The sequence below is a fragment of the Candidatus Protochlamydia phocaeensis genome, assembly GCF_001545115.1.
GTDB classification, from domain to species: Bacteria; Chlamydiota; Chlamydiia; order Chlamydiales; family Parachlamydiaceae; genus Protochlamydia_A; species Protochlamydia_A phocaeensis.
In genome coordinates, this window is sequence record NZ_FCNU01000002.1 from 1 (window position 1) to 115,343 (window position 115,343).

The following is a 115,343-nucleotide window of genomic DNA, read 5'->3' on the forward strand; positions in this document are numbered from 1 at the left end:
TTGGAAGGTATCGAAGATTGAGTAAAGACTATGAATATTATCCCTCAACTTCTGAAGCTTTTATCTATTTGGCAATGTCTAAATTAATGCTAAAACGTTTGACAAACCAAGTTTTTTAACAGGCTCTTAGGAATTCGCAAAATAGAATAAGTTTATTTTTATCAATTTAAAATTTTATTAATTAAATAAGTTAAAAAGGAATGCATGAACATGTCTTTAATAAATTTTATTCCCCCTTTTCCCACTTATATTTCTCCTGCCCTTTCACAAGAAGATTATAAAAACAAAAAAAGAGAAGAAGCGCAGTTATTGGAATCAATCCTTGAATATTTAGCCAATAAGGAACAAAAAGTCCAATCGTCCCGTATGAAAGCCATTCCGGCTCCTTGCGGAAACAAAGCTTTAGAATTGGGGGCTAATTTTTTTTGCAATCTCAAGCAAATTTTTCTAGATACGATTTGCTGCGGATACGGATCTTGCTGGACAGATCCGGACCCCGCCTATCCCACTTATCTTACAGAAAGAGAATATCGCTCTCTAAACGCGGCTAGAATTAATTTAAACCGCAATACATGTGCGCTATTTTGTGTAGGCCCTATGATTTCCTGCGGAGTCCCCTTGGCCATTCATGCCCCTTCTGCTTTGACAATTGGACTGGCCATCCTAAGCGGCATGAGCGGCTTGATGATTACGGGATGCATGACTTACTTTTGGGGCGATTCCGGAGAACGGGAGCTGGAAGCTTTTGAATATTTGCAAACGGGATTTGAAAAGACAGCTGACTATTTAGAAAATAAATGGAAGCAAATGGCAACTCCAGACCGAGAAGAGTATCGCTCTAAAATCGAGCAAATGGCAATGAATTGCGACTATATGATTTTAGGCATGACCAATAGAGGAATCCATGAATCCCATGCACAAAAGATCATTGAACCCTTCGCTGAAGTCCTGAGAAACATTCGCTATAATCAATTAAATTAAAACCATTAAGAGAGGCAAAGAGTTCTTTCTTGTGCCTCTTTTTCCAATTAAAAAATCATAACCATTTAACATTCTAAATCTTAAGCTTAATTTTTAGAAAATCTAGCCATTTGTTAAATGGCTTAACCTTTAATTGACGCTCCCTTCAATCTTTAATTCCCTAGAGTTCTAGTTGCAAAATAGGGCTTTATTTCCTATGATCACTTACCTTTTCTACTTGTATCAATAGTCGAAATAAGGACATCCTTTTTTTTGCCAACGCTGAGGCCAATTATGACTAAGAAGATCTTTTTTGTTTTCCATTTCTTTTGTTTAATTTTCTTTCAATTTGCATCTGCACAAGTTTTACAATATGAGAATCAAACAATTGAAAGTGTGGACATTATTGTTCATACAAGAACGGGCACTATATCCGATAATAATGCTATTGCAACCCGTTTGGGCACTAAACAGGGAGGATTTTTCTCGCAAGCGGATTTTGATGAAGATCTGAAAACCCTTTCTCAAGACTATGACCGAGTGGAGCCAACTATAGAAACTGATGAAGAGCACGTGCATGTAACGATCCATTTATGGCCTAAGCCGACCATTCGCACCATTCATTGGCATGGGAATCACCGCGTCTCTACAAATCGCCTTCAAAAAGAATTGGGTATCGGATGCTTTGCTGTTTACGAACGCCAAGCTTTTAATGAAGCTTTTCATAAGCTAAAAGCTTATTACATTCGCAAAGGTTTTTTTGAAGCGCATTTGGATTATCATGTCGAACTTAACAGTGAAACAAATGAAGTTGATATTACAATCGATATTCATGAAGGGCGCTCGGGAAAAATTCAAGAAATCGAATTTGTCAATTTTACGGATAAAGAGCAGAGCGAAATTCTGCATCAGATGATTACGAAGAAATATAACATCTTTATGAGCTGGTTCACTCAAGAGGGAACTTACAATGAAGATGCCATTCAGCAAGACAAACTCATTATTACGAACTATTTACAAAATGAAGGGTTTGCGGATGCCCAAGTAGATATCACGGTAATGGAATCTTGCAAGACCGATCGCATTATTGTCACGGTTATAGCCGATAAAGGAGAACGCTATTACTTTGGGCGCCTCTCATTTGAGGGCAATCAAGTGATTTGCGATGAAGAGATCGACCGCTTATTCCTCATACGCGATGGCATGCCTTTTTCTTTAGAAGATCTGCGCGATACGCTGGAGCGTTTGACAGATGCCTATGGCCGTATCGGCTATGTCGATGCCTTTATTGATTTTGAACCCGAACTTGTTGAAGGAGAGCATCGCTATAATGTGCATTTTAAGATTGAAGAAGGCGAACAGTTCAGAGTCGGCTTGATCCGCGTATTCGGTAATATTGCAACAAAAACTTCAGTCATTTTGCACGAAACCTTGTTAGTTCCCGGTGAAATTTTTAACGTCCTTAAGCTCAAGGCATCTGAACAAAGATTGATTAACATTGGCTATTTCAAAAATGTCAATGTCTATATCGTAAAAGGCACAGAGTCTTCACTTGGAAGCGACTATCGGGATGTCTATATCGAAGTAGAAGAGACAAATACAGGTCAATTCAGCGCCTTTTTGGGATATAGCAGCACGGAAGAAATTTTCGGGGGAATTAATATCACCGAGCGTAATTTCAATCATGAAGGGTTCTATTATTTCTGGAGAGACGGGCTTCGGGCGCTGAGAGGCGGCGGTGAATATGCACAACTGAGTACGCAAATTGGTCAAAAAAGCCGCAATTATACATTCTCCTGGACAAAGCCATACTTTATGGACTCCAATTGGACGATTGGCTGCGATCTTTCTAAATCAAGCACGCGCTATATCTCTAAAGAGTACGATTTAGAAACAGTCGCGTTAATGTTGCGGGCTCAATACAATGTCAACCAATTCTTGCGCTTGGGAATCCAATACCGCTTAAAAAATGGTAGCGTCAATCTTCATCATGGAGGAAGCCATATCTCTCAATTGGAGCATGATGCCAATATCCATGGCCTTATTTCTGCAATAGGAGCCTCTTTGAGCTATGATTCGACCAACCATCCTATTAAGCCTTCTCAAGGATTTAGATCGAAGTTATTGATCGAATATGCGGGATTGGGAGGAGACCATTCCTTCTTTAGCCTCGGCTACTTAAACAGTTATTACTTAGGAATAGGCAGCCGGATGATATTGAGATATCGGGCTGATTTCCGCTTTATCCAACCGCTTGGCGACACGACTTTTGATTCTTTGCCTTTGGATGAAAGAATTTTCTTAGGCGGCGACTTTAATGTTCGCGGTTATCGTCCTTATCGCCTGGGGCCTCAGTATAAGCATGCGCATGACCATATTCCACGCGGCGGTATTTCTATGCAGCTTTATTCGGTCGAGCTATCCCGTCGCATTACGCAAGATTTTGAACTGTTTGCTTTCTTTGATGCAGGCCATCTCTCGCAAGATACCTGGGAATTTGGCAGAATGAGCGTTGCTGTCGGTTATGGAACACGATTCAAGCTAATTGACAGCGTTCCACCTATTACATTGGGGATGGGCTATCCGCTAAATCCACGCAATCGCAGCGAAGTGAAAAAGTTCTTTCTTTCTTTTGGAGGAAATTTCTAAGATAATTTCTTAAAACATGTTAAACACTGGATGCGAGAGATTTTCTCTCCAGGCTATTATGAGTTTCAAACTATCCTCTTAGCTTATTAAATCAATAAGGAGAACGCTATGAAAAAATTACGTCATTGGTTCCTGGGTCTTGGAACGCTATGGGCTTGTACCTTCGCCCTGTCCTGCTTTGCCCAACAAAATTGGAACCCTTCCTCAGGCCAAGCAATTAAAATTGGCATTGTTAATACAAAGCGCTGTTTAGATGAGTCTAAATTAGGAAAGCAAGAGCAAGCCAATTTTGAGAAAATGAAAAATCAAATGGAATCTATTTTGCAAGATAAAGAACGCGATTTAGAAGAAATTGAAAGCAAGCTAAACGATGATGATTATATGGATAGCATTTCAGAAGATGCAGCTAACGAGCTGAAGCGTAAGAAGCGAACAATCAGACAAGAGGGCATGCAACTGCAAAACCAATATATTCAGACGCTCCAACAAGCCAATATCAAGATCGTTCAAAAATTGACGGATAGTATCAGCAAGGCATCCATACAAGTGGCGCAAGAGCCTATCAATGGCCAAACTTTAGATGTTATTTTTAGCGATGAGGCATGCACGTTCTTTTCTCCTCAATTGGATGTAACAGATCGTATTATTGCTAAAATGAATGCTATTTATGATGCTGAACCAAAAGATAGCCCCAATAAAAAGCGCTAATGCTTAGCAAAGCGCTCTAATAAACCATGGAGATGGATTAAAGTTATTAAGAAATTTAATCCATCTCTCGTCTAATTCCCTTTCCGCCTCAAAATCAATTCACAGCATCTATTAGTGGCATTAAATCCATAAAATCAGAATAATTGATTGAAAAAAATTAATCTAGTTAAAGACATTTTCCGAATTTGGCTTTAACTCAATTCAGTTAACTAACTGAAATTCTTTTAAAGGTTTTATGCGAGAAAAAAAGACTATTCATTTGCAAGAACTAGCCACTTATACTGGCTGCCAGCTTATTGGCAATCCTGACCACGTCATTGAAAATGTAGCAGACTTAGAAAACGCCACATCTGCCGATGCATCCTTCTTATCCAATCTCCGCTATTTGCAAGCCATGAAATCTTCTCAAGCGGGCGTCATTTTTGTCGATGCGCAAGCCCCGATAATTGAAGGAAAGAATTTTCTGATCTCGGAACAGCCTTCACGGGCATTCCAACAGCTTGTCGATCTATTGCATCCTCAAAGATCGCACCCTTCCGGATTTACAGGCATTCACTCTACAGCGGTTATTCATCCGAGCGCAAAAATAGAAGAGAACGTTACGATTTGCCCTCAGGCCATCATTGACGAAGGTGTCCATATAGGGGCCCATTCTTTCATAGGAGCCGGAGTTTATATTGGCCCTCATACACGCATTGGCCAGCATTGTCTCATTCATCCCCGGGTAGTCATTCGCGAAAATTGCCTTCTTGGCGATCGGGTGATCATTCAACCAGGGGCTGTGATTGGCTCATGCGGCTTTGGCTATATCACAGATAAGCAAGGCCGTCATATCAAACTGAATCAAGTGGGCGATGTTTGGATTGAAGATGACGTTGAAATCGGAGCTAATACAACTATTGATCGTGCCCGCTTCAAAAGTACAAAAATTGGGCAAGGCAGCAAGATTGACAATCTTGTGCAGATTGGGCATGGCGCGTGCATAGGACCGCATAATATTATTATTGCGCAAACTGGAATTGCAGGATCGACATCAACCGGAAAACACGTCATTTTGGCCGGACAAGTCGCTGTTGCCGGACATCTTCATCTTGCCGATGGCGTAACCGTTGCAGGAAAGAGCGGAGTTACCAAATCTTTATCTGCTGGCAAATATGGAGGTGTTCCCGCAGCGCCTTTGAATGAATATAACCGCAATCAAGTCTTCCTGCGCAATATTGAAAGGTATGTGGATCAGCTTAAAAAACATGAGGCAAGACTGCAAGCGATAGAAGAAGCTATCGCCACTTGAGCGAAAGCTAAGACTAATTAGCCGCCCTCCGCACGCTCTTTGGCTGTTGGTTAATCTAGAAACATCTTCGGAAGGCAATATAGAGCAACTTTAAAATAAAAGTTACGCTTTCGAATTTTCTCTGCAGTCTTTATGCACTGTGTAGTTTGTATTTATCTGTATAATAGAAAAAGCGTTCAGAATATAAAATCTACAACGCAAACAGAGACTGCAGAGAAAAAGCTAGATATTTTGCTAGTGAACCGGGTTGAGAGCTCAATTAAAGCATGTATCGCTTTATTCCTTCATTTGCAAAAACTCAATTTTTTTCTGTGTAAAGAGCGATTACCGATACGTTATCCGTGCTATTTTTTTTATTTAAAGCATAATCCACGATCAATTGAGCTAGATCAAGTTCCTGATCTTCTAACCAAGGATTTAATACTTGATCGATGAGTTCCCGATCTTTTGCATAATCCCATAAGCCATCACAAGCCATTATAAGTAGATCTCCCTTCTTTAACTCCGCCATTGTCGTTTTTTGCTTTTGAATCACTCCCGGTTTTCCATTCCATTCATTATACTCTTGATCACCAATTGCACGACTGACATTCACACCTTCATTTAAGGTAGGAAACCTTAAAAATTTTGCTCGCATTCGCGGCCAAACTTCAGCGATGAGGTCCTTATTTAAAGCTCGTGCTGCACGAGCTGCATCTTTTTTGCTTGACCAATCTCGGACACAAGAAAGAGGGATTACCTGCCACCCCTTTTCCGTTTTCCGAAAAATTTTAGCTTCGGAATCTCCAAGTGTGCCGGTATAAATGCGATTCGTCTTTTTATCGATAAAGCCAATTACGGCGGTACTTCCCCCAGGAAAGGATTTCTGAATGACTTGTTGATGAATTTGATTGATTATATGAGTGAAAACAGCTCTTAAATCATCCGGAGATTTTGCTTTTTCCAGAGGAAATAACCTTTTACACTGCAAAGCCGCAAATCGCGCAATTTTTCCCTTGTCTCCATGCCCGTCAAATAATCCCATTAAATAGCCATTCTCTACAGGAATAAAGAAATGGGCATCTTCCATGTCTTCGCGTATAGAACCCTTCTCTTCACATTCAAACAACCTGAACGATAAATGAGTTTTGACGGAAGAGAACATATTTTCTTCATCTATGACGCATTCTTCTCTATGTTCTTTAATTGCCTTGCGCAAATTTCTCAGCATGCGCTCTTCTGGACTCTTAGGCGTGCCGGCAGCGTCCTCGCCTCCTTCTTTTATGGACGAATTTGATTCTGAAGAAGCCTGTACATTTATCTCCGATACAGGCAGAGAAATAGGAGGAAGGGGGGATAAATTCTCTATAGGATGACTTGCATTCCTATCCAAACTAGGCACTACAGGCGGAGGTGTAAGGATTCTGCTCGTCTGACTTAAAGGCGTATTTTCCCTAGGCGACCGATCAAAAAGCGATAGGGCCTTATTATAGCTCCATGTGAAAGGGTAAAAAATAATTTTAGCTATCTGACAAATCAAACTAATCAATGGACTTAAGATGGAAGAAAGAGCATCGACAACGACAGTAATTTTATTTCCCCATCCCCCTTCTTGTCCCCTAATTAAAGCAGGCTGCTCGGAAGGATTTATTTCCTGTCTGAGAAGGGGACGTCTGGAAGGGAGCGAAAAAACATACTCCGTTTCATGATTGATTGGCCAGATCATAGCAATTCCTGAAAGTTGAAAATTAACTCCCTATCTGTAGAAAAATCAATATGTATGTCTTAAATCTCAATTCTTCTTGCAACATAGGTTTAGCTCCCTAGAGACCGCCGTCAGATGGCTATTCGAGATTATGCAATCCAGCCTCCTAGTGATTAAATTCTACCCTTTTTGATAAACAAAGACAATTTAAAATATTTTCATAAAATATTTATATTAAAACTTTTGGATTTAAGAAAAGGATTCAGTAATTTCATGAGCGCCTTCTTTTTGCATTTAACTAGCACGAGAAACAGTTCGATGCGCACCCATGAAAATAAACTATTTTTAATATCTTCTAAGCAACCGATTCAATGAATTGAATAGACAAGGTTAAAAAGATCCTAAACAGGAGAAGGAGGAATAATTCCCCTAGGCTGCAAAGAAGGATGAGAATTTGACGAAGGCGTCGTAAAAGAAAGGCTATCCAATCGAAAGAGATAAGCTGTCTCTTCCGCTTGCTTCAATTTATTTTTTAAATTAGTCGTAAACTGAAATTGTGCGAAAGAACTTTTTCCATATTTAACAATCATAAAAATAGAAGTAATGGTACAAACTGAGAGACCCATAAACGTATAAATAGGAGAGCTAATGAAAACAAAGCTGAGAGTTGTAAGAATTCCGGATGCAAGCAGCGTAATTCTTAAATAATAGGAATAGGTAGCTAGGGATTGCTTCTCTTGGATAAGCTTTTGTGCTTGTTGAAAGGCACTTCCCATAATTGTATCATACCCTGGGCGATATGAACTCTTCAAAACCGTCTTCCAAATAAATTTATTGATATTAAGCGTTTCTGTCATCTTTTCAAAAGTTCTAGTATCTTGACCTGAGTGAAAGGCCTGATAGCCGAGAAAAAGCGTGCCTAAACCAATAAATATCGTTTGAATAAAACTAAGAAGCCCTGCCGCAGGTACAACGTCTGCATTAACATTTAAACTTCTTCTATAAGAACGGTGAGTAGGACGAGTGTCTTCATTGCGGCGATAAGGCGCTTCCAATAGATCATTAGCTAGATCTATGACCTCATTTCTAGGATGGCCGTCTGCAAGCCAATTCAAATTGGCTAGAAGACGCATAGTCGCAAGCTCAACTTGATCCGCCTCCATATCTTGTCTGGGCTGCGCCGTTTCATTTACTGCGATCCTTGTCTCACTTATTAAAGAGCAAGAAGGCACTGTTTCTGTCATTGTTGCTCTTAAACAAACTGTCATACTACTTCCTATTATCCAAAAAATTCAAACTAAAATCTATTAAATAAAAATAAATTAAAGATAAAAACATTATTAAGAAAAGATAAACTCTAACACCTTTTAAAATAAAAATCAACATTATTAAATTAATAAAATTCCAGGGTTTTCTAATAAGTTTTTTAATGTTTGAAGAAAAACCGCTGCCTCAACTCCATCGATGACACGATGATCGACAGAAAGTGTCAGGGTCATGGTTTTACCAGGTATGATCTTTCCATTTTGAATAACGGGAACCTCTTGAATTCCTCCGACTGCTAGAATAGCCGATTGAGGAGGATTGAGAATCGCTTGAAAATGAGAGACTCCATACATTCCCAAATTGGAAATTGTAAAAGATCCTCCTTTATATTCCTGCGGTTCCAGCTTTCCCTCTCTGGCTTTTTGAGCCAAGGAGCGAATTTCAACGGAAAGCTCTCCCAAATTTTTAAAATCGGCATGGCGAACAATAGGAGTAATGAGCCCACTTTCCATGCTCACAGCAATGGCAATATCAATTGTTTGGAATTGAATAATCGTTTGATTAGCCGAATTAAATCCTGTATTAATTTTGGGATGTTGCTTCAATGCCAGCGCGCAAGCGCGAACAATAAAATCATTGACCGATACTTTGATTTGGTTATTTTTAAGCTGTTCCCGTAGATCAACAAGAGCATCTGCCAAGATAGTATGCGTCACATAGAAATGAGGGATAAAAGACTTGGATTCCTGAAGCCTTTGCCCAATGACTTTACGCATAGGAGATAAAGGTTGCTCTTCATAGCTTCCGGCAGGCCGTTGAGGGCTCTCACGTCGGCCAAAGTTAACGATACCGGCCGCGGGCTGCGCCTTTTCCAGATCCCGGCTCATAATGCGCCTATTAGGGCCTGTGCCTTTAATCGTTGTCAGGTCTAATCCTTTTTCTTTAGCGAGTTTTTTTGCCAAAGGAGAAGCTAAAATGCGCTTTTCCAATGTTTCTGTAGGAAATTCAAAGGTATAATTTTCTAAAGGGGGCTCCGGAGTAAAAACTGGTTGCTGTAAGGCCGCTCCTTTACGCTTTTCAGGCTCTTCCGCTTTTCCCTCTACTTTCTGTCCTTCAGATACACTTTCTTTCTTCGGCTCTTCAGCAGATTCGGACGGCAATTGCGGCGGCTGATAGCCTTCAAAGCTCTCTTTTTCATCTGCGGTTAAAACAGCGATTGCTTGGTTAACCACCGCTTCTTGTCCTTCATTGACAAGGATTTGACGAAGCCAGCCTTCATCTAGCGCATTATGTTCAACTGTTGCCTTATCGGTGGCAACTTCGAATAAAAGGTCGCCCGGTTGAATAAAATCGCCTACTTTTTTATGCCATTTAACAATCGTTCCTTCTTCCATTGTGGGAGACAGTTTTGGCATCGTCAGTGCAAAAGGCATAAAATATAATCTCCTAATTTTTATTCAGGGCTTTATAAACAGCTGCGAGTATTCTTTCAACGTTTGGCAACGTTTCTCTTTCTAACACTTTGGAATAAGGCATGGGTGTCTCTCGTTGGCAAACCCGCTCTAAAGGGGCATCCAAGTAGTCAAAACAATGCTCCATGATTTGAAATCCGACTTCGGCAGCAATACCTGCAAAGATATGCCCTTCCTCCACAATGACGCAGCGATTGGTCTTTCGAATAGATGTCGCAATTGTCGCAATATCAAGAGGTTTAATCGTGCGCAAATCTATTAATTCGGCTTTGATTCCCTTTTTAGCCAATTCCTTGGCAACTTCTTTGCAAACATTGACCATGCGGCTATGAGAAATGATAGTAATATCTTGGCCGGGAACAACCACTTGGGCTTTCCCAATAGGAACAAGATATTCACTCGTTGGGATTTCCATTTTATCGCCATAAGACAATTCCGACTCTAAGAATAAGACCGGATTATTATTGCGAATAGCTGACTTTAAAAGCCCTTTGGCATCATAGGGGTTGCTGGGAGCGATCACATACCAACCGGGCAAATTTCCATATATAGCCTCTACGCAATGCGAGTGCTGGCTAGATACTTGTGCCGCAGCGCCATTTGGTCCTCTAAAAACAATGGGAACGGAAAACCGATTGCCTGACATGTAATACATTTTAATCGCATTGGAAATCAATTGATCGGCTGCAACAAAGGAAAAATTAAAACTCATAAATTCAACGATAGGACGAAGCCCTGTCATCGCAGCTCCAACGCAAAGACCGGCGAATCCCAACTCTGAAATAGGCGTATCTACAATGCGCTTGGGGCCCCATTTCGCTAGCATTCCTTTTGTGACTTTATAGGCGCCATTATATTCGCCCACTTCTTCGCCCATGACAAAAACTTTTGAATCGCGCTCCATCTCTTCATCAATGGCTTGGCGAAGCGCCTCTCTCATTTCCACGACTTGTGTTCCGTTAGCCACGTGTCTACCTCTTCTATCAATGATTTAATAAGTCTTTATTAAGGAGCGAAAACATCTTCTTCCAACGTCTGCGGATCTGGCCACGGGCTATTATCCGCAAAATGCATGGCCTCTATCACTATTTCGCGAATCTCTTTATCCATTTGCTTTACTTGCTCCTCGCTTATCATTCCTTCCTCTATCAAGGTCGCCTGCATGATCTGGATAGGATCGCGGATCATCACTTCTTTAAGCTGATCTTTGGAGCGGTAAAGGCCCGGATCAGAAATAGAGTGCCCTTTAAAACGCTGGGTCACGACTTCTACCAAGACGGGACGCTGCGTCTCTAAGACTTCATGAAAAAGATGGGAAAATCCCCCATAACAATTAAAAAAGTCCATTCCATCGAATGTATATCCCTTCATATTATATCCGGGAGCTTTATCTTCAGCTAAATGCGATACGCTAACAGCCTTTTGAACCGCCGTCCCCATCCCCCACTGATTATTTTCAATGACATAAATACAAGGAAGATCCCATAGAGACGCTAAATTTAAAGACTCATGGAAAGCCCCTTGCGGCACAGCCCCATCTCCCATAAAGCAGATCGACACTTCATCCTTATTTCCCTCGTATTTCAAAGTAAAGGCAGCACCCGTTGCAATTGGAACCTGACCGGTCACAATTCCAAAACCGCCAAGCAAACGCTCTGTGAAAAAGTGCATCGATCCCCCGCGCCCTCTGGCATTTCCAGTTGCCCGCCCGTAAAGCTCGGCCATCAATTCATTAGGAGACGCTCCCAATAAAAGGGCTAAGGCATGAACACGATAAGAAGTCGCATACCAATTATTTGGTCCAAGAGCCTGCACGGCTGCTGTTTGAATAGCTTCCTGCCCTACATAGGCATGAAAAAAGCCGCCAATTTTCCCCTGCTGATAGGCCGCTTCAGCGCGCAGTTCGAAATTGCGGATCAGCAGCATTTTACGTAAGCAGTCAATCAGCTGCTGCGAGCCTAATTGTTTAATAACAGCCGCGCGATCGGCTGAAAAGAATTGAGGCGAAGCACACGTATCCATTCTTTTCCTTGTAGTTTAGGTATAACTTTTAACTTTTTGCAAAACATCTTAACAGATCGGGGGAAAAAAATAAAAACCAGAATGATTACTTCTATTAAATAGCAGATATTTTTAAATTAAGATAGCTGTTTAGAGACTGTCGTCGAATTGCTAATTGTCTATCTCCAAGATTATCTTCTCCCATCTTCGGACCTCCGCCTAGGAGAAAAGAATTCAAATCTAGGCCGTTAGCAGCTTTAGGAGGGTTCGCCACCCATAAGAGCGGTTCTTGAAAAGAAGGGCTTGACATCACCTGCAGCCGCCTTAAACTGCGCCACTCGCGCAGCTCGTTTAGTCGCAGGTCTTTTTTTATACATGTCATTTAAATTTGAATTTAACACACCCTTTAATCAAAATATTTTTCAAATCTATCCTTCTCATTCAAATATCCCAGCGGAAACAATTGCGCCCTTTCCCAAATAGAAAGGGCTTGAAATCAAATTCAATTAAATGATTGCACTCACTTGATGCTCGGCCTGATGGACTTGTTTTTGGGAAGAACTCTCCAGTCCAACCTCTTGATTGACAACCGCTGCAACACAGGAGTCCGACCAAACATTAATGGCGCTCTCTAGCATATCAATCAAAGTATAAAACGGTAAAATAATCCCTAAAATATTTAAAGGAACGTTCATAGCCGCCAAAAAGGCGCTTGCTAAAAAGTAGCATCCCATCGGAACCCCTGCATTGCCGATTGCCGCAACCGTAGCTAAAATAACCCACAGTCCCATTTCTGCTGCCGTATAGCTGACCCCTTGGCTCATAGAAACAAAAAGGACTGTAATCAAAATAAAAGCCGCGCAAGCATTCATATTAATTGTCGTGCAAAGCGGAAGAGTAAAACTGGCCACTTTCCTAGAAATACCAACATTTTCTTCTGCGCAACGCATCGCCATGGGAAGGGCCGCAGCAGAGGACTTTGTAAAAAACGCAACGGATAACGCCGGCAACATTCCTTTGGCCATTTTAACAGGCGATATTCCCTTTAATTTCAGCATAGTAGGGAGAACAATAAATGCCTGGATGACATTAGCCGCTATTACGCAGGTTAAATATAAAGCTAAGCTTTTTACGTCCAGCCCTTGACTGAGGTCACGCATAAATAGGACGACGAATGCCCAAATCGCCACCGGCATAATCAAAATAATCCAGCGCGTAATGGCAATAATGGCAGCATAGATGCTAGAGAAGAAGGAATGCAGCACCGAGCGATGCTGAGAGGGAAGAGAGACGATAGCGAAGCTCAGTAAGATAGCGAGAAACAAGACGCCAATGACATTATTTTCGCTAAAAGGCTGAATAATATTGGATGGAACAATTTGAATAAAAAAAGAGAGATAGCTCGCCTGAGAAGGCGAAGATTCTGCAGCAGCCGGCGAAGCCAAGATTTGTCCTCTGACAGGATCAATGCCAATAAATAATCCCAAGGCGATTGTCGCTGCAAGGAGAGTGGTCAAAAGAGTATATTTAACAACCTTTTGGCCCAACCACTTAATTTCTTGAATATTCTCCATGCCGGATGCAGTTGAAACAATGGAAAGAAAAATAATGGGCAAACTGACTAGCTTCAAAAGATTAATGAATAATTGCGAAACAGTTTCTGCCACTTGAATAATCATCGCCTGCTGAAGACAACCACACAAGACACCCAGAAAAATTGCAATAGCAAAAAAAATAGTAGGGTTAATTTTGCGTTTAACCTGGGTGCACATCGCGAACCTCCGATAAATGATAATAAGCTTATAAACCTAAGAGTTTATATGTTTTAGTTTAGGTTTTTATTTTTATCAATAAAAACCTGGAAATTCGAGCCAATGTAAAAAAATTTCTTTAAATAAAGAATTAACTTGTGCTAGTTATTAATCATCATTCATCGGATCAATCTTTTTCACATAGAGCCTGCTTTTTGGATCGATAAGCCTTGACTGTGAAAATCAATAAGGAATTCCTCGAAGATTTACCTTTCGCAGGAGAGTGCACAAGGAATGCTTTATGAGAGAACAAGAAAAGCAAGTGAAGTTATTCGTTAATTTGCCTCGGAGTTGCTTTTTTTCCTCTTTCGTTCGCTTGATTTCCTTTTCACCAGCTTTTGACTTAATAGTCAGGCAAACCTGTCCTAAGCAGCGCTTACTTGACACCCTTTTAAGTTTTTTGCAGATCTGCATGGACGACTATTAATATGTGGAAAAAATGCAGACGCTATATTCCCATCTCCCTCATTTTTCTCCTCATGATCTTAGCTTATCTAGCTCTCTTAGCAAATGTCATCGGCTGGGAAGATCTTAAAAAAGTTGAGCAAATTCTCAGCACCTATACATTTAAATATCCGCTCCTTGTCACCTTTCTCTTTATGAGCATATATATTCTGTATGTTGTATTAGCCCTGCCCGGTCCCTTTGTCCTTTCCATTTTAGCCGGCTGCTTGTTCCCCCAGCCATTCAGCACTTTATATGTCATTATATCCGCGACAATCGGCGCCTCCCTTCTCTTTTTAGCCGCACGGACGTCTTTTAGGGAGCATTTTTACCGCCTGGCAGGCCCCCTGCTTAAAAAAGTAGAAAAAGGGCTTCAAGAAGATGCAGCCAGCTACCTCATTTTTTTAAGGCTCGTTCCTTTTTTTCCTTTATGGTTCACCAATACAGTTCCGGCACTTTTTGGTATCCCTTATCGCACATTCTTATGGACCACGGTGGCAGGGCTTCTTCCCGGCATATTTATTTTCACCGAAGCAGGAAGAGCTCTTACAACCATGTTGGACGATCAAGGTTCCTTAACAGTTGATCGTTTTTTCAATCTTCCTCTTAGATTGGCGATGACAGGCGTGGCTATTTTATTCATCCTTCCGACAATAACCAAAAAATTCAAGTCGAGACGCAGAAAGCAAAAAGAGACTTACCAAGCTAGATACGAGAGCCAAAAATAGCTGTCCCTATACGGACCAAAGTTGCCCCTTCTTGGATGGCGATGCCATAATCATGGGACATTCCCATAGATAAATGGCGAAAAATTTGGGGCTCCCGCATCTTCTCTTTCCAATTTTCGCGTAGCTGATAGAGTTGTCTGAAACAAGCACGAACCGCCTTTTCATCTTCAGTAAAAGGCGCTATCGTCATTAGGCCTTCAATTCTTAAAGAAGCGAATTGGACAAGAGAGCTTAAAGAGGCCTGCCATTGTTCAGCTGTCAGGCCATGTTTCGATGCTTCCAATGAGGTATTCACCTGCAGCAGAACCGCGACTACTTTGTTGAATTTTTGGGCCACTTGGTTGATTTTCTGCGCCAGCTCCAAGCTATCGACTGAATGAATTAAGCAAAACGGAGCGTCCAGCGCCTTATTGACTTTATTGCTTTGCAAAGTTCCAATCAAATGCCATTGACTATCAGTGGGCAATTGAGGCATTTTCATTAATGCCTCTTGCAAGCGATTTTCTCCGAACTGCCGGCAACCAGCCTCGTAAGCCTCCTGAATGGCAGAAAGAGGCTGCGTTTTTGTCACTGCAATGAGGGAAATTTCTTCTGGCCGGCGCCCGCATTTTAGAGCTTTCTCTTGAATATCTTCTTGAATAAAACGGTAGCGTTCGGCAATAGAAGAAAAAGGCAAGGTCATTCCCAAGGCCTCAAGCTTTTGGGTTTATCTAAAATTTCTTTTAAAATAACCATTTGGTTTTTATGCGTTAAGCGATCTAGCGCTTTTCCGGCACGCGAGCGGCCGCTAGAGAGCGTTTCCTTTGTAAGTTGGGGGCGCTCTTCGTGGCGAGAGAATTGAGTCGTTAAAGAATGGCTTTCTAAGTTGCTAGAGATTTTTCTTTTTTCGATCTGGCTTGTTAATTGATAATTTTCCAGGCTTAAGGAAGCCTTCTTCTTCTCTTTCTTAATTTTCTTTTGCTCAATAGGAGGAAGCGGAGGAGGCACCGGCTTTTTTGGAGCCTCTCTCTGCTGTTTTTCTTTTTCCAATGTCTTTAAAAATTCGTTCAATAGATCCCCTTGCATCGTATCTTCTCCGCTTGGCATCGGCTGTTGAGCAGCCTCTTCCTTCTGCTTGGGTCGATTCTTCCCAATTAGATATAGAAGGGAAAGAAAGCTGATAATATAGCCGATGATTTCTGGACCAGACATGTGCGCTTCTCCTTAATTTATCCTTGCTTAGCTTCGCCTTCAGGCTTTGCTAAAGCATTGCGCATATCGGTATCGGCTTGAATATTTTGGATGCGTTGATAATCCATGATGCCTAATTTACCGCTTCTAAATGCCTCAGCCATTGCTAGAGGAACGGCCGCCTGCGCTTCAACCAATTTAGCCTCCATATCTCTAACCTTTGCCAAGTTCTCCTGTTCCATAGCAACAGCCATCGTCCGGCGTTTTTCTGCTTCCGCTTTAGCAATTCGAATATCCGATTCTGCTTGGTCTGTACGCAACCTTGCTCCAATATTTTCACCTAAATTGATTTCAACAATATCAATGGAAAGAATCAAGAAAGCTGTCGAAGAGTCTAGCCCTTTTTCTAAAACCAACTTAGAGATCCGCTGAGGAGACTCCAATACTTGCTTATGCGTATCCGATCCGCCAATAGCACTGACGATCCCCTCTCCGACACGAGCGACAATCGTCTCTTCTGTGGCGCCTCCGACTAACTGGGCAATATTCGTTCTTACCGTTACACGGGCCCGGCAATTAAGCTGAATTCCATCTTTTGCCACTCCTGTGATATAGCCTCCATGGCTTGGACAATCGATCACGCGAGGATTAACAGATGTCTGAACAGCATCTTTAATGTCCCGGCCGGCCAAGTCAATGGCTGTCGCACGCCTCCAATCCAATGGAATATTAGCTTTATCTGCTGCAATCATGGCTTCAACGACATTGGTGATGTGTCCGCCTGCTAAATAATGCGTTTCCAAATCTGCTACGCTGATTTGTTTTAAGCCGGCTTTGAACAAATTAATGCGCGCATTGACGATGATGCGAGGGGGAATTTTGCGCAGGCTCATTCCAATAATATTAAATAAAGGAATGGGCGTGCCGGACACAAACGCTTGAAACCACAAACTAAGAAATTTGCCTAGGATGCTTAAAATAATAATGAGGACAATGGCGATGGCAAACACAAGAAAATAAAATTCCATGCTCACATTATTAGCCGCAGCTTGCAATAAAACCGTCATATTAAGATTCCTTTTTGCTTAATTGGACAAGAAGACTTTCTTCTTGCCCGGAAATGACTAATACTTTTTCTCCCTTGGGAATATATCCAGTCACCGAAATAGCTTGATGCTGCTTCCCTTCTATCAAAACATATCCGCCCGGTTTTAAATCAGATAAGACTATTCCAATTTTACCGATCGCATCCTTGTCATAGCTCGACGCTTGATAGCCTTCCTGATCCTTATGCAGATAAATGCTATATTCCGGCTTAGCATGCTTAATGCGCCAAATGGCAAAACGGATGAGAAGGCCGATACTGACTGCTACGCCAAAGACAAACAGCGTAATGGCAATCGCTGAATTTGTTTGAGAAGCAAAAAGCACAATACTGGTCAGGACGAACACGCTTCCTATAATGCCCATAATAGCGCCCGGAAGGTAAAATTCAATTAAAATGAGAAAAAGGCCGATCAGGAGAAAAATAAAGGGCATCATAAGTATTTATTCCCATTTATACCACATTGCGATTGACGAAAATAGCGCTTCCTTCTAGACGGACGACAATGACCTGTTCCCCTGCCTCAATAAATCCGCCGGCACTAATGGCATCATAGACTTTATCTTTAATCAAAATTTTCCCCGTTGGACGCAGAGTCGCCAGAACAGTTCCGGCCTCTCCAGGCTGCGGAAGAAATTGATCGCTTTCTCCTGCTATAAAGCCTTTGGCGGCATCTTGCTCATGTCCGGCTAAGACAAAGCGGTTAAATCCGGAGAAAGCGGGTAAGACGTAACGGGCTAAAAAAGCAATTATCATCATACTTAGAATCAGGGATCCGCATAGCCAAGCAAGCCGCTCCATAAAATACTGGCCAGCCGCGTTTAATGTTTTTGTATCGTATTCGAAGCTGACCGAATGGATATCGGGAAGCAACATGCCGAATAATCCCGCAATAAAAAGAATCAATCCCACAATCCCTAACAAGCCAAAAGTGGGCAAGACAAATAATTCAGCCAAGAGCAGGACTATTCCCGTTAACAAAAGGATGAGCTCAAGCCAATTGGCAATTTCTAAAGAAAAGCTTGATAGAATAATCAAAAATAGGCAGATAGCCGCAATCGATCCCGGAAGGCTTAAGCCGGGATTATTGAGCTCAATATACCCGCCAATGATCAATCCCATAAAAAGCAAAGAGGAGACAAGAGGAGTCGCTAGAAAAACAAAAAAATGCGTCTTCCAATCCATTTGATACGCCTGGACGGTCGTTTGAGGAATTTTGGAGAAAAAGGGTGTTTGAAAAAGCAGCATTTTCTTAGCAGGCCAGCGCCCTGATGCCTTTTCTTCACCCGTAATAGCCTCTATTTTTTGAGGGGGAAGCATAAGATCTGCAACACCATATTCTAGCATTTGCTCTGCGTTAAGCGTTAACAACTTTCCTTTCGGCGAAATAACCTTATCGGGATCGGGGCCTGTCAGTTTGATTTGGTTATCATTATTCAATTGAACAACTTTTCCATGCCGCAAGACTAAAATCATGTCCTTGTCCACCATTGCCTCGGCAATCAAGGGATCGCGATCAAAAAAAGCTGCGCGGTTAGCGAAATCCGCACGCAAAGCGGAATTGACTTTTTCCGATGCCGTCTCCATTTTGCCGCCTTCCCCGGCGTAAACAGGCTCTGCCGCTCCCATGCTTCCATCTTTGACCGTTGCAATAAAGCGGCAGGAATAAGCCAACATAGCACCGGCTGAAATGGCCCAATTATTAATGAAAGCAACAATGGGGATATTATATTGAGTGTCCATCTCTTTGAGCGCATCAGAGATTTTTTGAGCGGCAAAAACCTCTCCACCCGGCGTATTGAGCTCTAAAATGATAAAAATGGGCTTAACGGTCTTATAATAGTCCAATGCTTGTTTTACATAGAGCCACGTCGATTGATTGATTGCATTCTCATGATCTCCAATATAAATATAACCGATTGAATTGCCTTCCCCTGTTTGAAAATGGATATGCTGTCGAAGCTTTTCTTCGACCGATTGCGCCGATAATTGCAAAGACGCTTCTCCCTCTGACGCTTTTTCTACATTGATCAGATGATACCGCTCTTCAAATTCTTTTTTTGGCAAAATGGCTTGAATCAACCCCATTTCCTTGAGCTGGTTTTGATTGACTACTAATGTCTGACCAGGAGCAGAAATGGCATTTTGATTGGTCTCTTTCGCATTTTTTGCAATCTTCCATCCTCCCTCATTCACAACCTGAAAGGAGGGATCCGCCATCGCGTCAGCCAATACATAAAGTAAAGAGGCATGCGGATTTTGATCATCGATCAAGCTGCGTACGCGATTGCGCAATAGATTGCTCGGAATTGTATTTTCCGATCCAAGAGGAATATCTCCCCAAGACACAAATAGAGACGCATACAGCTCATCGGCAAGAAAGGGAATGATGGCGGCTGGGCCAACGGCATTGTCATTCAGATAAACAATGACTTTTAAACGATTGAGCGTTTTCAGTTCATAGAGGGCTTTGGCTAACTCCAAGGCTTGCGCCAAATCTCCTGATGAAGAATTGATTTCTATTACAAGCGTTTGAGGCCGAGAAAGATTAATTTTCTCTAAAGTTTTTTTAGCCTCAAGGATGGATTCCTTAGATAAATGACCTGTTAAGACCATGGCCGCCGGTAAAGGTTCAGCAGCTTCTCCTTTGCCCTTAAGAAGACAAGCAAAGAAGACAAGCAGAAGAATATATTTATTTAAATGTGCAGCCATTTTCTTATAATTGAATGATTAATTATCTTACTGCTTTTAGCATAAAATAGAATTAAAACAAACTCATTGCCAAAAGAATCAGTCGTACAGCGGAAGGAGCAAAAAGATCGATATTGTTTGATAAACGTACTCCCTAAGCAGGTCTATTAAACCCATCATACCCTTATATTTGAGGGTATTGTCTTCCTAAGAGCCGACGTCAGCTAGAGGAAAAGAACTCAAATCTAGGTCACTAGGCGTTTTAAGGCATCCTCTAAGAATACGCTTCTTCCATAAATTTTAATACGGCATTCCTGGCCTTTTCCAAGTTCTTTTCCTCATGAGCTTGAGAGATAAACCACGCTTCATGCTGAGAGGGAGGAACATAAATGCCCTGCTCGAACATGTCTCTAAAAAAGCGCGCAAAAAGAGCAGAATCCGCTTCCAAGGCTTCTTTCAAATTGGTCACTTCTTTTTTTCCAAAGAAAAGCGTGAACATAGATCCGACTTGCTGGATGCAGGCTGGCCATTTCTTCTGCAAAATTTGCTCTTCGATCGGTTTAATAAAAAAATCTGTTTTATGCTGTAAATTTTCATAGAATTGAGGTTGCTGGAGCAACTTTAAGCTTTGCAGTCCGGCTTCCATTGCCAAAGGATTTCCAGAAAGAGTTCCGGCTTGGTAGACAGGCCCCAAAGGCGCCAAATGATTCATAATGTCTTTTCGGCCTCCAAAAGCAGCGGCAGGAAATCCTCCCCCTACAATTTTTCCTAGGCATGTCAAGTCGGGCTTAACAGAATAAAGATGCTGAGCTCCTTTCTGAGAGACCCGAAAGCCTGTGATGACCTCGTCCAAAATAAGCAAAGCGCCCATTTCTTGCGTTTCTTGCCTTAAAAACTGCATGAATTCTTTTGTGGCAGGAACAACCCCCATATTGCCTGCGATGGGTTCTAGAATGACGGCGGCTATGCGTTTGCGGTAATTCGGATGTTGAAAAACTTTTCGGCACGCTTCGATATCGTTATAAGGCAAGCATAGCGTATGCTTGACAATTTCGCTTGGAATGCCTGCAGAAGAAGCTGTAGGGGATACTTCCAATACTCCAGATCCTGCTTGAACCAAAAAGAAATCGGCATGCCCGTGATAGTTGCCGATAAATTTCACAAGAAGCTCTTTGCCGGTATATCCTCTCGCTAAGCGGGCCACGCTCATCGTTGCTTCCGTCCCCGATGAAACAAACCGGACCTTCTCAATGGAATCTATTAGTTTGACCACTTCTTGGGCCAATTCCCCTTCAATGGAAGTCGTAATGCCAAAGCTCGTTCCTTTCTGCATACGCTCTTGCACAGCCTTGAGGATAACAGGATGGGCATGGCCATGAATAAGAGCTCCCCAAGATCCGCAAAAATCAATATATTTTTTTCCATCAACGTCAACAAGCGTATCTTGATAGGCATGGTCAATGACCATTGGAAGCTGTCCCATACTGGAACAAGATCTTACGGGAGAATTGACGCCGCCCGGAATGACTTCGCAAAGTTTTTGATAAATTTGTTCGCTGCGCGATCGATTTGACATAAGAGGCTCCGTAAAAATTGCAAATAAGCTTCACAAAAACAGTAAATTTAAAATTGAATTTCACCCCATTCAAAATTCAATTTTTGAGTTCACTTGTATATATTTCCCTAAACTTATAATATTTTAGGTTAAATCATTTATAATTAATCTATTCCTGCAAATCTCCTAATAGGCTCTGCTTGCCTGCGTAAAATAGACCAGTAAATGCCAAAATGAAAAAATCAAACGTTTGTGTTTTTAAAATTTTAGGTCCGTACATTAACAAATTTTTGTTTATTTTGTCATTTTTATCTTTGGGTATGATTTCCCTATGTTCAGCCTATGAAATCCGTTTCGAAGGGATTAACGATTCCGAAGCTCTAAAATTAATCGAGTCTGTTTCTCAGTTGCAAAAGCTGAAGGATAATCCGCCAGCTACCTTGACCGGGTTGAAAAGGCGCGCTGAAAATGATACGGCAGCCATTGTTCAGGCGCTGCACAGCCTTGCCTACTATCAAGCAAAAGTTGATTTTACAGTCACACCGGACGGAACGTTGGTCATTGTCAAAATCGAACCCGGACCTGTCTATCCTTTGGCGGCTTTTAACATTCGCTATTTTCAAAACGGAGAGGAAATAGAGCATTTCTCCGCATGCAGCCTCACTCTTGAAGATTTGAAAGTCAAATTAGGAGAACCAGCCTTGCCTGATACTATTCTGGCGGCTGAGGACAATCTGTTAGATAAATTGAATTTACATGGCTATGCTTTCGCTTCTATAAAAAAAAGAGATGTCTTTGCAGACCAGCAAGCCAACACAGTCATTGTGTGGATCGAAGTGGAGACGGGCCCCCTGACTTATTTTGGCCCCGTAAAAATTAATGGGCTAGAGCGCGTGCACGAGGGATTCTTTTTCAAAAAATTGCGCTGGCATGAGGGTGATTTATATGATCCTCATAAATTAGAGAAAACGCAAGAGGCCCTGGAGCTCTCCGGCCTATTCCGCTCTGTGAATATTACGCATGCCGAACACCCAACGGATGGCAATAAGCTTCCCTTAGAGATCAATGTTTTAGAAGGCAAGCAGCGCAGCCTAGGATTCGGGCTTAATTACACGACAGAGCTAGGACCCGGTGTAACAGCAGAATGGGAAGATCGCAACGTGTTCGGAGAGGGCCAAAAACTCAGCGCACGCGCCGACATTTGGATGAAACTGCAAGAAGGAAAAATTTCTTACTTAATCCCCGATTTTAAAAGCCAAAATCAAAATTTAATCTGGCAGCTCGATTATAACCATGAACGCACTAAAGCCTTTACAGAGACTGCTCTTTCCTTATCAGCAACAATAGAAAGAAAACTCACTGAAAATCTACGTTTTTCTTATGGAGCTATGTATAAGCTCCTGCGCAGCCAACGCTCCGATCGCAACGGAACATTCGATTTATTCAAAACCCCTTTGGCCCTAAAATGGAGCAATGTCGATAGCATTTTAGATCCCACAAAAGGAGCAACGCTTCAATTGAAGGTCATTCCTTCTTTGCAAGTGTTCTATCCTCAATTCGCTTATTCGATCAATACATTGACAACGACTTTCTACCAATCGCTCTCCAAGGACGACCGTCATATTTTTGCAGCTAAGCTCATGCTCGGCAGCATCATTGGTGCAGCCAAGCATGACATCCCTCCTCCGGAACGCTTTTATGCCGGATCTGAAAATGCTTTAAGAGGTTATAAATATCTGACGGTCAGTCCAATCGGAGAAGATCATAAGCCTCTAGGCGGGCGTTCTCTATTTATTTATTCTTTAGAATTGCGCAATCGAATCGGCAAAAATTTTGGAGTTGTGGCATTCTATGAAATCGGAAATGTTTATTTGAATTATTATCCTGATTTTCGCAAACCCCTTCTACAATCTGCCGGGATAGGCTTGCGCTACCATACTCCGGTTGGTCCACTGCGCTTTGATATTGCTGTTCCTTTAAATCGACGAAAGCATATTGATAATGCAGTTGAAGCTTACTTTAGCATTGGACAGGCCTTTTAAACTTAAGAAAGATCGTTTAATATTTAATCAAACTATTGCAGCATTTGAATTTGCAAAAAGGCAGCCCTAAAGATGACTAGAAGAATTTTAAAATTCCTTCTCAAATCTATCTTGTTTCTTCTATTATGCTTTGTTCTTTTTTGGCTAATTATCATAGGAACTTTGCACAGTAGAAAAGGACAATATTGGGCTTTTAGCAAAGCGATCGAATATTTAGAAAGGCAGACCCAAACGACATTTTCAGCAGAAGAAATTGAGTTTAATTTTCCTTTAAGCTTGCACATCCATGGAATCACTCTTTCCCAAGAATCTGATCGGCTTGCCACCATTAAACAATTAGATATTTCTTTTGCCTATTGGCATTTATTGGAAGGCCGGCTGATTTGCTCTTCCCTGCATGCGGATGGCGTTCATTTTTTAAAACTACCAGCTCCTTCCTTCGCCGACTCTCCCCCATCCGAAGCAGAATGGGGAACATCCATCGCCCCCCTTTATCTTAAAATCGAAAATCTTTTGATTAGCGATGTGTCTCTCAGCCCTGCCGTGCTCGAACAATTGACCCTTCCTTCTTACCTTGCTGATTTAGCAAAGCATTCTTCTTTCTATTTAAAAGGGTCATTGGGGAATAATCCCTTTAAAAATAATATTTTCGCTCAATTTGCCATTAAAATAATTGACGTTGAAAATAAGAATTCTCCGCTCTATTTAGAGGCGCATATTCACGATCGACAATTAGCTTTTTCATTGCATTCTCATCGTTTCCCTTATGCATTTGCTTTAAAAAATGAGGTCATTCCGCTTGATACGACTTTGGCCTTTTTTGCTTCCGCCCCTCTTTCTACTTGGCAAAAGGGATTGCAAAACCGTCTGACCGAAGAAGAAAGCATTGAAGGACAATTCAAGCTTATTTCCACCTTCGAAGGACAAGACCCTTGGCTGCAAACGATCTTAGGAGAAAAGTCCCTTATAAAATCGAAATATGCGTGGAGAGGATATAACTCTCTACATTTATGGGATTTAAAAATAGAACTACCGCTGCTCAACCTAAAGGGCGAAGGCACGTTGGCAGACAATCAGATCTATGGAACGCATTTTGAAGGGCGGCTGCATCACTTAGAGAATTTATCTTCCCACATTTCCAAAGACTTAAAGGGAGAATTGGCTCTCAAGGGGCATCTTTCAGGCAGCTTGGCCCAACCGACCCTTGCTATCCAAAGCTCTAGCGATTCTTTAGCCATACAAGGCCAAATTTTTCAAAACATTCAATCCACTTTAAAAGTCTCTTTAGAGCAAGGAAATTTAGACGGCTTGTTCAATTTCCTTTTTGAATATGAGCAGCAGCCCTGCCGCCTGGCAGCTTCTTTCTATAACAGCAGCGACTCGCTTTCTCTATCCCATTTTCAAATGGATTTTCTTCATTCCTATTTAAAGGGAAATTTGACCTTTTCTCATTTAAATCGAATATGGGACGGGGAACTGCAGGCATATACAGGACATTTAAAAGATTTGTCCCCCTTTCTTGCCTTATCGCACCCTATAGAGGGGGAAGTTCACTTGAATGCCTATTTTAAGCCCATCCAAGGCGTAAAGTCGCATCAAGGAATCGATCTGGAATTGACAGGCCAATCCTTGCATTGGAAAAATTTGCAAGCTGATTACTTGCAGTTAAATATGCATTTAGAACCTATGGACGATCGCCTCCAATCCTTTCATGCCTCTTCACGCCTACAGGGGAAAAAAGTGAGTTGGGAAGATAAATATTCGCACGAGCTTACTGTTTCCATGACGCACGAAGTGGATTTTGTGAATGCTAATTTGACGAATTTATCTACCCAGTTACAAGCCTTGGGCATCAAATCAAATATGTTCCAAGCCGGCCGCGCTTATGCGGAGGCTTTTTTTCCCAATCCCTTGCAGGAGTGGGAAGGACAGCTTAGATTTTCCTCCCAAGATCTTAAGGTAGCAGGCCAAGCATTGAACGATTTGACGGGAGAAACACGCCTTCATCCATTGCAAGAGCGATGGCCTTTCAGGTTAAAAGGAAAAGGAAAAGGAAATAGCAAAGACAATTGGAATTTTGCAACTGAAGGATCTTGGCGTATTCAAGAAGATTCATCCCAGCTTCAAATCGACTATTTAGAAGGCAATCTTAAAGATCATCCTTTTGCTCTTTTGGAACCCCTACAAGTCTTACACCAAAATGAAATGACGGAAATAAGAAATATTCATGCCAAATTTGGAGAAGCTGAATTATCCGGTGAAATCCATAAAGAACGAGAAAACGTGGCGTGTCATTTTCAAACCAATGAAATTCCGACTAGGCTTTTCCACCTTGTTTGGCCTAACCTTCCCCTTGACGGCAAAGCTTCTTTGAGGGGCTATCTAGAAGGCCCTATTCAACAGCCCTCAGGCCAATTGCAGGTGTTTTTACACCGTGTCAATATCACTGAGGCCATTTTTGCCAACCAGCCGCTTATTGAAGGGGAAATTGGTTTGGATATTCAAGAATCTGGCATCCAACTACAGAGCACGCTGCATGGCATCGGCAATACCCCTGTCTTGCTACATGGCACGCTTCCCTTTGCTCTAAGTTTATCCCCTCCCAAGCTGCAAGTCAGCGAGATTACGCCTTTTTCCATGACAATCGAAGCTGAAGGAGATTTAGACCCTTATTTGCAGTTATTCTATAATGATACAACCAACTTATCGGGCCAAGCCAAAATTGCCTTTAATCTAAGCGGCCAGATCAATGCTCCCCGTGTTCAAGGATCGATTGATTTTCACAATGGATCGTACGAAAGCTTGAGCACCGGCGCCATTTACAAAAACATCCAAGCTCGTTTGGTTGGAGATGGCTCCAGGGTTCTTTTAGACCATTTTTATGCTCAAGATAACAAGCATGGATCTATTACAGCCAATGGATCGATTGAATTGGATAAGGCAAAAGAATTTCCCTTTGAATTTCACATTCATCCAAAAGAAATTTTTATTGTCGAATCCGATTATGCCAATATTTCTGCGGGCGGCTCCCTTATCTTAAGCGGCAACCATAAGCGGGCTAAGCTCCAAGGAGACCTTACTACAGATACCCTGACTATTCATATGGAAGAAGCTCTGCCGAAGCAGATTAAAACTGTGGAGGTCAAATATATTAACCTTCCAGAGGGCGATTCTATTCCTAACCATTTAGAGTCCCAGAACAGCAGCAGTTCTATTGTTGACCTGGACATTAAGCTGCATCTGCCTGGCAAGGTCTTCATTGAAGGCAAGCATCTGACATCTGAATGGAAAGGGGATATTGCAATTACGGGAACAGCAGACAATCCCTTATTGAATGGCGATTTGCGTATTTCTAAAGGCGAGTACAACTTTAACGGAAAAATCTTTAACTTTAATCAAGGCAACATTCATTTTGCAGGGCCTCCCGGTAAAAAGACATCCTTGTATGTTGTCGCTAGCAAAGAAATCGATCGGATTCGTGCTGAAATTATTGTCAAAGGCCCTATAAGCAAACCCGTCATCAGTTTCCGCTCCAATCCCCCCCTCTCCCAAAGGGAAATCCTCTCTTATATCCTATTTAACAGAGGAATTGCGGATATCACCTCAGACCAAGGCGATCAGCTTAGCCAATCTTTTATTTCCTTGAATGAAGGCGAACAAACGAGCAGCAGTGATGATTTTTTGACTCGCTTGAGAAATAATATCGGCATTGACCGCTTAGACATTACATCTAGCGACAGTGATAACAAAGACTTTTCGCTTCAAGTCGGCAAATACATCACGGAGAGCATTTTTGTCTCTATCAATAAAAGCATTAGCGATATTGGCAATCGCGTCTCTATTGAAGCCAATTTAAGAAAGAATTTAAAGGCACAGGCCGAGGTGGAGCTAGGTGGCGATGCACAAGGGAAAGTTTCCTTAAAATGGAAAAAAGATTATTAAACGCTTATTTGCTTAATTAAGCTAAAAGCGCTGGCTAATATAGATGGCAAAAGAAAATTAAGAGCAAGCCAGCTAGGTTTCAATCTACCCGCTTGTTTTATTGGGCACTTTAATAATGGCTTTTGAAGGACAAAGGAATTAAAATTAAAATTCATTTGTTGACAAAAAGCTTTCATCTTTCTTATCTTCCCTTTCTAAGACTTTAAAAAAAGTCCTACTTAACTCTTTGCTATATCGAATCAGCTTAGTAAAAAAAATGGAACGGAATTCTTTAGTTCGCTGAACAAACGAAACTAAAGGATAAAGAGCTAAGCGACTAAAATTAAGACGATCAAAATTATTTCTAACATTATAGGAGAACCTATGTTTGGACTTACTCGCAATACATTTAGAATTGACACAGCTATACCCGCTCTTCAGACTGCAGCTGTTATAGCAGCAAATAGCGCCATTACCTTAGTTGGAAAGCTCAACCAATACGCTGTTAGCCTTCAGTCAGCAGCTCTTGTTGGTGGTGTAGCTTCTCTGGTATCCGCTGTTGCACAAAACTTTTTCAAGAATACTATCTTACGCTATTTGTCTATCGCCGTTGGAGCATTAGCCGGGTACGCTGCTCACCGTTTCTTCTTCCCTTCTGTTTCTCTCGATCCAAGAGTAGCTGCTGCTACAGCGGGTGTTCTATTTGTTGTCAGACTGGCTTCTAATCATTTTCCTTATCCAAGAGAGCGAGTTGCTGTAGCTGTTGCTCCAACCTCCTCTACAACAACCTAATCTTATCCATTCTCAAAAAGCTTATCAATTCTCAATCACCTTTAAATTTAAAGGTGATTGAGATGTCTTATCTATTGTTCCCAGCTTGACTCTAATAGCAACATCTCCTAATATTTGCTTGACAAGCTGAATTTGGAGTTTTTTTTGCCCTTTCGACAGCGTTAAAGCCTCACATGAGCAAATGACAAAGCGGTCAATATAAAAAATATGGACCACCTTGCCATTTTTATCTACAAGGGCTTTCAGATAGTCCAAAGAGTAAAAAAAATCCAAACTCAGGTTGATAAATTCCAACCATTCCGAGTGCTTTTTTAATGAATTCCGCTTTTAGTATTTTAGCTGCTATTGGAGATTATATTCTCTTGATCGTGGGTGTGATTGGAGTGACCCTTCGCCGCCCACCCGCTTGGATTCTTATCCGCGATCAGCTTTTTGATATTGGCGTTATGTCTCTACCTGTCGTGGCAATTACTGGATTTTCAACAGGAATGGTATTGGCCGCTCAATCTTTTTTCCAATTATCGGATAAGGGATTAGCCAGCGCAACCGGTCTCATGGTAGCTAAAGCCATGCTCGTTGAATTAGGGCCTGTATTGACAGCTTTTATGGTCACAGGACGAGTAGGAGCGGCTATGTGCGCTGAATTGGGAACCATGCGCGTCACAGAGCAAATCGACGCCATGCGTTCGATGGCCGTCAATCCCCTTCGCTATCTCATTGCTCCCCGCTTCATTGCAGGGATTATTATGATGCCGCTTTTAACGGTATTTAGCTCTATTATGGGTATCTTAGGCGGATACATCATTGCTGTAGGCTTTTATAAAATGGCCCCTAGTGCTTTTCTAGATCCTCTTCCCATTCATATTACCAATTTCGATTTTGTCAGCGGAATGGTAAAAGCCTTTGCTTTTGGCGCCATTATTGTTACTATTTGCTGCTACAAAGGAATGACGACGAAAGGAGGAGCAGCAGGAGTGGGGCGTTCGACAACAAACAGCGTGGTGATTTGCTATTCGGTTATTTTAATTGTCAATTTCTTATTAACTCTAGGTCTGAATTCTTCCTATACGTATATTGTTGAATTTATGACCAAATGGATTTACCCCATTGTTTATTCATGATTCATGTACATGACGTCTGGAAAAGTTATGGTAAGCTAGAAGTTCTTAAAGGACTGAACTTGGATGTATTAGATGGGGAAACACTCGTCATTTTAGGAAAATCGGGAGTCGGTAAAAGCGTTCTCCTGAAGCAAATTATCGGCTTGGAAACACCGGACCGCGGTTATGTGGAAGTAGAAGGCCAACGCATTACGGATTCAAATCTGCGCAGAGGTCGAGTCAATATTAAGCCTATGGGAATGCTCTTTCAAGGGGCAGCTTTATTCGACTCCATGAATGTGGGAGAAAATACAGCTTTCTACTTGCGTCAGCATTTATCTTTAGCAGAGTCGGAAATTACCGACCGTGTGGCTTACGCTTTGAAAATGGTTGGATTGGAAGGAACTCAAAATAAAATGCCGTCAGAATTATCGGGCGGGATGCGTAAAAGGGCGGCTTTAGCACGTCTTATTGTCTATCGCCCTCAAATCATTTTATATGATGAGCCGACCACAGGTCTAGACCCTGTGACAGCCATGCAGATTAATGACCTTATTAATCAAACCAAGTATGAGCTAAAAGCAACAAGCATCGTGGTGACGCATGACATTCGTTCTGCTTTGGAAGTAGGAGACAGATTAGCCTTCCACTCGGATGGAAAAATTACACAAATCGCACCAAAGAGTGAGTTTTTAAAAATCGATGACCCTCTGCTGCATGATTTCTTTAGCAATGCGATTATTAATAACGAATATGTCGAGCAGCACAGAACGCCTGGAGGATCTTAATTAGCATGGCCGCTTCAGTTAAGAATATCATGATCGGAATTTTCGTCCTTTTAGCCTTGGCAATTATTGTCTTTATGCTCTTATTTTTGCATCCTTCCGTAGGAGATAATGCCAAGACATTGCGTGTCCGCTTTACCAATATCGATAAAGTGAATGTTGGCACGCGGGTCACTTATGCCGGACGCCCAATGGGAGAAGTGGTCTCTATCCGAGAATTACCGGATGCCAGAACGGACCGCATAGCTCATAATGGAGATATCTATGTCTATGAATTAGTTCTCAAAGTGGATTCCGGCGTCAATGTTTATAATACTGACGAAATCTCCGTGCGCACTTCTGGTTTACTTGGGGAGAAAAATATTGAGATAGATCCTCAGCCCTTGCATCCAGGCGAGCATTTATATTTAATAAACGATGAAATCCTCTATGCCATTCCCTCAGCATCCGTTGAAGATACACTCAAGCAGTTCGGAGAACTGTCAAAGAAGTTTGGAAATGTCATGGATGATCTTCACGATGCCATGATGACAATCAAAAAAGAAGAAATCATTTCTAAATTGGCTCAAACAGCGCAAAATGTTGTTGAAATCACAGGAGCTTTGAATCAGCCAGATAAGCTGCATGAAATCCTGGATAATACCGTCAAGCTTTCAGAGCGTGTCAACCATTCTTGGAATACAGTCGACCTTTCCTTGCAAAACATTTATCATCTGACGGATCGGGCAAATTATTCCTGGAACTCTGTCGATAATACATTGCAGGAATTTTATAATGCCTCTAAAGAATTTAAGCTAGGCTCTCAAGAATTTCATTCGGCGACCATAAATGCCCGCGACTTTGCCGACCAAGCCAAGCAGATCATCGATTATGCGAAACAAGGAAAAGGCACAGTCGGACGCCTATTTGTCGGAGAAGATCTCTATTTACGGCTTAAATCCATTTTGCATAAAGGCGAAACAATTTTTAATGACATCAAGCAATTTGGAATTCTCTTTCAGCTTGATAAACGCTGGCAGCGCTTGCAAGCCCGTCGGATGAGGTTGTTAGAAAAGCTATCGACACCGAGACAATTTGCCCAGCATTTTAATGAAGAAATTGATCAAATCTCAACTTCCCTTTCTACCGTCTCTCTGGTATTAAATGAAGCGGAGTGTTATCCATACTCTTTATTGCATAATCCGGATTTCAGCCGACGCTTTGCTGATTTACTCAGACGCGTAGGAGAAATGGAAGATGCATTAAAGATGTATAATGAACAGGTCGTTGACCAAGAAGAGTATCCGTGCTTGCCCAGCCAGTGAGAAAACTGCGGTCGAAGCCGCTCTGAGCAAGAATGTTATTGATAAGAGGAGAAAAGCCATGGAGCATATGCCTTATTCGCAAATTCAAAAGGGAACCTTTCTCATTGCCACCCCCGATATCGATACAGGCTTCTTCTTTCGAGGCGTCATCTTGATCTGCGAACATAATGCCAATGGTTCGTTCGGTTTGCTAATCAATAAAAGCTTGGATTTGGAACTGCCTGAAGAGATTATCAATATTAGTCAACTTATCAATCCCCATATAGGAATTCGAGCGGGAGGGCCTGTTCAAACAAATCAAATGATGCTCTTGCATAGCTCCGATCAAATTGAACAACAAACATTAAAGATTTGCGATGGGGTTTATTTAGGGGGCGATCTCCAATTCTTGCAAGAAGCCATTACAGACCCAAATGGCCCCTTCGTTCATTTATGCTTTGGCTATGCCGGTTGGGGATCCGGGCAGCTGGAGCGCGAATTTTTAGACGGCCATTGGTTCCTTCATCAAGCCAGCGCCAAGCATATTTTTTATACTCCTGCTGAGAAGCTTTGGCAATCCCTTTTACGCGAAATGGGGGGCAAGTACGCCACTTTGTCTATGATTCCAGAAGATTTGTCTTTAAATTAGGATAAAGAATAAGACGAAGTTTATTAGAAGCTAAATAAATTTTATTCTACTTCTGCGATTTCAACTTCTCAGGTCAAAGAACTTCCCTTTAATAAAGTTGGCAATTCGCTCATTGCATGCATGAATAAGGCTGTTCTCGCCTTATATTAATAAATACCTAACTTCATGTGATTATTTATTCAACAAATGGATTTAAGATCCTTAGGAGGAACGGATGGGAGCTTACATTAATATTAGCGATAGACCCACCCTTATCTATAATTTAAATTGTCTCATCTGCCACGAAGATTTTTCAGATTCGACCGATCAAAAATGCTATTACTTATCCTGTGGGCATTTATGGCATTCCGATTGCTTGAATAATTGGCTGCAAAGAGCTTCCTCCTGTCCGATCTGCTTAAGGCAAATCAAAATCTTACCTTCTTATAAAAGATATTTAAAAGTCGGAATCTTTTCTGTCTGCTTGGTAGGAGGCTCAGGATTGATCTATAAAAAAACCTGTCATGCATCGAATGAGGGAATAAACATCTCCAACGAAGAGTTTTCTTCTATCAGCTTGTCAAAATGGATTTTAACAGCTCTGGGCGTAGGATTTATAAGCGCCAGTCTTTTATTTTTAAAAGACCGTAGCCTATCCAAGGAATTTGCCTTATTGCGCGGGCCTATCCCCTTCATTTTAGTTAAAGACTTAACTCCCTCTGCCCCGTCGCATTCAAAAGATTCTGATCGAATGCTTAAGGACACAAATTAACAGATCGGATCGGATATGAAAGATAGCCTGAATAACACCTTATTCAAGCTAATTAAATAAGCATGGGCGAATGATCAAGCATTCAAATAATATCCCCATACACAGAAAATGCTGCCGAATAAACGCCTTTCAAAGAATTACCTATTTAAGATAGGCCCCCTCATTTTTGGTAAAGTGTATTAAAAATGAGCTGCCATTTCCATCGCTTGCTCTTTCGCTTTTTCCATTACCTCACCTCCGCCCAGCGTAGGCTCAATCACAATCGAGCGAATATCGGTGAAACCAATAAATTTTAGAATGGTTTCCATATAGCTTTTTTGCAAATCTAAACTTTCTGCACCGGTTCCGGATCCATAGGCTCCGCCACGGGCATAAATAAGCACAGCAGGTTTATTGACAACCAATCCCTTATATCCTTCCGTAGGAGAAAAAGTAAAGGTATAGGAAGGCTGGACAATGACGTCGATATAGTGCTTCAGCTTATAGGGAATGCTAAAATTCCACATGGGAATAGAAAACACATATTTGTCAGCATTCTTGAATTCTGCAATAGTCTGCTCCACCGTCCTCCACGCTTTGCGTTGCGCTTCAGTATGGGATTGACCATGCATAATGGCATACTTGGAATCAATGATATCTCCGTCAAAAGTAGGAATATCCTTATGCCATAAGTCAAGGGTAATCACCTCATCATCTGCATGGGTTTTCTTATATTGATTTAAAAAAGTCTGACTTACTTCAATAGAAGCAGATCGTTTCTTTCTCGGCGATGATTCAATGTATAGCAAACGGCTCATTGTCGAATTCTCCAGCTAAATTTTCTTGCTTTTTAGCAATTCAGCAATTTGCTTGTCAAACAAATTAAAATTTCATTTATAAGCCTAGTTTTAATAAATCTAGATAGATGATGAGCCTGGTTAATTGACTGATGGAATTTAAGAGGTGTATCAAAACCGCTAATGACCTAGATTCGAGCTTTTTTCTCTAGGGAGGAATACGAAATAACAGGCAATAGTTACTCCCTATTGTCCGCTATTCCTATTGCCTGGGAAGAAAGTAACCGCACCGCAATGAATGGGGTTGAGTAGCCTGAGTGTTACCTATTCATTCACGTAACAAGAAGTGCCTGTATGAGGCAATTAGCGAAGGGAAGCTACGTCTCTAAACGCGAACAAGGCCGGGCTTACAATTAATCATGCCATCTGAAGCATATTTATTCGAAGAGCGCGTTCTCAGTTTAATTTGAGAGGTTAACCGTGCAGGATCGCTCGATCTTTTTCCTGAGCAGCTCTTTTCCGTATAAAGCATCGCATCCTTATAATAAGGCGTTTCTTTCAGATTAATCGCCCATTTCATTTTTTTAAAAATCTGAACGGGATTTAAATCATTCAAGACAATGTTTGTTTCTTTGATGCTATGCTCCTCTTCAACAAAAACATACTCTAAGTCCGTTTGAATATTTTTCTGCCTTAGCAAGGCAGCCAAGGGGTGTTCGGCTTGCTCCTCTTTCATGACGATCTTTTTGATCATCATGACCAATCGAATAGGAAAAGTAAGGGCATCTAAAAAAACGGCGCCTAAAAGCGCAAGAACTCGATTTGTCACTGAATTAATTTTCCAAGCACTTACAGTAGTGGGACAACATAGATCTGAAAGATGATTAAGGCGAATCGGAGTCATAGAGGCAGATAAAAAACCATAGACCATTTTAGTTTTATTAATCGCTCCTTGAAAAGAAAGAAAAGAAGGATCTTGTTCATCGATAGACAAGATGAGTTGATGGTTTTTATTATATAAGTCAATTTGCTTAAATTGATTGTCAGCCTGAATGGGATATGTCATAAACTTCACATTAAATAAGTTGTAAATTAGATAATTACAATTTGTTATAAATAAATAAGAAAAAGAAAACAACAAAAAAAGAAAGCTCAAGGCTGTTAAATACCCTCTCAAATGCCAATCAGCCCTGGCTTGCAATTAATCATTTTTTCGAGGAATGCGTTTATTCCCTGGATGTTGCTCTAAAGGCAGAAGGATTTGGGACGGAAAGATTGGCCGCAACTCCTAAATGACAAATGCCTTTGACATAGACAGTGGAATTTTCAGGATAAGACATCTCTTTTAAATTTAATTGCCTTTTTTTCCTTTTCAAAAGGAATATCGACTGCACGATAAGAATTCAACCCACTTCCATATGTGAGCGTCTACTTTATCCTTTTAACAACCTGAGTGTGGAGTTTTTTTGCCCTTTGGATCGGCGTGAAAGCTCTTGCAGATGGAAAATGGCTAATTTTGATAGGTTTGATCGCAACGGAAAAAAGACCAGGTATCGCTTTCGTTTTATTAGTCGCCTTTATGAAAGCGGAATAAGCAGAATCTTGATCAGTGATAGAGTTGATCAAATGATGGTCTGTAGCCTATAAATCCACACATCCCTTTGCTTTAAAAAACAGCTATCTGTGCTAAGGAGATTAGCCACAAATCCCTCTATTAGGATTAAAGCTTCTTATTTGCTTTATTATAAGAGGAAAATGACGATCTCGAAAATATTTAATTAAAAAGGAATATATTTGATAAAACAGAAAAGGTACAAAATCGCGTTGATTTTGTACCCTGAAAAGAAAAGATTAACGCTTAGAGAACTGGAAGCGCTTACGGGCACCAGCGCGACCGTATTTTTTACGCTCTTTCTTACGTGAATCACGTGTCAAGAAGCCCAATTCTTTTAAATCATGGCGTAGATTTTCGTCATTCTCGACCAACGCTCTAGCTAAGCCTAAGCGAATTGCCACAGCCTGTGCTTCAATTCCGCCGCCTTTAACGCGAATAATCATATCATAACGGCCTGGCCCACCTACTTTTTCAAGAGGAGCGAACACTGTCTTGCGTTGGATTTCAAGAGGAAAATACTCATTAATTGATCTTCCGTTAATATCAATTTGACCATTTCCACTTCTAACTCTAACGGATGCGACGGCTGTCTTTCGTCGTCCAGTTGCTATTGTTTCTTCTACCATAATCTTCTTACTTCTTCTTAAATGTTAACGTGAATAGGTTGCTGTGCTGAAAGATTGTGCTCTTGACCGGCAAATACGCGTAATTTCTTGATTTGCTGTCTGGCTAAACGTGTTTTAGGCATCATTCCCTTCACAGCATGCTCAATAATGTACTCGGGCTTACGCGCTTTCATTGTGCGGTAAGGAATTTCACGCAAACCACTCATGGAGCCTGTATAATAATGATACACTTTTTGTGCTTCTTTAGAACCTGTTACGGCCACTTTATCTGCATTAATGACGATGACTCCATCCCCACAATCCATATAAGTCGTGTAAGAAGGCTTATGTTTGCCACGAAGAATTTTTGCAATCTCAGATGTCAAACGACCTAAAGTCTTTCCAGAAGCATCTAAAACCAACCAATTTTGCTTAGTCTCTTTTTTATTCGGAATAAATGTTTTAGCATTTTTTTGCATGTCTTCGAACCTTATGCGTAATGTTAACTTTTTTCTTGGGAAAAAAGCCCAGGCCGGTGATGGTTAAATCGCTTAGCCCGCTTATTTAACTATAATAAGCTGTAATCATATCCTTTTAACTCTATTTTTGCCAAGCTTTTTTTCACAGTTGAAATAAAGATCTCTAATCTTTAAAATTGTCTCTTAGAGTCTAACTGAGGTAAGGTTAAAATTGATTTTGACCTAAATATAATCCCCAAACTCTAATTTTATCGGTATGTTTGATTGAAAGTTTTTTTATTTTTTTGCTGCGTTTGCTTTATTCCCCTCTTTTCTATTTAGCTGAAAAGAGATTTTACAGCTGAGAGGGTATATTAAAAATCAAACATGTCTCTAAACAATGAAGGCAACCCCCTAACCTAATCAAATATTTATGCGACAGTTAAAAAAATTTTATGTACGGACATACGGCTGCCAGATGAACGAGTTAGACTCTGAAATCATGATCGGCCAACTTGAAAATCGCGGTCTTATCCGTAGCCATGATGAAAACGAGGCCGATTTGCTGATCTTTAATACCTGCTCGATTCGCGATCTTGCCGAACGCAAGGTCATGGGAAAGTTAGGCCAGCTAGGACGCTCTCAACAGAGCCAGGCTGTTATAGGGGTCACAGGGTGCATGGCTAATGCAAAAAAAGATGCCATTTTCCAAAAGCTCCCCCATGTTGATTTTGTCTTGGGCACTAATAATATTCATGAACTCAATCACGTATTAGATGAAGTCTTGGCAACTGGCAAGCAGGCAATTCGCACAGATGATCACTTTGAGTATGAACTGGATTATTTAAGCGCCAAGCGGGACGATAAAGTCAAAGCCTATGTCTCAATCATTCGCGGATGCGATAAATTTTGCACTTATTGCGTCGTCCCCTATACACGCGGTTCGGAAGTTTCCCGTTCTCCAGACAATATTATTGAAGAGTGCCGCCATTTAGTCAATCAAGGCTATAAGGAGATTACTCTGCTTGGCCAAAATGTGAATAGCTATGGAAAAGATAAGCCTGAATGGAAATGCCTCTTCCACGACCTTCTCTATCAAATTGATAAAATACCGGGCTTAGAAAGGGTGCGCTTTATGACCAGCCATCCAGTGGATATCACAAGAGAGCTCATGGAAGCCATCCGCGATTTGCGCACTTTGTGCGAATTCGTTCATTTCCCTTTACAGGCTGGTGCTAACCGTGTTTTAAAGAAAATGCACCGCATTTATACGGTCGAGCAGTACTTAGAAAAAGTTCAAATGCTAAGAGAAATTGTTCCTAATGTGGCATTAGGAACGGATATTATCGTCGGATTTCCAACAGAAACGGAAGAGGAATTTCAAGAGACTTATCGCCTTCTCAAGGAAATTGAATACTCGGTCGCCTTTCTCTTTTCCTACAGTCCGCGTAAAGGCACTCCCGCTATGCGCTGGAGAGATGACGTGCCGGAAGAGGTCAAACAAGACCGCCTGCAGCGCTTAATACAGCTGCAAGATCAAATCTATGCCAAGCACCGACAAGCCTTCTTGGGTTCTACTTTAGAAGTATTGGTGGAAAGACGCAATTTTAAAGATAATAGCTTGCTTAAAGGACGTACGCGCTGTTGGAAAAACGTCCTATTCGCAGGAGGCGATGAATTGATTGGCACAATGCAGCAAGTGCAAATCCATGGCTACAGCCATCAAACCTTGTTAGGCGATCTGGTTCCGACTCCTTGCGCTCAAACAGCTTAAGAGAAGATGTTGGAATTTATAACGACCTACATTTCGAAGGATTCTATCCCGTTTGAATTTAGGTCAAAATACCTCTAAAAAAGTAAAGGCGGGTTATAAAGACCCGCCTAAAAAAACGCAAAAGTGTATCTTGAAACCTATTGGGGCGATTCAGCCTCAATTACTCCACAAGCAATCTTGGCACCTGAAGCTCCGGCTGGCTGGCTCTTATAATCATCCGCATCGGCATGAATGATGACGGAACGGCCAATAATAGAATTAGCCCCTTCGAAAGCGATGACTTTGTCTATTCTTTCATAGTGAGCATGCCCTTTTTCATCCGCGACTAGATTTCCTAAATCGCCCACATGCCGCTCTTCGCTGTCTGGCCCGCCATGTTTTTTGTTTGTCGGATTGAAGTGTGCTCCTGCAGCGGCTCCATCGTCTCCCCCGCAATCGCCAAATTCATGAATGTGAAAACCATGCTTACCGGGGGTTAGCCCATCAATATCAGCGACAATTCTAATGCCATCGTCAACTTTTTTAAAGAAGACTTTTCCTTGCACTTGATTGCCCTTAAAGGGTTTAATAATGGCGACAGCTCGTTTTACACCAGACTGCTGCTGAATAGCATCCGCAACAGCCAATTCATTACCCTTTCGATCGGCCGCTTCATTGCGCTTTTTATCCGCTTCAGGCTTGCGGGAGTCGGAACAAGCACAGCTTGTGACTGCCGTAACCAGCAAAGCCCCAACAAATAATTGGGAAAAAATTAAAGCATGGCGAAATGACTTGGGAAACTCTCTTTTTAGCATAAGTTCTTTCCATCCTTAGTTAATAAAAATTTCACCATACAAAACAAGCCTGTATTATTCAATAAATTTTTATTTAAAGCAGAGTTATAAACTCCTCTTCATTTAAGATTCTAATGTTTAACGCACGAGCTTTTTCTAGCTTTGATCCCGGATCTATTCCTGCAATCACAAAGTCGGTTTTTTTGCTGACTGCATCCGTCACTTTTCCTCCCCTCTCCTTAATCAAGCTGGCAGCTGCAGATCGCGTATAATGCTCGAGACTTCCCGTCAGTACAAAGGCTTTTCCATTGAACAAGTGATCGGTAAAAGTCTGGACCGTCCGCATGCGCGGCAGGATCCCTAATTCCAATAGCCGTCTCACTTCTCGAAGGTGGCTATCTTGAGCAAAATAATCGACCACCGCGTGGGCTACTTTTTCTCCCACTCCTTCAATTAGCATTAATTCATCTATATTCATCTGCATCAAAGCCTTAATATCTCCTGCACGAGCAGCCAGCAGCTCTGCCGTCCCCGTTCCCACATACTTAATGCCAAGCGCCATAATGAACCTTTCCAAAGACACATCTTTTGACTTCTCAATGCTGGCCAACAAATTTTGGATAGATTTGGCTTTAAATCCGCTTAATTGAGAAACTTCCCTTTCGGTTAGGGTATAAATATCGGCTGGATGCTTGATAAAGCCTTTCTGAAATAATTGAATGACAACTTTTTCTCCCATATGGTTGATATCCATTGCTTGCTTCCCGGCAAAGTAAATGAGCTTTCTAATTTGCTGCTCGAAGCAGCCGCTTTCATTTGGACAACGGACAGCCACTTCGCCCGGCACTTTGACAACAGGGCTTCCGCAGCAAGGGCAATGAGAGGGCATATGCCAAGGGTGGGATTGTTCAGGGCGCTGAGAAAAATTAACGCTGACGACCTTGGGAATGACATCTCCCCCCTTTTCTATGGTAACCATATCGCCAATGCGAATATCTTTTCGCTGGACCTCTTCTTCATTATGCAAAGTCGCTCTAGCAATTGTACTTCCCGCCAAAAAAACAGGCTCCAATTCAGCGACAGGCGTTAAAATGCCGGTTCGCCCAATTTGCACTGTAATGTCATGAATGCGGGTCACGGCCTGCTCAGCAGCAAATTTATAGGCAATTGCCCATCTAGGATTTTTCCCCGTCACCCCCAAACGCTTTTGATCTTTCCAATCATTTAATTTAATGACAATTCCATCGATATCATAAGGCAAGGAAGACCGCAGCCCCCGAATTTTCTCAGCAAATTCCCAAATCTCCTCTATTGTGTGGCAATGAGCAAAATAATCTAAAACGGGAAGTCCCAAAGAACGCAAGAAAGGGGCAACTTCAGATTGCTTACTGAGCTTGGCGGACGATTCTTCCGCTACCCCATAAAAAACGATGGAAAGTTGCCGCTTGGACACCTCTTGAGGATCTAATAATTTTAAAGAGCCGGCGGCTGCGTTGCGCGGATTGGCCCATAAAGGTTCGCCATCTTGCAGCTTTTGTTCATTCAATTCATTAAAAACCGATCGAGGCATGAACACTTCGCCTCTTACTTCTAGAAAATCTGGAACATCTTCTCCATATAGCTGCAGAGGCAAAGCGGCGATTGTCCGCATATTAACCGTAATATCATCGCCTTGCCTACCATCCCCTCGCGTTACCCCTCTTACAAAGCAGCCTTTTTCAAAAGAAGCTGAAATGGCTATTCCATCCATTTTTAATTCAACGGAGAAACTAATTTCCTTCTTTCCTACCAACTTTTGGATGCGCTTAATAAAGTCTTCAATTTCTTCCTTTGAATAGCTATTCGCCAAAGACAGCATGGGAATTTGATGGACAACGGTTTTAAAACCGTTGGTCAGGCTTTCCGCCACTCTCTGGGTCGGAGAGGAAGGACTAATCCATTCTGGATGATCCTTCTCCATTTGCTCAAGCTTTTTAAAGAGGGCATCGTATTCTTCATCAGATATTTCCGGTGCATGTTCAACATAATACAAGGTATTATGATGCCAAATTTGCCTGCATAGCTCATCGTATTGTTGTTTTGTCGCCATTCTCTTTCCAATTATTAAAATTTTCTAAAAAGGGATAACTTCCGTATGTCTTCAAATTTGCGTTTAGGTATATGTATCAGCCATTCCATTCTAACATATTTCGCTAAATTTTACACCCATATGATAAGACAAAGATTGGAAACAAATTGTTAGCGAATTGACAAGTCGATAAATAACGCACATTCCGTCTTTTTATCTTGCGCATTAAAGCGCATAATAATTTATATTTGAGATTATTTCCCCCTAGACATGTCTTTTAGAGTAAATCCAACGATTGGAGAGGTATGCAATCCGTTATTAGCATTTCAGTAGGAGCAATAATAGGCGCATTAATCAGATGGAAATTAGGAAATTATTTTAATTATATCTTTCCCACTCTTCCTATAGGAACGTTAATGGCCAATTTAATTGGCTCTTTTCTAATAGGTTTCGCAATCTTCTTTTCAATTGAACACTCTTTTTTTTCTTACCCTATCCGTCTAGGATTTATTACAGGATTTTTAGGAAGCCTCACAACTTTTTCAACTTTTTCTGCCGAAGCTTTTGTATTGCTTTCAAAACAAGAACATTTTTGGTTAATCGCTTTAATCGTCCTTCATGTAGGCGGATCTTTACTCATGGTAGCGACAGGATACTTTATTTCAAAAATTATTTTTCAATATGGAGGGGGATAAATGAATGGATTTCAATTAAAATTTTATACGCAAGAGCATACAAAGCATGGACGCATTCTCCTTTACGAATGGCTGCTAGAAAAAGCAAAAGAAATGGGAATACACGGCGGTTCTGTATTTAGAGCAATAGCCGGATTTGGAAGGCATGGAATCATTCACGAAGAACATTTTTTTGAATTAGCGTCTAACGTTCCCGTAGAAATAGTATTTATATTAAGTAAAGAAGAATGCGACAATTTTCTTAGTTTACTTAGCAAAGAAAAATTAAATATTTTTTTTATAAAAATCCCCGTAGATTACGATGTATTAAACGGCCATTAAATGCTTAAATTTTGATCGTTATTGCCTGTAAATGCCATTATAAGGGCTTATAACAACGCTCCTTGGTGAATGCAAAGCTTTCTGACTTTTTATATTTCTCACGTCAGCTTAAAGATCATTGTTGCAAGCGGAGCCAGGGATAGACGCACGCCTATTGGATGGCCATCTGCATCGTGGACAATTTCAGGATGAGAATTGTGCTTGCCAGAACCGCCATATTTTTCAGCATCGGAATTAAAGACTTCTTCCATGCCTTGCAGATTAGCTAAATGAAAAATATAATTTGGATGGTACATAGGCGTAAAATTATGCACGCAAAATAATTGCTCGCTCTTACCTTTGCGAAGATAACTGATAATGCTATATTGCGTGTCAGAGAAATCTACCCACTGGAAGGATTCATAATTAAAGTCTTTTTCCCATAAAGCCGGATGGGACAAGTAAAAGTGATTGATTTCTTTGACCATCATTTGAACGCCTTGATGAGTGGGAAATCCAAGCAAAAACCATTCTATTTCGCGCTTGCAATTCCATTCGTCCCACTGACCTATTTCTCCTCCCATAAAAAGAAGCTTCTTGCCGGGCTGACAGATCATATAGCTCAAGAGCAGGCGGAGGTTGGCAAACTGCTGCCACATATCTCCAGGCATTCTACCGATCAGGCTGCGTTTTCCATGGACAACTTCATCATGCGATAAGACGTTGATAAATTTTTCCGAAAAAGCATAAATCAAGCCAAACGTCAAATCATTGTGATGGTAATTCCGGAAAATCATATCCGTAGAAAAATAACGAAGGGTATCATTCATCCATCCCATATTCCACTTCAAGTCAAACCCTAATCCCCCCTCTTCAACGGAATGCGTCACGCCGGGAAAAGAGGTCGATTCTTCAGCAATGGTGAGCACACCGGGGCAGAGAGAGTGGACAATGGAATTGAGATGCTTTAAAAATTCAATGGCTTGCAGATTCTCCTTGCCGCCATAATAATTTGGAATCCACTCCCCGTCTTCTCTTCCATAATCCAAATATAGCATAGAGGCGACTGCATCGACGCGCAATCCATCCACATGCATTTGCTCAAACCAATAAAGCGCGTTGGCAATAAGAAAATTAGACACTTCGTGGCGCCCAAAATTAAAGATATACGTATGCCAGTGCGGATGAAATCCTTGCCGTGGATCCGCATGCTCATATAAGGCCGATCCATCATAGCGGCTAAGCGAAAAATCATCTGTCGGAAAATGGCCTGGCACCCAATCTAGGATAACACCAATATTTTTCTGATGGAGATAATTGACAAAGTACTGAAAATCTTCAGGACTTCCAAAACGGCTTGTCGGAGCATAAAAACCTGAAACTTGATATCCCCAAGATTCATCTAACGGATGCTCCTGAATAGGCAATAATTCTACATGCGTAAAGCCCATGTCTATACAATAAGAAGCTAGTTCATGAGCCAGATCGCGGTAATTGAGAAAATCATCGCCATGCTTTCTCCAAGACCCTAAATGCACTTCGTATATATTCATTGGAGTGGATTGCAGAGGCTTCTTTAAACGCGCCTGCATCCAATCTTGGTCCTGCCACTGAAAGCGGTCGACATTGGCAATCACTGAAGCCGTCGCCGGACGCATTTCACAAGCCAGGGCATAAGGATCGGCTTTCAGCCTTCTTTCCCCTTGCTGGGTATGAATTTCAAACTTATATTTCTCGCCTTCTTTTAATCCCGGGACAAACAGTTCCCAAATTCCGGAATAGCCCAACATGCGCATGGGATTGACCCGGCCGTCCCAGTAGTTGAAATCAGAAACCAAGGACACGCTTTTAGCATTGGGGGCCCATACGCTAAACTTTACGCCCTCAACTCCTTGGTGGATCGTCAATCGGCCACCCATCTTTTGATAAAGCTGATAGTGGACTCCTTTTCCAAATAAAAAGCGGTCTATCTCTCCAAAAGTAGGAAGAAAAGCATAAGGATCGGGGGCCAATAGGCCATTTTGGTGATAAACGCGGTAATCAGAAGCCGTGGTATGGGCAGGGGCGATGTATTCAAAAATTCCTGCTTTATGAATACAGGTAGCCTCTACTATAGATCCAAACACTTCTAAATAAACGTGCTGAGCGCCGGGCCGCCATAAACGAATGACTTTAGCCCCTTCAAAGAAAGGATGAATTCCCAATACAGCATGCGGCTGATGATGGGTCATTTCAATGATGCCCATTAAGTTTTCATAAAAGTGGGGATCGAATTGAATCGGTTGCATAGTCATTGTCATGGATTAAAACAAACCTATCTTTGAATTAGAACGATTGCGTTTTATACACAAGTAAATAATGAATCTATCTTGCCTGGAAATAGACTCTTATCTAGAAGGTGATCTTAATCGATTATCTAAAATTATCAAAGAAGTAATGACAATTTTTTTCTAAGAAAAGCGTTTCGCCCGTTTTTAGCCAACTCGCGGCCTCTTTTTTCCCTTTCCTTAAGCGGAACTCTTTGACTTTTTTAAAATGAAAAACCAATTGCTGGTCTGAAGGGACGAACAAAGATAAGCAGCGAATAGTTTTCTTGGTCCATTCTAGATCCAAAACGCTCCCACCCTGCAGTTGGACAGATAGCAGCCGTCCGCTAGGAAATTGCGGCGGCAGCATAGGAAGAATACGGATCAGCGCTTTTTCTTGCTCAATAAAAAGCCGGCGAATCAAACGAGCCCCCTCCGTTAATAAAAAAAGAGGAGAAGGGGCATCCTCAGCAGGCATAGAAGAAAGAAAGCCTTGATAGTCCGTATCAATCAAACGAGGAACGAGCAGACTTTGGAATCCGGCTTGGAAAAGCTGATTCCACAGGACGGCACTCTCGCCTCCTCTTTGCTGATTAATCAGCTCCGCGCAGCTTTGTAAAAGAGAGGCTGTTCCGCCATCATAAGGCATCGGAGAGGGTATATTAGGAAGAAGCTGCCCAAGTCGATGCCAGACAGGCAAAATCTCTTTTAAATCCAACCGCCTTCTAACGAGATCCCAATCCTGCGCTTTATGACTGCCCAGGGATAAGCGCTCTAAGGATGGCAATTGGAAATCTGTCCCAATCAGCGGACAAAATGAAAAAAGATCTAGGCTTTGCTTTGCCGCCAATTCCTCTTTTTTGCCGTCTTTTTCAAGGCCCATTCCATTAGCTGGCGCTTTTTCCAGGTGGAGGAATAATGCCTTCCCTTGAGAGTGGCTGCTGATATAATAGCGAACAAATCCTGCCGGGCTTTCTCCCCATACTCTTATGACACCCTTTTCTAAATCGCTCTGCAAGGTAAAATTGCTTAATGGCCCTTGTATATCCAGGGCTATTTCACCTATTTTCTCTAATTCTGCTTTGTCTAAACGATAGAGGCGGATCAAGGTAGGGAATACTTGAACGGCATAAGGGGAACCCGGAACAAGGCAAACGGTCCCGGGAAGATGACTATAAGGGCGAAGACGCTCTGCAATTTTAATCGCCATGATATAACGACAAGCCTGTATGAGAAGGATGAGAGACAGGACGGCCAATCAAACCATCCGGTGTATTGCTAGTTAATTCCACTTCAATAAGTTGATTGGCGGCAAATCGCTCCCCTTGCACCCATACGGCCAAAAAATTCTCGGTATGTCCTGAAATTTCATGCGGACGAAGCGGATCTTTACTTTCCGTTAAAACGAACATGCGGCGTGTAACATATTGATTGCGCAGATCAAAAGCAAGTTGTTCAGAAAGACGAAGCACCTCCTGCTTGCGCTCACGAATGATCGCCGGGGCGACTTTGTTTGGCATTAAGGCCGATCGTGTTCTTGGCCGATCGCTATAAGGGAACATATGGACTTTGGCAAATTTCACTTGCTGCATCACCTCTAAGGTATCAGCAAAATCCACGTCTGTCTCGCCCGGAAATCCAACGATAATATCTGTTGTAAAAGTAAAGTCCGGATCGGCTGTGCGCAAACGCTCTATGGTATCCAAGAAAATTTGACGGGTATATTTGCGGTTCATGCGCTTAAGGATAACATTAGATCCGGATTGCAGGACAATATGCATAGAATGACAGGTTTTTTTACCATTTAGGACGGCATCTGCCAAATCTTCGTCTACTTCGTCAGGATCAATTGAAGAGATGCGCAGTCTTTCCAATCCAGGCATTTGGTCAATAATGCGTACTAATTCCGCTAATCGAACCGGCTCCTGTCCTTTTTCTACTCCCCCGTCAAAATCGCCTATATTAATTCCAGTTAGAACAATTTCCTTATATCCATTGGCAATCAACGAGTGAACTTCTTGAATAATATCTTCGACGGTTCGGGAACGCGAACGCCCTCTCACATAGGGAATAATACAATAGGTACAAAAAGAATTGCAGCCGTCCTGAATTTTAACAAAAGCACGGGTATGGCAGTCAAAATGCTTAATGGAAAATTCTGGCAACTCTTCTTCGGGAAAAATTTGAGCCAGCAAGCGATCTTTATCTCGGTTTGGCACAATGTGGGCCCGCGCTTCCATTCCTTTGACGACATTGGGTTGCCTTTCTGCGAAGCACCCTGTCACTAAAAGCTGCGCCTCTGCATTTTCTCGTGCCAATTGGCGTATTGCGTGCCGGCTGCTACTATCGGCGGATTCCGTTACCGTACAGGTATTGACAATACAAATATCTGCTTGCTCCCCTTCTTGGGCTGCTCGATATCCCAAAGCGATCAATTGATCTTGATAAGCCTGGGATTCATATTGATTGGTACGACAACCTAAAGTAACAATTTTAAATTTTTTTTCTTTTTCTTCTTTCATTTTTCAAGAATCGCTTAAAGTTAGAAAGATTTTATCACAGTTCGTAAGACTGTGTAAATCAAAACTCTCGAAATATTATAAAAAAATTAAACTAGGCAGTCTTTAGAGGGTTTCTTAAAACCCCTCATAGCCTAGATTGCATTTCCCTTATTCATCAAAAGCGGCTCATTTAGCTAATAACCTGCGTTTGGAGTGCTGTTGCTTGTCTGCTTAAAACGGATTGGACAACCTGTATTTCCTGGAAAACTAAATTCTCATGGATATCAACACACGTCATTTTCTCTATAATTCCTTCTCTTATTTGCCGCAAATAACCGGCCAACCGATTAATAAAGAATTGATCGAGTTTAAAGAAACGCAATAAGGCGCCTAAGCATTTAATGACAACAAAAGAGCCTGCAGCTAAAATAGCTGTTTTAATTTTTCTTGCCGTCGGACCTGGAAAAATATCGCATGCCTGGTCAATTTGTTTTCCCAATAATTGAATGAAACTCTGAATCCCCTTTTCTATAATTTGCCGCTCGAGATCTTGGATACGCACTAAAGCCGTTTGCTGGGCTGCCGCTTTTTCCTCATCGCTCAGACTGACATATCTTGTTTGAACTAAAGATGGCAATGCCTCTTGAAGGGTGTTAACAATCAACTGGCCATTCAATCGCCTTTGAACAGCGGCCCCTATTGATTCTATGACTTGCGCTTTTATTTTTTTTATTCCTATTAGTTCCTTTAAAAAAACGGGAAGCTTGTCTAACCAGCTAAAGGGAGGGTCGATTAACTTAACAGACTCTACTAGGCACTCGCCTATTAGAGCATTTATCTCTAGGGGGCATGGGCTGTCCTCGTTCATTTCCTCCAGGTTTGGCATCGAATCCTCACCTGTTAAGAAATCGACCTGACCAAGAAGGCTTTCATAACTCTTTATCACAATCTCTTTCAAGGCCTCTTCTTCGAACAAGCGCGGCACCAATGAGGGCAGCTGATAGGAAAGGATTTTTTTGATTCCTCGCCAGACATCAATTAGGAGTGTTTCGGGAAGGTCGGGAACAAGGGCCAGCAAATCTCGCTTACCATTGGGAAAAATCAACCGCATGAGCATCTTGACCTGATAGTCATAAAATGCCGTTTTATTAGATTCCCGCTGTTCGTCAACCCCTTCTACCAAGAGATGAGGGTGCAGGCCATTCCCAGCTACCCGAGCAAAATTTTGAAACGTTAATCCGCCCTCTTGAATAGATTGATTAAGATGCTTAAGATGACGCAATAAAACGGACAGTCCTCCTTTTACCAGTTCATGGTCTATCTCTGGATTAGTTTTCTCTAGGTCTACAAAAGGAATCATGACTTGCAAAAGTTTGGCGGTTAAAAGAGGATTTATCCACTCTGCCGCTTGCTGCTTGCTGCTCTCCGTTGCTTCTTGATTCAATCTAGCTAACAAAGATTCCAAAAAGGGTGTAGGTAAATGCTCTCCTATGGCAGTTTGCAATAAGCCAGCTGTTTTTAAATTTCTATTCCTGAATAAATGCTCAAAAAAATGCCCTAAAAGTCGATAAAACGGCCCTATGGCTGGGAAGTGGCCATTTTTCTGCTGCATGAATTGATCTACCGCCTGATCGATCGCATAACGCGTCAAAGACTGAACAGCATCGCCTATTTGCGGGACAGACATTCCTTCTATAGCAGACACATCCTCTCTATTTGTTAAGGGAAAATGTCCGATATGGAAATAGGAGTGGTAGATTTTTAGTAATAGCTTTGCAGCCTGTATCTTAGCCAAACCCAGTAATTTATTCTTTACAATAGAAGGAATTCCAAAGGTGACTGCGTCGGGTTCAATCTTTAAAATAGCAAAAAAATTATCTATAAAATGATTCAAGACAGGTTGAGCTTCCTCGTTTGTCTTTCCAGACAATGCAAGAATTGTTTCATTTGCCAAGTTTTGTACAGCCTCTTTTGTAGGAGAGTCCATTTGCAGAGCCTTCGCCGCCATTTTTAACAACACGCCTTCCAAATAGGATTCTATAAAATTCCAAAAAGGCGCGTACGCTTGCTGGCAATGAACGGCATGCTGAATTTGATCCGCTATCCAGGCCTGCTCGTCGTGGTTTAAAAAATTGACAGGCAGCTTTTCAACGATTTCTTCCGGCGTCAATGCGATATCCCAAATTTGTTCTTTATACTTTTTGAATTGAGTTTTAAGAGCTAACTGCTGATCGGTAGTATAAGCCTCATGAGGAGGCAATAAAGATTCGCATGCATGAAAAAGGCTTTTAACTTTCACATTGGATGTTCGCACAAGCTCTATAATTTTTTGGGTCAATTGGCTGACCTGCTCAGCTGTCAATCTCCCCTCATAAAGCTGAATATTCATTTCTTCTGCAAAATACCTAAAACTTCCCACCCAGCGAGGTAAGATGGTTAATACATCCTGCGCCAATAAATGGCACCCTTCTATAATTTGATCTCCATACTGAACAGCCTGTATGATTTGGATAGTGGACCGCTTCTCGATTTCCGGAAGCATCAAATTTCCAATTTGCTCAAAAAGTTTTTTAGGGAGTTCCTTTTGAATCCAATTCCAAATAAAAGCTTGCAAAACCCTCGGCACAGGCATGTCATCCGCTGCATGCCAGCCTATCAATTGCAGCATCTGTTGAGATAAAGGTTGAAAGTCAGCTTGCAATTGCTCCCAAAGATGATTTAACGTCTCTTGCTTTTGTTTTTTAATCTCCTCATTGAGGGACAGATGAATTTCATGATTTAATTCCACTGCCTGCCTAAAAATCCTCAGCTTTTCTTCCGTCCAACTCTCCGGATGCAACGTCCTACATCCAACAGCCAGTTGCTGGACTAACCAAGCAAAAAAAGGAAGAGGCCTTTCTCCCCGCCTCTGGGCCTGCTGATAGTTAAGAGATAGATTTTTTAAGAATTCAAATGCCATTCCTTGTAAAAACTCGCCTGCTATTCGTCTTATAAATTGTCCTCCAGAATGGCTATCGTTAAACAACAGTTTAAACTGGCAATCTAATTCTCTTTTTTGATCTTCATTAAACCAAAATAGATCGGGCAAAGAGCGGCTCATTTGTTCAAAATTCAAGGCAGCCATCTGTTCGATTACCCACTCGGTTAGAATAGGAGCTGAAGACTTAATAAAGTTTGTTAAGGAAGCGGAGCCGTTTTGCTCATTTAAGAAAGCCTTATTTCCATCGGCAAAAATAGAGGGGTTTAAATGATCTAATTGACCTATCACCATATCCGTTAAAAAGAGCGGCAATTTTTCTGTTTGGAATTCTTTCAAGAAAGACCAAGCTGCTTCTTGTATGATCGGAGGCACGGGCAGGCTTTCTTTTTGCTCCAATCCGCATATATTTAATAATTCTCGTATAAAAATGAGGGTCTTTCCAGTTCGGTCCGTTTGCCCATTTTCATTTAAGCAAGTCAATAGGCGATTGGCTTGCTTGACAAACGGGGGTAGAGAAGACTCTATTTGACCGTTGAGTGATACAGACTGATCCTCTTTCTGCAAAGCCTGCATGACATTAAAAAGGATTCTTTCCATGAAATAACGTTCAAGAAAAGATCCCATCATCTTCAAAGAAGGGGTGTCTGTTAAAAGCAATTCCTTAAGATATTTAGAAAAGAAATCGCCTAAAAATTGAGCTTTATGCGGTTCAACCCCTTGACATTCAATCCAAGAAACTAATTTGGGTTTAATTTTATTTAATAACTTGCTTAAAGTGGCGCTTTCAACGAAAAAAGAAGGACGCTTAATCAAGCGCCCTGCGCTCCCTATCTGCAAAGCTTGATCCGACTCTGCCACCCCATTGAACTGACTTGCTTTCAAAGGTTTGGTCTCTTTATATAATTGACAGAGAAAAGGAGGCAATTTCTGCTCAAGTTCCTGCCAAATCAAGCCTTGAAAGTAAACAACTGGAATAGTGGGATGAAATAATTTGATATCTTTTTCTTTTCCGGGAAAACATTTTATGAGTAATTCATTGGACAGTCTTTGAAAGAGTCCTTGTATCTGAGCTTCTCGCTCTTCTGCATTTTCATTATTTTCCAAGTCATTTAGCTCTTTCTGATAAGCCTGTAGGCATTCTCCAAGAACAGCTAAAATGCTGCCAAAAGGATTGTTGAAGCTGCTTTCCTCTAAATGACTCATGTCTGACTGATCGGCCAGATTGGCTAACATATTCAATAGATTTGCTTGAATGGTTTTAGCAATCAGTTCCTTATTTCCCTGCATAAACCATGCAGCCCATTCTCCTGCCCAATCAAAAAAATACCCTTTCAGTCCATTTAAGGGATTAAGTGCAGGCGTTCCTTCAACGCTATTCCTTGCCTGTTCCTCCTTGCCTAAAAATGGATAAGCAGAGGGATAGTTTTGAATCGCTCCCTTCAGCGTTTGTTCAATCAAAGGCTCGCTATTCAAAAAAGCTTGCGCAGCTAAGTGTGTCATAAAATGACAACAAGCAGAAAAATTCTCATCATATCGTCCCAATCGTTTTAGGCTCTCTTCGATGCAGCTTTGGGGATCTATAGGTTTAAATCCTGTTAGGCATTCTTCTAAACATAAGAAAGCAATAAATGCCGTACGGCCTGAAACGGAAAGAATATTGCCCGTCATCTGTACAGCTGCCTTCACTGATTTAGGCGCATAATTGCCATAAAATTGTTGGGTGCGCTGCAATAAAAATTGAAAAGACGATCCCGAGCTTTGAGAAACAGAAGCCGAGGGGATATCCCTTGCTTGATGAAGAATAAATGGAGAAGGAGGAGAGCTATTATGAACGGACATAAATCCCTTCTATTTTCCCTGATTCATCGGATGTTACTCATTGATTTAATTTAATAATACCCTCCTAAAGGTGTATTAAATCCGCTAATGCCCGCGTTTCAAGCCGTTTTCTTTATAAGGAAAAGGAAGATAAGAACATATTGAGGTCATTATACCTCTCAATTTCAGGCTTCCTCCCAAGAAGAAAAGACTCTCAATACAGGCCTATGAGTTTTCATACACTCTAATGAATATTAATACATTAATTTCATAAACCAAACAGAGCCAATATGAACGTTTATTTAGTAGTTGGGTTAAAAGCCTTTTAACCTGAGTTTGGAGTTTTTTAAGTAGCCCTGTAAGAGGCTGTATTAAATCCCATAATACCCCATATTTGAGATTATTTTCTTCCTAGAAGGAAGCGGGAGATAGTGCGAAAGGGATTTTTTAAGCAAAGAAAAAAGCCATGCCCTTTTACGACAGGCATGGCTTAATTGAGGAATAGTTTGGACTATGCAGCAGGCGCAGCAGATGTCAAATCAGGCCCTCTGGGAGGCCGTCTTTTTGGCTCGGGAATCGGAGTCTTCATCACGTCTTCCACTGTTGTTCTGAGCGCTTCAGCTAGCTTGTAGGCTAGGTCTTCATTATAGACGGCATGCAAGCTCTCTACCGGCTGATCTTCAGGTATGCGAGTGAGAAACTCCATAATAGAATCACGGTTGCGATCTAGCATGATATAGTCATAAAGCTTATTCTTTGCCCAGTCTTTAATAGGGCTGAACAAAAATGCAAGAGCTGTACCGATAATCTTGAAGAAAACGAATCTAAATACAGCATCTAAAGCACGCTTAATTTTCATTCCAAATTTTCCGGCTATTCCCTGAATAGCGCGATCAAATTTAGCCTGCGCTTTCTTCCAGGTGCTTCTAATAAAGTAAGAGATGCTTGAATCCACCAATTCACGCGAGGTTTTACGGAGGCGGACATCCAATGCAGCCCCTTCCCTTCTTCTCGCTTCAGCTTTTTCTGCTTGGCTTGAAGTATCATAGTGCAAAGTAGGATTGCCATGCTCGTCGCGTTGAACAGCGGCTTTTAATGCCACTTCTAACTTATCTTTAATGAAGGTCTCATTAAATTGCTTTCTTAAAGTTGCTCCCAATGATCTTACTAGGGCAGGATTGACTTCTCCTGTACGAGGATCCTTGAGTTTTTTCTTAATCCAGCTAGGTAATTCGATTGTTTCAAGAACTTCTACCATAAGAGCGCCAGACGCTGCATCCAACTCATCTAAGGAAGGATCTTCCGGAGGCGTATGATCCAGCACTATTTCTTGATCCAAATTGTCTTTTAGGGTTTCTAGACTTTTAAGCACCATCTTCTTTAATTTATTTTGCTCCAAGACAGTTTCCATAATCATAGGAAGCATCTTAGGAAATAAATTTTTCTTAAGGATCTTCCAAGTCTGCTTGCGCAACTCTTCAGGCACAAATTCCAAATCATCTTTGCCTTTTGGGAAAATCATCTTTAAGAGGAGACGCGATGTCGGATCGTAGAAAGCCTCTTGTCTTTGCTTTTTAATCGCTTGAGCCTCTTCATGGATAAGATCCATAACGGATTTATTCGTTACAGGATTGATCTTTTTCAAGGCGCGCCTGCGCGCATCAGAAATAGGCTCTCCCTTAATTTCATTAATTTTATCAATTAGATCTTGGGCGGTAAAAATCTTAATGTCTTTTTCCTCGGCCTTTACCATTTCCCTAATTTCTTTCTCCAGACGATCTAGCTGTTCATCAGTTAGAGCCCCTTGCAATTTCTCCTTAATAGCAGCCAACGATTGGGCATAAGACACAGGTGCAACGGGAACTGCCGGATGCAATTGAGGAGAAGATTTGACAAAATCCGCGTGCGAAATATGCGAACGACCTTCTAAGGCAGCCAATTTCTTTGCTTCGTTCAGCGTTTTCCAATGGTTGGTGGCTACTTTTAAAACATTGACCATCAACTTGCGATTAAAATCGGCTCCTCTTTGTTTTTCAAAATCTACAGCCTTAGATAATACGCCGTTTAAAGGCACGACCACTAAATTACTGATCAGATCCGCCGCTTTCTTCTTATCGGTCACTAATTGATTAGGATCTCCGATTTTAGCTAAATTATTGCTTAACATCGTTTCAAAGAGAGGAGCTTTCGCATAATTCAACAGTAAGCCAGCTACTTGAAGATTGCCTCTAGATAACTCTTGTAAATGATCTTGAACGCTTTTGGAGATAAGCGTCACCCCGCGCATATTAGTGCCGCCGGCGATTTCAGTCAGCGTGTGAGGAACAGCCGAGACAACCATGTTGGCTAGATCTTCGGCTAGGATGTCGGCATAAGCACGCTGCGAGTTCTCTTCGACCCCAAAACGCTTCAGCTCTTTTCTCGCTTCTTTGATGGCCGGTTGATCGCTATCTAGCGTTTTTAAACCGCTATAAACTTTAACCGCCATTGTACCCAAGACATCCTTAAGAGCATTATAAACTTTCGCTTTCAACGGAGGAGGGAGACCTTCTAAATCTTCTTTGGAATTAATTCCCAAAACATCTTTCAAGACGGCATCATTGAGCTCTTTGGCCACTTCTTCAAAATTCCGATCTTTAGTCTCTTGATATTTGCTTGTTGCCAAATTAAGCAAACGTTCCGTTAAAACAACAAGACTGTCCTTGCCTCTTTCGCGAGGATTCTTTTCCGCAATTTTAATGAAAATGCGCAGGAGCATTCCTTCAATGTATTGACCTGCAAAACCAGAGATATTCTGGTAAGCTTCGCTTTCATTGCGCGTCAAATCTTGGAAAGCTTCTGCAACCGACTTCTGAAGAGAGCCTTCAATATGTGGCAGGAAATTGCCTAAGGATTCCGCCAACTCTTCGGGAGTGATTTTTATATTTTGAATCTTAGACTTGTAGCCCTTCTCATTTAAAGTCTTTCTCAGATTAGTTTTTTGCTCATCAGTCAAAGTCGTCTGAGAAACAGCCTCGTACAATTCGAATAGCTTGCGGTTGTAAACATGCTTATCCGGAGAGTTCTTCATCATCTCACGGATTTTGTCAGCAAAAGCCTCTACTTGTTCATTAGTAGGTTCTTTTCCGGACAAATCAACCCATAGCTGTTTCGTAATAGGGAGATAACTGCTTAATCCGGCTGGCAATAAGTACATGACATCATTTGCTAATGCTTTAGCCAGATTACTCATCATTTTTGATCCGGATAGGCGATCGAGCAATTGCTTGTTCTGTGTCCGTTCAATCATGGGAAACAACATCGGGCTAATCTGCAGATACGCCTGTTCTTTAAGTGTTTTATAGACAAGCTTTTGAAGAGCTAAGGGTACGCCCTTTAAATCCGCTTCGGATTCTATACCGGCGATATCGCTAAAAGCCTTATCGATCATGATGCGAGCCGCTTCTTCTCGCGTTTTATTTTCTATGAGGTCAGAGTCTAACGCCATATTTTTCAATTTTTCGGTCAGGACAGCTAAAACATTCTCTCCCTCATTTGCGCTTGCTATTTTGACACACAGGCGAAGGATCATTGCTTCAACATATTGCTTTGCAAAACCACGGTTTTCTTCAAATGTCTTATCATCTCCTGAGATAACAGCTTGAATTTGAGGAGCAAGCAAGGCATGAAGTTCGGTCGCTCCGGGAATCGCATCATTAATAAAGCGGGCGATCTCTTCCGGACTAATGACAACTCTTTGAATTTTGGTAACAGCTTCTTCTTTTTCTAAATCTTTTATTAATTCCTCTTTCTCTGCAGCTGTTAAATTAGCTCCTGAAAAAGTGGTGTAAGCTTCTATCAGATGCTCTTCAGTTAGCTTGGTTTTTCCGGAATTAATTAAAAGCGTATTGAGCTGATAAGCCAATTCTTGCGCCTTCTTATCTAATATATTAACCGCTTCTTTCGGATTTTCCTGCTTTAATAAGCGGAAAATAGTCGTTTTTGTCACTCCTTCTGGTCCTGCAGCTTGTGTCGCCTGGTAAAGGGTCTCTGCGACAGCATTTACGCGATCAGCTGCCACTTTATCTCCCAGCAAAGACTTAATGCGATCGGCTACGATTACCTCTTTGCCCAGTTTCAACATTGTTGCTCGCAAAGCCTTATCCATGCGGCTAATATTACTAGCAGACCGATTGGTGTATTTGGCAACTTTCAGAATGAGGTCGGCAAAGGGGCGATAGCTAGTGATAAAATCAGGGATTTTTCCGATTAAATCTTCTGCTGTAGCATGGGAAAGATCTGACAAAAGCTTATTCCCTTGCGCCAGTTTTTGCAATTTTGCCCGATTTTCCTCTATTTCCATCACCGGCAGCAGCATAGGCGAGACTTGATCGAATAGAATCAATGGAATCGTTTTCTCTTTAGCTTGCTCAATGAGCGGCCAAATCCTATTTTCCAATACAGCAGGCAGACCTAGCTTATTCTTTTGCTCCAATCCAATTAAGGCTGTCAATTCATTGGCCAGCAAGCGGAAAGGCTCCATATGCGCTTCCAGCTCTTGGGCCAACTCTTGATTTTCGGCAATCAATTGCTTAGTTGTCCTTCGGCTATCTAAGATTTTTCCCATCCAATTGATTGCGGCTGACCATTCTTTCTTATTGGTCTTATCCAAACTCATATTTTCAAATTGCACATTCTGATGCGCTTGCTCAAGATCTTTATTTAAATGCTCTAATTCTAAGCGCGCATGTTGAAGTGTTTTATCGATGTTTAACACATCGGAGATTAACTGCAACTTTTCGGTCGGATAATTTAAAAGCCCTATCAATATCTCATATTGTGCAAGCTCTTGAGCCGTTTTCTTCGTATCGCTAGCCAATTCTTTTTCTAGCTCTTTGTCTGCGTTCAACCGGTCTCTTTTCTCCATCAAGAAAGCCATTTCCGTCAAACTAGGCTTCTGAGCCCTAGCCTCAGCAAGCTCTTGCTGGACAACTTGGCGGAAAGCAAGAGCCGAGCGAATCTTGTCTAACTCACTATCATCCCATGCCAAAGGCGAATTCACCCTTAATTTTTCCAAGATGTCGTTCTTTTTAGCTTCCAAGCTAGTGACATAATCATCTGCTCGGGTAGCTAGCTGCTCGGATCTTAATACTTGCTTGATAAGATTGATCTGCAACCAATCCAGCCCTTTAAACGGCTGATCGGCCGCTAATTTTCTTAACTCTTCAATCTGCGCTTTATTGGCTCTAATTTTATCCTGCAAGTCAATTGCCGCACGCAGTTCCTTTTTCTGTTCTTCTGTAAAAGATGGAAAGGCTTTCTGAACGGACGTGTGGATATTTTTTAGCAGTTGAGCCGCATAAAGTTCGCTGTTCGAGAAATTCATTTCAATGGTATTGCTAAGAGCGGTCAAAATAACAGCTTGTATGCCCTGCTTAATTAAAGCGACAGGCTCAGCTATCTGGCCCTCTTCTTCGCTGCTTAAAGCGCTGATATTATTTTTTAACCATTTTTTCAACTCATCGCTAACTTTGATACCGGGTAGATATTGCTCTACGAGTTCTTCAATGGTCTGCCCAGCGCCCCACTTACTTACCAAGTCTATGTTATTTTCCAGAACGGTTTTGACAAGCTGATTGCTAATGGTTTCGCTAATAGCGATAAACTGACCGGCATTTTCATAGCCGCTAAACTTCTTAAGCGCATTGGCATGCAGCGCTCGCACCTCTTCTAAAATGGTATTTTCACGTAAAGTCTTTTGATACTTTTCCGCTTGCTCAACCAATTTTTTCGCGATCAAATTTTTCAATGTAGGAGGCAGCGGCAGGTCTTTAACGATATTTTCCCAAAACGCTTCGGGAACAGCCTTGCCTTGCTGTAAGGATTTATAATGGTCGTAAATGCGCTCCGCTAATTCCTTCACCAATTGGTCTTCTTTAACTTGATGCCCTTCAGGAATCAAGACTTCCGCCCCTTTGGCCAATAATCCTAACGTTAACTCATTTAAAACCGATTGGATAAAAAAACCTGCATTTAGCAAGTGAGGATCCTGAGTATGAAGCATTGCCTGAGCAGATTCTACCAGCCACCCGGCCAACTCCGCCTGGGACAGATTGGACAGGACTTGATTTTTAGTGATATTGGCTGGATTGGCTTCCCCTTCCTTGGTTGGCTCCGCAACCGCGCTTAAGGCCCATTCCACCAAATTGATTGCTCTAGGATCGGACTGAATATAATTCTTACCATATCCCACTAAGAAATTAGTCGGAGCAATCATTAAATCCGGAATGCTAACTTGAGAACCGATTCGATTTTGGACGACCTCTTCCCATTTTTTTCGGCGATCTATATCTAAAGCCAAGGGCTCATATGACTTTTGTAAAAATGCTGCAACCAGATCCCTAATATTATTGTAGAGATAGTTTTGGGCATAAGAGATATTTAATAAACCAAATCTAGGAATGACAACATCTTGTACTTTGTTAGGAAATAAATAGGTTAAAATGTCGTCTGTCAGCAACTGCATGATTTGCTGAAGCTCTTGGTGGCGTTTCCTCTCCCCTGCAAGTACTTGCGCAAAAGCTTGGAAATCCGCTAACTGTCCAAGTAGACTTGGATATCCCGCTTCAATATCTTTCAGCCTTTCCTCTTCGTGATTTTCAACATTTTTAATCAGCATTTGGTTGAGCAAAGAAAAAGGCAAAAACTGAGCGTCCGCAGGTACAAGTTTGGCTAAATCAGGAAATAGCTCAAGGGCTTCCGAGAAGTCTTTATTTCCCTGGATAATCTCTTGAATAACCTGTTGAGATGCAGGTTTTTTATCTAAATCGGGAAATAGTTTTTGCTGTAATCGCTTATATTCTTCTCGATTGGCTTGATATTTCTCTTCTATACTAGCCAATTTTTCCATATTGATATGAGATTCCGCTTTTTTGCAAAAAAGCGAAAGAATACTGACCAAAGCAGGCTGCTTATCATAGTTAGGAATCGTCTCTTTATTTTGCTCAATCTGCTCGGCCAAATTAGCCATTCCTCTAGCAAGATTGATTTCAATCAGTGTACTGATTAATGCCTGCTGCTCCTGCAAATTATCCCCAAGCCACCCTTCTTTCGGGAGATTGCTTTGAGCAACTTTTTGCAGCTGGTCCGTCAGAAAACCGGCAAGTTCAATAAATTGCGGATCCTTGGGAAGGGCGGTGCGGATACGCTCATGCGCATGGGCAATATAAGACGCTTTATCTAAATTTTTGGCGTAATTATTTAAATAGCTTTTAAGAGCGTTTGTTCCTGTTTCCTTTCCCCATTGAACTAAATTTTCCCCTTGATGCTGGGCTAATCGGCCTCCCGCCTTAGCTAAATCCCAGCCTTTTCCAACTATTGCTCCGCCAACGGAATGAACTGCCCCACCTACGCTAGAAAGCGCATTCCAAAAGCGATTTCCGGTTTGAGCTGTTTTCTCTGTCGTTTTCTCAAATTTCTTTTCCTTTACGTCTAAAGTGGGAAACGAGTTTCCCTCTTCCTGAATGAGGTTTCCGGGAATTTGACTAAGCGGCAATTCCGACTCAAATTCTTTTAAATCTTGCTCAAAAGAGGCTTGAGCTCCACTTTCATTCTTTCCTGACTCGTCCTCAATTCCCCCTTCATCATCAGAAACCTCGGAACCCTGGTCTTTACCTTTCCCCTCTTCCTTAACAATCAATGAGTTACTATTCTGAGTTACCTGAGTTTGAGTGTCGGATGCTGGCGTATCGGCTTTTTTAAACAAATTCCAAGTCCAAAACTTATAATAAGAAAAATTTGACTTGGGCGGATTTTTTAGTGTCTCTTGCGCCTTTTCATTCGTCACAGTCTCGACTTGATCCTTCTCGATTTGTCCGTTTATCCCTATATCAGGATAATCAGGCGGAATAGGAGACGAGTTACCGGAGGGACCTGTTACACGAGGATTAGACATAAGAAACTCCTACAGGAAACAAAAAAAAATCTCATAGTTATTTATCTAAATCTATAATAACAAAATAAACGTTATTAGTAAACAAAACGATGTCAAAAAATTAATCTTAAAATAAAATTAAAGAAAACCAAAAATAATCTTTAAAATTTATTGCGCTTCACCTAGTTTTTTTCTTAAAACTTAACAGCCCGTCAATTCAATTTTAAGAAAGAAGCCCCATATGGTAACGCATAATGGGCAGTCCAGGGATTTGCCTGGTCGATTAGTTAAGTGCTCGCTTGTCCTTTTCTTTTATTTTTGTATAAAATATATGCTAAATAGGATGTCAATTTAAAGGATTTTTTGGCAACCTTTAAATTAAACAATTAACTTTAATTCTAAATTTCAACTCTTTAATTAAAATTAAATCCTTTCTGGCGTAAAGAAATAAAAGAGTCTTTTCCAATAATTAAGTGATCGTGCAAAGGAATGCTGAGCAAATGGCTGGCCTCAACGAGTACCCGCGTCAATTCAAAATCTTGAGGAGAGGGAGTAGGATCGCCGCTTGGATGATTATGCGCAACAATTAAGCTAGCCGCTTTATGGCGGATACAAGGATAAAAGACTTCTCGCGGATGAACGAGGGCTTGCGAAAGGCTGCCAATGGAAACAATTTCATGGCAAATGATATATCCCTTTGTATCCTGCAGAATGACAACAAAGATTTCCCGCGTCTCTTTTTCCATTTCTTCTTTTATGAGCTGATAAGCATGGATGGGATGCTCGATCTTGCACCGCGGTTTAATCAGCTGCCGGGAGGCTCGCATACCGAGATTTAAAGCGGCCTTTAATTGGATGGCCTTTGCTTGCCCAATTCCTTTGACCTCCAGCAATTCTGCCATTGTGGCCTCAGCCAATTTTTGTAAACTTCCGAAGCGAGCAATGAGGTGCTGGGCGAGCTGAAGAACAGGGGTTGTTTTAGTTCCGCTTCCCAAAATTAAAGCAATTAACTCGACAACAGATAAAGACTCAGCCCCGAAACGCAATAACCTCTCTCGGGGTCGGTCTTCTTCTGGCAAACGTTGAATTGAATAATCCATTTTTTTACTTATGAGTCTTATCAATGAGCTGATAATGCGCATATTTATTGGCTATGGGAATGGGAAGATCTACGCGCAGTAAGACATCATTTTCTTCATAGTCTTGGTTTAGGACATTTCCGGAACGCATAATCTCGCTAACGGCGGCATATTCGCTCTGTGGAATGCGCATTTCAACAATTGTGCGCTGACGCTTCAGCTCTTGAATCATCACCTCTTGCAGATCATCGAATCCTTCGCGCTTCAAAGCAGAAATGAGAACATTTTTGGGATAACTCATGCGAATGCGATGGATCATGTGGGGATTTTCGCATTTATCAATCTTATTTAAAACTGTAATGATAGGTTTGCGGCCGGCGCCTAACTCCTTAAGCACTTCATACGTTGTCGCCGCCTGCTCTTCTGCCATGGGATGACTGACATCAACGAGATGCAATAAGATATCTGCCTCTAAAGCTTCTTCCAATGTACTTTTGAAAGCAGCAACTAGTAAATGAGGAAGTTTGCGAATAAAACCCACGGTATCAATAAGAAGAATATCTTGATTATTCTTGAGCGTAAATTTTCGCGTCGTCGTATCCAAAGTGGCAAACAGCTTGTCTTCCACAAATACGCCAGCTTCAGTCAAAGCATTCAGCAAAGTAGATTTCCCGGCATTGGTATAGCCAATAATCGCAAAAACGGGAATTTCGGAGCGAGTACGAGACTGGCGCTGAGTCTCTCGATTGGCGCGCACCTCTTCAATTTCTTTTTGCAGCTGATCGATTTTGCGTTTAAGGATGCGGCGGTCAATTTCAATTTGCTTCTCGCCTTCTCCCTTTAAATAAGCGCCCCCGCCTCCTGCGCCGGAAGTTCCTGCCTGTCTCGATAGGTGTGTCCACATGCGTTTCAAACGAGGCACTTCATATTTAACTTTTGCCAATTCAATCTGTAGCCTGGCCTCTTTCGTCTGTGCTCTTTGTCCGAATACTCCCAAAATGACTTCAGTCCGGTCCATCACAGGGATGATAAACGCTTTTTGCAAATTTCTTTGCTGAGCAGGAGTAATTTCATCATCAAAAATAACTAGATCTACCTGCAATTCTTTCGATAATTGAATAAGCTCTTCCAATTTTCCTTTGCCAATATAAATGGAGGCATCAAATTTGCGGATGGCACAAGGCATTTTACAGGCCGTTTCTATTCCATAGGTGCGGGCTAATAATTCAAGTTCATCTAAATGTTCTTCGCAAATTTTTTTATTTGACGGACCTTGATAAACAGAGACTAAAAGAGCGCGTTGGATTTTTTCTTCTTCATGCGAAATTAGGGTCGACTCTTTATGTATATTTTTCTCATTTGCCATAGTAAATCCTTAGGATGGGTTCCCAAATTCAATTTCCAATCCATCATAGGCCAGCTTAATATGATCGGGCAGATAGGCATTGGTTTTTTCATGATCTAACTCATGCGAAAGATGAGTCAGCCACACTCTTTCGGCTTTGGTTCGATGGGCAAAGTCAACGGCCTCATCGACGGAGAAATGCAAAGGCGAAGGAGTATGGCGAAGTGCGCTGATAATGAGCGTTTTTATCCCTTGCAATTGTTCAAAAAGGGTATGCGAGAATAAGCGGATGTCAGAAAGATAGGCTAAATCCCCAAATCGGAATCCATTCACAAGCATGCCCCCTTGCTCGTATGTCATATATCCAATAGATAAGCCGATAAAATCGACGCTTCCTTCGCGCTGCGGCGGAAGAATTTGCAACTGAATGCGCGGAACAAAGGTTTCATCCGGATCCTCTGATCTAAAAATATAGTAATAGCGCATTTGAAGCTCCAAAGCCGTTTCCTCAGAGAGCAAAGCTGGCAGCGGATTCTCTCTCCTGTAATAAATGGGCCGCAAATCATCGACCCCAGAGGTGTGGTCATGATGGGCATGCGTCAATAAGATACCGTCCAGCATTGTGATATGATGGCGAAGGGCTTGCTGCCGAAAATCCGGCCCCGGATCAATCAATAGTTTCTTCTGCTCTGTTTGGATAAGAACGGAAGGGCGGAGGCGCTGATTGTAAGGAGAAGCAGAAGAGCAGACAGCACAACTGCACCCAATGACCGGTACACCTACCGAAGATCCTGTACCTAAAAATAACAATCGACCTTTCATAAATTTGTATGTGCGGTAAAGAGAGCCATAATTGTTTGATAAAGGCCTGAATGATAAAAATAGGCCCATTCCATTCCTTGGCCGTCGCCATGCAGCTGTACCCGAAAATAGTCATTTTCGGCAAATTGAATTATTTGAACGATTTTAGAGCCGGGAGCAAATCCAGATACATCTATGCGTAAATTTGTTGTCAATAAGGTAGGATGAGCGGAATTGAAAGCCCTTTCTATTTCTGCCGTCACATTTTCTAGGCTTTTATCAGAAGAAACCAAATGATAAAACTGTTCATATTCATCCGAAGGAATGACAAGTTGATGCCTTTTTCCCAATTTGCGATCAAAATAGGAAAACTCATTTTTATCAAAGATGAAACGAACATTTTGACCCGTTTGAGGATGCTTGTCTCTCAAATTAATTTGGCTCAGCGTCAAAGGAGTTAAAATGCTATTTCCAGCCAAATAACGTCCTGTCGGCCCATAAAAATAGAGCATAAAGACGGTCAGCAGGCCTGCACAAATGATTGCTGCAGATAATAAAAACAAAATGCGCTTGAGTTCTTTTTTAGCACCAGTTCTTATTTCCACTTTTATTCCTTAGAATAAGGTTAAATTTAAACAATTGAAACCATTAAAATTTCGATCATACTGCTAATACCAATATTATTCTACTCAAATGCAAGGAGGAAATGACCCTTAATAGAAGGTTCCTTCCTTTCAATTTTCTTTTATGCTTTCTTTATAGACTGTATTAAAACCCCTCATAATCGATATTTGAGGTTATTCCCTCCCCTTAGCGCTTGTCTTCAAATTGTTAATCGCCTGGATTCACGTTCTTTCCAGTCAGATTGCAGTCTACTCGTGTTGGATCAACCAGCCTGCTAAAGAATAAATTCCGGGAAAGTTTCACCTAGCTTATCGTGTTTTATCCTGTTATAATTTCTTATCTTCTGTATGATTTTCAAGATTGCCCTGCAAGCAATTGATTAGTTGAGGAAAAAAATGCACATTGCCGTTATCGGAACTGGTTTTTGCGGCCTAGCTGTCGCTTGGCACTTACTCAATCATCCATCCCTTCGGAATTTACATATTCAATTATTTGATAACAAAGAAATTGGAAAAGGCACGTCCGGTATAGCTGCCGGGCTTTTGCATCCCTTTGCAGGCGCCCATGCCAAACTAAATCGGATGGGAAGAGAAGGAATGGAAGAAACAAAAAAGCTGATCGAAGTTTCCGCACAAGCGTTGAAAAAATCGGTCACAGCTCCTCAGCCCGGCATTTTGCGGCTTGCTTTAACAGAGGAGCAGCAGCAAGATTACCAACGCTGCGCCCAGCTTTATCCGGAAGATGTCGAATGGCTAGGAATCGATCAATGCCAAATGAAAGTTCCCGGTTGTGCCGCAGTTCCGGGATTATGGATCAAGCAAGGTTTAATCCTCCACTCTGCCCTATATCTTCAAGGCCTTTGGCTCGCCTGCCAGGAAAAAGGCGCCAGCTTTGAGCTGCGCTCAATAAAAACTTTAGAAGAGCTTAATGAATTCGATCATGTCATTATTGCGGCAGGCGCCCATACAAGGAATTTTGCCGAGCTGTCTCATCTGCCGCTATCCATTGTCAAAGGACAGGTATTGGAATTAGCTTGGCCACCTGCTCATCCCTCTTTGCCTTGCGCGCTTAATTCCCAGGCTTATCTTTTGATGACTCCCGGACAGCAGACCTGCCTGGCAGGCGCCACGTATGAGCGAGGCTGGTCCCATGCGGAAAGCCAGCCGGAAGTAGCCAAAGCAGATATTTTACCTAAAATCGCAGCTATGCTTCCCTACTTAGGGGAGGCGCCCTTAATCGGCTGTTATGCTGGCCTAAGAGCCGTTACGCCAAACCATCTTCCTCTTCTTTTTCAATTGCCCTCTCGCCAATGGGTTCTGACCGGCATGGGATCAAAGGGCTTGCTTTATCATGCCCTGATGGCTAAGACACTCGTCCAGCGCCTTGCGGATTCCCTTTAATGGCAAAGCGATAGTCTTATTGCTCGACCCGATCAAATTAGTCAGACCGAGCAATAAAGCGTTATCCTTGCTGTGGAATAAGCCTATCAAAAAGCTGTTGAAGCTGGCTTCCCATAAACGCCTGTTTATCTTGATAACGGAAGCGGAGAATTTCATTGAGCAAATGATCCCTCATTCTCTCAACCCCTTGCTCACGCAGCCAATCCGCAAGCGCTTGCAATTCTCCCTCGCTGTAGCCAGTTGTGCGCCCGTCTAAAAATTTGATTTGGGCAATAAGCGGGACAAATTGGGGTAAATTCGTAAAATCTTTCTCAACATGTCTAGAAAACCAATCCGTAGGATTATTTTCTGTGACTTGTACGCTTCTATTTTCAATAATCCGGTTTGTCCTAATGTCATAGGCGCCCTTTCCAATAGCAATGTGAAAATCTTCTAAGGGATCCTCTATGATAGCTTGCTTAATAGTTCCATTCCAATAATCCAGGTCAAAATAAACCAGTCCGATTCGATACATCGATTCATCAAAGGGGCGCCGTTGATGCAGGGCGGCTGTTCCCAATCTGGAAAATGGCAAGAACTGATCCGTCACCTTCAGCAAAGGATTGTAAGCGGGGTTAATTCTTTCAGCCACGCTATGGACAAGCTCATTGTCATTCCATGTCCTAACGGGATAAACGCCAAGCGAACGCTGCTCTGTTCTGACCTGTTGGGTCTCAAATTCCAATTCAGCTTCTTGCTCCTGTTCGCTCTCTTCTTCTTGTTCAACATGCACTTCCGTTTCGAGCTCCCCTTGCGCAGCGCCTAAAGGCGCTACTCTGTCAGGCATCATGGCCAAAAGCTCGTTCGAATACTGAATTTGATTGAGCTGTTCTACCGCATCCACCAATCCCCAGTCGCTAGCCTTTTGAATGAGGAGCGGCTTATAAGCCTTCAATACCTCTCCTGGGAGTTGATCTTCAAACTGAATATGCTGGCGCTCCGCAAAATAACTGCCTGCCGTATCAAAATGAGGTTCAGGCTTGGTGATAAAGAAGCTTCTCCACTCGTCATTTTGAAAGAGGGCTATAAATTCTGGTATTGTATCTGCATTAAGCAAGCGTTTTCTTATAGCTGCCCGCATAATCGCTCTAGGCTCTTGCTTGCATTTTCTAAAGATATCCTTCGCATCTACTAAGGCGTCTTGCGTGATTGCGTGAGCAATTTCTTGAGAGACCGATTGGATGCCTTGGTATTTAGGCATAGCCAATTGGTAGCGCTGCCTGCTCTGGCGCAACCGCCCTTCTTTTTGAAAGACCTCGCGAATGCCATCTTTTTCGGTAAGCGTTAAAATGGCCTCGGCATTATCCTTAAGCCGAATATCCGTTCCCCTTGTATGGGACTGGGAGAAGATAAAGGCTGTTTTATCAAGATCGCCTGTCGGGTTCCCCACAAAAGCAATCGATTCATCTTCTTTATGATAACCCACCTGCTCTAAAGAAGGACTGTGATTTTTAAGCATCTCGGCTGCTTGCGCAGTGTTTTCAAAAGCGCCTGCCCCATCGATAATTGCGTGAATCGTCCGCTGCACCCCGCGTAGCATGGAAGACGGATCTTCCGGGTCATAAGCAATGACCTCTTCCTTTAAGGCCCGCTTTTTCACACGGTAAACCATATTTGCTTGGATCTGCCCATTCATGAGGGTATCGACTTGAAATTGGCGATGCAAAGACTCGGGAGACCCCATGGTCGCAGAAACGGCCGAAACGACTCTACTCATGTCGACGATATTTTGCGGATCCATGGAGATTAAAGCCCCGCTTGTCTTCATTTGTCTTAAACGCGCAAGCAGGAATTCCGTCACCTTTGTCTTATCCGCATTGATTTGCGTGATGAGCGTTTTAGCGCCTTCTTCGGTTTCCATTATCTGCGCGGCATCTATAATGGAGAAACTGGGCAAAATGCGATGAAATTGGACTAGAATAGCTTCCTTAGCCTGATGATCTTCTGTTTCTTCCCATCGCTGCTTGAGATCTTTCAGCCAAGGCTTCAGATCATAAAGCGTAATTCCCGATTGAAGATAGTCTTGGATGGTATAATTTATTTGCTCTAAAATAGTTCCAAATTTGGCATCATGCTTTTCGCTATTATAGCAAGGCAGCGTTTTTGAACCGTCATCGCTCCTCTTATAGCGTGATCCTTGCTTAAACTGCAAAGTTAAGGGCAAATAAATGCTAAACTGGTCTTTGCAAAGGGCTAAACGGTCTTTATAAGCCTCCGATTGCCCTTGAATAAGAGGCAGCAAATCCTCATTTTTACCTAGGATATAATCCTGCAAGGACATTTTAAGGTTTGGATTGCCTGCTTCTTGCGCCAGCTTCATTGCCATTTTTTGCGCATTCCTTTCAATGACTGCAGCACGCGTTTCCGCTGAAAGATCTCCCTGAATATTTTTAAGCAGTCCTAATTCTGGATCCTGCGCAAGCATGTCGTAAATTTCAAGCGAATGATCGAGAAGGAACTGAGGAAGCAAACGGCCGCCCACTCCCAAATCAATTTGAATTTTTTGGATGGGGCGGTTGGGTTGGTCGAATTCATCCATATTCTCATCTGCTTTATTCTCCAGAAGGACCAAGATTTTGCGCAGATAAGTGAAATGCTCCTCTTGCAAAGGAGGAGGAGGCAAGCCTTGCAGGTGTTTCTCCAGCAACTCTTGGCCCACTTTAAAGAACATCTCTTCGAGCAAGGGAAGCGATTTATAATCGGTCAACACGCATCCCTTATTCTTCATAGTCTCTAATAGATTTAAATACATGTCTTTAAAAATCGAGTGATCGATTTTTTTCTCTTCCCATTTCCCCTCTTCATTCTGCACCATGATCTTCTCTTGCCTGTTCAGCCGCATCTTCAAATTAAAGCGCAAGGCATAAATGGCCGTGCCATAAAGATCCCCTAGTACATCTTGGAACTTATCATACGTCTGCTGGTAAAGGGCCGGAAGGACCTTCTGAATAACGAGATTTTTTCCATTGGCTTTATGAAGGGAGCGCATGACAGACAGAACCGCTGTCTTTCCTGCCCCTGTCGGCGCCTGAACGATTGCATAAGGATTTTTAACAAGGGCGTCTAAAAGAGTCAGCTGGTCCAGCCCGCCATCTAATGGCTTTAAGTTAATAAATTGCTGGGCTGTAAAAATAAGGAGGCGCGGATCCTGATGAGGGTCAAAATTTCGGGAAACTTTCAAGAGGCGGTAAAGCGCTTCCGACATGGATTGCCACTCTTCTTGATTATCCAGCCTGCCTCTTGCTAAAATTTCCTGGGTCAGTTTAATGACAGCTTCATAAGCATTTCGACGAGTCAACACTTCAAAGTAGTCAATCAGCATATGCTTCAATTTAGCGATATCCATAGAGGAAGGAAGGCGTCCTGCCTGTTGCAGCTTTTCCAATTCATCAAAAGCCAGCGCTTGGCGCAATTCATCGAATGAAGCCGCAGATTGGCTTCCAGCGTAAATAGCAAGCTGTTCCCCTCCATTTGCAGATTGGCGGGTGAAGGATTCGATCTCGGCTTGCCGATCCATCAATTCCCTCTCAAAGCGTGCTTTTTTAGGGATCCATTCATTGTCTAGGTATTTTTTAAGCTCTTTTCGTCCTGTTTTAATTAAATGAAGAGGACGGCGTATTTCGCTCTCTTTAAATTGATCAAGAGCGGCTTGATACTCTGCCAAAGCATGTTTTTCGCAGCCGGTTTTAGCCCGATAAGTTGTGAGATCAATAGAAGGAAGCTCTTGTTCCCTCTCTTCAAACAAATGATTTTCATCTGCTTGGCTAAAATCTATAAGAGGAACAGCATTCTCAGTTCGTGGAATAGGATAGCTTAAGTCTTCATCTGATAAACGCACGGCCGGATTAAGGGCTGATTCCAATGCCGTAATGCGATCTTTTGTTTCGATAGGAGGCCGATTCGCCTTCCATTCTGCTAATTGAGCGATAAAAGGATCATCACCCGTCTGTAATTCTGGAGAAGACAGGTTGATTGGCGTCCCTTCAGCGGCAAAGTAGATCTTTAAATGCTGATTGTAGTAAGTGGGAAGCGCTTTCTTAAACAGCCGGGCAAGTTCTATGCGCTCTTCCTTTGCCAATTGAAGTTCATTGGGAATCTTCCTGCCATGCGCAAATAAGACTTGGCCTAATTGCAGCATAGCCTCGTTAAGAGTCGTTTTGGTTGTTTTCTTCCACTGCTTGCTCTGCTTTAAACAATGTTTCAACTTTAATGCGAGCTTGATTTTAAGAGCCGCCTCGCCTCCGGTATTCAGCAGGGGCTGCTGAATGAACTCGACTAAATCTTTGATCAATTTGCGGTTTAATTTTTGCGGCTGCATTTCAAAGTTTTTTAGCATCTCCCAAGCAGTGGCCGGCTGGTCTGTCTTAAGCGCCAGCTTGACAAGCTGTAGGACATCGGCTTCCCAGTCTTGCCTTTTTTCGCAAATTTCCCCCGTAAAAGGACGGATGTCAAAAGCTGTGAAAGAAAGGGAATGTTTGTTCGGATCCATTTCAAATCTCACGCGTTGGTCGATTTTAAAACGCTGTCCGGACAAAGCATTAAAAATGCCTTTCATTTGCTCGAAAAAGAGCCCGATTTTAGCAAAGCCTCGCGCTTGCGGGAAAATGGATTCCTGGCGAGCCACAAGCGCATCTGCTTGTGGAACTAACAGTTTCTTGGGCTTAGTTGGATCGGGATGCTGCAATACCAACGCTTGGAAAAGCCCCTTCTTTTCTTGCAAAGTCGCTGAAAGGTCGACGAAGTAGCCTTCAAAAGGATCCTCAGTGCAAATTAATCTCTCCCCTTGACAGGCAAATGTTAATTGATAACGCGGCAGTTCGATTTTTTTTAGCTTCCCATTCTGGCTCCAAAGCAGCATGTTAGCCTTATTTTCAAAGCCTGACAAAGCCTCTAAGGCAGTGCTTTGATATTGCCCGGCCTGATTGATCTGCCACGTGCTTGCAGGCGATGTGCGATGATCGATGGCGCTTTCTACAATCACCCCTTCTTTATTTTGCTTGATGTTTAATTGAATGGCTATTTCTTCATTCTGATCCATGCAGTAAAAAGAAGAAGGAGCCGCAGGATCTATAAATATGCGATAATTAGAGAATGCTGAAAGCCCGTTTGCTTCTTCTGCGTCTTTTTTTAATTTAAAGAAGGCCGCAAAAAGGTCTTTAAAACCCATTTTTTGAGCTTTAAGATTATCCTGGCTTTCTTTTATTTTTTTTAATTTTTCTAAATTAAAAGGATTTTCGGGAAGAATTTGAAGCCACTTTCCCCCTTCAATGGGAAGTTTAGTATAAAAGGAAAGCTTTCCCTCTTCCCATTCCAGTTGGATAGGACGCCCTGAGGAATCCTTTAAAGAATAGACTTTTTTTGCCCCTATTTCTTTTACACTGGCTCGCAAGTCTTTTACAGACTCGCCAAGGACTTGCTGAAAAAGAGGATCCTGAACAATTGTCCTAGGGAGCGTTGACAAGTTCCCTTCTATGCCTACTCTTGATACGTCGAGCGTCTGTAAATTGATTTGATAAATGTCATTCCGATAAACTCCCTTTTCAATCTTTTTCCACTCGCTCCCGTCTAAAGGAAGGTCTTTTTCATAGCAGAGAAGATCTAAAAACGGCTGCAAATTTGGGTTTGACTCTTCACATTTTTTTGCAATTATTTGCCAATGACGCGCCATTTCCTCTTCAAAAATAGGATCAGCATTTCGGCTGTCAAATGCATAATTGCGGCTCAAGGCATAATCTCTTATGATTTCAGGAATATCCTCTTCCGTCTGATTGGCCAACAAGCATTTTAAATGCACTCTTGATGCATATCCTAAAGACCCTTGCAGTTCAGGTCGGGTTTGACAAAGCTGGCGCAATTGAGCCACTTGGTCTTTGGAAGGCGTAAAGGCATCGACAGGGCAATTAAATTTGGAATAGCAAGCGCGCAAATTCTCTTTCATTTCATAGTAATAGAGAAGCGCATCAAAACGTCCTTGCAGGGTTTCAATATTTTGGGGTGCGCCTTCCGCTAACATCTCGTTTATCAAGTTCTGCAGACGCTGGATTTCCTGATCAATTTGACCGGGCAATTCATTTCGAAAGAAAGCATTAGGAACTCCCCTTCCTGATTCTAATATCTTTTCTAGGGATGAGCTAAAAAATAAGGCATTAAAGAAATTGCGTACATCTGCATTTCGCATTAGATGGGGACATTCTCGCATAAATGCGATAAGTTCAATTTGAGGTGTTTCATGGCGCACTAAGCGCAAAAGGCGTTTTTTTTCTTCCGCAGTAAAATCTTGAAATGAGGCAACCGTTTCGGAAGAAACTGCATCACTGCTTTTCTCCGGTTCATATTCTGAAAAAAAGCTAAAAACGCCTTCTGGATTATCATGAAAGGCTTCAGGCGTATTTTTTCCTTCATGGCGAGCAATATCACTCCTATGAGTTCCCAAGCTGTTATCAATGGGATAGCTGATCGCATACCGATATAAAGCCTTTAAGCCTGGATGGGAAATGGGGCGAAGCCAACGATCCCACGGTGCTTTATTGATAATTTTTTCAATCGTACTCCCATGGATGATTCCTGGATTATTAAAAAAATGGGCAATTAATTGGCGTTGCAATCTGACATATTTTTGCTCTTCTTCAGAAAGTTCAATAGGATTATTCGATTGAGTCCTAAAATTCTCTCCCCATCCATCCAATCTATAAAATCCGAAAGTGATTCCTTCAAATGCGCCCTGGGATGGATCTGCTCTATTGCTCATGGCAAATTGATAGGAATTCACCAAAGGACTGGAAGGAGACAGCTGACGATTAAGACGGTTAAACCATGGATTATGATGAATATAGTAACCGATCAAATCTTCCATGCTTCCAGAACTGATCCATTTTCCGGTCGCTTGAGCATTTAAAAACTCCAATACTCTCCACATTTGGAGAAAAGACTCAAATTGATATTGAGTAAGATTAGAAGCTTTTTTCGTTTCAATCCACGCTTGCGTGCATTGATTGATTTTTTCCATCACCTCTTGAGCTTCTTCTGTAGTAAAACCCCACCAGAAAGACTGCCCATCCTTATGTCCTGCAGGTCTATCAAGAAAGGGTTTATAGGGAACCTCCGAGAAAAAGCGGCTGATTTCCTGCCTAGCCAGTTCCTGTTCACTCTTAGTTAAATCCGCTCGATTTGCTTTTTCAAAAAGCTCACGAAAAGTTTGTAAAAAGGATTCTTTAGTCTCAATATTTTTATACAAGGTCAGAGGAACTGCCGCTAGCCCTGGAACATGTACAGGCTGATCAACCGGCCTCCTTCCTTCTATTCGATGCTGCAACGTTGCAGCATTGGAGGCCTCCTGACTATCTTCTTTAGCCTTGATAGAGAGATCTTTAAGAAATAAGCCTTTTATAACCTCTTCCTTTACCACAAGTTCGGATTCGAGAGGAATAAACGTTTTTTTGGCTTTTTGAATGGCTTGGTCTATGACAGCCAGCTCTTTGTTGAGTTGGTTTAATTCTCCTTGAGAGATATACCCTTTGCGATGGGCTAAATCAGCTTTGGCTGAAATCCCTTTAAAGACTTGAACGAGAATATGATAGTCTTCCGTATGAGGTTTTAAATCGTCTCGTATGTTCTTAAACAAATCAAAGAGCGTCAACACATCCGCCCGCAATTTCATACGCTTTTGCTCTACGGCTTTTTCAGCTGTAGAAAGAGACTGCCTTCTTTTCGTCTTTGCAGGAAAGGCCTTGACAACGTTCCAAAACAAACGGTCGACTCGATCCGAACAAGTCATCAAGTCACTCGTCGATTCCATTTCTTTCTTATAAGAAATCAAGGACGAGCTGTTTTCTAAAATCATTTTCGGCGTGACAGATTGATGGTCAATCCAATTTGCCAATAAGGATTCTAGATACTTGCCTTGCTCCAGCGCTCCTTTGGGAACTCCGTCAAAGCAAAGTTCGCGCAAGACTTTTTCCTTGCCCCCCATTGGAACCACTTCTAGCTCGCGCATAAGCGTTCCCGTTCCAAGAAAACGAAGGGAATACGTCTCTCCCGGCTGCTTATTGATGATACAAAACAAGTTGCCATTGCATGTCTGATCCGCAGACTCTTCTCGGTTTAATAGAAGCAAGCGAGAGCTGCCTTCTCTCATTTGAAAGATTTCTTTTGCGTTTTTTTGAATCAATTGCTGCCGCTCTTTTTCCAGCTTTTCCAAAAAAGCTTCTTCTCCTTGATCCGGAATATTTTCCTTTCTCATGTTCAAAGATAAAATGGCGGCTTCATCTTTTTCCAAACGATTAAAGCACTCCTTCAGCTCAGATGAACAATGCCCATCTTCATTCAAAAAGCGATTGTAATGCGCCCATAAATTGCCAAAAGAAATTTGAATGGGACTAATGAATTGCGAACCGGCTGCCCGAATGATCCAGGGAAGCTTCTCTTTCATTACATTGGGTCTTGAGATGACAAAAAATTGGGCAATCCATTTGATAATTCTTTCGAAAACTTGAGTGATTTTCCATTTCGACTTGGAAGGCCTTAATTGATAAAGCAAAGAATTTTTAGAATCAATCGGTCGAGAAAAGGAATCTGGTGTAGAAATATCTGAAAAAAGCGGACGCCCTGCAAGCATCTCTTTTCTATGCGTGGTAACCATAAAAAACCCAATAAAACATTTATTAATAAAAAAAACAAAAATAGCTTTTAAATTATTAACTACAATTATACTTTTAGAATATCACATAATTTAAATTAGACGAAATCAATATTATACAAACAATTTAAATCATCTTCATTAAGACTCTATTTACAAATAATTAATTTTTGTAAATTGAACCTTAACGAAGTAAAAAAATTTTAATATTGATTATTTGAAAAGCTGCTTTTGCATGAGAACATGGGATTCCGCAGCAAAATTAAAGAAGAAAATTACAGGTGGGGTTAAGAAAGCAGTGAAAGGCAGCATGATGAAAAACCACTTTAAGGTTGTATGTAAAGAGGACTGATATTCAATAGCAATAGAGCCTGTAATCCAGGCTGCAATGGTCAATAAGGCTAAAATAAAGGCGGCAGGTAACAGAGCCATCACGACCAAAATGATATTGAGAAAAGGATCTCGCTCTAAACGTTTCATGGTCATTTGAAAAACAGCGCCTCGATCAAGCCCTTTAAAGGCAATGATGGGGGCGACAAAGAATAGGATCAACAGGCTAAATAAGCATAAAATCAGCGTGGCCAAGTTAATTAAAAAAGGGGCAAAAGATAAGATTAGGCTAAAGAACTCGCCAAAAACAGGGATTTCTTGAAGCAAAACAAAAATGCCAAGCAAAATCCAGAGCAATAAATAGCTTAAAATAATAGGAATGGCAAAATAAGAGGCTCCTATTAAAATTTCCCATGAATGGGAAATAATCCCCAAATAATTTTCTTCTCGTTTTTTGATGTCATCGTGATAAATGCGAATAAGAAGAATTCCCATTGATAATAAAATGCCTGCACAAATGAAAATAGGTAAAAAAGTGAGGCTTAATTGAACCCACTGACTGGCGTGTAAAGCCACCCCTCGAAAAAAAACGATTAAAATTCCGCTAAGGGCAAGAATGCAAAAAACAAGAAGAAGCTTTTTTTTCGCAAAGGTTAAAGAAAGCGCGCGATTGAAAATAAAGGATAGTGAATTAAAATCCATGTTGACTCTACATTTTTTGCTTGAAAATCCGCTTTTATTTTAAGGATTCGCAGGCTATTTGTCCTCAAAATTATTCTTCTTTCCTTGATTCTTTCTCTCTGGAATACACGGCTTAATCAAGTAAAGGAAAAAATTCCAAAGCAGCGCTTTTTAACTCGCTTTATACGCACCAAGGTCGATACTTTGACTAAAGCGAAAATGCCCGCAGTTCAAATGGCGGTGACAGAGACAATATGACTGATCTATCGCCTTGTTTCCCCGCTTCGGCTCAAAAAATATCGCTCTTGCCGCGTAAGGTGAGTTTTTAAATAGGCATGACATCTTTTTGCGGTTTAAAAAGATATTTAGGGCGAACAATCGGCGTTCCTTTTCCGTCTCTGGCCTCTTCTCTTTCATATACAATCTGCCGGGAAATGCCAACTGTACGGGCCAAACCAAATAAAATGGTGTAATAGTCAGGGTAGGGAAAACCGGAGGCTGTCAACAAAATGCCAGAAACCGCATCCACATTGGGATAAGGGTCAGAAATTTTGGGATTTTCCTTCAAAACTTTGGTCCCTGCTTTGCGTAAAAGGTTAGCCATTTTGACAAGGGGATGCTGGGGATAATAACGCGCAATTACCTGATAAAGAAGCGTTGCACGTGGATCTTCCACTCTTAAGACAGCATGGCCGAATCCAAATACAAGTTCATTATTTTTCAATTTCTGCCGGATCGCGTCTTCAACTTGTCCCTCAGTCGCATTTTCGCCCAGCTCTTCCAACAGCCCTTTGACAAAAAGCAAGCAATCCTGATTGGCTTTTCCATGTCTAGGTCCCGCTAAAGCACACATAGCCCCCGCAATTGAGCCATACATATCTTCCAATCCCGAAGCGATGGCTTTTCCCACAAAAGCGGAAAGATTGCCGCCTCCATGATCATAATGCAAAATGTTAAACAGCTTAAAGGCACGTGTCAATTCTTCTTGATTGGCTTTAGGCACATTGAGCATATGGGCGAAATTCTCCATATAACCCAATTCCGGTTTGCTGGATTTGGACGGCCCCCAGCCGGCATGATGATTAATGACGGCAGCTGCAATCTCGGGGATCTTGGCAATCAAGTTCAAGCAATCTTCTCGATAGTGATTTTTTCCTTCGAAACAGCCGGCCAGCAAAATGGCGGCATTAAATAGCTTCATGGGATGGCCGCGTCTAGGGAGCTGCTGAATATGCTTGATAAGCTCTGGCGAACAAACTGCCCGTTTTCTCAAATCGTCTGAGAATTTGGCTATTTCCTCAGGCTCGCCTTTCTTTCCATGGTATAAAAGATAGATGACTTGTTCGGGCTGCCAATGGTCTAATTCCGACACGGGAATGCCAGAATAAAAAAGGCCTTTTTGCGGATCAACGGTAGATGTTGTGCAATATCCAACAGGATATCCCCTCATTCCCGTCTCTAAATTATCTTTTGTCACTTCAAAAAGAACCTCTGACATAGCCTACTCCTCGTCATCCGATAAGATGTTTAATTAAATCTCTTTCTTCTTTTAGCTCTTGCTCGGTGGCTTTAATTTTAGATTCCAAAAAAGAATTGAGCTGCAAATTTTCAACAATAGACACCCGGCCTTCTGAAGATGTTTGGCAAGGAAAAGAGAAAACAAGCGCATCATCAATTCCATAAGGATTGGCTGTCGATAAAAGAGCGGTAGAAAACCACCGGTCTGGCCTTGTCGGACGCTCGATATCGCGGACAGCATCAATGATAGCGCTTGCGGCCGAAGCTGCCGATGATTTTCCACGCGCTTGAATAATGGCCGCTCCGCGCTTTTGAACAAGCGAAAAAAATTCCTTCTCCAACCACATGCGGTCAGTAATAACGGACTCTACGGGCTGGCCTTGAATACGGGCATGAAAAAAGTCCGGCACTTGCGTAGCTGAATGATTGCCCCAAATTGTGACGCAAGAGACATCTGTAACCGCAACTCCCGCCTTCTGAGCCAGAAAGGAAGTCGCTCGATTTTGATCGAGGCGGGTCATGGCAAAAAATTGCTGCTTGGACAAGCGCGGAGCATGGTGCATGGCAATTAAGCAATTTGTATTGCATGGATTGCCCACAACAAGCACTTTAACGGAAGGGTCTGCCACAGCATTCAAAGCTTTGCCTTGCTCTACAAAAATTTTGCCATTTTCTTGAAGCAAATCCTTTCTCTCCATGCCCGGCCCGCGAGGCTTAGCCCCTACTAATAAAGCGTAATGAACGCCTTCAAATGCTTTATAGGGATCCGACGTGACGACAATCGAAGATAAAAGCGGAAAAGCGCCATCTTCCAATTCCATGCGCACCCCTTCTAAAGCCGGCACAGCTTCAGGAATTTCCAAGATTTGCAAAGCAATCGGCTGATCTTCTCCCAACAAATCGCCGTGGGCAATCCTAAAAAGCAGGCTATAGGCTAACTGCCCGGCTCCACCAGAGACTGCAATGCGCTTTAGCGGTTTACTCATCCCTATACTCCTTCCTTATTGTGATTCACTATAGTTTGAACGTTCATATTCCGCAAAAAATTTATATCATCTTTTTTAAATTTTTTATTTACATAAAGAAAATGTCATTTGCAGTCTAGCGCTTTACAAATTTATCACTGATTGAAAGATAGAGAATGCCAGCAAGTCGAAGAATTAAGCTCCAAACTCAGGTTAATAGAGAATGAGCAATTCGGTAGTCTTCTAGAAGATAAGAAAGGGAAATGAAAGGTTAATAAAAATAATTTATAGATGGCAAGCCAGCTTAGTGGCATTGCCATCTATATTTCTAAGAAAAGAAATGAACGTTCAGCTAAGGCTCAATTTTCTAGAAAGCACTTCCATTACTTGCATAAGCTTCCATTTGCGTATAGGCCTCTTTTACTTCCCCAGTTAATTTATCCTTTTTCACCTTAGGCCATAAACTATAATAAGTATGCCCCGGAATATTGTAGAGGAATAAGGTTTCCTTTGTATTCGGCCCATAGCAATATTGAGGATCGGCAGGTATTGTCAAGCCATTTTCATCTAATTTAGTTCGCGTGCCAGGATAGAAGACTGCAATTCTCACGCCCAAGACGCCCCATGCCAGGATATTCAATTCCACGTCGCCTAAATTATAGATATTAAGCGAAACATTTCTCTGCCCTCTTAGCCAATTTTGATAATTGGTAACAGTGATATTATGATTGGCTAGAATCATATCTCCAAACCGAGAGACCATGTCTGCGTTATCCAAACAAGCGGCCATTGCATTTTTGAGTTGTTGCACATGAGCACTTGTTAAATGATTATTTTGATCCATGATCAAAGCTAGCACATTGGACAGTAAACACCCATGTCCATCTATCAACTCATGACGAGAATAGTATTGATTGCTAAGTCCTTGAATGGAAATAGAGTGTTCGGTTGTATCAGCTATATTGGAAGAATAAAGAATATTATTCGTATTTCCAATAGCTTCTTTAGAAAGATTGGCATATAGCTTCTGATATCTGGCTTTAGCCGTTTCAAACGCTTGAACGAATCCCCCAGGACCCATGAATTGGCTTATCAAGGAATTTTGCCCAGCTCCAAATAAACCCATATTAGGCTGCCAAGGAACAATCGGCTCCTCCGGTGGTTTGTCGTTGCAGTCTGCTGGAATTTCTTGCGTTTTCGGCGTCTTTTTTAAAGGGCTAATGATAGGCATTCCTTCCTCTAACAATCCGCTGAGGGCGTCTATGTAACTCTCATCATTGAGCTTTGTTTGCAGCTGCCTTTCGAAAATGCCTTTTATAGAAAATCTTTTCTCAATCGCCACTCCAATATCAAAAATCAGCTCGTAGGCTGTGCGCACAAGCTCGACCCTTTCATTATTGGACTGCTTCATAAACTCCTGAGTTTCTATCATCTTTGCATGCTCGTCCGGAATAAGGGGTTCCATCAGCAAGTGGAAGAGATGCTCTCTTTCTTCTTGGGTCAAGCGGTTATAGGCCCATTTGGCCCCTGTAGGATCGATACCTAAAGGTATATCGACATTGCCCACTTCGGGGGTAAATTCATCCACATGCTTAAACATGATAGATAATTCAGGTATGCGCTCGCCCGTTTCTATATTGATGCGGCAGCTTTGCACACGCTCGGGATTAGTGGGCGCCACTAAAATTCCTTGATTATTCAGCTTTAAGGCGTATGAATGGCTATCGATCGGACAGAGCTCTGCTTCTTTAATTAGATCTAAGGCCATAAAGCGATAGACGGCCTGTAGATTAGGCTCAAATTCTTGCCCTTGTATAATCGCGTTGCTCTTGTTAAAGTAGATCAGACGCTCATGCTCCGGTTCGCTACCCAGTCTGCAAAGCTCATCTAAAGCATAATCAAGCTCGGCTTTTAGTAAGTCGGCCGCCGTTTTCTTATTATTGACACGCTGGGCATACGGACTCCATTCCGCTAAATCTGCCGTATTTATCCCAACAGCTCCTGCAATCGGTCCATCCTCCTCTGTTTTACTGTATTTCGATGGAATGGGGCCTAACTTCAATTGCAAACGATCAGAAGGGGTGTTGATCTGCTGCTCAAGACCCAAAAGCTGTATTTCTAAAGAACGAACCCTCTCAACATTTTGTTCATCTTCAGCCCGCTTCAAGGCATTTTTTAATTCTCTGTACCTATTCTTTAATTCGGCTAATTCCCTTTGAGAATTATGATTAGCCAAAGCATGGCGAAGCTCGGCATTTTCTTGTCTCAAGTTATCCCTTTCACCGCTTTTTTGCTGAATTCCCCTTTCAAGGGTTTCTTTCGCTCGCTCTAATTGCAATGTCTGAGCCTTTAAAGCGGTTAGGTGCATCTCAACTTGTCTATGCTCTTTTTCCAGGCTTTGTAACCGCTCTTTGGTTGACTGCTTTTCTAAATAAGCTTGTCCCGCCGCTGTTTCTCTTGCCATTGATAAATTCTGCTTAATCTCGAATTTTTTATTAATTTCGAGAATCTGTTTTTCAAAGCGCTGATAGCGGTTAGCTATGACTTCTTGCTCAATTTTCGATTCAATATAGTGGTTTTCATCTGTTAAACGCTGGATACGGGTACGGAGGTTATACTCTTGATGAACACCGTACATTCCCAATGTCAGAATATTTTTCACTAATTCCCCTAAAAATAACAGGGCAATCTGAGCGACATTATGAACCTCACCCGTCGAACGAGGAAGCGTATCATCAGGTGTAAAATGAATGACTTGGGCCTTTTCTCGTAGAGCATTTAACTTATTGCTTAAGTTGGCCGGTTCCTCTGATTCTACTTCTTCTCTGATAGTCGTTAATTCTGTCTCTATCTGCTCCCATTTCTTTAAAAAGCCGGCAGCCGTTCCTTGTAATTCCTGCTGCTTAAGCTGCAGTTCTTTAATCGTGCGTTCGTGATAAAATTTCCGGAAGGCAAAGACGACTCCCATCGTACAAAGATTAAATACAGCTGAAGAAACAGATTGAAGAAAGGGAGTCGGTTCTTTAGGAGAAGGAACAAAATCTTCTCTGATACTGATGGGACGTGAAAATTCAATCATAATATTCCTTTGCTAATCCGTTATCCAAGACTCTTATTAATATGTATGCTTGTGAACAAAGAGTTTTTTATTACTTAGCCTGCACCCTTCATTCTTGTTCTTTTATTTATACCTTAAATGTCAGATGGTCGAATTCTCGATTCCCAATAGTTTCTTACCGTGCGAACAGCACTGTCATGAGGCTCGGGCAATACATTTTTCTTTAAAATGGGAAATACCCCATAATATTTGGAATCTGACTCTTGATAAAGATAAAGCGCATGTTTTGTATTCGGTCCGTAATAATATTGCTCTTCCGCAGGAACCATTAATCCATATTCATTAAGCTTAGTTGAACTGCCCGGATAAAAGACTCCAATACGAATGCCAAAAACTTCTGCTGCTAATCTAATGATAAACCGGCTATTAAGGTTTCTAATCCTTCCGAAAGTCTCTCCCCTTAACCAATTTTGATATTCAGGAACAGTCATTCCGTGAGCTTCTTCTATCTCATCTTTAAATGCATCCGCATTTTCCGGCTTATCTAGGTATTTCGCTAATACCAGCTTAAGGCTATCTACACGCGAACCATCAATATTCTTTACGCTCATCAAAATGGCCAATAGGTTGGAGAATAAGCTTCCATGGTTGTCAAAGAGTTCATGGGAGAGATGATATTGATGCTCAATCCCATATTTGTTGATTCTTCTAATGTAAGAAGATCCCAACCTGCTATATTCATTCTTTCTTCGAACAGGATTATCCCACGCAGTCGTCTCTTCTATACGGATGGGATAAACAACCAAGCTTTCAGACATCTTGTCAAAGATAGCATCGTAAGCGCTAAATGAAGTGATAAAATCGAGGGAAAAATCATCTCCTCCAGCGGCCAAGGCAGTGCTATCAAATTCCCAAGGCTTTATAATAATAGCCGGCTCAATCCCTTCTTCTTGCATGGGGAATTCGATACCTTGCCTATCTTTTTTAAGAGGGGTGATGGAGCTGTTCATGCCAAGACTGTTAACATAGCTTGTATCGGTGGCTTTTGCTTCAAATTGGTCAGCGAAGAGCCCCTTGTCGGCAAACCTTTTTCGAATAACCGTTCCAATATCAAAAATCAGCTCATAGGCTGTGCGCACAAGCTCGACCCTTTCATTATTGGACTGCTTCATAAATTCCTGGGTTTCCAGCATCTTTGCATGATCGTCCGGAATAAGCGGTTCCATCAGCAAGCGGAAGAGATGCTCTCTTTCTTCTTGGGTCAAGCGGTTATAGGCCCATTTGGCCCCTGTAGGGTCGATACCAAAAGGCAATTCACGGTCGCCTACTTCAGGGGTAAATTCATCCACATGCTTAAAAGCAATAAAGACTTCAGGCACCTTCGGGCCGGATTTTGAATCAGTGCGATAGCCTTGCACGCGCTCCGGATTAGAGGGAGCCATTAAAACTTTTTGATCATTTAGCTTTAAGGCGGGATAATGGCAGTTGTCCTGATAGAGTTCGGCTTCTTTAATTAAATCTAAAGCCATAAAGCGATAGATTGCATCTTGATTAGGCTTAAATTGTTTGTCTTGGAAAATCGCGCTGCTGTTGTTAAAGCAAATCAGACGCTCATGCTCCGGCTCGCTACCCAGTCTGCAGAGTTCATCGAAAGCATAATCAAACTCGGCAATTAGTAAGTCGGCCGCCGTTTTCTTTTTATTGACACGTTGGGCATAAGGACTCCAGAAAACTTCCAACTCTTTCTCGATACGTTTAAAATAATCTTCGTCCTGTATAATAGGCCCTTTATCTCCAATCAGTTCACGCTCTTGCCTGATTTTTTCCTTTACTATCCCTACTATTTCTACTCTGTGATCCGCCGATACTTTTGGAGTATCAATCCCATAGGCACCCGCAATAATATCGTCATCTTTTTGTTTGGTATACTTAGAAGGGATAGGACCTAATTTGGATTGCAAGCGCTGAAGATGCGGAAGCCTCTTTTGAATATTCTGCAAAGCGCTTACTTGTTTTCCAAGCTGAGTCGCCTGTTCTTTTGCCTCTTTAGCAAATTCTATATCGCGCTGTAAAGCCGCACATTCCGCTTGCAGTTTTTGTACTTCAGACCTTTGAGTCGTAATCTCATGCTGAATGTTTTGATTCTCTCTCCTACATCCCTCTAATTCATTATTGAGGCGATTAAATTGCCTATTCAAGCCATTTTTTTGCTCTTCTACAGCTATTTTTTGAATTCTTACGGCAGAATACTCCACCGTTAATTCTCGAAGCTGCCGATCAATCTCTTGAGCTCTTACTTGCATTCCTTCAATCTCTTGGCGAGCCTGCACAGGATCCGTCTGTTGAATTTCTTTTATCTCAATTTGATTGTCTAAGCTGGCTTGAATAGTCTGAATTTGGCTCTGAAACCGTTCAACTCTTTTATCTCTCAATTCGCGGTTAATGACACTTTCAATATAATTGTTTTCTGCATTCAAGAGATCGATCTGATGCTTGCGATGATGATTTAAATAAACCCCGTAAAGACCTAACGTGATAAGATTGGCAAAAAAATGCGCAACAAAGCTTAGACAATTTAAAGCAATAGTCGTTACTGTGTTAGCCACTTCTTTATTGGCATAAATATAAGAGGTCCTTAGGATATTGCTTTTGCCTTTTAAGGCTTCCAATTCTCCCTTGACTTGTGCAAATAAAGCGGACGTATCGGCTGGCGACTGAGAAGGACAACGCTCTCGAATCTCATCTAGCTCAGCTTCCAACCCCTCTAATTTTTTAATAAGCTTGCTTGCCTTCCTCTGAAGATGTTGTTGATTTAATCCAAGCTTTTGAATTTGATTTTCTTTTGAACGGATCTCTAATGGCACGTAAAAATTGAGCGTTATCGCATTCAAAAAAAGAACTAGCAGGGATTTGGATGAAATAAGTGATTCCCTCACAGGAGGTGTAAAGTCAGATCCCAGCCCGATAGGTCTAATAGAAGTGTCAATCATACATATCCCTTAATTATTAATACTTTATTTTTAAACCAGATAAAATTTTTTCATACTAACAAATAAAAGTCAATAAACGTTTATAATTTTTCTTTCAACTTTAAAGATTTAATAACATCTAAAATCAATAAACAATGAAAGGGATTTTTCCTGATCTAAATTTAGATGACGTTAAAGTAACTATCAATCACTTTTATCAGTTAAAGCTTTTATAAATTTTTATTAAAGATGCCGAATTTCTGCCTATTCCCTTGCGTTCGCCCTTCTTGTTCTTTTGAAAATTAGTAAAGTCGGATCCTAAGCTCAACGTTTTTTTGAAAAACGGAAAAAGAAGGGCTTTTCTCTAAAACTCGATAAATAAAACTCAAGGGCTTTTCATCCCACTTTAAGGCAAATTCCCGGTATAAATAGTAGGCGAGTTCTTCTAAAGAATAGGTGATGGAAGGGTGATAAAAATAGCTATCGGCTTTTTCAACAACCTGGCGATAATGATAGGCTTGTTCTTTACTTATACAATATAATTGAGGCGCCGCTTCAACCAAGCAAGCATCAAAAAAGCTTTTATTGCCTAGATAAACATGACTTAAAAACAAGAAAATTTTATTTATCCAGGTTTCTTCTCCGGCACAAAGGCGCGTTAATTTCTCGTTTAATTCCGTGCTTGTTGCTAAACCCTCTCTTTTTTTCATCCAAGGTTTAATTAACGCTTCCGCAATTTCTGTCAAAGCCTCCTGCGCAAATGTCTTTGAAAGAGGAGAATTCAACTCTTGTTGGATTTGGGAAATCATCTTTGCCTGCGTTTCTTTAGGCAAGTGTCTTATTTCTAGGGTCTCTGCCGTAGATAAGGGAAAGAATTCCGCTAGCCCAAATTGATCCATCAATAGGTAAACAGCCTTGCGATTTAGAGCGCCAAGCAAAACACGGAGCAATGATAGAACATTGATTTTAGAAGACTCATTCCAGTAGTGAGAATTTAAATAATTTTCCAGCTTGCTTTTAACCTCATCTATATGTCCTTGACCCAATCCTTTCAAAAAAATATAGTCCTGCTGCCTTAGATTCATCAAATCTCTTAGCTTACACTTATCCTGCTCGCCTAGCGCTTTTTCTGCTTGTGGAGGCAATTCCAACAATTGGATAGGCTCATCTAAAACCCAAGATTGGGCTTTTGACGGCTGTCCTAAAAAATTAAAGGCCAGTTGGTCGGGCTCTTTCCAACAATCGTGATGAGGTTTTAAGGGAGAAGAGGGATTTTTGACAGCAGGGCCAACAGATTCTGTTATATTCAAGCGTCGGATTGTTGATAAATCAATGGTTTCAATTTTATAAATATCACATAGGCCGGGATGGGTATAAGCACGGGAATATAGATTTGTATAATCGGAAGACGCATTCATAATTTTAGAAGGGAGCTACTATTTATGCCGATTTTAAAATATTCTCTAAGAAAATGTCGCCAAATTCGACGACAGACTCTAAAAATCAGATTCAAAGGCATCATTTTTAACAAGACGGCGTAAAATTGCATAGGTTTTTTTTATTCTAATTTGTTAAAAAAGCTTCAGTAAAGATATCCCTTAAAATGAATGACCAAAATGAATATTATGAATTTTCAGATCTATTCTCCAGATGCGCTATATGCCTTATTATTTGACGATCGGCAGCCTCAAGATCGCAATGAAGCCGCTTTATCAAATCTGTCCCCTCATCAACTCCTATCCTGTGCAGCTATTTTGCAAACAAGCGAACGCTCAGATGCCTTTGAAAGATTAGTCAAACTTGTGAACATCCTTGCATCCCCCTCTCAATTGGAAGCGCTTGGAAGAGGGCTCTCGCTTCAACAATTTTTAATGCTGCTCGTCCATTACTTTCATCATCCGTCCGAGCAACATAAACTTTCCCCTTTGCTGGTCGGCCTTCCCCCTACGATTTTTCTGGAGACACTCGATGAGCTTTCGGATGAATATTTGCCTGTTCTTAAACAAGAAAGTATTTCAGAACCCCTTCAACATCAACTCATCGTGTTTGAGCATGATTCGGAAAGGGTGATGGAGGAACTAGCAAAGGCTTTGAATAGCTTGCAAAAAGAGATTGAACGCGTCCAAGTTGAAACCCTGACTTACCAAGAATTAAATCAGATAAAAAAACAAATAGAAGAAATCAAGCAATCCTGCGAAACAAGGCTAAGAGCTCTTAATAAGGCTTTAGCCATTACGTGGAATACCAATCGGATAGACTTGATTGATCGCTTGAGCCGTCTTAAAGAAAAGTTCAACTATTTAATCCAGCAGCAAATCGGACATCCTGCCTATCCTTATTCTACCGGGCTTTATTCCATTTTAGAAAACACTCTCGGTACAGTTTTCAGCGCTGCTTGGGGGCAGCCAAAAGAGGACTCTTTAGACGATGAAGACTCCGCCCTTGAAGGGTTGGCAAAATTCTCCATTTGGTATTTGGAAGACTATTGGAATTTAGGCCTGCTATCCGAGACTTATACACCCGCTCAGCTAGAATTAGAGCCTGATAAGCATTCCGATCAAGACAGGCTTAAGCATCGCCAAGCTCTCTTTGATTTCGTTCAACAGCAATTAAATAAACTTGAAATAGGCACTGTAGGAGCTTTAAAAAAGGCGCAAATTTTTTCCAAACCGATGCTCGAAGACTATATTGCCAAGCACCGCCATTTATTAAAGGACGCGGACAAGCCAGGACATTAGTCATAGAAAGGGCTCATTTCAACCTCCCTTTTTCTTTGCTCTTTAATCTCTGCCGTTATTTTTTTAGCAACCGCAATAAGGTTTACAATCAAGCTAAAAGAATAAGCCTCAGAGCTGGCAAAGAGGGTGAGGATTAGAATCAATCCGGATTCTTCACTGTTCAATATGATTAATCCGGATTGATTCTTTTCACTAGAAAGCCTTACAGCCTGACAGCATCATCGATAAATCTTTTTAATTCAGCATGCACAACATCGGGAGGCTGGTTTCCGTCAAAAGAGGTTAATAAGCCCTGTTCATCATAATATTGAATCAACGGTTGAGTTTGCTGATGGTAGACTTTCAATCTTTCCATCACCACTTCTGGTGCATCGTCAGCCCGCCTATAGACTTCTCCACCGCATTTATCACAAATACCGGCATGAACGGGCGGCGATATATCCCGGTTATAAATGACCCCGCATTGCTTGCAGACTAGCCGTCCTTCTGCCCGCTTAATAATGACTTCATCCGGTACGTCTAAACATAGAACAAAAAAAGGCACTTTCACATTGCGATGAACCGCAAGCTGATTAGCTTGCGAAACAGTACGCGGAAATCCATCCAGTAAATACCCACGCATGCAATCTGGCCTAGCTATCCGATCAAATAGCATATCTAAAACAATCTCATCTGGGACCAATTGACCGGATTGAATAAAACTTTTAGCTCGCAACCCAATCGGCGTTCCAAGCGTCATATTCTCCCGGAATAAATCGCCAGTAGAAATATGGGGAATTTGATAATCTTGCGCTAAACGCTTAGCTTGAGTTCCCTTGCCCGATCCAGGCGGACCGAGGAGAACCAAAACGAGAGAGGTTTGCGGACTACTATGCGGAGCATTAAAAGGTCGTGCACTTTCTAACATAATTTTCTTTAAGGTTTGAGGGATTTAGAGGATGTCTTAAATTCATAATAGCCATATTTGAGATTATTTTCTCTCTAGAAGAAGTTATAACCTAAAGGGAATAGCATAAATAAAGGAAAAATCTAAATCAAGCCTGGAAAGGGAAGATTAAAACCGCTAAAAACCTAGATTCGATTTCTTTTCCTGATAGAGAGAAAATAATTTCAAATACAAATCATTAAAAGCTTTAAAACTCTTAAAAACCTACAAACAAATTTAAAAAACAAACAATTAATTAATTATCACTTTACTATTGATTTAATAATACCCATATTATATAATCCAATTAATTATCACCGCACGACATTTCATTCTCTTTGCTCCCTCCGCTGGGATTTTTCTATCAGGCCGCCAATACACGAAGAAGGATTAATGATTTAGAAGGTTCAGGGACGTTCGCTTCTCATTCCTCTCTCTTTCTTCGTGTATTTGCGCTCTGATAGCCATTCTTATCTGTTTTCTTTTATATTCTATATCTTCTTGAAAATTAGTTAATAATATTTGATATTATTATTATTTTCTCTATATATTAGCTAATTTAATAGCAAAAGAAGTCGTTTTTTTTGATATGCACGTTTATTTTATGCAACAGGCGCTGGCTTTAGCTGAGCAAGCACGCTTTCATGCCCCTCCCAATCCTTGGGTAGGATGCGTCATCGTTAAAGGGAATCAAATTATTGGAAGAGGCTATACGCAACCGCCAGGCCAAGCGCATGCCGAAGTGAAGGCTCTTTTGGAAGCCAAGGAACAAGCACGCGGGGCAGCGCTTTATGCGACTTTAGAGCCTTGCTCGCATTTTGGACGAACGCCTCCTTGCGTGAACGCAATTATTCAAGCAGGCATTAAAGAGGTCTATATTGCCCAGCAAGATCCCGATTCGCGTGTCAGCGGGGCAGGCATTGAATGCTTGCGGAAAGCTGGCATCCACGTATTGACAGGCATTTGCGAGCAAGAAGCCAGAGCGGCGCTATCATCTTATCTTCACCATCGCCGAACCGGTTTGCCCTATACTGTGATCAAAGCAGCCATGAGTCTCGATGGCCGCACAGCGGCTGCGGATGGGACGTCCCAATGGATAACCTCCCTCGAAGCCCGACAAGACGCTCATTTGCAGCGCGCGCATTCCCAAGCCATTATTATCGGCAGCGGAACAGCGCTGAAGGACAAGCCTCAGCTAACCGTCCGCCTCCCCTCTCTTTCGCTTCCACGCCAGCCTTTGCGGGTTCTTTTAGATGCAAAGGGGAAAACGCCCGCTGAAGGCCCCCTTTTCGATTGCAGCTTAGCCCCTACCCTCGTCATGACGACCGAACAAGCGCCTATGAGAAGGCGGGAAGAGTGGGAAAGGGCCGGGGCAGAAGTGATGCGCTTATCCGAACAAAAGGGAAGAATCAATTTAACAGACGCCTGGAAAATATTGGGAAAAAAGGGAATTCTGCAAGCTCTTGTCGAAGGAGGATCGACTTTGCAAAGCGCTTTGATCGAAGCCAAGCTACTCAATCGCCTAGTTTTATATATGGGGCCTATTTTATTGGGCTCAAATGGCCTTCCTCTATTCTTAAACTCCATTCCGACTTTGCAAAAAGCCCCTTCCTTTAAATTACTTTCGGTCGCTTCACTTGGAGATTGCGTGAGGGCCGATTATGAACCTTACTCGATATAAAGCAGAAAGCTTTTCAGGTAATGGCTTTCGGGATGATAAAGATTAATCGGATGATCAATCGCCAGGCGGTGGCGTCCAATGATGCGCACGAACCGCTTTGCCTCCCAAGCTGCCTGAAAAAGCACTTTTTGAAATAAATCTTCGTTAACATAATGCGAGCAGGAGCATGTAAGAAGCAACGAGCGGGCAGGCATTTTCTGCATCGCCAAACGATTAATGTCTTTATACCCTCTACAGGCGGCTACAATATCTTTTTGCCTTTTAGCGAATGCCGGGGGATCCAAAATAACGAGATCGTAATCCAAGGAATGTTCGCGTAAAAAAGCGAAAACATCGGCGCAGTAATAATGCTGGCTTTGCTTATCCAATTGATTCAACGTAGCATGCCGCTTAGCAGTTTCGATAGCCTCTTGGGAAATATCAACGGAATCCACCAACTGGGCTTCCCCTGCTAAGGCATAGACGCTAAACCCTCCGGTATAAGAGAAAGCATTGAGGACGCTTTTGCCTTTTGCCAACGTTCCGATCCATTGGCGCATTTCACGGTGATCAAGAAAGAAACCCGTTTTTTGCGAATGGGCCAGGTTGGTTGTAAAAATTAGTCCATTCTCTTTAAAACTCACCTCTTCTTTTTCTTCTCCGGCTAAGAACCCTTGCTCATCCTTTAAGCCTTCTTCTTTGCGCGAAGGTAGCAAGGATTTTTCATAAATGGTTTTAGGATGGAAATGCTTGTTCAATGTCTCAACCAGCCAAGGCTTTAACTTATCCATGCCTTTTGTAGAACATTGAATGACAAAGACTTGATCATACACATCAATGATCAGTCCGGGCAACCCGTCGCCTTCTCCATTGATCAACCGAAAGGCATTTGTCACATTGAGATCAAACCAATTTTTTCTCAGCTCCCAAGCAGATAACAAATGCTGCTCTATCTTTTGCAAGGGAGGCGTTTGATCGAAAGCGACCATTCTTCCCACAATACCGGACTGCCGATTAAAATAGCCGCTGCCTAGAAACTGCCCATCGGAAGCATAAACGGGCAAAAAATCTCCCTCTTTAAAAGAAGGAAAAGATTGAACGGCTCCGGAAAAAATCCAATGATGGCGATGGCGGATAGCTTTGTCTTTGCCGGGTTTAAGGATGACGCCTTTTGACTGCATGTAAATAACCTAAATTTAAGAAGAAATAATAAGAGAGAAAAATTATAAGATAAGAGCGAAGTCTATAGCAATAAGTAAATGATTAAGAGGATGTCTTTTTTAAAGCAAACTTTTTGCCAGAAATCCCCCGATAATGATACCTGCCCACCCCAACAATAAGAGCGTGCCGCCAATAGGCGTTATTGCCCCCCAAGCTTTTATCCCGGAAAAAACGAGGATATAAAGACTGCCAGAGAAAATAAGCGTTCCGAAAAAAAATAACCAGCCAGCCGCTACTAGCCAAGACGAAGAGAAAAAACCTAGGCAAGCAGCCAATCCGACCAAAGCCAACGCATGATACATTTGATAGCGAGCTGCCACTTCAAAAATAGTTAGGAAATCTGGAGATAATCTAGCCTTCAAAAGATGCGAGCCAAAAGCCCCGGCAGCCACAGCAAGAAAGCCCAGCAATGCGCCTAAAATAAGAAAAAGATGTTGGTGGGAAAGCATAGCGTTTTGATCCATCACTTAGCGTTGATATGTCCCCATTAGCTCCGCTTGCTCAATGACATGTCCTTTCATTGCCTGCTCAACGTCTTTCTTACTGGACGCTTCAGAAAGAGCAAGCGGAACATCTAAAGCATAAAGCTTAAAAAAGTAACGATGGGGCTTGCCGGGAGGCGGACAAGGCCCACCATACCCTTTCTTACCGAATCCATTCTTCGCTTCAATGGGATGCGGGCTTAAACGTTTGAGTTCTGGAGCCCCTTCGGAAAGCTGAGTTACATGAGGCGAAATATTCCAAATGATCCAATGATCAAATACTCCATGAGGGGCATCCGGATCATCGACGATGAGAACTAAGCTTTGGGCATGCTGCGGAATTTGTAGAAATTTAAGAGGAGGAGAAATATTTTCTCCACTACACGTATATTTAGAGGGAATAGGCTGCTGATATTCGAAAACAGATTCAATAATCATCCTTTTTCCTCTCAGTGAAATTAGAATTCTTTACTTTTTTGCGATCCTTGCACTTTACTCGTCACTATTTTCCACTTTGTCTTTAAATTTTCTACGTTTTGCTTAAACTTATCCACTTCCTTTCCCAAGGTGGCAAATAAACTAATAATCATTTGATCCACATCTTTTTTAGCTACATCCTCAGCCTTGGTTTTTTTAAAGGATAAAATTGCATCAAGAGCATGCTCAATGCGTGCATTAATTTCTACATTTTGCGATTGCGCCAATTTTCTTTCTTCTAAAGAATCAGCATTTACGCTCTCATTATACTTTTTAAGGGCCTGCAAAAGATCGTTAACATCTTTTTTAGAAATATCGTTTCTTGGATGCTGGATTTTTTTTTGGAAATTTTCAATTTCTGCTGTTAAATGGTCAAGTTCTTGAAGAAATCCCATATCGCCTTGAATTGGATATCTTTCAACCATTAATCCTCCTATCGCTGCCATTTAACGCTCCTTATAATATATTTTTTTGCATGATAGCAACTCTTTTTAAATTAGTCAATTCTTAATCTAATCTTAACAAAATAGGCAAACCTCCTTATCCTCATCTATAACTCGACAAAAAATAATTGAATATGAGATAGTTATAGCATTTAAATTTAGGACAGCTTATGACAAAGCACACATCTACTTCCTGGGAATCCAGCGGCCAATGGTATGATCAAACGGTTGGCGAACAAGGACACTACTACCATCAAACCTTGATCATTCCCAACTTATTAAAATCATTTCATTTTAAGGATAATCAGCCTGCCTCTCTGCTTGATTTGGCTTGCGGCCAAGGGGTGCTTAGTCGCCATCTTCCTTCTTCTGTTTCTTATGTCGGCGTCGATATTTCTCCTCAATTGATTGCTTCGGCCCGCCAGTACAGCAAGCAAAAATCCCATCAATTTCTGACAGGCGATGCGACCCTTCCCCTTCCCACGTCTAAAAAAGACTTTACCCATGCCGCCATTATTTTAGCTTTGCAAAACATCGAAGATCCTTTAAAGGTCTTTAAGAATGCTTATGATCACTTGCAGCCAAACGCATCTTTTGCGATTGTTCTCAATCACCCCTGTTTCCGTATTCCCCGCCAATCTTCTTGGCAGGTTGATTCCAACAATAAAATCCAATACAGACGAATTGATCGCTATATGTCTTCAATGAAAATTCCCATTCAGACTCATCCGGGAAAAGGCAAAACTTCCCCTCAAACGTGGTCCTTCCACCATCCCTTGTCCGCCTATAGCCGATGGCTGCATGAAGCAGGCTTCTCAGTGGAACTCATTGAAGAGTGGTGCTCTAATAAGGTGAGCGAGGGCAAGGCGGCAAAAATGGAAAATCGCAGCCGAGAAGAGATCCCTCTCTTTATGCTCTTGTTAGCTCGCAAGAAAACCTTTTAAGGAATTTATTCCAACGCAATAGATTATAGTTTTTTATTTCATGTAAATTATTAATAAAACAAAAAAAGTAGTATTAATAAATATAAAAATATATAATTATTTTATAAATAACTGTTATTGTAGAAAAAAAATGAGAAATATATTTATAGATTCGGCTAATTTACCGGCTCATTATTGCATGCATCCTGCAAGGGCCGAACAATCGATAAGAGGACCTGACGGAAGGCTTTATCAATTATTAGGAATAAGAGAAAAAGATTATTCTATTGCGCATCGCATTTGGGTTGGAGTTCAAGCATTTGTTAAAACTATATTTTCTTTTGGACTTGGACTTTTATTTGACCAGGTAAGAGAAGAATGGACAGTGTCTTTTACAGGTAAAAGATACTTTAAGGTTTATGCCCCAACTGAAAATCATTCAACAGAAAGAACGTCTCAATTGAGCTCTCAAATTCTCACGCATTCATCGACGGATGAACAGCGAGCTGCCCAAACAGGAGAGACAACTCAGGAGGGTCAGCTTAACGAGGCTAGTAGAACCTTATATGAAAAAATTAATAATGAACTAATTAGATTAAATGCAAAAGATTATTCGCCTGAGGTTTGGTTCTCTTTTTATGCTTTTATTTCAACCATAGCCAAGGACGCTGAGGAAAAATTTTCACTTTCTTCAGATCAACTTCAAAATTTAAATATTTTTGAGGGAAAGGTTCTGTCAAAAGAAGATTTAAAAAAATTTACATTATACTTTGGAAGCTGCTCTCCTCGAGAACAGGGGTGGGTACAAGTTTTTGCCAATAATCAGGCTTCCTTTTGTATGCATACATTAATGCAAAGGGAAGACAGGCAAGAGTTAGTCCAAGAAATAAAAAATGAATTAGCACGACAACATCAAACATTTGAGTCTCCCAGGAATTTGATTACTCCTTCTACTTGTTTCTGGTTAAATCTTAAAGATTTAGCTTCTTTTTCGGAAAAAAGTGAATTTATAAGGCTTTATCAAAATGCTTAAGAAATACAAGAATGAGCAGCCCGTTATTTGGTTGATTTCCACCTAAATCTTAAATACCAAGAGACTGTCCACTCTTTCTAAAAGTGGATTAAAACCGCTAATGACCTGAATTCGAGTTCTTTTTCCCTATGGGAAGGTCCGCTTAAAGGAATAACAAATCGGCTTATTTCAACTTGCTTTCTATTCTGTCGTAGCCATGCCGGCTGCATGGCTACGACAGACACTCAATTTTTCATTAAGAAAATCTAATTTCCTAAGACGCTAAAACAATGTTAAGCAATTTATTCGGAACAAAGATGACTTTGTTGATCTCTTTTCCTTCGATGAATTGCTTAATATGAGGATGCTGGCGAGCTGCCTCTAAAACTGTCTCTTGCGTTTGATCTTTTGGCAATTCGAAACGGCCGCGCAACTTTCCATTGATTTGAACGACATAGGTAATCACTTCATCTTGCAAATATTTTTCCTCTATTTCTGGAAAAAGGGCATAAGCAAGCGAATCTTCATAACCAAGCTGCTGCCAAACCTCCTCTGCTAAATGCGGGGCAAACGGCGCTAGCGCTTGTGTAGCCATGCGAACGACAATGCGGGGATAAAGCGGCAGCTTGGTAAATTCATTCATGAATTCCATCATTTTAGCAATGGCCGTATTGAACTGGAGCGATTCAATATCTTTTTTCACTCCATGAACAAGCCGGTGGCCCATCCTTAACGCCTCTTCCGACACCTCATTGGATACCTTTTCCGAGAAGGCCATATCATAGAAACGGTTGAGGAAACGTCTGCATCCAGAGACGGCATCGGTATTCCAAATTTTCTCTTTTTCTAAGGGCCCCATAAACATTTCATATAAGCGCAGGGCATCCGCTCCATATTCCTGAATAATTTCATCCGGCGTAACGCCATTGAGTTTTGATTTAGACATTTTCTCAATTTGGCTTGTCAGCTCTTCTCCGGTGCGGACATCAAAGAATTTGCCCTCTCTTTCCTGCACATCGTTTGGATCTATGTACGCTCGAGAGCTATTTTGATAAGAACGGGCGACAATTAAGCCTTGGTTGCGAAGAGTTTGGAAAGGCTCCAATGTATGGACATAACCGCAATCGTACAGAACTTTGTGCCAGAATCGCGCATACAGCAAGTGAAGAACTGCATGCTCGACTCCCCCTACATACATATCGACGGGCAACCAATATTTTTCTACATCGGCGTTCCATGCTTGCTGGTCATTGTGAGGATCGCAAAAGCGCAGATAATACCAGCAAGAGCCTGCCCATTGAGGCATAATATTCGTTTCGCGGAATACCTTCTTGCCGGTTTTGGGATCGGTAATTTCTACCCACTCTTTGACTTTGGCAAGCGGACTTTGCCCATCGCCGCTTGGTTTATAGTCGGAAAGCTCGGGAGGACAAAGCGGCAATTCATCTTCTCCCAGCAAACGGATGCTTCCATCTTCAAATTTTAAAAGGGGGAAGGGTTCTCCCCAATAGCGCTGGCGGGAAAACAGCCAATCGCGAAGCTTATAAGTTGTTGCGGCCTTTCCCTTTTTATTGAGATCTAGCCATTCAATAACGGCCCTTTTTGCCTCTTCCACAGTTAAGCCATTTAAAGACAAGTCGCCATGTTCGCTGTTGATTGCTATGCCTGTCCCTGGCCAGCATTTTTTTCCATTCAACACGTCTTGACGAACTATCTCCTCTTCTTCTTTCGGATCATAAACGGGAACAATGGGAAGCTGGAACACCTGGGCAAATTCAAAGTCGCGCTCATCGTGGGCAGGAACAGCCATAATAGCTCCGGTCCCAACCGTCATTAACACATAATCGGAAATCCAAATAGGAACGGATTTGCCATTGACGGGATTAATTGCATAGCCCCCTGTAAAAACCCCAGTTTTCTCTCGATTAAGCTCCGTTCGATCTAAATCGCTCTTGCTTGCCACTTGCCTCTGATACTCTTCCACAGCCTCCCGCTGCTCCGGAGTCGTGATGCGGGGCACCAACGGATGTTCGGGAGCCAGCACCATATAAGTCGCACCGAATAGAGTGTCTGGGCGGGTTGTAAAAACAGTCAATATTTCTTTAGTGGTCGGCTCCATAAAATACACATGGGCGCCTTCGCTTTTGCCGATCCAATTAATTTGAAGCTTCTTCAAGCTTTCGGGCCAATCAACCAAGTCCAAGTCTTGAATAAGGCGATCCGCATAGGCCGTAATTTTTAAAATCCATTGACGCAAAGGACGGCGTTCGACAGGGTGCCCGCCTTCCTTGGCTTTGCCATTTTCAACCTCTTCATTTGCCAAAACGGTGCCCAGGGCGGGACAAAAATTGACAAGCATTTCAGCTTCATAGGCCAGCCCCTTTTCATAGAGCTTAGTAAAAATCCATTGCGTCCATTTATAATAAGAAGGGTCGCTGGTTGCAATTTCCCGGTCCCAATCATAGCTAAAGCCTAAGGAACGCAGCTGGCGACGAAAATTGTCAATGTTCTCTTTAGTCGATTGAGCCGGATGCGTGCCTGTGCGAATAGCGTACTGTTCAGCAGGCAAACCAAAGCTGTCCCATCCCATCGGATGCAAAACATTATAGCCTTTTGCTCGCATATATCGGGCTAAGATATCCGTTGCCGTATAGCCCTCGACATGACCGACATGCAGCCCTGATCCTGAAGGATAAGGAAACATATCAAGGACATAATATTTAGGCTTCTCTGACTTGTTTTCCGTTTTAAAGGTTTTATTGTCGAGCCAGAATTTTTGCCACTTGGCTTCTATTTGCTGATGATCGTACTTCATTTTATTCCGTTATGTTAACTGATAATTTTTTTATCATTCTAATGAATGCGCAAGACATTTCTTCACTTTTTGAAGGAAATCACAAAATTTTATCTGCCAGCCTATCAGACGACAAGCATAAAAGAGAGCTAGCGAAGATTAAAGGGCTGTGTTACAGTCAATTCTTAATTCATTTATTGTACTGAAAGGTGATTCTATTAATTCTATGGTAAAAAATAGCAAAAAGTCAAAAAAAAAGGAACTTCCTGTCAGAAGCGCCAAAGAAGAGAAATTATTTCAAAATTTATTAAAGATCACAGAGCAGTTCATGGGAGGCAAAAGCTTTATGCCTCTGAGCGAACAAGAGCTCATGCAACGCCTTTCTCTTCCTCCGCAACATGAGACTATTTTTAAAGACGTCCTGGCCAAGCTTCTTGAATTGGGTTTAATAGAAGAAAGCAACGAGCGCTTCTCTTGGAAAAAATCCCGCACGGATGTGGTCACCGGCGTCCTAAAAATGCATCCCCGCGGTTTTGGTTTTGTCCAGCTCGAAAGCAAAGTCATCTATGACCAAGATATTTTTATTCCCAAGCACTTAACCAAAAATGCCGTTGATGGCGACATTGTTGAAGTCCTCGTCAATCAAGAAATGATATCGGATAAAGGCCCGGAAGGAAAAGTCATTGCCATCTTGTCGCGTGCGCGCACGCATATGGCTGGTATCATTCATCACGTGGACATGGACGGATCTTTTATTGCCCACGTTCCCCTGCTAGGAGCCCAACAGCGCGTGGTCGTCCAACCAACAGACGAGCACCCCCTGCGCATGGGGGACCGCATTGTCATGGAAGTCATCGACTGGGGATCTAAGGAAACAGAAACCCTTTGCCGCTTTTCCCATTTTTTAGGCCATATATCAGACCCTTCCTGCGATATTTCCGCCGCCATTGAAGAGTTTGAGCTTCGGAGCGATTTTCCACATGCCGTCGTTGAAGAGGCCTTAAAACTAGGCAAACAAGTTTCGCGTGCAGATATCCAAGCAAGAGAAGACCTGCGCCATTTGACCACGTTTACCATTGATCCCGATACAGCCAAAGACTTTGACGATGCGTTAAGCCTAACCAAAAATAAAGATGGCACCTACAATTTAGGCGTCCACATTGCCGATGTTTCCCATTACGTCAAGCCGGGAACGGCCCTCGATGCGGAAGCGCAGGAAAGATGCAACTCCACTTACTTTCCAGGTGTGTGCATTCCCATGCTTCCCGGAGCCCTTTCCGAAAATCTTTGCAGCTTAAAACCAAATGTCAATCGTTTAACAGTTTCAGTCTTAATGCACCTAGATGAAAAAGGGCAAGTCTTAAGCTATCGCATGGTCCGCTCAGTCATCCGAAGCGCTAAACGCTTTACATACAAAGAAGCCAAAAAGGTCCTGGATGGAAAAAAAGAGAGCCCTCATGCAGCGACGCTTGCTTTGATGGTCGAAGTCTGCCGGTTGCTTAAGCAAAGGCGCTACGATAGAGGAAGCATTGAATTTGCCTTGCCGGAACTTGTCGTCCTTGTAGATGAAAAAGGCACGCCTTATGGAACCGATTATATTACGTATGATATTACCCACCAAATGGTGGAAGAGTTTATGCTCAAAGCCAATGAAATGGTAGCTTTGCACCTTTACGAACACGGCAAGAACCTAACCTATCGTGTTCACGAAGAACCTGCGGAAGAGAACCTGCGCGATTTTAGTCTCCTAGCAGCTGCGTTTGGCTTTCGCGTGCCTGATAATCCTTCCACGCGAGATCTGCAAAAATTATTTGAAGAAGCAGGCGAGACGTCTTACAGTAATTATCTTGCTTCCAGCTATATTAGACGCATGCGCCTGGCCGCTTATTCGCCAGAAAATATTGGCCATTATGGCTTAAGCCTGACGCATTATTGCCATTTCACAAGTCCAATCCGCCGCTATGTCGATCTTGTCGTTCACCGCATTCTATTTGGAGAATCGGATGAATTCGAATACCTGCAGCACATCGCCAGCCGCTGTTCAGAGCAAGAACGCATCAGCGCTAAAGCGGAAAACAGCGTCGTCATTTTAAAGAAGCTGCGCTTGCTTCAAAAAATGCATCAAGAAGATCCCTACAAACAATATGATGCCATTATTACACGTGTTAAAAACTTTGGCGTTTATTTTGAAATCTTGGATCTTCTCTTGGAAGGCTTTATCCACATTTCAGATTTAGAAGAAGATTACTTTGTTTACGAGGAAGAATTGATGCGCCTGCGAGGAACGCGTAGAGGAGGGTTATATTCTCCGGGCGACCGCATGGCCGTTGTCTTGCAAAACGTTGATTTTATTTCGCAAGAGACTAAATGGTACATTGTTTCTACGCAGCATTCCGAGCAGGCTTTAAAGCCCCAAAAGCAACATAAGAAAGCGCCAAAGAAAAAAACCGGGCCCTCCTTATTGAAAAAATGGTCGGGCAAAAAAGCTAAGGGCAAGCACAACGACTCAAAAAAGAAAACGGACAAAAAAGCTAAAAAGAGAAAATCGAGACGATAATTTTTAGTTACACTCAATAAAGTTGAATGGTCGTATTTATTTCATTTTGATGAGATATCGTATTATCAGCTATACTAAATCTCTTGCATAACTTGGCAAGAGATCTAATGATAACGGATCAATTTAAATAATGATTTAATGGCCATGCTTCCCTTAAGTTTCTTTCAGCAACAAGATGTCTTGGAATTAAGTCGTCAATTATTAGGTAAATATTTATTTAGCTTTATTGACGGCGTCTTAACTGGAGGCATCATTGTTGAAACAGAAGCCTATCGCGCTCCGGAAGATCGTGCCTCTCATGCGTATGGCATGCGCCGGACAAAACGCAACGAAGCCCTGTATCTAGAAGGGGGCCATACTTATGTCTATGTCTGCTACGGCCTGTATCCCCTTTTAAATATTGTGACTAATCAGGTGAACATTCCCCACGCCATCCTTATTAGAGCGATTGAACCAACGACGGGCATTGAATGGATGCTGCAACGCCGCGGAAAATCAAAAATTGAGCGTGGCTTAACAGCTGGCCCTGGCGCTGCAGCGCAAGCCTTGGGAATCAAATTGATGCATAATGGAATACCTTTGACCGGTCCTCTGCTGTGGATAGAGGACAGGAAAGTGGACATTCCTTTACAAGAGATTATTGCGTCTCCTCGCGTAGGAGTCGCTTATGCGAAAGAAGACGCCTCCCTCCCTTGGCGATATAGAATTAAAAATAACGCCTGGACCAGCCCTGCCAAGTAATACAAAGGGAAATATAATCATGAAGTTTAATAACCGGTAAACATGAAAAAATACTTTATCACAGGCTTAGTCATCCTACTGCCCGTAGCTTTGACAATCGCCATTGTCGTTTTTCTCTTTAATCTTTTAACCGTTCCTTTTTTGGGAATCATCAAGGCGGTCTTTAACCGCTATGATTTGTTTGCCCACGGTTTTCTTTTTTTAAATCCCGATCAACTAGAAAATCTGGTGGCTCAGCTTCTTATTCTAGCAAGCCTTTTCTTGATTACCATTGGCTTAGGCCTTTTCGCGCGGTGGTTCTTTTTTCGAGGCATCATGCGGGTTGCTGAATATTTGGTAAAGCATATCCCCCTTGTCAGCCCTATCTATAGAACTTGCAAAGATGTCATTAAAACCCTCTTTACTTCTCAAACCAACTCTTTTAAACAAGTTGTCCTTGTCCGCTTTCCCAATCCCCAAACTTATTCGATCGGCCTTATTACACGAGAGGATATTCCTTATTTAAAACAGGTAGGCCATGAGAATGCTGTTTCCGTCTTTATCCCTACTACCCCCAACCCCACTTCCGGTTTTCTCGTCATTTATCAGCAAAAGGATCTGATTTATTTAGATATGAAAGTGGAAGATGCCTTTAAATATATCATTTCCTGTGGTGTCATCGCTCCTCCTCTCAATAGCACGGCTCCAGAAAAGGCGTCTCCCATTTCAGAAAATGGCCTCTCTCCTTCCCTTCAATTAATTCCATCGCAAGAGCAATAAGGCAAGCGGATGAAAAAGCTGTTTTCAACCGGACTGGTTATTTTATTACCGATCATTCTCACCCTAATGATTATCGGCTTCTTAATTAACTTTTTAACCCGTCCTTTTTTAAGCCCTGTCGAAGCTTTCCTGACTCAAACAAGCCTATTCAACGGCTCTATTCTGTTCTTTAACGAATCGACAGTAATCATCTTAGCAAGCAAAATCCTGATCTTGCTTGGATTGGCCGCTCTTGTTTTTCTAATTGGCATTTTAGGAAAAGCCTTCTTTGTCGATGCCCTCATCCGCCTCGGCGACCGCCTTCTCCATAATCTCCCCTACATCAGCAAGATTTACAAAGCTTGTCAAGATATCGTCCATAGTTTATTTTCTTCGCAGTCTAAGTCATTTTCTCAAGTCGTCCTTATTCCTTTTCCATGCGAACATAATTTTTGCATTGGACTAGTGACAAAGGAGGCTTTAACGGTTCAAGCTAACGGACAAAATACAGAAGAAATCGTCTCCGTTTTTGTCCCAGGGACACCCAACCCTTCCGTTGGCTTTATGCTAATGTTCAGAAAAGATCAATTGATTTTTTTGAATATGAAAGTCGAAGATGCGATGAAATTTGTTATTTCATGCGGCGTAGTCATGCCCCCAATAGATAGAGCTAAAAATGAGAAGCAGCCCAGCTAAAGTCACTTTTTTTCGAGTCAAAGATAATCAGGCCAAAATTCAATTGATTTGCCAAAAGGCCCAAGAAGCCTTTTTACAAGAAAGGCGCCTACTGATTACTGTTCCAACGATAGAAGCCGGGCGCTATATTGATGCTCTCTTATGGCGTCAGCCGGAAGAAAGCTTCCTCCCCCACCTCTTTACCCAATCGCCGACTTCAGAATGGATAGCCATCACAACAATGGAAGCCGGCAATCTCAATCAAGCCTCTTGCTTGCTTAACTTATGCCTGACCGCCTCATCTTTTTATCAGGAATATGAAGACATTTATGAACTAGACGATGAAACGCTGCCAGATAAAAAAGAATATGCCAAAAAACGCCTGATGGAATATAAAGCCAAAGGCTTGCTAGTCAAGGAAAGTTAATTTTACTTTTCTATCGTTTGAATTCCCCGCTTGCGAAATAAATAATTCGACGTAAGCGTTTGCAGGCTTTCTCCTAACCATTGAATCCCCCAAAGTCCAATAATACCTGCCATAGTGAGAAAAAGAAGAAAACTATACGTTCCCTTTTTTGTCCATTTTCTGCCAATTTGCATTCCCACTTTTACATAATCCTTTCCTGTTTGAAAAGTTTTTTTGATTAGCTGTAAAAGTTGCCTCTTGCCTTCAAAGAAGATTTGCAAACCTTTGGATGCTCCCTTGATGAGAAAGCTAAGCAGCTGCAAAAAACGCAGCAAAAGCGCGGAGCAGAAGGAAAATATGCCCTTTAGAAACAATTGAATAAGGGAATGCGTAAAGAGTTTGCCAATAGCTTGCTGCAATTTTCCTAACCAGCCTGTAAAAGAAGAGCGAGGAGTCAGCCAATCGGATACTTGCTGAAAAGTAAGGCCTTTTAAACGTTCCTGACCTTGCTGAAGAATATGCAAAGCCTGCTGACGTTTCCGACTGAAGAAGTCTTTAGAGCGGGAAATGCCAGCTTGAACAAAGCGGCTAGCCTCTTGCCAAATAGGTTTTAATCCGTTTACATAAAAATGTTTTATAGGAGCCAATATCCCTGCGGCCTTTTGTCCAGCCTGTCCCAGCCACTTACTTAACCATTCGGTAGCTGCCCGTGCAGCCGATTGCGAAGTATGAAACTTCACTTGCCACTTCATTCCTACAGCCTTTGCCCGATCTGCTATTTTTTCAAACTGGACATTCCCCCATGCTAAGCCCATTTGCGGAATCTGCTTTATCCTAGCAAGCGCCTCTTGAAATTGATGGACAACAGCCGATGTTCGCTCTGTGGCCCACTTTTGAATGCGTTCCGTGCCTTTCTGCAAGCGCTTGGCCAATTCAGCTATTTTTGTCCCAGGACGCTTAATAACGGCTTTTACGCTCTCTGTCAAACGCTTAAAAACCGCTTGAGTAGTATGGCGCATCCGATGAAAAGCTTGGCGGATATCAAGCATTAAGCGGACAATAGGACGGATAAGCGTCTGTACCATTTGCTGGATCGTCTGTACTGTCTGCCTGATTTTTTGCGATACCACTTCCGCGCGCTTCTTAACTTTCTGCTTAATTTTCTCCGCCACTGTCATACAAACAGTCATCAGAGCGGGCAATCCCTCCATAATAATCCATTTGGGAATCCCATATACAACAAGATAAGGAGGAAAGGCGACCGCTAAAAATAAATACTTCCCTATCCGCATAAAGCTATTTTGAAAAATTAAAAACTTCGACGTGTGCCTAAGCCGGTTAAGCGCTTCTTTTTTTAGCTTATCATGAGAAATTTCAAGCGTATCTTTATGAACAGGCTGTGTAGGAGAAGCCTCTTGCATCTGAATATCCGTCCGCTTTCTTACATCGTAAATAGTGGAATAAAGATTCGGGTCGCAACGGGATAGACTATCCGAAGTCTGACGAATGGGCATCGAGATACCTTTTTGCTAAGTATTTATTTATATAAAACAGATTAAAATATTTTATCAAATATTTTATTTCTTTAAAATAAAAAACATGTATATAATTTGTTAAATTAAAAAACAGATAAAAAAAAAGACATCCACAAAAACAGATTTTCAATAAAATAATTCAATAACTATAAATTATTTAAAGAAGATCGAATCTCTTGGAAAGAGAGAAAAATAAGGTGAAGGAGGTCTTGATTTTATTAAAGAATGGGAATAGCCATCAAAATGCTTGCACATTTTCCTATATCTTTTTATACTAGTCGTCTGTATTTAAAGGAGTATTCAAATGGTTCGTATTAGTAAACAAGCAGAAAGGCGCAGCCGCTTTCCCCGTAAACATCGCAATCCTTCTGAAAAGACAGGGTCTTTGAAAGACAATCTGCCAAAAGGATTTAAAGAGCATGCTAATGCAGTTGAAGGCGACCTTGCAGCAGCCGTTTTCATTCCTAAAATTAAATAAGAATATCTTTAGCAGGTTACTTACTTGTTGAAGGAAGAAATAGAAAGGTTTAACACATGTCAAGACACCCAAGTTTTGGTAAAGCAGGCCAAACAGCTGCTAAGCGCAATGTTCTTAAGCGCTTTGAAAGAATCGATGTTTTAAAGAAATTGGGACGTTGGAAAGAGGTGGAAAATAAAAGAATAACAGGTCTCCCCAAGACGCCTGTTGCGTAATACATTCTTTTTTCCTTCCATTCGATTTTATCGTTCATTTTATTTATAAGAGTACCTTGTGAGTGTATTAACAATCATTTCACCCGGTGCTCTTTACATTTCCTTTTCTAAATTATTAGCAAACGTTTGATCGTGATTATTAATGTTTTTGATCAGCAAGAGTCGTTAAAAATTTCTCTGGATCAATTGAAGCCGCTAGTCGAGCAAGTGCTCCGTGAAGAAGAGCGGCAATGCGATGAAGTCAGTCTCTATTTTGTTGATACGCCAACGATTTGCGATCTACATTTGCAATTTTTTAATGATGGCTCTTCGACTGATTGCATATCATTCCCGATGGATGACGAAGATGAGGACGCTCCTTATTGCATATTAGGAGAGGTATTTGTCTGTCCTGAAACGGCATTGAATTATGCGCGAAGCCATCATCTAGACCCCTATGAAGAAACCACGCTTTATATCGTTCATGGCCTTTTACATTTGATGGGCTATGATGATATTGAAGAAGAAGACTTAGTTCACATGAGGCAAGCTGAAGAGAGGCATATGAAGCAATTAAAAGCTTTAGGCCTTTGCCTCACTGAAAGACCCTAAAAAACAACGGAAGCCGATCATCGCTTAATTTATGTCTAAGATTAAAGACATTTTTCTAAAAATTAAATTATTTTATAAGAAGAATGTTTTGATCCATTTTTTGCCAAGCCGAGGTTTGGCCAGACAAAAGACCGAGAGGGTCAAAAATTTGATGATGGAAGCAAAATTAAAAAACGGATTGGGACGGAAACCTCAGAGTGTTCATGGTTTTGCTGAGCTAATAGCCGGTTTCCCTTAAAAGGAGAAGTAAATTTGTCTCTGAATATTTCTTTAGCCCTTCTCATTATTCTATTGATTGGGCTGTTTTGTTTAACTGCTGTGAATACAGCTTTGAGGCGCTTTCAAAAAAGGGATAACAAGAAACTTGCCTTGATTGGCAATAAACTATTTTTTTATCGCTATTTCCACCTTATTTTTTTCCGCAATTCAGAATTTGAAGAGCTTTTTTTTGCCAGCGTGCTGGCTCAAAATATTGTCCGCTTCTTTTATGCCATTCTGTCGCTAGGATTGCTCGCCCAGTTAAATTTAATTGAATGGATTGTTAATCCTGAAACGCATCTCGCCCAGCTATCCATCAATTGGCCTGCCGGTTTACTTTGCTTGCTCGGCTTATTTTTCTTGTACTTTATCGTCGGTGATTACTTGGGACGCATATTAGGCGGCCGCTATCCTGAGCTCTCTATGCAGGTATGCGCTTTAGTGGCCTCCTTTTTTATGCTCTTATTTTTTCCGCTAACTTTTATATTCCTCAAAATTCCCCACGCTTTTTCTAGAACGGTCTATTTTAATCCCCTTTTAGAACCGACTGTTGAAGCTAAGCAGGAAATTATTGAAATTATTGAAGAATCAAATTTTAATGCTCAGCTTGATCCCCATGATAGAAAGCTTATCGAAGCCGTCATGGGCTTTAAGGATAGAATTGCGCGCGAGGTCATGGTTCCGCGCGTCGATGTTTTTAGCTTATCGCATGACACCACTATTGAAGAGGCCGCCGTCGTCCTTCTCAATGAAGGCTATAGCCGCACACCTGTCTATAAACATACTTTAGACAACATCATTGGCGTCTTGATGTACAAAGATATTTTAGCTAAGTACATGGAATATGCGCGCACGGGAAATAAGGAAATTTTGCAAGCCCCTATTGCCACTTTAGTCAAAAATATCCTTTACACGCCTGAAACAAAAAAGATTTCTCATCTTCTTCAAGAATTTCGCAAAAAACAAGTTCACTTGGCAATCATTGTTGATGAATATGGCGGAACAGAAGGGATTGTGACAATTGAAGACATCCTGGAAGAGATTGTTGGAGATATCGCTGACGAATACGACGAAGAAGAAGCTTTATTTATTGCTTTGCCAGACGGAGGATGGCTCATTGACGCCCGCATGAGCATTCTGGATATCGAAGAGCAATTTGGAATTGAAATTCCGCAAGATGGCGATTATGATACAATTGGCGGTTATATTTTCCATGAGACGGGAACGATTCCAGCCAAGGGATTTATTCTCACAAAGCCCAATTTTGAACTGGAGGTCCTTCGCTCAAATGATCGGCGTGTAGAGAAACTGAAAATCAAACCCATTAATCCGCTACCTGAAGAGGATGGCGCTTAAATTCTGAAATAAAATCAAAAAGTATGCCAGCTACCGGCTGAATGGCTCCTCATCCATTCGAGATATTTTCTCTCTCGCCCTTGCCTCGCAAGGTAAAAATAAAATAGGCTATATTTCAATCCATATAGCCTATTTATTTTTGCGAATTCTTAGAGGCCGTCATATCCAACGCCTTATTGTCTCGATTCAACATACTTTCTCGAAAAAAAAGGATTTAAATCTAGACAATCAGCCCTCCGGCGCTAGTCTCTTAAAATCTGTCTAATCCCTCTTTCTTCTTCCTATTTATTATTTGATTTAATCCATTTATCTTTGCCAAAAGGTCTTTTTAATCAACGAATTTACCCTGTTTTCAACTGGATTTGGAAATCTAAATGAATTATGCTAAGTCTACCCGACTTTAGCGAGATTTCTCATATATCGACCCCTTGTCTTTTCGCGTGACTCTGAGACTTTATCTAAAATAGCTAAAGAAAGGTCTTTTCGTTCCATTTAAAATTATTAGTTAAAAAATTGATCAAAAGTCACAGTCGTAAAGGTATTAGAATCAATGAATGAAAATCAAATAGCGCTTTATCTGCTGATCTTTCTGCTAGGCAGCGCGTTAGGAGCTTTGTCGTTTTGGGCTTACCATCGCTTTGCCCTGGGGGGAATCAAAAAACTGGCAGCTGGAATCATCAATCGAGCAGAACTAGAAGCAGCAGAACTTAAGCGAATCAATGAATTAGGTCTTAAACAAAAGCAAGTTGAACAACAGCGTGAATTAGAACAGCTTTGGCAGCAAGAGCGAAAAAAAATTCAACGCGAAGAAGAGCGTTTAAAACAGCGCGAAGATAAATTAGAAAGCCGCATGAACCTTGTGGAAAAAAAACTTTCCGATATTGAAAAACGGGAGGCTATTTTAATTGGCCGCAAAGCTCAGCTGGATGAGGAAAAGAAAGTTGTCGCTGACACGCATGTCCGCCTCGTATCCGAACTGGAAAGAACATCCGGTTTCAGTTCTTCCGAGGCCAAAGAGATGCTTCTTGCCCGTTTAACCAATGAAGTAAAAACAGATGCGGCCAACCTCATTCGCCGTATTAAAAAAGAAGCTGAGGAAGAAGCGGAAAAACAAGCGTCCATGATTATTGCAACAGCCATTAATCGGCTTGCCGTCCCCTGCACATCCGAAACCACAGTCTGTACTGTTGCTATTCCTAATGAAGAGATGAAAGGCCGCATTATAGGCAGAGAAGGACGCAACATCCGCGCGTTAGAGCGGGAAACGGGAATTAATTTCATTATTGATGACACCCCAGGAGCCGTTGTCCTATCCGGATTCGATCCTGTCCGCAAACACATTGCCAAAGTAGCTCTGACCGAGCTGGTTCAAGACGGACGCATCCACCCTACCCGTATTGAAGAAGTTGTCGAAAAGGCGACGATCAATGTTCATAAACAGATCAAACAATATGGCGAAGATGCAGCCTTGCGCGCTGGTGCAATGAATTTACATCCCGAGATCATTAATTTATTAGGAAAGCTGAAATTCCGCTATAGTTATGGTCAAAATGTATTAGATCACTCTTTAGAGGTTTCCCATCTAATGGGCTTGATGGCGGCTGAACTCGGTCTAGATATCCGCTTGGCCAAACGCATCGGCCTCTTGCATGATATGGGAAAGGCCGTTACGCATGAAATAGAAGGCTCGCATGCCATTATCGGTCACGATCTGGCGTTGAAATATGGAGAAAGCAAGGAAGTGGCCAATGGAATCGGATGCCACCATCAGGAAATGCCCCCTTTGACCATTGAAGCCGATCTTTGCAGTGCTGCAGATGCCATTTCAGCATCCCGCGAAGGAGCGAGGATCGAAGCAGTTGAAGAATACATCAAACGCCTTAGAAAGCTGGAAGATATGGCGCTTGAATTCTCAGGCGTGGAAAAAGCTTATGCCATGCAAGCGGGACGTGAAGTGCGCATTGTCGTTCTTCCCGATCAAATCGATGATGCCGGCACAGTTAACCTCGCCCGCGATTTGACCAAGCGCATCGAACAAGAGCTCAGTTATCCGGGTAAAATCAAGGTTACAGTCATCCGTGAAAAACGAGTCGTCGAATACGCCGTCTAATCACCGTCCACGAAGCCTTTCTGCAATACCCTTTCCATCAGGGTATTGCTTAAGTTTATCTGATAATTTTCCAATCTTTTACGCTGCACTAGCCCCCATTTTCTTTTCTATTGGACAGATCGCCAAAAGATGAATGGCCGTCAATTTCCTCTTTGCTTGATGCACGATAGAGAAACTAAAGCATTTTGCCTTTGAGCCGCTTCAAGAATTTGCCTGCTCTTCAACCCCTCAGGCAAATGATTAAAGGACAGCCCATCTATTCTGACAGCCATTAAGGCCAATTCTTTGCTATTTATCTGAGCGATTGTAAATGTAGGCAACCACACCTTTCGCCTAGTGTCCCCATTTAATTCTTTTTGATTAAACGTACGGCGAAGAGAATTTTGCCCATAACGCTGTCTATTGCTCCAATCCAAAAAGAGCGACACGTTTTGCCATTTTCTAATTTTATAAGGGGAAGAATAGAGGGCGTTATCCGGCAAACAATAAAGAGCATTGACCCTTAAAAATTCTATGCAGACTTTTTCGATTTCCCGCTCGCTCTTTGCCACCTGCTCCCATTTCAAATTTTTAGGAGAACTCAACACTTTTTTCGTTGATTCGCTTAAATTATTTCTAACCTCTCCATTAAAATTTATTTGATAGTGCCAGCCGTGAATCTGTAAATAATCAAGCCCCGCACACATGCCCTTAACATAAGACCGAATCAAATACACATCTTGACTCATCTTATTCCACTGACGATTGACCAAAGACGTTTGAGGAATCATTTCAAGAGGTAAAAAGGCGAGGATGTGAAAACCTATTTCCGGAGTGATTTGACTTAAAAAGTCCATGCACACAGGCGGAGAACTAGATTCTATACTGGTTGGTAAATTATTCATATTAAGCTCTATTTCTATTATTTAATAAAAAAACAAATTTATATCAACAACGATAAACATTAAAATAAATTACAATTTCAACTCAATTAAATAAAATTGATTTAAAGTAATTATCAAAAACACAAAATATTTAAAAAATTTTTAATGTCTTAAATTCGAGTTTTTTTATCTAAAGGAAAAGATCTCGAATCTAGAGCTTTAGCGGTTTTAGGACAGTTTCTTAGGAATAATTTTTACTTCTTAAATGTCTTGTTGTGTATAAATTTCTCTTTTCTTGAAAAACAATCAAAAATAAGGCAAGATATTCTCAATTTAAGATCTAAAGGGAGTCAGCCATACATGCGCCGATCTATCTGTTATTGCGATCCTTCTTATGCTTTAGCTGGTGAAGAAAAAACCTGGAAATTCATTTATACCCCCTCTGCTACCTTACCTAAAGGAACCCGGCTCAAATTTGATCTGCAATCACGCGGACGAGAAATTGATTGGCAAATTCCAAGCGTCAATCTTAAAAAGGCCGGTGGAGTCATCTATGCGTTGCTTGATAATGGCAAAATTCTTCAAGCAACAGAAGTTGAAGCGCCAGATAGCTTTACTCCTCATTATGAATTTGTTCTGCCAAATGCCATCGAGGCTGGCGAACAATTTACTATTATTCTCGGAGCGAAAGAGAGCGAGCAAGGGAAAAAAGGGCAAAGCACAATTCGAGCTCAAACAACGGCTCAAAGGCGCCGTCCGTTCCTACTCTATATCGACCCCTCTGGCAAAGGGCATTATGGCGATCCGGAAGTGTTTACCATTGATATTCGCGGCAATGAATTAGCCAATATCCGTATTCTGACTCCTTCTTTTGTCGCAAAGAACAAACGGTTCGATGTGATTGTCCGTTTTGAAGATGAATTTGGAAATTTAACGAATAACGCTCCCGAAGACACACTAATTGAGCTCTCTCACGAGCATTTACGTGAGAATTTGAATTGGAAATTATTTGTTCCTGAAACGGGATTTATTGCTTTGCCGAATCTTTATTTTAATGAAGCCGGCATTTACACCATCCAGCTGGTCAACAGCAGAACTAAGCAGATTTTCCGTTCCCCTCCTATTAAATGCTTCCCTGAAAATAATAAGCATCTTTATTGGGGACTTTTGCATGGTGAATCAGACCGTTTTGATTCAACCGAAAACATTGAAAGCTGCATGCGTCATTTCCGAGATGATAAAGCGTTCAATTTTTATGGTGTTTCGCCATTTGAGAGCCAAGAAGAGACTCCCAATGAGACCTGGAAACTTATCGTTCAAAATGTCGCCGAATTCGATGAAGACGAGCGCTTCACGACGCTTTTAGGGTTCCAGTGGGAAGGCGAAAATAAAGAGGAAGGAGCACGCTTATTGGTTTATACCAAGGAAAACAAGCCTTTGTTGCGTAAGAAAGATCTTAAAAGCAATACGCTGAAGAAAATTTATAAGAGCTTTTCCCCCAAAGAGCTCATTTCTATCCCTTGCTTTACAATGGCAAAGGGTTTCGAATATAACTTCGAGGATTATGATCCCGACTTCGAGCGCGTTGTAGAAATTTACAATGCCTGGGGAAGCTCGGAAATGACGAAAAAAGAAGGCAATCCCCGCCCTATCCACTCGCCAAGCTCTGCCGGCATACAAGAGAGCGCGGAAGGGTCCATTCAAAAAGCTTTGCAACGCAATTGCCGCTTCGGATTTGTAGCCGGAGGCTTGGATGATAGGGGAATTTATGCAGACCTATACGAGAGCGACCAAGAGCAGTACAGCCCGGGGCTAACCGCTATTATGGCTCCCACGCATTCAAGAGAAGCCTTGGCCGAAGCTCTTTATCAACGTTCTTGCTATGCCACAACAGGCGAACGCATGATCGTGGGACTTTATTTGGCCGGCATCCCTATGGGAAAAGAGGTAAGCACAGCAGACAAGCCAGGTCTGGCCGTTAACCGGCATTTGTCAGGCTATGTGGCAGGGACAACCAAATTGAAAAAAATAGAAATCATTCGCAATGGCAAAGTTCTCAAAACATATGAGCCCAATGATTATCATTTTGAATTTGCCTATGATGATATGACTCCTTTAGAAAAAGTTTGCATTGATGCCAAAGACAAAAAGCTTCCCTTTGCTTATTACTATCTGCGCGTGACTCAAGAAGATGGCCATATGGCATGGAGTTCCCCTATTTGGGTGGATTATATTCCATTGTCCGCTCTTCCCAAAACTAACAAGCGTCAAGTCCCTAAGGCAGTAGCCCCTAAGAAATTGTTCATAGAAGATGACTTCGATGAAGAGGACGAGGATGAGGACTATGACGATTATGAAGATGAAGAATAAAGCTAAATAGCAAACGCTTCAGCCTAATCCTCCCTTGTTATCCTTGGCCGTAATGCATGCGGCAAAGTCTTATAAAAGCAGCCTAAGTGGGCTGCTTTTTTTATTCCTCTCTTAATAATTTAAAACTCTATTTATTCTAATCTGTTTAATCAATTAAATTGTTTTAATTTATATAACCACACTTTAAAACTATCAATTATTATTAAACATATTTATATTAATACTTATTTAAGCATTGGAGATCCGATGAATATTGCTGTGCTAGGATTTGGAAGCTTGATTAACCATCCCTATAGTGAAATGTACCAAAAAGAGGTAAATGTCAAAAAGCCTGATGAAGCGGAGGCTGCTTATCCCGGCTATCATATTTCAGCGGATAGCCCTTTTATTCCAGCCGAGGAGTTAAAATTGCCCATTCGCCTGGGAAGGATATCTCGCAGCAATACGGATAATCGCTGTCTCACTGTTGTCTTGGACTCGGCAGCGAGCGATGAAGACGTTTTCTATGCTAAATCGAACTTTAAGGATTTAAATCAGGCCATCAAAAATTTACGAGAACGGGAAGGGCTCCCTGAATCTAGCTACCAAATGATTGGGTATGTGAATTTGAAAACGGGAAAGAGCCGCTCGCGTATTTCTACAGTAACAGAGCGAATCAGCGCATGGGCGCACCGCAATGGGTATGATGCCGTCGTTTGGACAGACCTGCCAGCTAAAGGGGTCGCTTTCGGCTTATTTGGCACAGGCATTCGGTCAACGGGCAGAGAAGTGATGCCTCTTTTAATTAAAGATCCCATTCTGCTTAAGAATACAAAAGCTTACATCCGTGATTTGCCAGCCCCTCTTAATCCTTTACAACAAGATATTTTGAAAATGGATGAAAAGACTGTTTAAGGCTTTCAAAATCGCTTCGTTGCATTAAAGCATTCCAGAAGCGACTCCTTGCAGATTCGATGATCCATCCATAGGCGAACTATGGATGGATAAGTGGATCAAATTCTCATTGAGCAGCGGGCACGCTATAAGTGGGCTTAGACTTATTCTGAACCAATTTGCTTAAAGATTGAAAACGGTAGGTCTCCGGATCATAATAGAAGACTTCTCCCGTTTCGATTTTATAATACCATCCATGTAAGTCCAGCTTGCCTTCGTCTACTCTTTTCTTGACAAATGGGAAGCTCATGAGGTGCTCTAGCTGATAGATCACGGAAATCTGTTCTGCAATTTCATATAACTCTTCTTTCGGCGTATTTGGTTTGGCAGACATTAAAGTCATTTTCTTCGCTTCTTCGCCAAATTTTAACCAGCGTTGAATAATCCCCAATTTAGTAGGATCCAATTGCTTGAACAGGCCTTGGATCGCTCCACAATGCGAATGCCCGCATATAATGATATGCTTTACATTAAGGGCTTCAATCGCATATTGAATGGTTGCAGAAACCCCATCCCACGCATTATCTTCATAGGGTGGAACAAAATTTCCGGCTGTTCGGATAACAAATAAGTCTCCAGGGCGCGTGCCCAAAATCAAATCAGGAACAATGCGCGAATCGCTGCAGCCAATAAAAAGGGTCTGTGGGCTTTGCCCTTCTTGAACAAGGCGAATAAATTCTTGCTCATGCTGTTTAAAATACAAATCTTTAAATTCTTGATGCCCTCTAGCAAAATTAAGCGTTTGATTTAACAAAGTCTGCTCTTGAGGTTCCTGCTTATTCGGTTGTTCCGCACCATTCACTTGAAGAGCTAGGCTGAGGAAGCCCAGCATAAAAATTTGCCGCCATTTCATTCTCTTTCTCCTTTATGGATAGTTATAAGTAAATTCCTAAATCAAGACCTCGATAAGAATGCGAATTATAATAATTATTATTTATTTGTCTATTAGAGCATGTCTTCTAAATTGCTAATGGCCTAAGCGGGCGAAGTTACAATTGCAGACTTTCCGTCTTTTTTGCTATCTTTGCCTCAATACGCAAAAGGAGAAGAACGTGTCAAATTTATTTCTAACATTAGTGATCGCCTTTGTCCTTATTGTCATTGCAATTGCTTGTTTGGCTATTGGCTGGCTCATTACAGGCAAAACGAAAATTGAGAGAGGCTCATGCGGACGGGATCCGACAAAGAAGCGTTCTCCCGAAGAGTGCGGCCATACGTCTTGCGATCTTTGTATGCATCCTGATCTAAAGGCCCAAGATTCAAAAGAGGCTGAGAGAGAAGATAAGGAAAACCATTCTCGCGATTCTACCCCTACCTCTTAACCGAGTTAAATTATGTATAACAAAAACCGCCCTCAGACTATTCAAAAGATGTTTAACAGCATAGCTAAACGCTACGATCTCACTAATGCTGTGCTGTCCTGCTATCTTCACAAGCGCTGGAACCATGAATTGGTCCGCAGAGTTTTGTGCGACCAGACCTCCCACACTTTGCTAGATCTCTGTTCGGGAACGGGAGATATTGCTTTTGATTATCTTCGCTCAGTCTCTACTCCATGCCGAGCTTATCTTGTTGATTTTTCTAAAGAAATGTTGAATTGCGCAAAGGAAAAGGCCGATCAGCTTTCCTTTTCTTCTCATTCTCTGGAATATATCCAAGCGGATGTTCACCGCTTGCCATTTTTAAATCAATCGGTCGATTGTGCAACTATGGCCTATGGAATCCGCAATGTCCATCACCCGGCCCAATGCATCCAAGAGGTTTACCGAGTCCTTAAGCCCGGCGGATGCCTGGGAATTTTAGAGCTGACACGCCCATCTAACCGTCTACTGAGATATGGCCATCAAATTTATCTGAGGACGCTGCTTCCCCTCTTTGGCAAATGGCTGACAGCCAATGAAGAAGCCTATCAATATCTGCGCCAAAGCATCCATACATTCATTCCGCCCGGACAATTAGAAGCCTTATTTCGAGAAAACGGCTTCATTAAGACAGGCCGCTATTCCTTAAATGGAGGCATCGCCACTATTATTACGGGATATAAGCCAATGAGCGGCGCCTAGGCCTATTATGAGAGGCTTTCCGGTGTGAATTAAGATGCGCTGCCTGTTAGGCAGCCTATCTTCGTTTTAATGTCATGACTGAGTTTTTAAATGAATATATTCAAACGCGAAATTTTTATTCCCTTTCATTTAGTCGATGCTGCCGGCATTGTCTTTTTTGGACATGTATTCGGACTTGCCCATCAAGTCTTCGAAAATTTTATCTTAGAGGGTATTAGCATACCATGGAAGGAGTGGTTCCAAAATCCAGACTGGATCATTCCCATTAAGCAAACAGACGCCGTTTATTATGCCCCTTTAAAGGCAGGCTCTACCTGCCACGTTCATCTGCAAATTGCCGAAATACGCCCTTCGTCTTTTAGTGTCACTTATGCCTTTATGCAGGAGCAGCTATGCTGCACTGTTAAAACTGTCCATGTGTTCTGCAAACGCGAGACCCAGCAAAAGCATCCCCTACCCCTTGAATTGTCAGTGTCTTTAGCCAAGTACCTACCCGCGCCTACTGCATCAGCACCCCCTACTTTCAAGCCGGCCTTTTAAGCTGAAAAAGCAGGAATTATTTCTCTCTCGGAAAAATAGCGTTGTCTAATATTTAAGCGCAAAAACCTCAAACACGTTATCCTCTCCTAATAGCCACTAGTGCTTTCCGGACGCGCTCTTGTTTATCAATTCTATCAATTCGCTTTTTAGCACTTTAGACAAAGCGGAGCGTGGAATGAAAGGCAGATGATGCACAGCACGGATACGCTCAAAAGGCAAAACTGTCTGCCCAAACCGTTCGATAATGGTAGCAGCCACAGAAACCGGACAATTGGCAGCAGCCAAATGCACGGCATGCCCTAATCTGGAATCAGGCATAGCGACCAACGTCATTTCTTGCCCGATATTTAGCTGCAGGCAAATTGTTTGCAAATGCGATTCCAATCGAGCTAAGTCGACGCTTTCTCCTCCCACTTTAATAAGGGCATCCGTTCGCCCCTCTATTATCAATGAGCCCTCTTGCACGTTCCCTCGGTCTTCTCCAATAAACCAGCCGTCTATTTTAGGGTCAAAAAACCGAATGCGCGTCCCTTCAAAATAAGCGTAAACGCTCAAAAGCGAAGCCCCCTTAAAGGCAAGCCGTTCCTCTTGTTGTTGAGCCTGTACATGCGACAGGAGACGCAAAGGCGGATAGCCAGCCTCGTTCCAGCTTTCCAAGGGTGCGGTCGCTACTTGAGACGCGCACTCGGTCAGGCCATAGCTTGGCAAAAGAGGCCAGCCCAAGGCAATTCCCTTTTTATAGAGCTCGGGCAAAAGCCGCCCTCCTCCAATAATGACAGCGCGCAAAGAAGGCGGCGCTTGCAATCCTAATTGAATCAGATCATACAATTGCGCCGGCACTAAAGAAGCCAGTGTTCCTTTAACCGCTTGAGTAAAATTACAGAAGGAGGGCGCTTGCCATTTCGGACAATGCGCGTTGAAATCATAGATATCCGCTCCGCTTAGATAGCTGCGCGCCCAAATCCCCAAGCCTCCGACATGAAAGGAAGGCAAAGCCAGAACCCAGCGATCGAAAGAAGAGCTGTTTAAATGCTGGTTAATAGCCTGGGCCGAAGCCAATAAGGCCTTTTTAGACAATCCCACCCATTTTAGGCTTGTCGATCCCGAAGTGGCAAGCCAAACATGCCCCGGCCACGAGCCGGCAAAGGAGAGAATTTGCTGGTATTTTTTTTGTTCTTCCTGTGCATAGGCAGGATTGAGAAGTACATGGGAGTCCAGGCTGGTCCAATCAATTTTCATTTTATAGCAATTCTTTCCACGTTAATTTGGCAAGTTCGGTCTCAAACGCCTCGGGCAGTTCAAAGACAGGCCCCTTCCAAGAGAAATGTTGACTGAATGAGTTGGGAAGATAAACAC

83 protein-coding genes (1 of these 83 running past the window's edge) are annotated in these 115,343 nt (G+C 41.8%); 36 read left to right on the top strand and 47 right to left on the bottom strand.

The window, feature by feature from the left end; translation table 11 throughout:
• Positions 1–210: 210 nt before the first annotated feature.
• The 4 genes from BN3769_RS00065 (at position 211) to lpxD (ending at position 5,608) form a co-directional block, all read left to right on the top strand.
• Positions 211–981 carry a hypothetical protein gene (locus tag BN3769_RS00065; protein WP_068466316.1) on the top strand — a complete coding sequence of 257 codons (771 nt, stop codon included), beginning with the start codon at positions 211–213 and terminating at the stop codon, positions 979–981.
• A 273-nt stretch (positions 982–1,254) separates the two neighbouring features.
• Complete coding sequence (bamA, locus tag BN3769_RS00070) at positions 1,255–3,609, top strand: outer membrane protein assembly factor BamA (RefSeq protein ID WP_079989342.1); 2,355 nt, start codon at positions 1,255–1,257, stop codon at positions 3,607–3,609.
• 108 nt (positions 3,610–3,717) lie between these two features.
• Positions 3,718–4,317 (top strand): OmpH/Skp family outer membrane protein, encoded by a 600-nt coding sequence (locus BN3769_RS00075; protein WP_068466319.1) that lies wholly within the window; start codon positions 3,718–3,720, stop codon positions 4,315–4,317.
• 235 nt (positions 4,318–4,552) lie between these two features.
• A complete protein-coding gene (gene lpxD / locus BN3769_RS00080; RefSeq protein WP_068466322.1) occupies positions 4,553–5,608 on the top strand; it encodes a UDP-3-O-(3-hydroxymyristoyl)glucosamine N-acyltransferase in 1,056 nt (351 codons plus the stop codon).
• Positions 5,609–5,906: 298 nt separating this feature from the next.
• On the opposite strand, the gene BN3769_RS00085 is transcribed toward lpxD, so the two are convergent.
• The 7 genes from BN3769_RS00085 to BN3769_RS00120 form a co-directional block, all read right to left on the bottom strand.
• Positions 5,907–7,313, bottom strand: a complete 1,407-nt coding sequence (locus tag BN3769_RS00085) for a PP2C family serine/threonine-protein phosphatase (RefSeq protein ID WP_068466324.1) — start codon at positions 7,311–7,313, stop codon at positions 5,907–5,909.
• Positions 7,314–7,693: 380 nt separating this feature from the next.
• Positions 7,694–8,560, bottom strand: coding sequence for a hypothetical protein (locus BN3769_RS00090; protein WP_195155513.1), 867 nt, complete (start codon positions 8,558–8,560; stop codon positions 7,694–7,696).
• A 120-nt stretch (positions 8,561–8,680) separates the two neighbouring features.
• On the bottom strand, positions 8,681–9,991 hold the full coding sequence (locus BN3769_RS00095) for a pyruvate dehydrogenase complex dihydrolipoamide acetyltransferase (protein WP_068466327.1): 1,311 nt from the start codon (positions 9,989–9,991) through the stop codon (positions 8,681–8,683).
• A gap of 13 nt (positions 9,992–10,004) precedes the next feature.
• Entirely contained in the window at positions 10,005–10,997 is a 993-nt protein-coding gene (locus BN3769_RS00100) for a pyruvate dehydrogenase complex E1 component subunit beta (protein WP_228840570.1), read from the bottom strand.
• A gap of 38 nt (positions 10,998–11,035) precedes the next feature.
• Positions 11,036–12,052, bottom strand: a complete 1,017-nt coding sequence (gene pdhA / locus BN3769_RS00105) for a pyruvate dehydrogenase (acetyl-transferring) E1 component subunit alpha (protein WP_068466329.1) — start codon at positions 12,050–12,052, stop codon at positions 11,036–11,038.
• A gap of 94 nt (positions 12,053–12,146) precedes the next feature.
• Complete coding sequence (locus BN3769_RS00110; protein WP_154017752.1) at positions 12,147–12,413, bottom strand: hypothetical protein; 267 nt, start codon at positions 12,411–12,413, stop codon at positions 12,147–12,149.
• 124 nt (positions 12,414–12,537) lie between these two features.
• Entirely contained in the window at positions 12,538–13,803 is a 1,266-nt protein-coding gene (locus BN3769_RS00120; RefSeq protein ID WP_068466335.1) for a dicarboxylate/amino acid:cation symporter, read from the bottom strand.
• A gap of 467 nt (positions 13,804–14,270) precedes the next feature.
• Between BN3769_RS00120 and BN3769_RS00130 the strand changes: the two genes are divergently transcribed.
• Positions 14,271–15,014, top strand: a complete 744-nt coding sequence (locus BN3769_RS00130; RefSeq protein WP_068466339.1) for a TVP38/TMEM64 family protein — start codon at positions 14,271–14,273, stop codon at positions 15,012–15,014.
• Here BN3769_RS00130 and BN3769_RS00135 read toward each other — a convergent pair.
• From BN3769_RS00135 to hemL, 6 genes are all read right to left on the bottom strand, one after another.
• Positions 14,992–15,696, bottom strand: a complete 705-nt coding sequence (locus BN3769_RS00135; protein ID WP_068466340.1) for a YggS family pyridoxal phosphate-dependent enzyme — start codon at positions 15,694–15,696, stop codon at positions 14,992–14,994. The genes BN3769_RS00130 and BN3769_RS00135 overlap by 23 nt on opposite strands.
• Positions 15,693–16,205 carry a hypothetical protein gene (locus BN3769_RS00140; protein WP_068466342.1) on the bottom strand — a complete coding sequence of 171 codons (513 nt, stop codon included), beginning with the start codon at positions 16,203–16,205 and terminating at the stop codon, positions 15,693–15,695. Before BN3769_RS00140 ends, BN3769_RS00135 begins: the two co-directional genes overlap by 4 nt.
• A 17-nt stretch (positions 16,206–16,222) precedes the next feature.
• Positions 16,223–17,212, bottom strand: coding sequence for a flotillin-like protein FloA (floA, locus tag BN3769_RS00145; RefSeq protein ID WP_195155518.1), 990 nt, complete (start codon positions 17,210–17,212; stop codon positions 16,223–16,225).
• A gap of 40 nt (positions 17,213–17,252) precedes the next feature.
• Entirely contained in the window at positions 17,253–17,726 is a 474-nt protein-coding gene (locus BN3769_RS00150) for an NfeD family protein (RefSeq protein ID WP_068466346.1), read from the bottom strand.
• A 16-nt stretch (positions 17,727–17,742) separates the two neighbouring features.
• Complete coding sequence (locus BN3769_RS00155; protein ID WP_068466348.1) at positions 17,743–20,001, bottom strand: NfeD family protein; 2,259 nt, start codon at positions 19,999–20,001, stop codon at positions 17,743–17,745.
• A gap of 253 nt (positions 20,002–20,254) precedes the next feature.
• Positions 20,255–21,556, bottom strand: a complete 1,302-nt coding sequence (hemL, locus tag BN3769_RS00160; RefSeq protein ID WP_068466350.1) for a glutamate-1-semialdehyde 2,1-aminomutase — start codon at positions 21,554–21,556, stop codon at positions 20,255–20,257.
• Positions 21,557–21,855: 299 nt separating this feature from the next.
• On the opposite strand from hemL, the gene BN3769_RS00165 reads away from it, so the two are divergent.
• The 3 genes from BN3769_RS00165 (at position 21,856) to BN3769_RS00180 (ending at position 28,290) form a co-directional block, all read left to right on the top strand.
• Positions 21,856–23,577: an autotransporter assembly complex protein TamA gene (locus BN3769_RS00165; protein WP_068466352.1), complete on the top strand. Its 1,722-nt coding sequence runs from the start codon at positions 21,856–21,858 to the stop codon at positions 23,575–23,577.
• A 162-nt stretch (positions 23,578–23,739) separates the two neighbouring features.
• Entirely contained in the window at positions 23,740–27,519 is a 3,780-nt protein-coding gene (locus BN3769_RS00170; protein ID WP_195155514.1) for a translocation/assembly module TamB domain-containing protein, read from the top strand.
• A 363-nt stretch (positions 27,520–27,882) separates the two neighbouring features.
• Positions 27,883–28,290: a hypothetical protein gene (locus tag BN3769_RS00180; protein WP_068466358.1), complete on the top strand. Its 408-nt coding sequence runs from the start codon at positions 27,883–27,885 to the stop codon at positions 28,288–28,290.
• Between the two features lie 24 nt (positions 28,291–28,314).
• Here the strand turns inward: BN3769_RS00180 and BN3769_RS00185 are convergent, their stop codons facing one another.
• The gene (locus BN3769_RS00185; RefSeq protein ID WP_154017753.1) at positions 28,315–28,563 is read right to left on the bottom strand and encodes a hypothetical protein; all 249 of its coding nucleotides are present in this window, start codon (positions 28,561–28,563) and stop codon (positions 28,315–28,317) included.
• A 41-nt stretch (positions 28,564–28,604) separates the two neighbouring features.
• On the opposite strand from BN3769_RS00185, the gene BN3769_RS00190 reads away from it, so the two are divergent.
• The 5 genes from BN3769_RS00190 to BN3769_RS00210 all read left to right on the top strand — a co-directional run bounded on the left by BN3769_RS00190 (position 28,605) and on the right by BN3769_RS00210 (position 32,858).
• The gene (locus BN3769_RS00190) at positions 28,605–29,411 is read left to right on the top strand and encodes an MlaE family ABC transporter permease (RefSeq protein ID WP_068466362.1); all 807 of its coding nucleotides are present in this window, start codon (positions 28,605–28,607) and stop codon (positions 29,409–29,411) included.
• Positions 29,408–30,178 (top strand): ABC transporter ATP-binding protein, encoded by a 771-nt coding sequence (locus BN3769_RS00195; protein ID WP_068466364.1) that lies wholly within the window; start codon positions 29,408–29,410, stop codon positions 30,176–30,178. The genes BN3769_RS00190 and BN3769_RS00195 overlap by 4 nt, the downstream gene beginning before the upstream one ends.
• Positions 30,179–30,183: 5 nt before the next feature.
• Complete coding sequence (locus BN3769_RS00200; protein WP_068466366.1) at positions 30,184–31,479, top strand: MlaD family protein; 1,296 nt, start codon at positions 30,184–30,186, stop codon at positions 31,477–31,479.
• 58 nt (positions 31,480–31,537) lie between these two features.
• Entirely contained in the window at positions 31,538–32,107 is a 570-nt protein-coding gene (locus BN3769_RS00205) for a YqgE/AlgH family protein (RefSeq protein WP_068466368.1), read from the top strand.
• Positions 32,108–32,321: 214 nt separating this feature from the next.
• On the top strand, positions 32,322–32,858 hold the full coding sequence (locus BN3769_RS00210) for an RING finger domain-containing protein (protein ID WP_068466370.1): 537 nt from the start codon (positions 32,322–32,324) through the stop codon (positions 32,856–32,858).
• Between the two features lie 179 nt (positions 32,859–33,037).
• On the opposite strand, the gene BN3769_RS00215 is transcribed toward BN3769_RS00210, so the two are convergent.
• The 4 genes from BN3769_RS00215 to rplM form a co-directional block, all read right to left on the bottom strand.
• Positions 33,038–33,655: an FMN-dependent NADH-azoreductase gene (locus tag BN3769_RS00215; RefSeq protein WP_068466372.1), complete on the bottom strand. Its 618-nt coding sequence runs from the start codon at positions 33,653–33,655 to the stop codon at positions 33,038–33,040.
• A gap of 364 nt (positions 33,656–34,019) precedes the next feature.
• Positions 34,020–34,700, bottom strand: a complete 681-nt coding sequence (locus BN3769_RS00220) for a hypothetical protein (protein WP_154017754.1) — start codon at positions 34,698–34,700, stop codon at positions 34,020–34,022.
• A 785-nt stretch (positions 34,701–35,485) separates the two neighbouring features.
• Positions 35,486–35,875: a 30S ribosomal protein S9 gene (rpsI, locus tag BN3769_RS00225; RefSeq protein WP_068466376.1), complete on the bottom strand. Its 390-nt coding sequence runs from the start codon at positions 35,873–35,875 to the stop codon at positions 35,486–35,488.
• Between the two features lie 17 nt (positions 35,876–35,892).
• A complete protein-coding gene (rplM, locus tag BN3769_RS00230; protein ID WP_068466378.1) occupies positions 35,893–36,333 on the bottom strand; it encodes a 50S ribosomal protein L13 in 441 nt (146 codons plus the stop codon).
• A 412-nt stretch (positions 36,334–36,745) separates the two neighbouring features.
• On the opposite strand from rplM, the gene miaB reads away from it, so the two are divergent.
• On the top strand, positions 36,746–38,086 hold the full coding sequence (gene miaB, locus BN3769_RS00235) for a tRNA (N6-isopentenyl adenosine(37)-C2)-methylthiotransferase MiaB (RefSeq protein ID WP_068466380.1): 1,341 nt from the start codon (positions 36,746–36,748) through the stop codon (positions 38,084–38,086).
• Between the two features lie 137 nt (positions 38,087–38,223).
• Here miaB and BN3769_RS00240 read toward each other — a convergent pair whose 3' ends face one another.
• Both BN3769_RS00240 and ligA read right to left on the bottom strand, forming a co-directional pair.
• Positions 38,224–38,880, bottom strand: a complete 657-nt coding sequence (locus tag BN3769_RS00240; RefSeq protein ID WP_068466381.1) for a superoxide dismutase family protein — start codon at positions 38,878–38,880, stop codon at positions 38,224–38,226.
• 73 nt (positions 38,881–38,953) lie between these two features.
• A complete protein-coding gene (gene ligA / locus BN3769_RS00245; RefSeq protein ID WP_068466384.1) occupies positions 38,954–40,948 on the bottom strand; it encodes an NAD-dependent DNA ligase LigA in 1,995 nt (664 codons plus the stop codon).
• 284 nt (positions 40,949–41,232) lie between these two features.
• Here ligA and crcB point away from each other — a divergent pair, with 284 nt between their 5' ends.
• Both crcB and BN3769_RS00255 read left to right on the top strand, forming a co-directional pair.
• Positions 41,233–41,622: a fluoride efflux transporter CrcB gene (crcB, locus tag BN3769_RS00250; protein ID WP_068466386.1), complete on the top strand. Its 390-nt coding sequence runs from the start codon at positions 41,233–41,235 to the stop codon at positions 41,620–41,622.
• Entirely contained in the window at positions 41,623–41,943 is a 321-nt protein-coding gene (locus BN3769_RS00255; protein WP_068466388.1) for a DUF190 domain-containing protein, read from the top strand.
• 98 nt (positions 41,944–42,041) lie between these two features.
• Here BN3769_RS00255 and glgB read toward each other — a convergent pair whose 3' ends face one another.
• The 9 genes from glgB to BN3769_RS00300 all read right to left on the bottom strand — a co-directional run bounded on the left by glgB (position 42,042) and on the right by BN3769_RS00300 (position 63,269).
• Positions 42,042–44,222, bottom strand: a complete 2,181-nt coding sequence (gene glgB, locus BN3769_RS00260) for a 1,4-alpha-glucan branching protein GlgB (protein WP_228840572.1) — start codon at positions 44,220–44,222, stop codon at positions 42,042–42,044.
• Positions 44,223–44,334: 112 nt separating this feature from the next.
• A complete protein-coding gene (locus BN3769_RS00265; RefSeq protein WP_068466390.1) occupies positions 44,335–45,438 on the bottom strand; it encodes a hypothetical protein in 1,104 nt (367 codons plus the stop codon).
• Positions 45,428–46,750: a tRNA (N(6)-L-threonylcarbamoyladenosine(37)-C(2))-methylthiotransferase MtaB gene (gene mtaB, locus BN3769_RS00270; protein ID WP_068466392.1), complete on the bottom strand. Its 1,323-nt coding sequence runs from the start codon at positions 46,748–46,750 to the stop codon at positions 45,428–45,430. Before mtaB ends, BN3769_RS00265 begins: the two co-directional genes overlap by 11 nt.
• Positions 46,751–46,919: 169 nt before the next feature.
• A complete protein-coding gene (locus BN3769_RS00275; protein WP_068466393.1) occupies positions 46,920–51,548 on the bottom strand; it encodes a hypothetical protein in 4,629 nt (1,542 codons plus the stop codon).
• A gap of 490 nt (positions 51,549–52,038) precedes the next feature.
• Positions 52,039–59,460: a coiled-coil domain-containing protein gene (locus tag BN3769_RS00280; protein WP_068466396.1), complete on the bottom strand. Its 7,422-nt coding sequence runs from the start codon at positions 59,458–59,460 to the stop codon at positions 52,039–52,041.
• 392 nt (positions 59,461–59,852) lie between these two features.
• A complete protein-coding gene (radC, locus tag BN3769_RS00285) occupies positions 59,853–60,539 on the bottom strand; it encodes a RadC family protein (RefSeq protein ID WP_068466398.1) in 687 nt (228 codons plus the stop codon).
• Positions 60,540–60,543: 4 nt separating this feature from the next.
• Entirely contained in the window at positions 60,544–61,884 is a 1,341-nt protein-coding gene (gene hflX, locus BN3769_RS00290) for a GTPase HflX (protein ID WP_068466399.1), read from the bottom strand.
• A 9-nt stretch (positions 61,885–61,893) separates the two neighbouring features.
• Positions 61,894–62,685 (bottom strand): MBL fold metallo-hydrolase, encoded by a 792-nt coding sequence (locus BN3769_RS00295; RefSeq protein ID WP_068466401.1) that lies wholly within the window; start codon positions 62,683–62,685, stop codon positions 61,894–61,896.
• Positions 62,682–63,269 (bottom strand): hypothetical protein, encoded by a 588-nt coding sequence (locus BN3769_RS00300; protein WP_068466404.1) that lies wholly within the window; start codon positions 63,267–63,269, stop codon positions 62,682–62,684. Before BN3769_RS00300 ends, BN3769_RS00295 begins: the two co-directional genes overlap by 4 nt.
• Before the next feature lie 414 nt (positions 63,270–63,683).
• On the opposite strand from BN3769_RS00300, the gene BN3769_RS00305 reads away from it, so the two are divergent.
• Positions 63,684–64,688 carry an NAD(P)/FAD-dependent oxidoreductase gene (locus tag BN3769_RS00305; RefSeq protein ID WP_068466405.1) on the top strand — a complete coding sequence of 335 codons (1,005 nt, stop codon included), beginning with the start codon at positions 63,684–63,686 and terminating at the stop codon, positions 64,686–64,688.
• A gap of 61 nt (positions 64,689–64,749) precedes the next feature.
• On the opposite strand, the gene BN3769_RS00310 is transcribed toward BN3769_RS00305, so the two are convergent.
• From BN3769_RS00310 to BN3769_RS00340, 7 genes are all read right to left on the bottom strand, one after another.
• On the bottom strand, positions 64,750–73,365 hold the full coding sequence (locus BN3769_RS00310; protein ID WP_154017755.1) for a DUF3638 domain-containing protein: 8,616 nt from the start codon (positions 73,363–73,365) through the stop codon (positions 64,750–64,752).
• Positions 73,366–73,575: 210 nt separating this feature from the next.
• Positions 73,576–74,394, bottom strand: coding sequence for a hypothetical protein (locus BN3769_RS00315; protein ID WP_068466410.1), 819 nt, complete (start codon positions 74,392–74,394; stop codon positions 73,576–73,578).
• A gap of 304 nt (positions 74,395–74,698) precedes the next feature.
• Complete coding sequence (locus BN3769_RS00320; RefSeq protein WP_068466412.1) at positions 74,699–75,871, bottom strand: citrate (Si)-synthase; 1,173 nt, start codon at positions 75,869–75,871, stop codon at positions 74,699–74,701.
• A gap of 13 nt (positions 75,872–75,884) precedes the next feature.
• The gene (locus tag BN3769_RS00325; RefSeq protein ID WP_068466414.1) at positions 75,885–76,877 is read right to left on the bottom strand and encodes a malate dehydrogenase; all 993 of its coding nucleotides are present in this window, start codon (positions 76,875–76,877) and stop codon (positions 75,885–75,887) included.
• Between the two features lie 346 nt (positions 76,878–77,223).
• Complete coding sequence (locus tag BN3769_RS00330) at positions 77,224–79,935, bottom strand: coiled-coil domain-containing protein (protein WP_068466416.1); 2,712 nt, start codon at positions 79,933–79,935, stop codon at positions 77,224–77,226.
• 113 nt (positions 79,936–80,048) lie between these two features.
• Entirely contained in the window at positions 80,049–82,904 is a 2,856-nt protein-coding gene (locus BN3769_RS00335; RefSeq protein WP_068466418.1) for a hypothetical protein, read from the bottom strand.
• A gap of 281 nt (positions 82,905–83,185) precedes the next feature.
• A complete protein-coding gene (locus tag BN3769_RS00340; protein ID WP_068466420.1) occupies positions 83,186–84,301 on the bottom strand; it encodes a DNA-directed RNA polymerase subunit alpha C-terminal domain-containing protein in 1,116 nt (371 codons plus the stop codon).
• A gap of 198 nt (positions 84,302–84,499) precedes the next feature.
• On the opposite strand from BN3769_RS00340, the gene BN3769_RS00345 reads away from it, so the two are divergent.
• Positions 84,500–85,621, top strand: a complete 1,122-nt coding sequence (locus BN3769_RS00345; RefSeq protein ID WP_154017756.1) for a hypothetical protein — start codon at positions 84,500–84,502, stop codon at positions 85,619–85,621.
• A gap of 202 nt (positions 85,622–85,823) precedes the next feature.
• Here BN3769_RS00345 and BN3769_RS00350 read toward each other — a convergent pair whose 3' ends face one another.
• The gene (locus tag BN3769_RS00350) at positions 85,824–86,528 is read right to left on the bottom strand and encodes an adenylate kinase (RefSeq protein ID WP_068466424.1); all 705 of its coding nucleotides are present in this window, start codon (positions 86,526–86,528) and stop codon (positions 85,824–85,826) included.
• 607 nt (positions 86,529–87,135) lie between these two features.
• Here BN3769_RS00350 and ribD point away from each other — a divergent pair.
• Entirely contained in the window at positions 87,136–88,227 is a 1,092-nt protein-coding gene (gene ribD / locus BN3769_RS00355; RefSeq protein WP_228840573.1) for a bifunctional diaminohydroxyphosphoribosylaminopyrimidine deaminase/5-amino-6-(5-phosphoribosylamino)uracil reductase RibD, read from the top strand.
• Here ribD and BN3769_RS00360 read toward each other — a convergent pair.
• The 4 genes from BN3769_RS00360 to BN3769_RS00375 form a co-directional block, all read right to left on the bottom strand.
• A complete protein-coding gene (locus BN3769_RS00360; protein WP_068466428.1) occupies positions 88,215–89,387 on the bottom strand; it encodes a class I SAM-dependent rRNA methyltransferase in 1,173 nt (390 codons plus the stop codon). The genes ribD and BN3769_RS00360 overlap by 13 nt on opposite strands.
• Before the next feature lie 99 nt (positions 89,388–89,486).
• Complete coding sequence (locus tag BN3769_RS00365; RefSeq protein WP_228840580.1) at positions 89,487–89,891, bottom strand: DUF423 domain-containing protein; 405 nt, start codon at positions 89,889–89,891, stop codon at positions 89,487–89,489.
• A gap of 3 nt (positions 89,892–89,894) precedes the next feature.
• A complete protein-coding gene (locus BN3769_RS00370; protein WP_068466432.1) occupies positions 89,895–90,347 on the bottom strand; it encodes a YbhB/YbcL family Raf kinase inhibitor-like protein in 453 nt (150 codons plus the stop codon).
• 20 nt (positions 90,348–90,367) lie between these two features.
• A complete protein-coding gene (locus BN3769_RS00375) occupies positions 90,368–90,832 on the bottom strand; it encodes a YceG family protein (protein WP_068466434.1) in 465 nt (154 codons plus the stop codon).
• Between the two features lie 167 nt (positions 90,833–90,999).
• Here BN3769_RS00375 and BN3769_RS00380 point away from each other — a divergent pair, with 167 nt between their 5' ends.
• Both BN3769_RS00380 and BN3769_RS00385 read left to right on the top strand, forming a co-directional pair.
• Positions 91,000–91,773, top strand: a complete 774-nt coding sequence (locus BN3769_RS00380) for a class I SAM-dependent DNA methyltransferase (protein ID WP_068466437.1) — start codon at positions 91,000–91,002, stop codon at positions 91,771–91,773.
• Positions 91,774–91,903: 130 nt separating this feature from the next.
• Entirely contained in the window at positions 91,904–92,785 is an 882-nt protein-coding gene (locus BN3769_RS00385) for a hypothetical protein (protein WP_068466439.1), read from the top strand.
• A 253-nt stretch (positions 92,786–93,038) separates the two neighbouring features.
• Here the strand turns inward: BN3769_RS00385 and leuS are convergent, their stop codons facing one another.
• Positions 93,039–95,579, bottom strand: a complete 2,541-nt coding sequence (leuS, locus tag BN3769_RS00390) for a leucine--tRNA ligase (RefSeq protein WP_068466440.1) — start codon at positions 95,577–95,579, stop codon at positions 93,039–93,041.
• A 205-nt stretch (positions 95,580–95,784) separates the two neighbouring features.
• On the opposite strand from leuS, the gene rnr reads away from it, so the two are divergent.
• The 5 genes from rnr to BN3769_RS00415 all read left to right on the top strand — a co-directional run bounded on the left by rnr (position 95,785) and on the right by BN3769_RS00415 (position 100,696).
• Entirely contained in the window at positions 95,785–98,115 is a 2,331-nt protein-coding gene (rnr, locus tag BN3769_RS00395; RefSeq protein ID WP_068466442.1) for a ribonuclease R, read from the top strand.
• A 144-nt stretch (positions 98,116–98,259) separates the two neighbouring features.
• The gene (locus BN3769_RS00400; RefSeq protein WP_228840574.1) at positions 98,260–98,856 is read left to right on the top strand and encodes a DNA-3-methyladenine glycosylase; all 597 of its coding nucleotides are present in this window, start codon (positions 98,260–98,262) and stop codon (positions 98,854–98,856) included.
• A 42-nt stretch (positions 98,857–98,898) separates the two neighbouring features.
• Positions 98,899–99,615 carry a DUF502 domain-containing protein gene (locus tag BN3769_RS00405; protein WP_079989344.1) on the top strand — a complete coding sequence of 239 codons (717 nt, stop codon included), beginning with the start codon at positions 98,899–98,901 and terminating at the stop codon, positions 99,613–99,615.
• Between the two features lie 9 nt (positions 99,616–99,624).
• Positions 99,625–100,290 (top strand): DUF502 domain-containing protein, encoded by a 666-nt coding sequence (locus BN3769_RS00410; protein ID WP_068466446.1) that lies wholly within the window; start codon positions 99,625–99,627, stop codon positions 100,288–100,290.
• Entirely contained in the window at positions 100,271–100,696 is a 426-nt protein-coding gene (locus BN3769_RS00415) for a DNA polymerase III subunit chi (protein WP_068466448.1), read from the top strand. Before BN3769_RS00410 ends, BN3769_RS00415 begins: the two co-directional genes overlap by 20 nt.
• Positions 100,697–100,698: 2 nt before the next feature.
• Here BN3769_RS00415 and BN3769_RS00420 read toward each other — a convergent pair whose 3' ends face one another.
• Positions 100,699–102,189: a hypothetical protein gene (locus BN3769_RS00420; RefSeq protein WP_068466450.1), complete on the bottom strand. Its 1,491-nt coding sequence runs from the start codon at positions 102,187–102,189 to the stop codon at positions 100,699–100,701.
• A 325-nt stretch (positions 102,190–102,514) separates the two neighbouring features.
• Here BN3769_RS00420 and BN3769_RS14880 point away from each other — a divergent pair, with 325 nt between their 5' ends.
• The 5 genes from BN3769_RS14880 (at position 102,515) to rny (ending at position 107,218) form a co-directional block, all read left to right on the top strand.
• Positions 102,515–102,688 (top strand): hypothetical protein, encoded by a 174-nt coding sequence (locus tag BN3769_RS14880; RefSeq protein WP_195155515.1) that lies wholly within the window; start codon positions 102,515–102,517, stop codon positions 102,686–102,688.
• 56 nt (positions 102,689–102,744) lie between these two features.
• Positions 102,745–102,903: a small basic protein gene (locus BN3769_RS14300; RefSeq protein WP_079989345.1), complete on the top strand. Its 159-nt coding sequence runs from the start codon at positions 102,745–102,747 to the stop codon at positions 102,901–102,903.
• Between the two features lie 132 nt (positions 102,904–103,035).
• Entirely contained in the window at positions 103,036–103,494 is a 459-nt protein-coding gene (gene ybeY / locus BN3769_RS00425; RefSeq protein ID WP_068466452.1) for an rRNA maturation RNase YbeY, read from the top strand.
• A gap of 252 nt (positions 103,495–103,746) precedes the next feature.
• Entirely contained in the window at positions 103,747–105,108 is a 1,362-nt protein-coding gene (locus BN3769_RS00435; protein ID WP_068466456.1) for a hemolysin family protein, read from the top strand.
• A gap of 550 nt (positions 105,109–105,658) precedes the next feature.
• Positions 105,659–107,218 carry a ribonuclease Y gene (gene rny, locus BN3769_RS00440; protein ID WP_068466458.1) on the top strand — a complete coding sequence of 520 codons (1,560 nt, stop codon included), beginning with the start codon at positions 105,659–105,661 and terminating at the stop codon, positions 107,216–107,218.
• Positions 107,219–107,358: 140 nt separating this feature from the next.
• Here the strand turns inward: rny and BN3769_RS00445 are convergent, their stop codons facing one another.
• Entirely contained in the window at positions 107,359–108,102 is a 744-nt protein-coding gene (locus BN3769_RS00445) for a DUF4116 domain-containing protein (RefSeq protein ID WP_154017757.1), read from the bottom strand.
• A gap of 339 nt (positions 108,103–108,441) precedes the next feature.
• On the opposite strand from BN3769_RS00445, the gene BN3769_RS00450 reads away from it, so the two are divergent.
• Both BN3769_RS00450 and BN3769_RS00455 read left to right on the top strand, forming a co-directional pair.
• Entirely contained in the window at positions 108,442–110,451 is a 2,010-nt protein-coding gene (locus tag BN3769_RS00450) for a DUF3604 domain-containing protein (protein ID WP_068466463.1), read from the top strand.
• A 246-nt stretch (positions 110,452–110,697) separates the two neighbouring features.
• Complete coding sequence (locus BN3769_RS00455; protein ID WP_068466465.1) at positions 110,698–111,345, top strand: hypothetical protein; 648 nt, start codon at positions 110,698–110,700, stop codon at positions 111,343–111,345.
• Between the two features lie 106 nt (positions 111,346–111,451).
• On the opposite strand, the gene BN3769_RS00460 is transcribed toward BN3769_RS00455, so the two are convergent.
• Positions 111,452–112,237 (bottom strand): carbonic anhydrase, encoded by a 786-nt coding sequence (locus tag BN3769_RS00460; RefSeq protein ID WP_228840575.1) that lies wholly within the window; start codon positions 112,235–112,237, stop codon positions 111,452–111,454.
• 199 nt (positions 112,238–112,436) lie between these two features.
• On the opposite strand from BN3769_RS00460, the gene BN3769_RS00465 reads away from it, so the two are divergent.
• The 3 genes from BN3769_RS00465 to BN3769_RS00475 all read left to right on the top strand — a co-directional run bounded on the left by BN3769_RS00465 (position 112,437) and on the right by BN3769_RS00475 (position 113,987).
• Entirely contained in the window at positions 112,437–112,706 is a 270-nt protein-coding gene (locus BN3769_RS00465) for a hypothetical protein (RefSeq protein ID WP_068466467.1), read from the top strand.
• 12 nt (positions 112,707–112,718) lie between these two features.
• Entirely contained in the window at positions 112,719–113,447 is a 729-nt protein-coding gene (gene ubiE / locus BN3769_RS00470) for a bifunctional demethylmenaquinone methyltransferase/2-methoxy-6-polyprenyl-1,4-benzoquinol methylase UbiE (RefSeq protein WP_068466469.1), read from the top strand.
• A 90-nt stretch (positions 113,448–113,537) separates the two neighbouring features.
• Positions 113,538–113,987 (top strand): acyl-CoA thioesterase, encoded by a 450-nt coding sequence (locus BN3769_RS00475; RefSeq protein WP_068466471.1) that lies wholly within the window; start codon positions 113,538–113,540, stop codon positions 113,985–113,987.
• Between the two features lie 96 nt (positions 113,988–114,083).
• On the opposite strand, the gene BN3769_RS00480 is transcribed toward BN3769_RS00475, so the two are convergent.
• Together BN3769_RS00480 and BN3769_RS00485 are read right to left on the bottom strand one after the other, a co-directional pair.
• Positions 114,084–115,226, bottom strand: coding sequence for an AMP-binding protein (locus tag BN3769_RS00480; RefSeq protein WP_068466473.1), 1,143 nt, complete (start codon positions 115,224–115,226; stop codon positions 114,084–114,086).
• Position 115,227: 1 nt separating this feature from the next.
• Positions 115,228–115,343, bottom strand: partial view of an enolase-like domain-containing protein gene (locus BN3769_RS00485; RefSeq protein WP_068466475.1) — the end only. It continues 832 nt past the right edge of the window; 116 of the gene's 948 nt are visible here — the last part of the coding sequence; its start codon lies off the right edge, out of view — the gene reads right to left on this strand; the stop codon is at positions 115,228–115,230.

Coding starts and splice junctions, on each gene's coding strand:
- BN3769_RS00295 (WP_068466401.1), bottom strand. CDS start 62,685: ATGAAAGGTCGATTGTTATTTTTAGGTACAGGATCTTCGGTAGGTGTA.
- bamA (WP_079989342.1), top strand. CDS start 1,255: ATGACTAAGAAGATCTTTTTTGTTTTCCATTTCTTTTGTTTAATTTTC.
- BN3769_RS00475 (WP_068466471.1), top strand. CDS start 113,538: ATGAATATATTCAAACGCGAAATTTTTATTCCCTTTCATTTAGTCGAT.
- BN3769_RS00445 (WP_154017757.1), bottom strand. CDS start 108,102: ATGAATAATTTACCAACCAGTATAGAATCTAGTTCTCCGCCTGTGTGC.
- BN3769_RS00405 (WP_079989344.1), top strand. CDS start 98,899: ATGAAAAAATACTTTATCACAGGCTTAGTCATCCTACTGCCCGTAGCT.
- BN3769_RS00240 (WP_068466381.1), bottom strand. CDS start 38,880: ATGCTAAAAAGAGAGTTTCCCAAGTCATTTCGCCATGCTTTAATTTTT.
- BN3769_RS00120 (WP_068466335.1), bottom strand. CDS start 13,803: ATGTGCACCCAGGTTAAACGCAAAATTAACCCTACTATTTTTTTTGCT.
- BN3769_RS00255 (WP_068466388.1), top strand. CDS start 41,623: ATGAATGGATTTCAATTAAAATTTTATACGCAAGAGCATACAAAGCAT.
- miaB (WP_068466380.1), top strand. CDS start 36,746: ATGCGACAGTTAAAAAAATTTTATGTACGGACATACGGCTGCCAGATG.
- ubiE (WP_068466469.1), top strand. CDS start 112,719: ATGTATAACAAAAACCGCCCTCAGACTATTCAAAAGATGTTTAACAGC.
- crcB (WP_068466386.1), top strand. CDS start 41,233: ATGCAATCCGTTATTAGCATTTCAGTAGGAGCAATAATAGGCGCATTA.
- BN3769_RS00200 (WP_068466366.1), top strand. CDS start 30,184: ATGGCCGCTTCAGTTAAGAATATCATGATCGGAATTTTCGTCCTTTTA.
- BN3769_RS00480 (WP_068466473.1), bottom strand. CDS start 115,226: ATGAAAATTGATTGGACCAGCCTGGACTCCCATGTACTTCTCAATCCT.
- BN3769_RS00380 (WP_068466437.1), top strand. CDS start 91,000: ATGACAAAGCACACATCTACTTCCTGGGAATCCAGCGGCCAATGGTAT.
- leuS (WP_068466440.1), bottom strand. CDS start 95,579: ATGAAGTACGATCATCAGCAAATAGAAGCCAAGTGGCAAAAATTCTGG.
- BN3769_RS00420 (WP_068466450.1), bottom strand. CDS start 102,189: ATGCCCATTCGTCAGACTTCGGATAGTCTATCCCGTTGCGACCCGAAT.
- BN3769_RS00275 (WP_068466393.1), bottom strand. CDS start 51,548: ATGTCCGTTCATAATAGCTCTCCTCCTTCTCCATTTATTCTTCATCAA.
- BN3769_RS00135 (WP_068466340.1), bottom strand. CDS start 15,696: ATGACCTTGCCTTTTTCTTCTATTGCCGAACGCTACCGTTTTATTCAA.
- BN3769_RS00365 (WP_228840580.1), bottom strand. CDS start 89,891: ATGGATCAAAACGCTATGCTTTCCCACCAACATCTTTTTCTTATTTTA.
- BN3769_RS14880 (WP_195155515.1), top strand. CDS start 102,515: ATGGTTCGTATTAGTAAACAAGCAGAAAGGCGCAGCCGCTTTCCCCGT.
- BN3769_RS00165 (WP_068466352.1), top strand. CDS start 21,856: ATGATTTCCCTATGTTCAGCCTATGAAATCCGTTTCGAAGGGATTAAC.
- BN3769_RS00345 (WP_154017756.1), top strand. CDS start 84,500: ATGAATATTATGAATTTTCAGATCTATTCTCCAGATGCGCTATATGCC.
- ligA (WP_068466384.1), bottom strand. CDS start 40,948: ATGGCGACAAAACAACAATACGATGAGCTATGCAGGCAAATTTGGCAT.
- pdhA (WP_068466329.1), bottom strand. CDS start 12,052: ATGGATACGTGTGCTTCGCCTCAATTCTTTTCAGCCGATCGCGCGGCT.
- rpsI (WP_068466376.1), bottom strand. CDS start 35,875: ATGGTAGAAGAAACAATAGCAACTGGACGACGAAAGACAGCCGTCGCA.
- BN3769_RS00400 (WP_228840574.1), top strand. CDS start 98,260: ATGCTTCCCTTAAGTTTCTTTCAGCAACAAGATGTCTTGGAATTAAGT.
- lpxD (WP_068466322.1), top strand. CDS start 4,553: ATGCGAGAAAAAAAGACTATTCATTTGCAAGAACTAGCCACTTATACT.
- BN3769_RS00190 (WP_068466362.1), top strand. CDS start 28,605: ATGAATTCCGCTTTTAGTATTTTAGCTGCTATTGGAGATTATATTCTC.
- BN3769_RS00085 (WP_068466324.1), bottom strand. CDS start 7,313: ATGATCTGGCCAATCAATCATGAAACGGAGTATGTTTTTTCGCTCCCT.
- BN3769_RS00375 (WP_068466434.1), bottom strand. CDS start 90,832: ATGGCAGCGATAGGAGGATTAATGGTTGAAAGATATCCAATTCAAGGC.
- BN3769_RS00415 (WP_068466448.1), top strand. CDS start 100,271: ATGAGAAGCAGCCCAGCTAAAGTCACTTTTTTTCGAGTCAAAGATAAT.
- BN3769_RS14300 (WP_079989345.1), top strand. CDS start 102,745: ATGTCAAGACACCCAAGTTTTGGTAAAGCAGGCCAAACAGCTGCTAAG.
- glgB (WP_228840572.1), bottom strand. CDS start 44,222: ATGACAATGACTATGCAACCGATTCAATTCGATCCCCACTTTTATGAA.
- ribD (WP_228840573.1), top strand. CDS start 87,136: ATGCACGTTTATTTTATGCAACAGGCGCTGGCTTTAGCTGAGCAAGCA.
- rplM (WP_068466378.1), bottom strand. CDS start 36,333: ATGCAAAAAAATGCTAAAACATTTATTCCGAATAAAAAAGAGACTAAG.
- radC (WP_068466398.1), bottom strand. CDS start 60,539: ATGGATTATTCAATTCAACGTTTGCCAGAAGAAGACCGACCCCGAGAG.
- BN3769_RS00460 (WP_228840575.1), bottom strand. CDS start 112,237: ATGAAATGGCGGCAAATTTTTATGCTGGGCTTCCTCAGCCTAGCTCTT.
- BN3769_RS00335 (WP_068466418.1), bottom strand. CDS start 82,904: ATGATTGACACTTCTATTAGACCTATCGGGCTGGGATCTGACTTTACA.
- BN3769_RS00130 (WP_068466339.1), top strand. CDS start 14,271: ATGTGGAAAAAATGCAGACGCTATATTCCCATCTCCCTCATTTTTCTC.
- hemL (WP_068466350.1), bottom strand. CDS start 21,556: ATGTCAAATCGATCGCGCAGCGAACAAATTTATCAAAAACTTTGCGAA.
- BN3769_RS00350 (WP_068466424.1), bottom strand. CDS start 86,528: ATGTTAGAAAGTGCACGACCTTTTAATGCTCCGCATAGTAGTCCGCAA.
- rny (WP_068466458.1), top strand. CDS start 105,659: ATGAATGAAAATCAAATAGCGCTTTATCTGCTGATCTTTCTGCTAGGC.
- BN3769_RS00265 (WP_068466390.1), bottom strand. CDS start 45,438: ATGGCGATTAAAATTGCAGAGCGTCTTCGCCCTTATAGTCATCTTCCC.
- BN3769_RS00215 (WP_068466372.1), bottom strand. CDS start 33,655: ATGAGCCGTTTGCTATACATTGAATCATCGCCGAGAAAGAAACGATCT.
- mtaB (WP_068466392.1), bottom strand. CDS start 46,750: ATGAAAGAAGAAAAAGAAAAAAAATTTAAAATTGTTACTTTAGGTTGT.
- BN3769_RS00370 (WP_068466432.1), bottom strand. CDS start 90,347: ATGATTATTGAATCTGTTTTCGAATATCAGCAGCCTATTCCCTCTAAA.
- BN3769_RS00315 (WP_068466410.1), bottom strand. CDS start 74,394: ATGGATTTTAATTCACTATCCTTTATTTTCAATCGCGCGCTTTCTTTA.
- rnr (WP_068466442.1), top strand. CDS start 95,785: ATGGTAAAAAATAGCAAAAAGTCAAAAAAAAAGGAACTTCCTGTCAGA.
- BN3769_RS00340 (WP_068466420.1), bottom strand. CDS start 84,301: ATGAATGCGTCTTCCGATTATACAAATCTATATTCCCGTGCTTATACC.
- BN3769_RS00220 (WP_154017754.1), bottom strand. CDS start 34,700: ATGACATATCCCATTCAGGCTGACAATCAATTTAAGCAAATTGACTTA.
- BN3769_RS00360 (WP_068466428.1), bottom strand. CDS start 89,387: ATGCAGTCAAAAGGCGTCATCCTTAAACCCGGCAAAGACAAAGCTATC.
- BN3769_RS00210 (WP_068466370.1), top strand. CDS start 32,322: ATGGGAGCTTACATTAATATTAGCGATAGACCCACCCTTATCTATAAT.
- BN3769_RS00065 (WP_068466316.1), top strand. CDS start 211: ATGTCTTTAATAAATTTTATTCCCCCTTTTCCCACTTATATTTCTCCT.
- BN3769_RS00140 (WP_068466342.1), bottom strand. CDS start 16,205: ATGTCTGGTCCAGAAATCATCGGCTATATTATCAGCTTTCTTTCCCTT.
- BN3769_RS00110 (WP_154017752.1), bottom strand. CDS start 12,413: ATGACATGTATAAAAAAAGACCTGCGACTAAACGAGCTGCGCGAGTGG.
- BN3769_RS00180 (WP_068466358.1), top strand. CDS start 27,883: ATGTTTGGACTTACTCGCAATACATTTAGAATTGACACAGCTATACCC.
- BN3769_RS00155 (WP_068466348.1), bottom strand. CDS start 20,001: ATGGCTGCACATTTAAATAAATATATTCTTCTGCTTGTCTTCTTTGCT.
- BN3769_RS00325 (WP_068466414.1), bottom strand. CDS start 76,877: ATGAGTAAACCGCTAAAGCGCATTGCAGTCTCTGGTGGAGCCGGGCAG.
- BN3769_RS00205 (WP_068466368.1), top strand. CDS start 31,538: ATGGAGCATATGCCTTATTCGCAAATTCAAAAGGGAACCTTTCTCATT.
- BN3769_RS00410 (WP_068466446.1), top strand. CDS start 99,625: ATGAAAAAGCTGTTTTCAACCGGACTGGTTATTTTATTACCGATCATT.
- BN3769_RS00095 (WP_068466327.1), bottom strand. CDS start 9,991: ATGCCTTTTGCACTGACGATGCCAAAACTGTCTCCCACAATGGAAGAA.
- BN3769_RS00455 (WP_068466465.1), top strand. CDS start 110,698: ATGAATATTGCTGTGCTAGGATTTGGAAGCTTGATTAACCATCCCTAT.
- BN3769_RS00150 (WP_068466346.1), bottom strand. CDS start 17,726: ATGATGCCCTTTATTTTTCTCCTGATCGGCCTTTTTCTCATTTTAATT.
- BN3769_RS00330 (WP_068466416.1), bottom strand. CDS start 79,935: ATGATTGAATTTTCACGTCCCATCAGTATCAGAGAAGATTTTGTTCCT.
- floA (WP_195155518.1), bottom strand. CDS start 17,212: ATGGAATTTTATTTTCTTGTGTTTGCCATCGCCATTGTCCTCATTATT.
- BN3769_RS00090 (WP_195155513.1), bottom strand. CDS start 8,560: ATGACAGTTTGTTTAAGAGCAACAATGACAGAAACAGTGCCTTCTTGC.
- BN3769_RS00450 (WP_068466463.1), top strand. CDS start 108,442: ATGCGCCGATCTATCTGTTATTGCGATCCTTCTTATGCTTTAGCTGGT.
- BN3769_RS00195 (WP_068466364.1), top strand. CDS start 29,408: ATGATTCATGTACATGACGTCTGGAAAAGTTATGGTAAGCTAGAAGTT.
- hflX (WP_068466399.1), bottom strand. CDS start 61,884: ATGGCAAATGAGAAAAATATACATAAAGAGTCGACCCTAATTTCGCAT.
- BN3769_RS00075 (WP_068466319.1), top strand. CDS start 3,718: ATGAAAAAATTACGTCATTGGTTCCTGGGTCTTGGAACGCTATGGGCT.
- BN3769_RS00320 (WP_068466412.1), bottom strand. CDS start 75,871: ATGTCAGAGGTTCTTTTTGAAGTGACAAAAGATAATTTAGAGACGGGA.
- BN3769_RS00310 (WP_154017755.1), bottom strand. CDS start 73,365: ATGGTTACCACGCATAGAAAAGAGATGCTTGCAGGGCGTCCGCTTTTT.
- BN3769_RS00280 (WP_068466396.1), bottom strand. CDS start 59,460: ATGTCTAATCCTCGTGTAACAGGTCCCTCCGGTAACTCGTCTCCTATT.
- BN3769_RS00305 (WP_068466405.1), top strand. CDS start 63,684: ATGCACATTGCCGTTATCGGAACTGGTTTTTGCGGCCTAGCTGTCGCT.
- BN3769_RS00385 (WP_068466439.1), top strand. CDS start 91,904: ATGAGAAATATATTTATAGATTCGGCTAATTTACCGGCTCATTATTGC.